This is a genomic window from Streptococcus equi subsp. zooepidemicus, from assembly GCF_015689395.1.
Taxonomy (GTDB): domain Bacteria; phylum Bacillota; class Bacilli; order Lactobacillales; family Streptococcaceae; genus Streptococcus; species Streptococcus equi.
The window spans coordinates 980,416-1,093,543 of record NZ_CP065054.1; the positions used below are offsets into that span (position 1 = coordinate 980,416).

At 39.8% G+C, this 113,128-nt stretch carries 131 protein-coding genes, 1 other RNA gene, 1 pseudogene, 1 riboswitch and 1 other annotated feature (2 of these 135 running past the window's edge); of the genes and pseudogenes, 113 read left to right on the forward strand and 20 right to left on the reverse strand.

Annotation, left to right across the window (positions count from 1 at the left end; all coding sequences use genetic code 11):
- The 5 genes from cmk to I2432_RS04600 form a co-directional block, all read left to right on the forward strand.
- Positions 1 to 300, forward strand: the end of a protein-coding gene (gene cmk, locus I2432_RS04580) for a (d)CMP kinase (protein WP_012515488.1). The gene continues 381 nt to the left of window position 1, outside the view; the window shows 300 of its 681 coding nt (coding positions 382-681); the start codon falls outside the window, past its left edge; its stop codon occupies positions 298 to 300.
- A 23-nt stretch (positions 301 to 323) separates the two neighbouring features.
- Positions 324 to 446, forward strand: a sequence feature (ribosomal protein L20 leader region).
- A 14-nt stretch (positions 447 to 460) separates the two neighbouring features.
- Positions 461 to 991 (forward strand): translation initiation factor IF-3, encoded by a 531-nt coding sequence (gene infC, locus I2432_RS04585; RefSeq protein ID WP_012515489.1) that lies wholly within the window; start codon positions 461 to 463, stop codon positions 989 to 991.
- 39 nt (positions 992 to 1,030) lie between these two features.
- The gene (gene rpmI, locus I2432_RS04590) at positions 1,031 to 1,228 is read left to right on the forward strand and encodes a 50S ribosomal protein L35 (RefSeq protein WP_012515490.1); all 198 of its coding nucleotides are present in this window, start codon (positions 1,031 to 1,033) and stop codon (positions 1,226 to 1,228) included.
- Positions 1,229 to 1,287: 59 nt separating this feature from the next.
- A complete protein-coding gene (rplT, locus tag I2432_RS04595) occupies positions 1,288 to 1,647 on the forward strand; it encodes a 50S ribosomal protein L20 (protein WP_000124834.1) in 360 nt (119 codons plus the stop codon).
- Positions 1,648 to 2,189: 542 nt separating this feature from the next.
- A complete protein-coding gene (locus I2432_RS04600; protein WP_249093392.1) occupies positions 2,190 to 2,870 on the forward strand; it encodes an LPXTG cell wall anchor domain-containing protein in 681 nt (226 codons plus the stop codon).
- A gap of 111 nt (positions 2,871 to 2,981) precedes the next feature.
- Here I2432_RS04600 and I2432_RS04605 read toward each other — a convergent pair whose 3' ends face one another.
- Positions 2,982 to 5,168 carry an LTA synthase family protein gene (locus I2432_RS04605; RefSeq protein WP_206159034.1) on the reverse strand — a complete coding sequence of 729 codons (2,187 nt, stop codon included), beginning with the start codon at positions 5,166 to 5,168 and terminating at the stop codon, positions 2,982 to 2,984.
- 147 nt (positions 5,169 to 5,315) lie between these two features.
- On the opposite strand from I2432_RS04605, the gene I2432_RS04610 reads away from it, so the two are divergent.
- From I2432_RS04610 to gorA, 5 genes are all read left to right on the forward strand, one after another.
- Positions 5,316 to 6,479, forward strand: coding sequence for a class I SAM-dependent rRNA methyltransferase (locus tag I2432_RS04610; RefSeq protein WP_021320679.1), 1,164 nt, complete (start codon positions 5,316 to 5,318; stop codon positions 6,477 to 6,479).
- The gene (gene aroD, locus I2432_RS04615) at positions 6,476 to 7,156 is read left to right on the forward strand and encodes a type I 3-dehydroquinate dehydratase (protein ID WP_206159035.1); all 681 of its coding nucleotides are present in this window, start codon (positions 6,476 to 6,478) and stop codon (positions 7,154 to 7,156) included. Before I2432_RS04610 ends, aroD begins: the two co-directional genes overlap by 4 nt.
- 115 nt (positions 7,157 to 7,271) lie before the next feature.
- On the forward strand, positions 7,272 to 8,438 hold the full coding sequence (gene aroC, locus I2432_RS04620) for a chorismate synthase (protein ID WP_164335179.1): 1,167 nt from the start codon (positions 7,272 to 7,274) through the stop codon (positions 8,436 to 8,438).
- Between the two features lie 60 nt (positions 8,439 to 8,498).
- Positions 8,499 to 8,840, forward strand: a complete 342-nt coding sequence (locus I2432_RS04625; protein WP_012678055.1) for a YlbF/YmcA family competence regulator — start codon at positions 8,499 to 8,501, stop codon at positions 8,838 to 8,840.
- A 193-nt stretch (positions 8,841 to 9,033) separates the two neighbouring features.
- A complete protein-coding gene (gene gorA, locus I2432_RS04630) occupies positions 9,034 to 10,386 on the forward strand; it encodes a glutathione-disulfide reductase (protein ID WP_206159036.1) in 1,353 nt (450 codons plus the stop codon).
- A gap of 70 nt (positions 10,387 to 10,456) precedes the next feature.
- Here gorA and I2432_RS04635 read toward each other — a convergent pair whose 3' ends face one another.
- A complete protein-coding gene (locus tag I2432_RS04635; RefSeq protein WP_206159037.1) occupies positions 10,457 to 10,897 on the reverse strand; it encodes a DUF6556 family protein in 441 nt (146 codons plus the stop codon).
- Positions 10,898 to 11,135: 238 nt separating this feature from the next.
- On the opposite strand from I2432_RS04635, the gene I2432_RS04640 reads away from it, so the two are divergent.
- Complete coding sequence (locus I2432_RS04640) at positions 11,136 to 12,278, forward strand: cysteine desulfurase family protein (RefSeq protein WP_206159038.1); 1,143 nt, start codon at positions 11,136 to 11,138, stop codon at positions 12,276 to 12,278.
- A gap of 1 nt (position 12,279) precedes the next feature.
- Positions 12,280 to 13,494 (forward strand): tRNA uracil 4-sulfurtransferase ThiI, encoded by a 1,215-nt coding sequence (gene thiI / locus I2432_RS04645; RefSeq protein ID WP_206159039.1) that lies wholly within the window; start codon positions 12,280 to 12,282, stop codon positions 13,492 to 13,494.
- Between the two features lie 121 nt (positions 13,495 to 13,615).
- On the opposite strand, the gene I2432_RS04650 is transcribed toward thiI, so the two are convergent.
- The 7 genes from I2432_RS04650 to I2432_RS04680 form a co-directional block, all read right to left on the reverse strand.
- Complete coding sequence (locus I2432_RS04650) at positions 13,616 to 13,873, reverse strand: hypothetical protein (protein ID WP_231148175.1); 258 nt, start codon at positions 13,871 to 13,873, stop codon at positions 13,616 to 13,618.
- Between the two features lie 396 nt (positions 13,874 to 14,269).
- A complete protein-coding gene (locus I2432_RS04655; protein ID WP_206159040.1) occupies positions 14,270 to 14,611 on the reverse strand; it encodes a hypothetical protein in 342 nt (113 codons plus the stop codon).
- Between the two features lie 559 nt (positions 14,612 to 15,170).
- Positions 15,171 to 16,259 carry a tyrosine-type recombinase/integrase gene (locus tag I2432_RS04660; RefSeq protein ID WP_138119153.1) on the reverse strand — a complete coding sequence of 363 codons (1,089 nt, stop codon included), beginning with the start codon at positions 16,257 to 16,259 and terminating at the stop codon, positions 15,171 to 15,173.
- A 123-nt stretch (positions 16,260 to 16,382) separates the two neighbouring features.
- Positions 16,383 to 17,240, reverse strand: coding sequence for a DNA adenine methylase (locus tag I2432_RS04665; protein WP_138119155.1), 858 nt, complete (start codon positions 17,238 to 17,240; stop codon positions 16,383 to 16,385).
- Between the two features lie 57 nt (positions 17,241 to 17,297).
- On the reverse strand, positions 17,298 to 18,950 hold the full coding sequence (locus I2432_RS04670; protein WP_249093395.1) for an AAA family ATPase: 1,653 nt from the start codon (positions 18,948 to 18,950) through the stop codon (positions 17,298 to 17,300).
- Positions 18,951 to 18,959: 9 nt separating this feature from the next.
- The gene (locus I2432_RS04675; protein ID WP_138119157.1) at positions 18,960 to 19,343 is read right to left on the reverse strand and encodes an ImmA/IrrE family metallo-endopeptidase; all 384 of its coding nucleotides are present in this window, start codon (positions 19,341 to 19,343) and stop codon (positions 18,960 to 18,962) included.
- The gene (locus I2432_RS04680; RefSeq protein WP_138119158.1) at positions 19,327 to 19,668 is read right to left on the reverse strand and encodes a helix-turn-helix domain-containing protein; all 342 of its coding nucleotides are present in this window, start codon (positions 19,666 to 19,668) and stop codon (positions 19,327 to 19,329) included. The genes I2432_RS04675 and I2432_RS04680 overlap by 17 nt, the downstream gene beginning before the upstream one ends.
- Before the next feature lie 196 nt (positions 19,669 to 19,864).
- Between I2432_RS04680 and I2432_RS04685 the strand changes: the two genes are divergently transcribed.
- The 50 genes and pseudogenes from I2432_RS04685 to I2432_RS04920 all read left to right on the forward strand — a co-directional run bounded on the left by I2432_RS04685 (position 19,865) and on the right by I2432_RS04920 (position 52,638).
- On the forward strand, positions 19,865 to 20,077 hold the full coding sequence (locus I2432_RS04685) for a helix-turn-helix transcriptional regulator (protein WP_138119161.1): 213 nt from the start codon (positions 19,865 to 19,867) through the stop codon (positions 20,075 to 20,077).
- 116 nt (positions 20,078 to 20,193) lie between these two features.
- Entirely contained in the window at positions 20,194 to 20,484 is a 291-nt protein-coding gene (locus tag I2432_RS04690) for a MerR family transcriptional regulator (RefSeq protein ID WP_138119163.1), read from the forward strand.
- A 1-nt stretch (position 20,485) separates the two neighbouring features.
- Positions 20,486 to 20,671 (forward strand): hypothetical protein, encoded by a 186-nt coding sequence (locus tag I2432_RS04695; RefSeq protein WP_138119165.1) that lies wholly within the window; start codon positions 20,486 to 20,488, stop codon positions 20,669 to 20,671.
- A 108-nt stretch (positions 20,672 to 20,779) separates the two neighbouring features.
- Complete coding sequence (locus I2432_RS04700) at positions 20,780 to 21,034, forward strand: helix-turn-helix domain-containing protein (protein WP_110407997.1); 255 nt, start codon at positions 20,780 to 20,782, stop codon at positions 21,032 to 21,034.
- 139 nt (positions 21,035 to 21,173) lie between these two features.
- Positions 21,174 to 21,557 carry a DnaD domain-containing protein gene (locus I2432_RS04705; protein WP_206159041.1) on the forward strand — a complete coding sequence of 128 codons (384 nt, stop codon included), beginning with the start codon at positions 21,174 to 21,176 and terminating at the stop codon, positions 21,555 to 21,557.
- On the forward strand, positions 21,538 to 21,771 hold the full coding sequence (locus I2432_RS04710) for a hypothetical protein (protein ID WP_012678838.1): 234 nt from the start codon (positions 21,538 to 21,540) through the stop codon (positions 21,769 to 21,771). The genes I2432_RS04705 and I2432_RS04710 overlap by 20 nt, the downstream gene beginning before the upstream one ends.
- The gene (locus I2432_RS04715) at positions 21,768 to 21,908 is read left to right on the forward strand and encodes a hypothetical protein (RefSeq protein ID WP_138119167.1); all 141 of its coding nucleotides are present in this window, start codon (positions 21,768 to 21,770) and stop codon (positions 21,906 to 21,908) included. The genes I2432_RS04710 and I2432_RS04715 overlap by 4 nt, the downstream gene beginning before the upstream one ends.
- A gap of 8 nt (positions 21,909 to 21,916) precedes the next feature.
- A complete protein-coding gene (locus I2432_RS04720; RefSeq protein WP_138119169.1) occupies positions 21,917 to 22,123 on the forward strand; it encodes a hypothetical protein in 207 nt (68 codons plus the stop codon).
- Positions 22,124 to 22,284: 161 nt separating this feature from the next.
- Positions 22,285 to 23,202: a recombinase RecT gene (locus I2432_RS04725; protein WP_138119171.1), complete on the forward strand. Its 918-nt coding sequence runs from the start codon at positions 22,285 to 22,287 to the stop codon at positions 23,200 to 23,202.
- The gene (locus I2432_RS04730; protein ID WP_206159042.1) at positions 23,199 to 23,399 is read left to right on the forward strand and encodes a hypothetical protein; all 201 of its coding nucleotides are present in this window, start codon (positions 23,199 to 23,201) and stop codon (positions 23,397 to 23,399) included. Before I2432_RS04725 ends, I2432_RS04730 begins: the two co-directional genes overlap by 4 nt.
- Positions 23,392 to 24,189, forward strand: a complete 798-nt coding sequence (locus tag I2432_RS04735) for a PD-(D/E)XK nuclease-like domain-containing protein (protein ID WP_138119175.1) — start codon at positions 23,392 to 23,394, stop codon at positions 24,187 to 24,189. The genes I2432_RS04730 and I2432_RS04735 overlap by 8 nt, the downstream gene beginning before the upstream one ends.
- A 177-nt stretch (positions 24,190 to 24,366) precedes the next feature.
- Positions 24,367 to 24,708: a hypothetical protein gene (locus I2432_RS04740; protein WP_138119177.1), complete on the forward strand. Its 342-nt coding sequence runs from the start codon at positions 24,367 to 24,369 to the stop codon at positions 24,706 to 24,708.
- The gene (locus I2432_RS04745; protein ID WP_138119179.1) at positions 24,705 to 25,217 is read left to right on the forward strand and encodes a crossover junction endodeoxyribonuclease RuvC; all 513 of its coding nucleotides are present in this window, start codon (positions 24,705 to 24,707) and stop codon (positions 25,215 to 25,217) included. The genes I2432_RS04740 and I2432_RS04745 overlap by 4 nt, the downstream gene beginning before the upstream one ends.
- The gene (locus I2432_RS10310; RefSeq protein WP_138119181.1) at positions 25,204 to 25,398 is read left to right on the forward strand and encodes a hypothetical protein; all 195 of its coding nucleotides are present in this window, start codon (positions 25,204 to 25,206) and stop codon (positions 25,396 to 25,398) included. The genes I2432_RS04745 and I2432_RS10310 overlap by 14 nt, the downstream gene beginning before the upstream one ends.
- A gap of 118 nt (positions 25,399 to 25,516) precedes the next feature.
- Positions 25,517 to 26,098 (forward strand): DUF1642 domain-containing protein, encoded by a 582-nt coding sequence (locus I2432_RS04750; protein ID WP_249093398.1) that lies wholly within the window; start codon positions 25,517 to 25,519, stop codon positions 26,096 to 26,098.
- Positions 26,095 to 26,262 carry a hypothetical protein gene (locus tag I2432_RS04755; protein ID WP_206159043.1) on the forward strand — a complete coding sequence of 56 codons (168 nt, stop codon included), beginning with the start codon at positions 26,095 to 26,097 and terminating at the stop codon, positions 26,260 to 26,262. The genes I2432_RS04750 and I2432_RS04755 overlap by 4 nt, the downstream gene beginning before the upstream one ends.
- On the forward strand, positions 26,259 to 26,639 hold the full coding sequence (locus I2432_RS04760) for a hypothetical protein (protein WP_206159044.1): 381 nt from the start codon (positions 26,259 to 26,261) through the stop codon (positions 26,637 to 26,639). Before I2432_RS04755 ends, I2432_RS04760 begins: the two co-directional genes overlap by 4 nt.
- A 191-nt stretch (positions 26,640 to 26,830) precedes the next feature.
- The gene (locus I2432_RS04765) at positions 26,831 to 27,268 is read left to right on the forward strand and encodes a DUF1492 domain-containing protein (RefSeq protein ID WP_138119185.1); all 438 of its coding nucleotides are present in this window, start codon (positions 26,831 to 26,833) and stop codon (positions 27,266 to 27,268) included.
- A 169-nt stretch (positions 27,269 to 27,437) separates the two neighbouring features.
- Positions 27,438 to 27,671, forward strand: coding sequence for a type II toxin-antitoxin system RelB family antitoxin (gene relB / locus I2432_RS04770; RefSeq protein ID WP_138119187.1), 234 nt, complete (start codon positions 27,438 to 27,440; stop codon positions 27,669 to 27,671).
- Positions 27,668 to 27,925: a type II toxin-antitoxin system RelE family toxin gene (locus I2432_RS04775; protein ID WP_138119189.1), complete on the forward strand. Its 258-nt coding sequence runs from the start codon at positions 27,668 to 27,670 to the stop codon at positions 27,923 to 27,925. Before relB ends, I2432_RS04775 begins: the two co-directional genes overlap by 4 nt.
- Before the next feature lie 72 nt (positions 27,926 to 27,997).
- Positions 27,998 to 28,336, forward strand: a complete 339-nt coding sequence (locus I2432_RS04780; RefSeq protein ID WP_138119191.1) for a phBC6A51 family helix-turn-helix protein — start codon at positions 27,998 to 28,000, stop codon at positions 28,334 to 28,336.
- Positions 28,326 to 29,600 (forward strand): PBSX family phage terminase large subunit, encoded by a 1,275-nt coding sequence (locus I2432_RS04785; RefSeq protein ID WP_206159045.1) that lies wholly within the window; start codon positions 28,326 to 28,328, stop codon positions 29,598 to 29,600. Before I2432_RS04780 ends, I2432_RS04785 begins: the two co-directional genes overlap by 11 nt.
- Positions 29,600 to 30,901 (forward strand): phage portal protein, encoded by a 1,302-nt coding sequence (locus I2432_RS04790; RefSeq protein WP_138119195.1) that lies wholly within the window; start codon positions 29,600 to 29,602, stop codon positions 30,899 to 30,901. The genes I2432_RS04785 and I2432_RS04790 overlap by 1 nt, the downstream gene beginning before the upstream one ends.
- A complete protein-coding gene (locus tag I2432_RS04795) occupies positions 30,894 to 31,802 on the forward strand; it encodes a minor capsid protein (protein WP_138119197.1) in 909 nt (302 codons plus the stop codon). The genes I2432_RS04790 and I2432_RS04795 overlap by 8 nt, the downstream gene beginning before the upstream one ends.
- 327 nt (positions 31,803 to 32,129) lie before the next feature.
- Positions 32,130 to 32,699: a DUF4355 domain-containing protein gene (locus I2432_RS04800; protein ID WP_138119199.1), complete on the forward strand. Its 570-nt coding sequence runs from the start codon at positions 32,130 to 32,132 to the stop codon at positions 32,697 to 32,699.
- A 19-nt stretch (positions 32,700 to 32,718) separates the two neighbouring features.
- A complete protein-coding gene (locus I2432_RS04805) occupies positions 32,719 to 33,609 on the forward strand; it encodes a phage capsid protein (protein WP_206159046.1) in 891 nt (296 codons plus the stop codon).
- Between the two features lie 13 nt (positions 33,610 to 33,622).
- Entirely contained in the window at positions 33,623 to 33,916 is a 294-nt protein-coding gene (locus I2432_RS04810; RefSeq protein WP_138119202.1) for a HeH/LEM domain-containing protein, read from the forward strand.
- Positions 33,917 to 33,929: 13 nt separating this feature from the next.
- A complete protein-coding gene (locus I2432_RS04815; protein WP_138119204.1) occupies positions 33,930 to 34,274 on the forward strand; it encodes a phage head-tail connector protein in 345 nt (114 codons plus the stop codon).
- Positions 34,271 to 34,582: a hypothetical protein gene (locus I2432_RS04820; protein WP_138119206.1), complete on the forward strand. Its 312-nt coding sequence runs from the start codon at positions 34,271 to 34,273 to the stop codon at positions 34,580 to 34,582. The genes I2432_RS04815 and I2432_RS04820 overlap by 4 nt, the downstream gene beginning before the upstream one ends.
- Positions 34,579 to 34,974 carry a hypothetical protein gene (locus tag I2432_RS04825; RefSeq protein WP_138119207.1) on the forward strand — a complete coding sequence of 132 codons (396 nt, stop codon included), beginning with the start codon at positions 34,579 to 34,581 and terminating at the stop codon, positions 34,972 to 34,974. Before I2432_RS04820 ends, I2432_RS04825 begins: the two co-directional genes overlap by 4 nt.
- A 1-nt stretch (position 34,975) precedes the next feature.
- Positions 34,976 to 35,386 carry a DUF5072 family protein gene (locus I2432_RS04830; protein WP_138119209.1) on the forward strand — a complete coding sequence of 137 codons (411 nt, stop codon included), beginning with the start codon at positions 34,976 to 34,978 and terminating at the stop codon, positions 35,384 to 35,386.
- A gap of 12 nt (positions 35,387 to 35,398) precedes the next feature.
- Entirely contained in the window at positions 35,399 to 35,905 is a 507-nt protein-coding gene (locus I2432_RS04835; RefSeq protein WP_138119211.1) for a phage major tail protein, TP901-1 family, read from the forward strand.
- A gap of 11 nt (positions 35,906 to 35,916) precedes the next feature.
- Entirely contained in the window at positions 35,917 to 36,234 is a 318-nt protein-coding gene (locus I2432_RS04840; RefSeq protein WP_138119213.1) for a hypothetical protein, read from the forward strand.
- Positions 36,207 to 36,665 (forward strand): hypothetical protein, encoded by a 459-nt coding sequence (locus I2432_RS04845; RefSeq protein ID WP_138119215.1) that lies wholly within the window; start codon positions 36,207 to 36,209, stop codon positions 36,663 to 36,665. The genes I2432_RS04840 and I2432_RS04845 overlap by 28 nt, the downstream gene beginning before the upstream one ends.
- On the forward strand, positions 36,658 to 38,463 hold the full coding sequence (locus tag I2432_RS04850) for a phage tail protein (RefSeq protein ID WP_154803894.1): 1,806 nt from the start codon (positions 36,658 to 36,660) through the stop codon (positions 38,461 to 38,463). Before I2432_RS04845 ends, I2432_RS04850 begins: the two co-directional genes overlap by 8 nt.
- Positions 38,464 to 39,945 (forward strand): distal tail protein Dit, encoded by a 1,482-nt coding sequence (locus I2432_RS04855; protein WP_154803893.1) that lies wholly within the window; start codon positions 38,464 to 38,466, stop codon positions 39,943 to 39,945.
- Positions 39,946 to 43,377: a glucosaminidase domain-containing protein gene (locus tag I2432_RS04860; protein WP_206159047.1), complete on the forward strand. Its 3,432-nt coding sequence runs from the start codon at positions 39,946 to 39,948 to the stop codon at positions 43,375 to 43,377.
- Between the two features lie 4 nt (positions 43,378 to 43,381).
- Positions 43,382 to 45,238 (forward strand): DUF859 family phage minor structural protein, encoded by a 1,857-nt coding sequence (locus tag I2432_RS04865; protein WP_154803891.1) that lies wholly within the window; start codon positions 43,382 to 43,384, stop codon positions 45,236 to 45,238.
- Between the two features lie 10 nt (positions 45,239 to 45,248).
- The gene (locus I2432_RS04870; RefSeq protein ID WP_138119225.1) at positions 45,249 to 45,599 is read left to right on the forward strand and encodes a DUF1366 domain-containing protein; all 351 of its coding nucleotides are present in this window, start codon (positions 45,249 to 45,251) and stop codon (positions 45,597 to 45,599) included.
- Positions 45,600 to 45,612: 13 nt separating this feature from the next.
- Positions 45,613 to 45,735, forward strand: a complete 123-nt coding sequence (locus I2432_RS10420; protein ID WP_269206307.1) for a hypothetical protein — start codon at positions 45,613 to 45,615, stop codon at positions 45,733 to 45,735.
- Between the two features lie 12 nt (positions 45,736 to 45,747).
- Positions 45,748 to 46,047, forward strand: coding sequence for a hypothetical protein (locus tag I2432_RS04875; protein ID WP_154803889.1), 300 nt, complete (start codon positions 45,748 to 45,750; stop codon positions 46,045 to 46,047).
- Position 46,048: 1 nt separating this feature from the next.
- Complete coding sequence (locus I2432_RS04880) at positions 46,049 to 46,384, forward strand: phage holin family protein (protein WP_154803888.1); 336 nt, start codon at positions 46,049 to 46,051, stop codon at positions 46,382 to 46,384.
- A 1-nt stretch (position 46,385) separates the two neighbouring features.
- Positions 46,386 to 47,150 (forward strand): CHAP domain-containing protein, encoded by a 765-nt coding sequence (locus tag I2432_RS04885; protein ID WP_154803887.1) that lies wholly within the window; start codon positions 46,386 to 46,388, stop codon positions 47,148 to 47,150.
- 11 nt (positions 47,151 to 47,161) lie between these two features.
- Entirely contained in the window at positions 47,162 to 47,764 is a 603-nt protein-coding gene (locus I2432_RS04890) for a hypothetical protein (RefSeq protein ID WP_206159048.1), read from the forward strand.
- A 10-nt stretch (positions 47,765 to 47,774) separates the two neighbouring features.
- Positions 47,775 to 48,548 carry a hypothetical protein gene (locus I2432_RS04895; RefSeq protein WP_206159049.1) on the forward strand — a complete coding sequence of 258 codons (774 nt, stop codon included), beginning with the start codon at positions 47,775 to 47,777 and terminating at the stop codon, positions 48,546 to 48,548.
- A 9-nt stretch (positions 48,549 to 48,557) separates the two neighbouring features.
- On the forward strand, positions 48,558 to 48,989 hold the full coding sequence (locus I2432_RS04900) for a collagen-like triple helix repeat-containing protein (RefSeq protein WP_249093403.1): 432 nt from the start codon (positions 48,558 to 48,560) through the stop codon (positions 48,987 to 48,989).
- A gap of 1 nt (position 48,990) precedes the next feature.
- Positions 48,991 to 49,605 (forward strand): hypothetical protein, encoded by a 615-nt coding sequence (locus I2432_RS04905; RefSeq protein WP_206159050.1) that lies wholly within the window; start codon positions 48,991 to 48,993, stop codon positions 49,603 to 49,605.
- A 199-nt stretch (positions 49,606 to 49,804) separates the two neighbouring features.
- On the forward strand, positions 49,805 to 51,010 hold the full coding sequence (locus tag I2432_RS04910; RefSeq protein ID WP_138119239.1) for a Fic family protein: 1,206 nt from the start codon (positions 49,805 to 49,807) through the stop codon (positions 51,008 to 51,010).
- Positions 51,011 to 51,525: 515 nt separating this feature from the next.
- Positions 51,526 to 52,102 (forward strand): annotated as a pseudogene (locus I2432_RS04915) (phospholipase A2 family protein).
- 347 nt (positions 52,103 to 52,449) lie between these two features.
- Positions 52,450 to 52,638, forward strand: coding sequence for a competence regulator inhibitor paratox (locus I2432_RS04920; protein ID WP_138119241.1), 189 nt, complete (start codon positions 52,450 to 52,452; stop codon positions 52,636 to 52,638).
- Between the two features lie 152 nt (positions 52,639 to 52,790).
- On the opposite strand, the gene ssrA is transcribed toward I2432_RS04920, so the two are convergent.
- Positions 52,791 to 53,142: a transfer-messenger RNA gene (gene ssrA / locus I2432_RS04925) on the reverse strand.
- Between the two features lie 90 nt (positions 53,143 to 53,232).
- Here ssrA and I2432_RS04930 point away from each other — a divergent pair.
- The gene (locus tag I2432_RS04930; protein ID WP_206159051.1) at positions 53,233 to 53,844 is read left to right on the forward strand and encodes a TVP38/TMEM64 family protein; all 612 of its coding nucleotides are present in this window, start codon (positions 53,233 to 53,235) and stop codon (positions 53,842 to 53,844) included.
- A gap of 46 nt (positions 53,845 to 53,890) precedes the next feature.
- Here the strand turns inward: I2432_RS04930 and I2432_RS04935 are convergent, their stop codons facing one another.
- The 3 genes from I2432_RS04935 to I2432_RS04945 are packed head-to-tail and all read right to left on the reverse strand — an operon-like array spanning position 53,891 to position 55,764.
- The gene (locus I2432_RS04935; protein WP_206159052.1) at positions 53,891 to 54,685 is read right to left on the reverse strand and encodes an ABC transporter permease; all 795 of its coding nucleotides are present in this window, start codon (positions 54,683 to 54,685) and stop codon (positions 53,891 to 53,893) included.
- A 9-nt stretch (positions 54,686 to 54,694) separates the two neighbouring features.
- Positions 54,695 to 55,393: an ABC transporter ATP-binding protein gene (locus I2432_RS04940; RefSeq protein ID WP_111678035.1), complete on the reverse strand. Its 699-nt coding sequence runs from the start codon at positions 55,391 to 55,393 to the stop codon at positions 54,695 to 54,697.
- Positions 55,393 to 55,764, reverse strand: a complete 372-nt coding sequence (locus I2432_RS04945) for a GntR family transcriptional regulator (protein ID WP_037578443.1) — start codon at positions 55,762 to 55,764, stop codon at positions 55,393 to 55,395. Before I2432_RS04945 ends, I2432_RS04940 begins: the two co-directional genes overlap by 1 nt.
- Before the next feature lie 241 nt (positions 55,765 to 56,005).
- Between I2432_RS04945 and I2432_RS04950 the strand changes: the two genes are divergently transcribed.
- The 9 genes from I2432_RS04950 (at position 56,006) to I2432_RS04990 (ending at position 67,205) form a co-directional block, all read left to right on the forward strand.
- Positions 56,006 to 59,116 carry a DNA polymerase III subunit alpha gene (locus I2432_RS04950; protein WP_165627297.1) on the forward strand — a complete coding sequence of 1,037 codons (3,111 nt, stop codon included), beginning with the start codon at positions 56,006 to 56,008 and terminating at the stop codon, positions 59,114 to 59,116.
- A gap of 79 nt (positions 59,117 to 59,195) precedes the next feature.
- Positions 59,196 to 60,209, forward strand: a complete 1,014-nt coding sequence (gene pfkA, locus I2432_RS04955; RefSeq protein WP_037578437.1) for a 6-phosphofructokinase — start codon at positions 59,196 to 59,198, stop codon at positions 60,207 to 60,209.
- A 61-nt stretch (positions 60,210 to 60,270) separates the two neighbouring features.
- Positions 60,271 to 61,773: a pyruvate kinase gene (gene pyk, locus I2432_RS04960; RefSeq protein ID WP_012515511.1), complete on the forward strand. Its 1,503-nt coding sequence runs from the start codon at positions 60,271 to 60,273 to the stop codon at positions 61,771 to 61,773.
- A 128-nt stretch (positions 61,774 to 61,901) separates the two neighbouring features.
- Complete coding sequence (gene lepB / locus I2432_RS04965) at positions 61,902 to 62,459, forward strand: signal peptidase I (RefSeq protein ID WP_037578432.1); 558 nt, start codon at positions 61,902 to 61,904, stop codon at positions 62,457 to 62,459.
- A gap of 176 nt (positions 62,460 to 62,635) precedes the next feature.
- Positions 62,636 to 64,447, forward strand: coding sequence for a glutamine--fructose-6-phosphate transaminase (isomerizing) (gene glmS, locus I2432_RS04970; RefSeq protein WP_206159053.1), 1,812 nt, complete (start codon positions 62,636 to 62,638; stop codon positions 64,445 to 64,447).
- A 182-nt stretch (positions 64,448 to 64,629) separates the two neighbouring features.
- Entirely contained in the window at positions 64,630 to 64,965 is a 336-nt protein-coding gene (locus I2432_RS04975; protein WP_037578426.1) for a zinc ribbon domain-containing protein YjdM, read from the forward strand.
- A gap of 106 nt (positions 64,966 to 65,071) precedes the next feature.
- Positions 65,072 to 65,713 carry an amino acid ABC transporter permease gene (locus I2432_RS04980; protein WP_206159054.1) on the forward strand — a complete coding sequence of 214 codons (642 nt, stop codon included), beginning with the start codon at positions 65,072 to 65,074 and terminating at the stop codon, positions 65,711 to 65,713.
- A gap of 9 nt (positions 65,714 to 65,722) precedes the next feature.
- The gene (locus tag I2432_RS04985; protein WP_043036868.1) at positions 65,723 to 66,352 is read left to right on the forward strand and encodes an amino acid ABC transporter ATP-binding protein; all 630 of its coding nucleotides are present in this window, start codon (positions 65,723 to 65,725) and stop codon (positions 66,350 to 66,352) included.
- A 16-nt stretch (positions 66,353 to 66,368) separates the two neighbouring features.
- The gene (locus tag I2432_RS04990; RefSeq protein WP_206159055.1) at positions 66,369 to 67,205 is read left to right on the forward strand and encodes an amino acid ABC transporter substrate-binding protein; all 837 of its coding nucleotides are present in this window, start codon (positions 66,369 to 66,371) and stop codon (positions 67,203 to 67,205) included.
- A gap of 116 nt (positions 67,206 to 67,321) precedes the next feature.
- Here I2432_RS04990 and I2432_RS04995 read toward each other — a convergent pair whose 3' ends face one another.
- The 3 genes from I2432_RS04995 to I2432_RS05005 form a co-directional block, all read right to left on the reverse strand.
- Positions 67,322 to 68,560 carry a cation diffusion facilitator family transporter gene (locus I2432_RS04995; protein WP_115250889.1) on the reverse strand — a complete coding sequence of 413 codons (1,239 nt, stop codon included), beginning with the start codon at positions 68,558 to 68,560 and terminating at the stop codon, positions 67,322 to 67,324.
- Positions 68,561 to 68,662: 102 nt separating this feature from the next.
- A complete protein-coding gene (locus tag I2432_RS05000) occupies positions 68,663 to 69,997 on the reverse strand; it encodes an alanine/glycine:cation symporter family protein (protein WP_206159056.1) in 1,335 nt (444 codons plus the stop codon).
- Between the two features lie 128 nt (positions 69,998 to 70,125).
- Positions 70,126 to 70,212, reverse strand: a riboswitch (glycine riboswitch).
- Positions 70,213 to 70,457: 245 nt separating this feature from the next.
- Positions 70,458 to 71,855 carry an ISNCY-like element ISSeq2 family transposase gene (locus tag I2432_RS05005; protein WP_206159057.1) on the reverse strand — a complete coding sequence of 466 codons (1,398 nt, stop codon included), beginning with the start codon at positions 71,853 to 71,855 and terminating at the stop codon, positions 70,458 to 70,460.
- A gap of 193 nt (positions 71,856 to 72,048) precedes the next feature.
- Here I2432_RS05005 and pcrA point away from each other — a divergent pair, with 193 nt between their 5' ends.
- The 7 genes from pcrA to I2432_RS05040 all read left to right on the forward strand — a co-directional run bounded on the left by pcrA (position 72,049) and on the right by I2432_RS05040 (position 77,108).
- Positions 72,049 to 74,340 (forward strand): DNA helicase PcrA, encoded by a 2,292-nt coding sequence (gene pcrA / locus I2432_RS05010; protein WP_206159058.1) that lies wholly within the window; start codon positions 72,049 to 72,051, stop codon positions 74,338 to 74,340.
- Between the two features lie 410 nt (positions 74,341 to 74,750).
- Positions 74,751 to 74,996, forward strand: a complete 246-nt coding sequence (locus I2432_RS05015) for a GlsB/YeaQ/YmgE family stress response membrane protein (protein ID WP_021320695.1) — start codon at positions 74,751 to 74,753, stop codon at positions 74,994 to 74,996.
- 47 nt (positions 74,997 to 75,043) lie between these two features.
- Positions 75,044 to 75,625: an alkaline shock response membrane anchor protein AmaP gene (gene amaP, locus I2432_RS05020; RefSeq protein ID WP_206159059.1), complete on the forward strand. Its 582-nt coding sequence runs from the start codon at positions 75,044 to 75,046 to the stop codon at positions 75,623 to 75,625.
- A 9-nt stretch (positions 75,626 to 75,634) separates the two neighbouring features.
- Positions 75,635 to 75,823, forward strand: coding sequence for a DUF2273 domain-containing protein (locus I2432_RS05025; protein ID WP_012515523.1), 189 nt, complete (start codon positions 75,635 to 75,637; stop codon positions 75,821 to 75,823).
- 12 nt (positions 75,824 to 75,835) lie between these two features.
- Positions 75,836 to 76,375, forward strand: coding sequence for an Asp23/Gls24 family envelope stress response protein (locus I2432_RS05030; RefSeq protein ID WP_014622796.1), 540 nt, complete (start codon positions 75,836 to 75,838; stop codon positions 76,373 to 76,375).
- A gap of 37 nt (positions 76,376 to 76,412) precedes the next feature.
- A complete protein-coding gene (locus I2432_RS05035) occupies positions 76,413 to 76,610 on the forward strand; it encodes a CsbD family protein (protein ID WP_012678035.1) in 198 nt (65 codons plus the stop codon).
- A 9-nt stretch (positions 76,611 to 76,619) separates the two neighbouring features.
- Positions 76,620 to 77,108 (forward strand): Asp23/Gls24 family envelope stress response protein, encoded by a 489-nt coding sequence (locus I2432_RS05040; RefSeq protein WP_012515526.1) that lies wholly within the window; start codon positions 76,620 to 76,622, stop codon positions 77,106 to 77,108.
- Between the two features lie 146 nt (positions 77,109 to 77,254).
- Here the strand turns inward: I2432_RS05040 and I2432_RS05045 are convergent, their stop codons facing one another.
- Complete coding sequence (locus I2432_RS05045; protein WP_115250549.1) at positions 77,255 to 78,652, reverse strand: ISNCY-like element ISSeq2 family transposase; 1,398 nt, start codon at positions 78,650 to 78,652, stop codon at positions 77,255 to 77,257.
- Between the two features lie 183 nt (positions 78,653 to 78,835).
- Between I2432_RS05045 and I2432_RS05050 the strand changes: the two genes are divergently transcribed.
- Positions 78,836 to 79,477 carry a GntR family transcriptional regulator gene (locus I2432_RS05050; protein ID WP_012515527.1) on the forward strand — a complete coding sequence of 214 codons (642 nt, stop codon included), beginning with the start codon at positions 78,836 to 78,838 and terminating at the stop codon, positions 79,475 to 79,477.
- A gap of 116 nt (positions 79,478 to 79,593) precedes the next feature.
- Here I2432_RS05050 and I2432_RS05055 read toward each other — a convergent pair whose 3' ends face one another.
- On the reverse strand, positions 79,594 to 80,142 hold the full coding sequence (locus I2432_RS05055) for a TetR/AcrR family transcriptional regulator (RefSeq protein WP_206159060.1): 549 nt from the start codon (positions 80,140 to 80,142) through the stop codon (positions 79,594 to 79,596).
- Between the two features lie 122 nt (positions 80,143 to 80,264).
- Between I2432_RS05055 and I2432_RS05060 the strand changes: the two genes are divergently transcribed.
- The 27 genes from I2432_RS05060 to I2432_RS05190 all read left to right on the forward strand — a co-directional run bounded on the left by I2432_RS05060 (position 80,265) and on the right by I2432_RS05190 (position 105,741).
- Positions 80,265 to 80,966: an ABC transporter ATP-binding protein gene (locus tag I2432_RS05060; protein WP_037578379.1), complete on the forward strand. Its 702-nt coding sequence runs from the start codon at positions 80,265 to 80,267 to the stop codon at positions 80,964 to 80,966.
- 11 nt (positions 80,967 to 80,977) lie between these two features.
- Positions 80,978 to 83,617: an ABC transporter permease gene (locus I2432_RS05065; protein WP_206159061.1), complete on the forward strand. Its 2,640-nt coding sequence runs from the start codon at positions 80,978 to 80,980 to the stop codon at positions 83,615 to 83,617.
- A 75-nt stretch (positions 83,618 to 83,692) separates the two neighbouring features.
- Positions 83,693 to 84,289, forward strand: a complete 597-nt coding sequence (locus tag I2432_RS05070; protein ID WP_111678049.1) for a restriction endonuclease subunit S domain-containing protein — start codon at positions 83,693 to 83,695, stop codon at positions 84,287 to 84,289.
- Between the two features lie 9 nt (positions 84,290 to 84,298).
- Complete coding sequence (locus I2432_RS05075) at positions 84,299 to 85,261, forward strand: aromatic acid exporter family protein (RefSeq protein WP_206159062.1); 963 nt, start codon at positions 84,299 to 84,301, stop codon at positions 85,259 to 85,261.
- Between the two features lie 96 nt (positions 85,262 to 85,357).
- Positions 85,358 to 86,695 (forward strand): DUF2130 domain-containing protein, encoded by a 1,338-nt coding sequence (locus I2432_RS05080; RefSeq protein ID WP_206159063.1) that lies wholly within the window; start codon positions 85,358 to 85,360, stop codon positions 86,693 to 86,695.
- A gap of 108 nt (positions 86,696 to 86,803) precedes the next feature.
- Complete coding sequence (gene truB, locus I2432_RS05085; protein ID WP_206159064.1) at positions 86,804 to 87,685, forward strand: tRNA pseudouridine(55) synthase TruB; 882 nt, start codon at positions 86,804 to 86,806, stop codon at positions 87,683 to 87,685.
- A 13-nt stretch (positions 87,686 to 87,698) separates the two neighbouring features.
- Entirely contained in the window at positions 87,699 to 88,631 is a 933-nt protein-coding gene (locus I2432_RS05090; RefSeq protein ID WP_206159065.1) for a bifunctional riboflavin kinase/FAD synthetase, read from the forward strand.
- Positions 88,632 to 88,673: 42 nt separating this feature from the next.
- Complete coding sequence (locus I2432_RS05095; protein ID WP_012678026.1) at positions 88,674 to 89,078, forward strand: Spx/MgsR family RNA polymerase-binding regulatory protein; 405 nt, start codon at positions 88,674 to 88,676, stop codon at positions 89,076 to 89,078.
- Between the two features lies 1 nt (position 89,079).
- Entirely contained in the window at positions 89,080 to 89,358 is a 279-nt protein-coding gene (locus tag I2432_RS05100) for a UPF0223 family protein (RefSeq protein WP_012678025.1), read from the forward strand.
- Positions 89,348 to 90,124 carry an inositol monophosphatase family protein gene (locus I2432_RS05105; protein ID WP_206159066.1) on the forward strand — a complete coding sequence of 259 codons (777 nt, stop codon included), beginning with the start codon at positions 89,348 to 89,350 and terminating at the stop codon, positions 90,122 to 90,124. Before I2432_RS05100 ends, I2432_RS05105 begins: the two co-directional genes overlap by 11 nt.
- A gap of 16 nt (positions 90,125 to 90,140) precedes the next feature.
- Positions 90,141 to 91,448 carry an RsmF rRNA methyltransferase first C-terminal domain-containing protein gene (locus I2432_RS05110; RefSeq protein ID WP_206159080.1) on the forward strand — a complete coding sequence of 436 codons (1,308 nt, stop codon included), beginning with the start codon at positions 90,141 to 90,143 and terminating at the stop codon, positions 91,446 to 91,448.
- 137 nt (positions 91,449 to 91,585) lie between these two features.
- The gene (locus tag I2432_RS05115; RefSeq protein ID WP_111692426.1) at positions 91,586 to 92,452 is read left to right on the forward strand and encodes a phosphate ABC transporter substrate-binding protein PstS family protein; all 867 of its coding nucleotides are present in this window, start codon (positions 91,586 to 91,588) and stop codon (positions 92,450 to 92,452) included.
- Positions 92,453 to 92,462: 10 nt separating this feature from the next.
- Positions 92,463 to 93,398, forward strand: coding sequence for a phosphate ABC transporter permease subunit PstC (gene pstC / locus I2432_RS05120; protein ID WP_043025772.1), 936 nt, complete (start codon positions 92,463 to 92,465; stop codon positions 93,396 to 93,398).
- A complete protein-coding gene (pstA, locus tag I2432_RS05125) occupies positions 93,388 to 94,275 on the forward strand; it encodes a phosphate ABC transporter permease PstA (RefSeq protein ID WP_012679475.1) in 888 nt (295 codons plus the stop codon). Before pstC ends, pstA begins: the two co-directional genes overlap by 11 nt.
- 16 nt (positions 94,276 to 94,291) lie before the next feature.
- A complete protein-coding gene (gene pstB / locus I2432_RS05130) occupies positions 94,292 to 95,095 on the forward strand; it encodes a phosphate ABC transporter ATP-binding protein PstB (protein ID WP_206159067.1) in 804 nt (267 codons plus the stop codon).
- Between the two features lie 13 nt (positions 95,096 to 95,108).
- Complete coding sequence (gene pstB / locus I2432_RS05135; protein WP_012678019.1) at positions 95,109 to 95,867, forward strand: phosphate ABC transporter ATP-binding protein PstB; 759 nt, start codon at positions 95,109 to 95,111, stop codon at positions 95,865 to 95,867.
- 70 nt (positions 95,868 to 95,937) lie between these two features.
- The gene (gene phoU / locus I2432_RS05140; RefSeq protein WP_012678018.1) at positions 95,938 to 96,591 is read left to right on the forward strand and encodes a phosphate signaling complex protein PhoU; all 654 of its coding nucleotides are present in this window, start codon (positions 95,938 to 95,940) and stop codon (positions 96,589 to 96,591) included.
- Between the two features lie 233 nt (positions 96,592 to 96,824).
- Complete coding sequence (locus tag I2432_RS05145) at positions 96,825 to 99,362, forward strand: M1 family metallopeptidase (RefSeq protein WP_206158612.1); 2,538 nt, start codon at positions 96,825 to 96,827, stop codon at positions 99,360 to 99,362.
- Between the two features lie 420 nt (positions 99,363 to 99,782).
- Positions 99,783 to 100,457, forward strand: a complete 675-nt coding sequence (locus tag I2432_RS05150) for a response regulator transcription factor (RefSeq protein ID WP_037578348.1) — start codon at positions 99,783 to 99,785, stop codon at positions 100,455 to 100,457.
- Entirely contained in the window at positions 100,450 to 101,760 is a 1,311-nt protein-coding gene (locus tag I2432_RS05155) for a sensor histidine kinase (RefSeq protein WP_111678059.1), read from the forward strand. Before I2432_RS05150 ends, I2432_RS05155 begins: the two co-directional genes overlap by 8 nt.
- 383 nt (positions 101,761 to 102,143) lie before the next feature.
- Positions 102,144 to 102,572: a hypothetical protein gene (locus tag I2432_RS05160; RefSeq protein ID WP_206158613.1), complete on the forward strand. Its 429-nt coding sequence runs from the start codon at positions 102,144 to 102,146 to the stop codon at positions 102,570 to 102,572.
- A 226-nt stretch (positions 102,573 to 102,798) separates the two neighbouring features.
- Positions 102,799 to 103,194 carry a DUF1433 domain-containing protein gene (locus tag I2432_RS05165; protein ID WP_115250909.1) on the forward strand — a complete coding sequence of 132 codons (396 nt, stop codon included), beginning with the start codon at positions 102,799 to 102,801 and terminating at the stop codon, positions 103,192 to 103,194.
- Entirely contained in the window at positions 103,194 to 103,439 is a 246-nt protein-coding gene (locus I2432_RS05170) for a hypothetical protein (protein WP_111678062.1), read from the forward strand. Before I2432_RS05165 ends, I2432_RS05170 begins: the two co-directional genes overlap by 1 nt.
- 18 nt (positions 103,440 to 103,457) lie before the next feature.
- Positions 103,458 to 103,856, forward strand: coding sequence for a hypothetical protein (locus I2432_RS05175; RefSeq protein ID WP_231871354.1), 399 nt, complete (start codon positions 103,458 to 103,460; stop codon positions 103,854 to 103,856).
- A gap of 2 nt (positions 103,857 to 103,858) precedes the next feature.
- Positions 103,859 to 105,052, forward strand: coding sequence for a Tle-like phospholipase domain-containing protein (locus I2432_RS05180; protein WP_249093119.1), 1,194 nt, complete (start codon positions 103,859 to 103,861; stop codon positions 105,050 to 105,052).
- Positions 105,049 to 105,441, forward strand: a complete 393-nt coding sequence (locus I2432_RS05185; RefSeq protein WP_165627640.1) for a hypothetical protein — start codon at positions 105,049 to 105,051, stop codon at positions 105,439 to 105,441. The genes I2432_RS05180 and I2432_RS05185 overlap by 4 nt, the downstream gene beginning before the upstream one ends.
- 15 nt (positions 105,442 to 105,456) lie before the next feature.
- Positions 105,457 to 105,741 (forward strand): hypothetical protein, encoded by a 285-nt coding sequence (locus I2432_RS05190; RefSeq protein WP_037579874.1) that lies wholly within the window; start codon positions 105,457 to 105,459, stop codon positions 105,739 to 105,741.
- 197 nt (positions 105,742 to 105,938) lie between these two features.
- Here the strand turns inward: I2432_RS05190 and rpsT are convergent, their stop codons facing one another.
- Positions 105,939 to 106,187 carry a 30S ribosomal protein S20 gene (rpsT, locus tag I2432_RS05195; protein WP_012678006.1) on the reverse strand — a complete coding sequence of 83 codons (249 nt, stop codon included), beginning with the start codon at positions 106,185 to 106,187 and terminating at the stop codon, positions 105,939 to 105,941.
- A gap of 53 nt (positions 106,188 to 106,240) precedes the next feature.
- Positions 106,241 to 107,161, reverse strand: a complete 921-nt coding sequence (gene coaA / locus I2432_RS05200) for a type I pantothenate kinase (RefSeq protein WP_111710551.1) — start codon at positions 107,159 to 107,161, stop codon at positions 106,241 to 106,243.
- A 266-nt stretch (positions 107,162 to 107,427) separates the two neighbouring features.
- Here coaA and I2432_RS05205 point away from each other — a divergent pair, with 266 nt between their 5' ends.
- The 6 genes from I2432_RS05205 to I2432_RS05230 form a co-directional block, all read left to right on the forward strand.
- Positions 107,428 to 108,024 (forward strand): class I SAM-dependent methyltransferase, encoded by a 597-nt coding sequence (locus I2432_RS05205; protein WP_038674319.1) that lies wholly within the window; start codon positions 107,428 to 107,430, stop codon positions 108,022 to 108,024.
- A gap of 98 nt (positions 108,025 to 108,122) precedes the next feature.
- Entirely contained in the window at positions 108,123 to 109,400 is a 1,278-nt protein-coding gene (locus tag I2432_RS05210; RefSeq protein WP_014622825.1) for a pyrimidine-nucleoside phosphorylase, read from the forward strand.
- A 13-nt stretch (positions 109,401 to 109,413) separates the two neighbouring features.
- Positions 109,414 to 110,076, forward strand: a complete 663-nt coding sequence (deoC, locus tag I2432_RS05215; RefSeq protein ID WP_206158614.1) for a deoxyribose-phosphate aldolase — start codon at positions 109,414 to 109,416, stop codon at positions 110,074 to 110,076.
- On the forward strand, positions 110,063 to 110,452 hold the full coding sequence (locus I2432_RS05220; protein ID WP_012515564.1) for a cytidine deaminase: 390 nt from the start codon (positions 110,063 to 110,065) through the stop codon (positions 110,450 to 110,452). Before deoC ends, I2432_RS05220 begins: the two co-directional genes overlap by 14 nt.
- A gap of 90 nt (positions 110,453 to 110,542) precedes the next feature.
- Complete coding sequence (locus tag I2432_RS05225; RefSeq protein WP_012515565.1) at positions 110,543 to 111,595, forward strand: BMP family lipoprotein; 1,053 nt, start codon at positions 110,543 to 110,545, stop codon at positions 111,593 to 111,595.
- 126 nt (positions 111,596 to 111,721) lie between these two features.
- Positions 111,722 to 113,128, forward strand: the 5' portion of a protein-coding gene (locus I2432_RS05230) for an ABC transporter ATP-binding protein (protein ID WP_043025785.1). The gene runs 126 nt beyond the window's last position; only the first 1,407 of its 1,533 coding nucleotides appear in the window; the start codon lies at positions 111,722 to 111,724; its stop codon lies beyond the right edge, outside the window.

Sequence of the window (113,128 nt, forward strand, 5' to 3'; positions counted from 1 at the left end):
GACGGTCGTGATATCGGAACGGTTGTGCTGCCTGATGCTGAGTTGAAGATTTTTTTGATTGCTTCTGTTGAAGAAAGAGCGCAGCGTCGTTATCAGGAAAATATTGAAAAGGGGATTGCAACTGATTTTGATACCTTGAAGACTGAGATTGCAGCACGCGATTATAAGGACAGTCATCGTCAAGTTTCGCCGCTAAAGGCGGCAGATGACGCGATTATCTTTGATACTACCGGTATCACGATTTCAGCTGTTGTCCAATTTATTCAGGAAAAAGCAGAAAAAATAATTGACATGGCATGATTTATTTGTTAGAATGTCAATAATGAGAAAAGCAGAAGTGAGAGCTTCTCGCCTTGCGACCTAGGTTGTCTGGCCCTACATGTCAAATTCCTACGGGATATTATGTGTGCGGGCTTGGTTCATTAAGTCCGCTTTCGTTTTTCTCTAAAAAAATAAAGAGGTGAAGATCATAGCTAAAAAAGATCTATTCATTAATGATGAGATTCGTGTTCGCGAAGTTCGTCTCGTTGGTCTTGAAGGTGAACAATTAGGCATTAAACCATTATCTGAAGCTCAGTCTTTAGCTGATGCTGCAAATGTAGATTTGGTTTTAATCCAGCCGCAAGCTGTTCCTCCTGTTGCCAAGCTTATGGACTATGGAAAGTTCAAATTTGAGTATCAAAAAAAGCAAAAGGAGCAACGCAAAAAGCAAAGCGTTGTAACTGTAAAGGAAGTACGTCTTAGCCCAGTTATCGACAAGGGTGACTTTGAAACAAAGCTTCGTAATGGTCGTAAGTTCCTTGAAAAGGGAAATAAGGTTAAGGTTTCTATCCGTTTTAAAGGACGTATGATTACTCACAAGGAGATTGGTGCTAAGGTACTGGCTGATTTTGCTGAGGCAACTCAAGATATTGCTATTATTGAGCAAAGAGCAAAAATGGATGGTCGCCAAATGTTTATGCAGCTTGCACCAATTTCAGACAAGAAGTAATTGTCATGTTACATTATATGTTAAGAGGAGAATATTACAATGCCAAAACAAAAAACACACCGCGCATCAGCTAAACGTTTTAAACGTACAGGTTCAGGCGGTTTGAAACGCTTCCGCGCCTTTACATCACACCGTTTCCATGGAAAAACTAAAAAGCAACGCCGTCATCTTCGTAAAGCAGGTATGGTGCATGCAGGAGATTTCAAGCGTATTAAAGCAATGGTTACTGGCCTTTAAGATTGAGGTCGTAACAGGTATTTACTAGAATTATAAGAGTTATTTGAAGGAGAATATTAATGGCACGTGTTAAAGGTGGCGTTGTATCACGCAAACGTCGTAAACGTATTTTAAAATTAGCTAAAGGTTATTATGGAGCAAAGCATATCTTGTTCCGTACTGCAAAAGAGCAGGTCATGAATTCTTATTACTATGCTTATCGTGACCGTCGTCAGAAAAAACGTGACTTCCGTAAGCTATGGATCACACGTATCAATGCAGCTGCTCGTATGAACGGCTTGTCATATTCACAATTGATGCATGGCTTGAAGCTTGCTGAAATCGAAGTTAACCGTAAAATGCTTGCTGATTTAGCGGTGAATGATGCGGCAGCTTTTACAGCCCTCGCTGATGCTGCTAAGGCAAAGCTTGGCAAATAAGAGAAATCAACTGTAGACTTAGAGACCTTCTAAGTCTATTTTTTACTGCCTTATGTTAGCTAATCTAGCTAGATAAGACAGTCATGACGTTTTGTCAGGAGTATTTGAGCTATCTTTAGCGATCACTAATTGATTGAAAAGGAGCTAACTTGTCTTTCTTTTAATACCTGCTAACGAAGTAGAGGCTTTTCAGCCTTATATCAAATCTATTGCTAAAATAATAAAGTACTAAACAATTTATTTTGGAACCACAATCTCATAATTTCATTTTATTTTAATGTAAGTTGTGCTTTAATATAGTAGAATGAGAATAATAAGTACAAATGTATCCTATCTATTAGTGTCAATAAGTTGATTTATTGTTATGATATGCTATAAAGCTATAGAGATTTGGTCAATATTTATTGATATTAGTTGATATAATGTTTTCATATGATTCTTATGAATCTGACATTTTTGATAACAATGATCATAAGCTTGACAGGATAGGAGATGCCTTTTTAGTCATTATTTTTAGTTGACAAAACATTAAGGAGATAGTTATGATGCCACGTTTTTCTAAAGCGATTCGATATATGGGTGCTACAACGATGTTAGGTCTATCTTTGCTAGCAGCTAATGTCAATGCCAACACTAATGCTGATACGGTAACGGTAGATTTGACCTATACAGCCTATTCTAATCTGACAAATGAACAAAAAGCAGGCATTCAAAAAGGCACTCCAAATGAAGTACCTATCCAAGATAAATTGCATTACGTTCTTGTTTACGACAAAAGCTGTGGAGTGACAGCATCTCCAAAAGGAACGATGTCTACCCCTAAGGCTAACGCTAAGGTCTTGCCTAAAACAGGTGGTGCAGCAGATGGTCTGGTTGGTTTGGCAGTAGGGCTAGGCTTACTAAGTGTTTCAGGCTATCTTATTTACAAAAATAAGAAAAGTGGCAAATATGTGCTGATTGCCTTGTTAACAGCTGGTGGTGCGACAACGGCTGTTAGTGCAGTTGATGTGGTACGTCATCTCAATGATGTCGTCATTAAAACTACGGTTAAGGGGATAAGCTTTACTTACACTCCAGAAGAAAGGGTTGATGACTACTGTTATGTGGGTTATATTATGACGCAAGAAAATATCCCAGCACCGACGCCCGAACCAAAACCTGAGCCTAAGCCAAATCCTGCACCGACGCCAGATCCAGAATACTTTGAGGCCATTCCTCAATAAAAGTGTCAGAACTAAAAAGCCCTCATTAAGTTGTAACGCTTAATGAAGGCTTTTTGCTTGCTTTTAGTCTTCTACGAGAGCGATCCTAGTGAGGCTTGCTTTAGACATCCACTACTGACTTTGTTCCTTAACGGATTCTTCTTTAGGGTCAGAAGACGAAGTAGATTCAGGTTTTTCGGCTTCTTTAGGATTTAACTCCAGATAAGAAGGTGCTTTAAAGAGCTTTTGAGTTGATTTGTTGCCATTTTTACTATAAATGCTGGTTGAATGTGATCCTAATTTCTCTGATATCTCTTTGAGTTGTTTTAGCTGCTTGGTATAAATGAAGGTTGTTGGATCAACAGGCTTCAAGCCATTATCGGTATCAAAGCGTAGTAAGTCTCCTGTTTGGATAGCATCACTAGCTGCCAGCTGCTGAGCAACGGCTGCTCGTATTTCTTTGACCTTAGCCATTGTCATCTCATCAGGGTTTGTAATTTCCAAGCCTGTTTGAGTGTTATAAAGGCGACCGCTATAGCTAGTGTAGTCTGGCGTGATATAAGTTCCAGAGGTTCTCTGCGCTACGATTTGACTATTTTGTGGCGATAAGAGGTCCTGTCCTAGTTGAACCATCTTGCTGGTATCAATACCCAGGATATGCAGCAAGGTTGGTAAGGCATCAATTTCTCCACCAAAGGTTTCTTTGATCCCGCCATTGGTATAGCCTGGAATATGGATCATATATGGTACACGCTGGAGCATTGCATTGTCATATTCGGACCAGGTTTCGGGGTCTTTACCTAGTAATTCCGCCAGGCTGACATTTCTGGAATTAGAAATACCATAGTGGTCACCATATAGAACAAAGATAGAATTGTCATAAAGACCTGTCGCCTTGAGATAATCAAAGAATGATTTCAAGGCTGAATCTAGGTAGTTAGCTGTAGCAAAATAACCATTAATGGTTTCATCATCGGTTTTGGCTAGTGGAAAGCCCTCTTCGCTGCTTTCACCTCTAAGGCTGGTGTAAGGGTAGTGGTTGCTGACAGTAATAAACTTAGTGTAGAAGGGCTGTTGAAGCTGCTCAAGGTACTTGATAGAATCCCTAAACATGTATTTGTCATTTAAGCCATACTGGAAAGAGTTTTTATCAGTCTGTTTTGAAAAATAGCTTGAATCAAAAAAGTAATGATACCCCCACTGCTTATAAGCATTATTACGATTCCAGAAGGTTCCAACATTCCCATGAAAGACAGCGCTAGTATAGCCGCCATTTTGTGCTAGGATTGATGGTGTGGCGAATTGAGTGTTTTCACCGCCATAATTTACCATAAAAGAACCACTGTTTAAGCCAAATAATGAATTTTCCATCATGGTTTCTGCGTCAGATGTTTTTCCAGCCTTGACCTGATGGAAAAAGTTAGAGAAGGCCAGTGTGGCATTAGAATGGTAGAGGGAATTAATAAAAGGTGTGACCTCATAGTCCTTGTCGTTATCCTTGAGCTTGTAATCAATAAGAAATTGTTGGAAGCTTTCCAAGTGGATCACGATGACATTTTTCCCTTTACCAATTCCAAAATATTGGGGATCAGGAGCAGCGTAGTGGTCCTTGACATAGCGCTTAACATCGACCAATTCTTCAGCTGTTGCTCCGTTACGCTCTTTTTGTGCTTGATAGGTCTGGTTACCGCTGTAAATGGTAAAAGCAGGCAATCCAAGCGCTCTAACGATATAGGTATTTGAAAATCCTCTGGTTAGAAGCTCTGGACGGTCAATCTCTGCAAGAAACAGATTAATAGATAAGAGCAAGCAAGACAGTGCTGTAACAGCAAAGGAAGCCCGCTTGTTAAAAGGACGCGGGTCTTTTTTGATGGTCTTAGTTACTGATAAACTAATCAGAATGATAAAATCAAGGACGTAAACAATATCCCAAATGCGCAAAAGGTTTAAAGCAGAGTCTCCTAAACCAGCAGAAACCTTACTACTGGCTAGCATAGCACTAACCGTAATGAAATCTGAAAACTCTCGGTAATAAATAGAATTTGATATTAACAAGAGGTTAAGGATAATATAGACGATCCAAGAGCTGATATAAAAGGCCCTAGTATTCTTGATATAAAGGGTAAATCCCAATAGTAACAAAGCTAGAGGGATTGGGTTAATAATTGTTAGAAAGACCTGATAGGCATTTCCCAAATCTAGTGAAAAGTCAGCATGGTAAGCCCATAGGGTTTTTATCCAAAAGCAGAAGAGAAGCGTTAGCACAAAGCCTAATCTTGTATTGATAAAGCTTGTGATAAATGTTTTAAAATTCTTCACAGTAAGAACTTCCTTATCATTTTTTCCTAAAAGATATAATCTCCAAATAAAATCTCAGATTAAATTATACCAAAAATATGGAGCTAATGCTTGCAATAAGTTTAAATCTAGTATGATTTTTTAATAGTTTTTGTTATAATAGAAACTATGAATAAGGTCTGTATTAATCCCCTTGTTGAACGCAAGATAGCAGCAGGGATACAATTACTAGATGAAAAGGATTTTGATGGCACTATTTGGGACAATCAACTAGTGCAGCTTGTTAATTCATCTCATCATCTTATCGGCACAGCTTACCTTTCAAAGCAACATAAGGGAGTAGGCTGGTATCTAGGAAGGTCTGTTAAGAAATTGTCGGTTTCTTATTTTGTGACCTTATTTAAGACAGCTAAGAAGAAAAGAGAGCATTTTGCCGCGTCTGAATGGACAAATGCTTACCGTCTTTTTAACCAAGACGGTGATGATTTTGGAGGACTAACCATAGACCTCTATAAGGACTTTGCTTTATTTTCTTGGTATAATGTCTTTGTTTATCAAGAAAAGGAGCTTATTATTCAGGCTTTTCGAGAGGTTTTTCCTGAGGTCAGGGGAGCTTATGAAAAGATTCGCTTTAAGGGACCAGATAAGGAGACGGCTCATTTGTATGGCGCGTTTGCTCCTGATACCTTTACCATTTTAGAAAATGGCGTAGCCTATCAGGTATTTTTAAATGATGGCTTGATGACAGGGATCTTTCTTGATCAGCATGAGGTTAGACGAGGTCTGGTGGACGGCTTGGCGCTTGGAAAGACTGTTTTAAACCTGTTTTCATATACAGCAGCTTTTTCTGTAGCTGCGGCAATGGGCGGTGCAGTTGAGACAACCTCTGTTGATTTGGCAAAGCGCTCCATAGAGTTATCAAAGGCTCATTTTATTCAAAATCAGTTGGACCTATCAAGTCATCAGCTGGTCGTTATGGACGTTTTTGACTATTTTAAGTATGCTAAGCGAAAGCAGCTTTCTTTTGATCTTATTATCATTGATCCACCAAGCTTTGCTAGACACAAAAAGCAGACGTTTTCAGTGAGCAAGGACTACCATCAATTAATCGCTGAGGCTCTAGACCTATTGAACCCCAAGGGAACAATTATCGCTTCAACAAATGCTGCCAATATGACTGTTAACCAGTTTAAAAAGCAAATTATCAAAGGATTGGGAGGCAGGCCATTAGCTCAGATGACACTTGAGCAGCTTCCAAGTGATTTTACTATCAATAAAGCAGATGAAAGAAGTAATTATTTAAAGGTATTTACTATAAGGGTACGAGAATGAAAATTGTAGCACCAGTCATGCCAAGAAATGTTGAAGAGGCTCAATCTATCGACGTTTCTAAATATCAAGATGTTAATTTAATCGAGTGGCGAGCAGACTTTCTTCCTAAGGAGGACATTGTTTCTGTAGCGCCGGCCATTTTTGAAAAATTTGCAGGTAGAGAGATTATTTTTACCCTTCGTACAAGTCAAGAAGGAGGGCATATCACGCTTTCTGATCAGGAATATGTTGATTTGATCAAGGAGATCAATGCGATTTATAATCCTGACTATATTGACTTTGAATACTTTAGTCACAAGGCTGTCTTTCATGAAATGCTTGACTTTCCGAATCTTGTCTTGTCTTATCACAATTTTGATGAGACGCCTGAAAATTTGATGGAGGCTTTTTCGGAGATGACTAAGCTGGCTCCTCGCGTTGTCAAGATTGCTGTCATGCCACAGAGCGAGCAGGACGTTTTGGATTTGATGAATTATTCCAGAGGCTTTAAAACACTTAACCCAGAGCAGGAATTTGCAACCATGTCAATGGGAAGGCTGGGCAGACTATCACGCTTGGCGGGTGATGTTGTAGGCTCCTCGTGGACTTTTGTATCCTTGGATCAAGCCAGCGCACCAGGGCAGGTTTCCTTGGCTGATATGAAAAGGATTCTTCATATTTTGGAATCTGAGGATTGATAAGATATGATAACAGACATTATTCTTCTGGATAGTCTAGAATAATGTCTTTTATTTGTCTAGAGAAGGGCAGCCTTTTTGCTTTTTATGTCTATAATTGATAAATGGAGGAATAATGAGGTATTTAACAGCAGGTGAGTCTCATGGGCAAGCCTTGACAGCCATTATAGAGGGAATTCCTGCAGGCTTAGCATTATCAGCTGAGCTTATTAATAAGGAGCTGAAGCGTCGGCAGGGAGGGTATGGTCGTGGAGCACGCATGCGTATTGAATCAGATCGTGTGCATATCTCTTCGGGTGTTCGTCATGGTCAAACGACTGGCGCACCGATCACATTAACCCTTCAAAACAAAGACCATCAAAAATGGCTAGACATCATGGCTGTTGAGGCTGTTGAAGAGCAAATCAAGCTCAAGCGTAAAATCACTCATCCACGCCCTGGTCATGCTGACTTGGTCGGGGGGATCAAATATCGCTTTGATGATTTAAGAAATGCGCTTGAGCGCTCCTCTGCCAGAGAAACAGCGATGCGCGTGGCAGTTGGTGCAGTTGCTAAGGCAGTCCTTACTGAGCTTGGGATCGAAACTGCTAATCACGTCCTGGTTTTTGGTGGTATTGAGGTAGCTGTGCCTGAGGCGATGCCTTTTACAGACATCAAAAAAGCAGCAGAGGCTTCTGATTTATCTATTGTCAATCCTAAGCAGGAGGCGACTATCAAGGCCCATATTGATCAAGTCAAAAAAGAAGGGGATACGCTTGGCGGTATTATTGAAACAATCATTTATGGTTTACCAGCAGGCTTAGGTTCATACGTTCAATGGGATCGCAAATTAGATGCCAAAATCGCGCAGGCGGTCCTGTCTATTAACGCCTTTAAAGGGGTCGAATTTGGTATGGGCTTTGATATGGGCTACCAGAAGGGCTCGCAGGTCATGGACGAAATCATTTGGCATGAGACCAGCGGCTATAGTCGTCGAACAAATCGATTAGGTGGCTTTGAGGCAGGTATGACTACTGGTCAGCCTATTGTTGTCAAAGGGGTGATGAAGCCGATTCCCACCCTCTACAAGCCCCTAATGTCTGTGGATACTGAGACGCACGAGCCTTACAAGGCTACTGTTGAGCGTTCTGATCCTACGGCTCTGCCAGCTGCCGGTGTCGTGATGGAGAATGTTGTAGCAACTGTCATCACAAAAGAGATTTTGGAGCAATTTCCATCGGATAATATGACCGATTTAAAGCAGGCCTTTTTTGCCTATTGTGACTATGTTCATCATTTTTAAGCGACAAATGGCTTGATATTGTGATATGATAGGAATAATAAATGATAAAAGGAGATCCAGATGTCCCAAGATATTTATGATTATGCCAATAAGCTTGAGCGAGCTGTTCGTGCGCTCCCAGAGTACCGCAAGGCCTTGGAAGCCAGAGAAGAGATTAAGGCAGATGAGGCTGCCAGTCAGCTATTTGATGAGTTTGTTGCTGTGCAAGAAAAATTGCAGGGGCTTATGCAGACCGGTCAGCTACCAACAGAGACAGAGCAGGCAGATATTCAGGCTCTCAGCCAAAAAATTGAGGCCAATGACCTATTAAAAGGGTATTTTAACGCCCAGCAGGCTCTTTCCATCTATGTTAATGATATTGAACGGATTGTATTTGCACCATTGAAGGATTTGGCCAAGTAGAGCTAAGCTGGCTTAGGATTAAGAGAAGAAAGGATTGTTGATGCTTATCACAATCTTTTTTTGTCGTAGCAGGGATTTGAGACACAAGTTATTTTATGTTATAGTCAAATGACAGTAGATTAAAATAAAGCAATAATGATAGCTTAATAACAAATCTATTGAGGCAAGCATTAAGAGTAAAGGTGGTAAATTAATGGCAATTCAGTATGATTATATTGTGATTGGTGGTGGGAGCGCTGGGATTGCCTCGGCGAATCGTGCAGCAATGTACGGTGCTAAGGTCCTATTAGCTGAGGGCAAGGCTATTGGAGGGACCTGTGTTAATTTGGGCTGCGTGCCTAAAAAGGTCATGTGGTATGGCGCACAGGTAGCAGAAACGATTCATACCTATGCGAAGGATTACGGGTTTACGGTATTAGAGGATAGGTTTGATTTTAAAACCTTAAAAAGCAATCGTCAGGCCTATATTGATCGTATTCATGCCTCTTATGAGAAGGGCTTTGAGCATAACGGGGTTGATCGTATTTATGATTATGCACGATTTATTGATCAGCATACGGTTGACATTGCAGGTAAGACCTATACAGCCCCCCATATTTTAATCGCTACTGGTGGTCAGCCTATTTTTCCTGACATTGAAGGAGCTGAGCTGGGGATTAGCTCAGATGGTTTCTTTGCTTTAGATGATATTCCAAAACGAACAGCAGTTGTCGGTGCTGGCTATATTGCTGTTGAGATTGCAGGAGTGCTCAATGCCTTAGGTTCTCAGACGGATTTGTTGGTTCGCTATGATAGGCCACTGAGGACCTTTGATCAGGATATTATTCAGGTTCTGGTCGATGAGATGAAGGTATCTGGACCAAGGCTGCATACCAATGCCAATGTTACTAAGGTTACCAAGGCTAATGATGGCTCTCTTCAAGTGCATTTGTCCGACGGTCGTAGGCTTGAAGTGGACCAAGTGATTTGGGCAATTGGCCGCAAGCCAAATGTGACAGGCTTTGGCTTGGAGCATACAGGAGTTGAGCTGGATAAGAGGGGCTATATTGCTACTGATGCTTATGAAAACACGTCTGCCGAGGGCATCTATGCTGTTGGTGATGTGAATGGAAAGCTTGCTTTGACCCCAGTTGCTGTCGCAGCAGGTCGTCGCTTAGCAGAGCGTTTGTTTCATCATAAGGCCAATGAAAAGCTTGATTATGACAAGGTTGCGACAGTTGTCTTTAGCCATCCGCCAATTGGTTCGATTGGCTTAACAGAAGAGGCAGCTATTCAAGCCTATGGGCAGGAGGCTGTTCGTGTCTATCAATCACAATTTACGTCTATGTATACAGCTATTACCAGTCACCGCCAGCCCTGTCTAATGAAATTGGTTGTTGCAGGAGAAGAAGAGACTGTCGTTGGTCTGCATGGAATTGGTTATGGCGTCGATGAGATGATTCAAGGCTTTGCTGTTGCCATTAAAATGGGGGCTACTAAAGCTGATTTTGACAATACTGTTGCCATTCATCCCACAGGTGCTGAAGAGTTTGTTACCATGAGATAATAGCATATGATAAAACACGATAACATGACAGTTCAGAGCTTATCTGAATTGTCTGTTATCGTGTTTTGTGCTATGGATTGCTTGTGCTATTAGGAGCTGGCTCATTAACTGCGGGTTGATTGGCAGTTGGTGCTTCTGTCTCGGTATTCTGTTGTTTTTCTGTATCCTTAGCAGCAGTATCAGCTGAGCTAGGAGTGGTGTTTGACAGCTGAGTATCGTTAGATTCAGAATTAGCCTCTGTCTTGTCAGTCTCTTCTTTATTTGAGTGTGACGAATCCTTTTCAATAATTTTCACAATCGTTGATGTTGATGATGGAGAAGAATCATTTTTAGGTTGCTCATTTGATGGCTGTAGAGCTCGATTAATAGTGATTGTTGCTACAACAATACTCAGAACGCTACCAACTAAGGCGATGGTTTTTTGAAGGGCGGTAAAGCCAGTTTTGATATGCTTTGTTGGAATGCTTGCTGATTTTTTAGGCTTTTGTTGACGTGAATAATGTGATGACATGAGAATATCTCCTTTAACGAGTCATAGGCTAGCTAAAGCCAAATGCTTTAGGCCTTTAATGGCTAACAGGCATTTCAGTTTTAGCTCTATCATCTATCAGTATAATCTAGAACAAAAATCAAGTCAACGGTTTACCTTATGTCTAGGACAGAGATGTCCTATCCTGCAAAAAGATGTCTTTTTTCATTTCATCAAATTTGTGATAAAATAAAGTATTGAATAAAAATGAAGGTGACACATGATTTATTTTGATAATGCAGCCACTACCAAGCCTTACGAGGAGGCGCTTAAAACGTATCAGGAAGTGGCCAGTAAGATTTATGGCAATCCCTCTAGTCTCCATCAATTAGGAGCCAATGCCAGTCGTATATTGGAGGCTTCGCGCAAGCAAATAGCGGCCTTACTTGGTGTAGAGGCCAAAGAGATTTTCTTTACCTCTGGCGGAACGGAAAGCGACAATTGGGCTATCAAGGGGATTGCCTTTGAAAAATCTCACTTTGGTAAGCACATCATTGTCTCAGCCATTGAGCACCCAGCTGTCAGAGAAAGTGCCAAATGGCTAGAAAGTCAAGGCTTTGAGCTATCTTACGCTCCTGTCACAGATAAGGGAGTCGTTGATGTCGAAAAGCTAGCTGCCTTAATCCGAAAGGATACCATATTAGTTTCCATTATGGCGGTTAACAATGAGATTGGGTCAATTCAGCCGATTGCAGCTATATCAGAGCTTTTGGCTGATAAGCCTACCATTACCTTTCATGTCGATGCTGTTCAGGCTATTGGCAAGCTTCCTGTTGAGGCTTACTTAACCGCGCGTGTTGACCTAGCTTCCTTTTCCGGTCATAAATTTCATGCTGTTCGTGGCGTTGGCTTTCTTTATAAAAAATCAGGAAAGCGAATCACTCCCTTATTGGTCGGTGGCGGTCAAGAAGATGAGCTACGCTCGACAACTGAAAACGTGGCAGCTATTGCAAGCATGGCCAAGGCTTTAAGGATCATCACAGAAAGACAGGATAGCTCTCAAGCAAGGATAGCAGCTATGAAAAAGGTTATTTATCAAGCCTTGCAGGCCTATGAGGATACCATTCTCTTTTCCGGGATAGATGATGTTGCTCCTCATATTCTGACCTTTGGTATAAAGGGCGTTCGTGGAGAGGTCATTGTGCACGCATTTGAAAAGCATGAGATTTACATATCAACAACGAGTGCCTGCTCATCAAAGGCTGGAAAGCCAGCAGGAACCTTAGTCTCAATGGGAATTCCAGCAAAATTGGCTCAAACAGCAGTCCGTATCAGCCTAGATGATGATAATGACATGGGACAGGTTGAGCAATTTTTAACAATTTTTAAACAGATTTATGAAAAAACACAAAAGGTTAGATAATATGAAATATTCAGAAATAATGGTTCGCCATGGGGAGCTATCGACTAAGGGAAAAAACCGTATGCGGTTTATTAATCGGCTAAAAGCTAATATTCAAGATGTACTTTCTGCCTATCCTGAGGTGACAGTCAGATCAACTCGAGATAGGACCCATGTTTTGCTTAATGGCGCAGATGATAGGTCTGTGATTGAAGCCTTAAAGCCAGTGTTTGGCATTCAGGGCCTATCTCCTGTCTATAAAGTTGAAAAAAGTGTTCCTGTACTGATAGCAGCAGTTCAGGAGATCATGAGCTCCTTATATCATGAAGGGCTAACCTTTAAAATATCAAGCAAGCGTAGTGACCATCAGTTTGAGCTCGATAGCCGAGACCTCAATCACACTCTAGGAGCAGCCGTATTTGAGGCTTTGCCGCATATCAAGGTACAGATGAAAAATCCTGATGTTACCCTAAAGGTCGAAATTCGTGATGAGGCTGCTTATCTGTCTTACGAAGACATAAGGGGGGCTGGAGGCCTGCCGGTTGGAGCTTCAGGAAAGGGAATGCTGATGCTATCAGGTGGCATTGATTCACCAGTTGCGGGCTATCTGTCCCTGAAACGAGGTGTTGAGATTGAGGCAGTGCATTTTGCAAGCCCACCCTATACCAGTCCTGGTGCACTAGCAAAAGCCAAGGATCTAACGCAGCGCTTAACGCGTTTTGGAGGTAATATACAATTTATCGAGGTTCCATTTACCGAGATTCAAGAGGAGATCAAGCATAAGGCACCCGAAGCCTATTTGATGACGCTTACTAGACGCTTCATGCTACGGATCACAGATGCTATTCGTGAGAAACGAAAGGCTTTAGTGATTATTAACGGTGAAAGCTTAGGACAGGTTGCAAGCCAGACCTTAGAGAGCATGCAGGCTATTAATGCAGTCACCTCAACTCCGATTATCAGACCAGTTGTAGCAATGGATAAGCTAGAAATCATTGACATCGCTCAGCAAATTGACACCTTTGATATTTCCATTCAGCCCTTTGAAGACTGCTGTACCATTTTTGCTCCTGATCGTCCCAAAACCAATCCCAAGCTAGCAAATGTTGAACGATATGAGTCTCGCTTTGATGTCGACGGGTTGGTAGAGCGAGCAGTAGCAGGGATCAGAGTAACTGAGATTACTCCTGAAATAGAGACTGACAGCTTATCAACGCTTATTGAGGAGTTGTTGTAGGAGGTGCACACTTAGCCCTATAAAATAAGCAACCTATTTAAATAGTCAAAAAAGCCAGACCTATTAGTCATTAAAGGTTCTGGCTTTTGCTTTAAGCTGGTTTTGTTAGTAAATTCTGCTATTAGCTACTAAAATAGCTAATGACCTCATCAGAAAGGACCTCCTCGTATTGTTGCATAGCTTCTTCATTGGTTAAGCCCATCGTCTGTAGGTAGGCTTTCAAGGATTCGGCAATGCCATGTCTGGTCAAATCCTCTACCGTAACCGCTTGGATAGGCTTTTCCTGAACAGCCTCAGCTAGCTGCAAAGACAATGGGTGACAGCCAGTTAATAAGAGACTGGCTAATAGTGTACAACTTATCAATATAGATTTTTTCATATATTTCCCTCCTTTCATGAAAATTATATGAAAACAACCATAAATTGTAAACTATTTAGATTTATCTTTTGTTTAATGTTCGTATTTTGTGTTTTAAAAATGATTTTTTTATTAAAATAAGCGATAATGTTTGGTTTTTATGTTTGGTTTACTTATCTTAAAAAAAGTCATGACAAGTTTTAGCCAGTGATAGTAGGCTAATAAAGCTCTTGTTAGATAAAAAGTAGACCACTAAGTGAACCGCACCCCAATCGTTAGTGTTTCTGTCTAACTTTTGGGGTGCAGTTCAAAGCCGCTTGACTGTTTTTAATGATAAGGTCAAGCTTCATCAAACTAAAACCGCTCGGAAGGTTGTCCGAGCGGTTTTGATCTATGATAACTTATCATGTTATTTAATTAAAAAGGGGAATAGTCGTTATAAAATTTAGCTAATTCAGATAGAACTGCAGAAATAACTTCACTACGAGTTTTACCCTTAAAGTCAGCTAGTAGCTTTTTGTAATCTTGACCAGCCATAGAGTCCGAATAAAGAGTTGCGTCAAAATGGCTGAGACCTAGACTCTCCAAGAATGACACCAAATCGTCGTATCCTTCTTGCTTAGGCGTTAAAAGATATTCCACGTCACCATAAACATAGTCATCAGCTTTGCTGATGTGGGTTGAAGCTGTTAGGCAGACTCCTGCCAAAGCTAGGGCAGCCATTGTAGAAACCATAAATTTCTTACAAGCTTGTGTCATATAAGTGTCCTCCATTTCCAACGGTTCCTTTGTCCGTCGTTATTTTTGTGATATTTTCCTTATCACAATGTTAGTCTAACTCAAAATCTGTCAAAAGTCAAATGTTTTTGTAATTAAATTAATAAAGTGTTTTTAAAAAATTAAAGAAATGTAGCTTTTGGAATAATTAAATTATTGAAATTTTGTAAAGAAGCACAATATCATAACAGATGATATCTATAAAGCAGCAGTAAAAGGTAGCTACATTACAGGCAATACAGGGCAATTATCCGAAAAAGAGTTGGTAATGTACTGTCAGGGAAGAGAGTAGGAAAATTGTTAGAAAAAAGTAAACGTAAGATTAGCTAAAGAGAAAACTTAAGCTGCTCTTAAAAGATTTTTGGCTCTCTTTTAGTTGTCAATAAAATAGAAACTTACGGTAACCCACGAACAAGACAAAAAGAAAAAAACCTTGATTTAACAAGGTTTTAGTAAGTTATGATAACTTACGGTAAGTATTGATGGAGCTGGTGGGAGTTATTGAAACAGTATTAAATAAGTGATTAAGACAATTTAGTTGTCAATTTAGTTGCTTACTTGTAACAAATTGATTGAATTTAGTTCCAATATCATCAACTGCCGATTGTGTGATATGGGTATATACATTCATAGTCGTTTGTAAGTCACCATGCCCGAGTCTGTGCTGAACCTGTTTTAATGACAAACCTGATTCAAATAATAAGCTAGCATGAGTGTGCCTAAATCCATGAATTGTAATCTGGGGTAAGTTTGTTCCTTTGATAATTTGTAATAGCCATTTACGGGGCAGGCTAGGTGTCATAATTCCACCTGATTCGGATTGGAACATAAGAGTAGAAGTAGGAAAAGTTTCGTGAAGTTCTTGTAAAATTTCCAAAGTCTCATCATCTAAGCTGATTAATCTATCGCTAGACTTAGTCTTAGTAACGTCAATTTCTAGCCCTATTTGAGTACGTGTGACAGCTTTATTTATTGACAAGGTATTTCCATTTAAATCGTCCCAAGTCAGTGCCAGAAGCTCCCCTTTTCGTATTCCAGTGAATGCAAGCAGTCTAAACAAAGCTATCTTTTCAATATCATCTGTTTCATCGACTAATTTAAGAAATTCTTTTAATTGATCAAGAGTATAAAAATTATTATCTTTTTTTCGTTCTCTTTTTAATTTTGGTGGTGTAATCGGTAGTGCTGGATTGTTACTAATATACCCATACCTAACTGCTAGATTTAGAATGTTTCTAACAAGTCCTAGTATTTTACCACCATATTTTAAATGATCACACCATTCCTCAGTTAATCTCTGGATAAGTAGCGGATTAATATCTCCAATCATTACTTTATCAAGTTTTGGTAAAATATGATTATTTATATTTCTTTCAGTTTTTAAGTATGTGCTTCCTTGGACGGTCTTTTCGTATTCTTTAAGCCATTGTTTTGTCAATTTTCCAAATGTCATGCTAGTTTTAGGCTCACTAATTTCACTTTGTAGATTGATCAATGCAGTTCTAGCAGCTTGCCTTGTTTTGAATCCAGATCTCCTAATATATTTTCTTTTACCGTTAACATATCCAGTGTACAAAAGAAATCTATAAGCGGTTTCGCCATTTTTCTTTTTATATGATTCAATTTTCATTGCCTACTATCTCCAAATTTGATAAAATAAGCATAGTAAAGAGACCTACTGCAAAGCAGGTTTTTACTATACAGGATTTGCCTCACGCTCAGAGTCGCCAAACTTTGAGAGCGTGAGGCTTTTTTATTGAGCTTTTTGCAAATGTTGTGTTTCTAGTGGAACAATTAGTTGTTCAGAATAGAAAATATATTCAATTCCTTTACTAGGTTTTGTCACTGAATAATTCAGATAATACTTTTCATTTCGAAAGTCGTTATACATTTTTAAGATTTCTTCTGAGACATCATATGTAAGGATCCATTTTTTATTAGACATATATTTTTTTATAGTTTCGGCCAAGCTGAGATGATTCTCATGATTATAAAAGTTTGTATATAATCCTGGCCCTTTTTTATAATAAGGCGGATCAAAGAATGTAAAAGAATTTTTTGTTTTAGAAATATTTAATCGGACAAACTTTTCAGCATCCATGTTATAAAGCTTAATGCGTTTTTTCATAGATGCAATTAGTATAATTTTCTCTATAATTTTTTCTTTATTGAAGCGGCAATCAAGTTTATAATCTCCGTTTTGTTTTAGACCACCGATTACACCCGCTTTTATGATACCTGAGCGATTTGTTCTATTGAGGAATAACGTTGAAAAACCAAGGGATAACAAGTCATCGCAATTATCTTTATTGTTTTGGATATTTCTTTGAATTTTCCACTCTTCGATAGTAATAGGAGTAGTTTCGATTTTTTCGATTAGTTGATCGGTATAATTTAACACCGAATACCAAAAGGCATAGATAGCTTTATCGAAATCATTTACCATTATTTTTTTTACATCCTTATTTAAGAGTAGCCTTAAAGCTATTCCCATTCCTCCCATATAGGGTTCGATATAGGTTGTTGTGTTATTAGCCAAAACTAGCTCCCTGACATAGTCGTAAACTTGAGATTTTCCACCTGGGTATCTTAATGGACTTATGTTTTTCATATGTTATTCCTCCTTTCTATATAGAATATATTATTTTTAAAATTTTGGCCAGTATTATTAAATCCCCGGAACTCCGTTTTCTTCAAAAATTTCATTGAGAGTTTTTTTCAATTCATTTTTAAATTTGTCAAATACATCTTTATTTTGTTGTATCATATAATCTCGATATTTATTTCGCTGTATTTTGGGGCAATTTTCAAACCACCTTTTATAGCAATTAACATTCTCAGTTTCAATATTTTCAGTTGTTAACGGAATTTTCAATTGTGAAAATTCTTGTTTGAACATATCTTTTGATTTGTTTACAGTTTTAAAAAAGTTATCATCTGCACTCAAATTAAGAATATAGTTTACAATTTCTTTTTCTAATGGAAGTTTTTTTTCGGAAATGGAGGGGATAAATAAAATTCTACTGTATTTCGTATTACCAATTTGTGACTCATTTATATCCGCATCAAAAATTAATAGAGCCATCGAATCAGAAAGTAATGCATATCCATTTTTTGCTAGAGCTTTTAATGTTGGCCAGCTTGCCCCAGTACCCCCAGATACATTTGATATGAATTCACATCTCTTTGAAATTTGAGAGGTCATAATTTTTTTTAAATATTGTTCTGCAACTAAATCTTCACATAAAATTTTTGCTTTTACTAATGTATCCGTATGATGTTCAGATGTTAACGTTAATTCTTCCTTAGCAAATTTAAAAGTTGGATTTCTATATATTTGCAAATCGCTTGAATATCTATTTGTTATGAAGTTGATACAAATTGAATTGTTATCAATGAGTGTCTGTTTTTTCATTACTTCTTGAATTAGATATAATGAATGAGTATTTAAAACAATTTGAACGTTGTATTTGGCGGACCATTCCATTAAAAAATTAAATAAATTCAATTGTGCAATTGGATGTAGACTAGCTTCAAATTCATCAATAGAAAGGAGCCCTGTTAAAGATTTTTTGTTTTCTTTTTTTTCAGCTACTCTCATAAAGGAGAGCAAAATTTTTAGGAACGAACTAAGATTATCTTCTCCAGATGATATTGACATTATATCGTAAGTTGCTTCAGTCCCAGGGCCAATAGGTGTTTTACTCACTTTTGATTTATCAGTTTTATAAGTTTGAAAGGTTGAAAACTCAGTTTTACCAAATATTCGCTCATAAAATTTGGAGATAAATTGTTTTTCTCTCTCTGAATAACGCAAATTAAGTTCTGAAATATCTTTATCTTCAATATCAACTAGTGGGTATAATCTTTTTAAATTTAAATAGACTGAGGGTAAATTAAAGAAACCATCTCCTTTAGCACTGCCGCTGGGTACTAATCGAAATCTATCTGACCTCTTGTACATTTTGACTGGTTCGGCAATATGCTCAGTTTTACCATTATGAATAATATCCATTTTTATATCATATTCGTATGGTATGTCCTTTTTTATGGAGAGTTTGAAGACCTCACTAAATGAGGTTTTCATGATTTCACCTGTGATTGATACTTCGTTGGTCTCAAACGGGTGAGCCACTAGCCCCATTATGGTTGATTTCATTGTTCCGTTTCGTCCGGATACTACAGTTATGTTTTTTCCAAGAAGAAACTCCTGATTTTTAATGAGTCTAAATTTTTTAATGCTAATACCTTTAAGAGATTCAATAATAATTTTTTTATTGTCCGTTATTCCTAAATCATTTTTTCGGTTAAAAGAAATCATATATCTTTTTTACATCCCCACTATTTTTCTAAATTCGTCTTGTATCATTTCTTGTCCCCAAGTCGTAGATATTTTATATGCTGTAGCAAACTGCAACCAATTAAAATCGACTATATCGTGCGATGATAAGTAATTCTTTATCAATTCCCTAATCATAAATCGATCGGCTTGGTTTTCGTATTTTAGTAGCAATCTTTGATACTGTTTAGGGTCGTGTTCAAGATGACCTAACTCATGTAAAATAACTTTTTCTTTTTCTATTTGTGATAGATTTTGATTGATGTAGATTATCCGCTTGTCTGGATAGTAAAATCCTGGCCTGTCCCACATCGTTTCAGGGAATTCAAATAACTTGATGTTGTACTGACTAAGTATTTCATTTATCTTCACCATTCCCAACTCCTAAAGACAATTTAATAATAGCTTCGATTTTTTCTACGTCTGTGTCAGATAAAGGTTTTCCATCAAACATCACGACACGTTCGCGGAGGTTTGATAGGTCGATGGTAGACTGCCAATCGGGTTTTTCTTCAGCAAAACTTTCCGGGTTAATTCCTAGAATGTCACAGATTTTAAAAATGGTTTCTGCTTTTGCATTCATTACACCGCGCTCTAAAATAGAACGCATGGTTGTGTATGGAATATCATTTTCAATAGCAAAGGCTCTAACGCTATTATATCTACTTTCGATAATCCTCTTTAAATCTTTTTCGTCCATTTTTTAAATTTCCTTTTTCTTTTTCTACTATATAATAACATACGAAAAATCATATTTCAAGACAAAAAAATAATAAAAAATCTAAAAAAACAGTTGACTATATACGAAAAATCATATATAATTAAATCAAGCTTCAGGAAACGACAGCTTTTTAAAATAAAACAATATACGAAAAATCGTATTAGAAAGGAATGATATGAAAAATATTGAATATATTCGAAAAGAAAAAGGTGTCTCATTAGTTGATATTGCCGACTGTTTACAATTAAAAGCTCAAACAGTTCGCGAAAAAATTAACGGTAACTCTGATTTTAAATTTGGGGAAGCCTTGAAAGTTCAACGAACTTTTTTTCCAGAATTTGATATCGTCTATCTTTTTAAAGAGAGTAAAGAATTATCTATGGGATAGCATACGAAAATTCATAGAAAGGAATCACATGTGAGAATACAAAAAAAGTCCGACGGCAATCGGACTCTAAACAAAAATCATTTACTTAATTATAACACATGAGAGAGGGAAAAACTATGGCCATTGAAATATTCGGCCCTAATTTCAGAAAGGAACTGCTTGCAGACTTGATTTCTCTAAACAGAGAAGCGCTAAAACTTGCCCAATCCGAAAACTCTAAGTCAATTGAGTGGGTTACCATGAAGCGGTTGGAGAAAGAAACAGGATGGGGAAGAACCAAATTGACCCAGTGGAGAGAACAAGGGAAATTTAACTTTAAAAGGTCATCAGAAAACGGCAAAGTACTATATGACCTAGCAGATGTTAATAGATTTTTACGAACCAGTGGATATGAAAAAGGAGCATAACATGAGCAAATTAGACTTATTTTTATTAGTAACAACAATTATCTTAGCACTCATCGCTAGAATTCAACACGAAGTCATTAAAAAACACAATTCCCCAGAGAATAAGCGAAGAATTTTTAGAGAAGTGGCTTTAGAAAACAGTAAAGGATGGAGCGAGAAGCGTTCTGGAGGAAAGGTGGTCAGCTAATGCAGTACATTTTTCAAGACATTAACAGGTAGTTACACAGCTGTTAGCAATGAATTTATTCAGGACAAAGAACTTTTCAATAAGGAAAAAGGACTGCTGCTAACCATTTTGAGTAATGCAGACGAGTGGAGAGTTTATCCTGAAGAACTCGCTAGACGTTGTAAGGATAGCGAATCTGCAATCAGAAGCCAGTTAAAAGCGTTAGAGAATGCCAAGTATATCAGAACTTATAGAAAATCATTTGGTGGGCGATATGGTACCGAAACATATAGGTTCTGTTCTGACAGAAAAATAAGCGATGAGGCATTCAATGCTTTGAAGGCAGAGCAGGACTTAGAACTAGAAAAAATTGCTAATACCTAATTTGCTAATGTGCAATTTGCTAATGTGCAATTTGCTAATCAACAAATTAGCCAACTAATAAATACTAAATAATAATAAATACTAAATAATAATAAAGACTAACAGACAATAAGCATCATCATCAACAGCAGGAGGAGCTATGGACGAAAAAAAGCTTTTTGAAAATTTTCAACTAACTTTCGGAAGAATGATATCGCCATTTGAAATAGAAGATATTCAAAAGTGGATTCACGAGGATAATATACCGATTGATGTTGTTAACCTTGCTTTAAGAGAAGCGGTAGAAAACAACAAGATCAATTGGAAGTATATCAACAAAATTTTGGTGGAGTGGCATAAAGCTGGAGATACGACGATTGAGAAGGTCAAAGAGAGGTTGCAGAGATTTGAGGATAGCAAAGAACAACGACATGCAACTATCTCAAATGTTCCTAGCTGGTCAAATCCAGACTACCAAGGCCCGACATACGATGATTTAAAAGTAAATCCAAGCGAGGTGTCAGATGGCGCAGGAGATTTTTGATGGATTTAATGCCTTAATCAATAAAATGTATGGCAGACAATCTAGCATAGAGACCTTTAACCGATTTGTCGAGTATTGTCAAAAAAGGAGAGAGGAAAACGGGGTTGAGCCTGTATTAAATCCGATCAATCTTTTTGCATTCGGCGTTGGAATCACAACGGAAGAAGCTAATAAATTAAGAATAAAACGCTACAAACAGGAGAATGGATTATGACAAAACAATATCGAGAGACACTTATCTGGCATCGGGCAAGTCACAAAGAGCGTGAGAAGCTGCTTGATTTCGGGCTAGTTGATAAATCACAGTACATGATGCTATTACGCCAGTTGCGTAAGAAATATGCGATTTAGGAGGAAATATGACACCAGAAGAAGCAGAAAAAGCAAAAATCAGAGCTAAACAAGAAATTGAAGTTTTTAGCATATACCTTGAACAGGCGATTGATACTTTTGGCAGCATGCTAAGTCCACAAGAAGTCTTTTTAGCAGCGGGAATAACATATCTTGGCGCAGGTCAGACAGATATACATGCGGCAGTCGAGGGACTATATGAACAAATCCAATGATTTTAATTTTAGCGATGACTGGGAAAGCAACTATTTCGAGGTACAGGCTTTGCTAGGGCAAGAGATAGACAAACTACAAAATAGGGTCATAGCGCTAAGCCAGGAAAACAATAGATTAAAAGCCGAGAATTGGCAACTAAAACACAGAAAGAGGAAATGAAATGGCAAATCAATTAGCACATAAAGATTTTTTTAACGCACCAGTAGTACAAAAAAAGTTTAGCGAAGTTTTGGGGAATAATTCAACTCAATTTATTGCGAGTTTGCTAGGAATTGTAAATAATAGCGATTTATTAGCTAAAGCTAGCAATGAAAGCATTATGACAGCTGCGATGACCGCCGCAACATTAAAACTTCCAATCCAACAAAGCTTGGGTTATGCCTATATCGTGCCTTACAAAGGCCAAGCGCAATTTCAGCTTGGATATAAAGGGTTAATTCAACTTGCACAACGAAGCGGACAATACAAGAATATTAATACTGGCATTGTCTATAAATCACAATTGATTTCTTACAACCCTTTGTTCGAGGAGTTGGTTCTCGACTTCAGTAAGCCACAAGATGAGATTGTAGGTTATTTTGCAGCCTTCAAGCTCTTAAACGGATTTGAGAAAGTTTCTTTTTGGTCAGCGGAAAAAGCAGCTGCGCATGGAAAGAGATTTTCAAAATCGTTTGCTAGCGGTCCATGGAAAACAGATTTTGATGCAATGGCCCAAAAAACTGTTTTAAAAGATATTTTAAGTAAATATGGGCCCTTATCAGTTGAGATGCAGAAAGCCATCGAGGAAGATAATAAAGATTCGAGAGTTTCTAACCCTAAAGACATCACGCCGCCAGAAACAAACAGTCTAGACGACCTAATTGGTCACCAGAACGAAAAAAAGGACGCTCCTAGCAATTTAAAAGATGTAACTGATGATTTACATTCAGAGCCAGAAAAAACGCTCACAGACGAAAATAAGACGGTTTTAGAAGACCCCTCTTATCCGGCAGATGAAATTCCGGATTTTGACCAGGAAACTGGCGAAATTAAAGCTAGCGAGGGCAGCCTCTTTGATAACATTGGAGACTTAATGTGATTAAACTTGTAAAAATTGAAGGATGTTATATTAATCCAGAATATGTTGTTGGCGTTTGGGAAAGATCTGCTTTAAATTTTGACGATTTAGATGAAAAAGTAGTGGTTATTCAATTCGTTGGAAATAGGGAAGGGGAAGAGCTTGTCTTTTACGATACACCTATCGATGAAGTGATTAAGAGGTTGCTAGATGACTAGTTTAGACTTGCTCGGAAAGGACTATTATAGTCGTGAATCAGCTATCAGATACTGGTCTATTAGTCAGTACAAGCGTTTTAGCGAATGCGAGGCAAGGGCACTTGCTGAATTACGAGGGGATTGGACTGATGCTAGAGATAACACTGCGTTGCTCGTTGGGAATTATGTCCACTCTTACTTCGAGAGCGAAGAAGCTCATTCCAATTTTGTTGACGCCAACAGAACTGCTATGCTATCGACACGAGGAGCAACAAAAGGTCAATTAAAAAAAGACTACTTGGCTGCAGACCAAATGATAGAGGCGCTTAAAAATGACAGTAACTTTATGGCCATCTACCAAGGAGAAAAGGAAGCTGCCATCACAGGATTTCTTGGTGGTGTGGAATTCAAAGGTAAAATTGACTGCCTAAATGTTGAGCGTGGCTATTTTGTAGATATCAAAACAACTAAAGGGCCGATTGATGACAAAATTTGGAATGGTCAAGAGCGAGTTTACTGGTTTGAGGCTTACGGCTATATTTTGCAGATGGCTGCCTACAAAAACATGCTAGAAGCCGAATACAATAAACCGTTTGAGCCAATCATTTACGCAGTGACTAAAGAGACACCGCCAGATACAAGAGCCATCAGAATCCAGAATGTAGATGCTATGCAAAATGAGTTAGACAACCTAGCGCAAAACATCAAGCGTTTAGATGATGTTAAAAAAGGCATAGAAAAATCTAAGCCTTGTGGTCATTGCGAGTATTGCAGGGCAAATCAATTAACACAAAGGGTAATGATTTTTTAACTAACTATTGCAAAGTGAGACTCGGCCTTTGCAGTATCAATATTTTCCGAGCGAGAAAGGAAAATTGCAATATCGTCAAGTTAACAGGATTGATGATATGAAGAATTGCTACACTCGTCCTTGCCAATGCTCACACACAATTTTAGGGCGAGTGTGGATTTTAAAAAGGTGAAAAACATGGAACAAATTAAAATAACAGGAACTGACACAATATTAATTTTAGATAGATTAAATAAAGTCTTTGTCATTGAGAGTAACTTAAATAAAAGATGGCGTTTTACTAGCGAGTTTATAAAAATTGACAATGAGCCATCGCTGGACGAGGACGGCGAATTATTTGAGATAGTCTATGATCTAACGCTAGAAGCAAAACCTCATGACATGATTAACCTAACATCATCATATTTTGCCAAGGAGCACAAAAAAGACACAGATGAAATCATAAAAGTATTTGCTTTTATCGAAGATAACAAGAAGAATATTTTTGAAACCCTTGGCATTCGCGGGGTGCTTGAATGAGCAATCTAGTATTATCGCTAGACATCTCAACATCTGGTACAGGTTGGGCCTTATTTAAAGGCTCAGACCTTATCCAGAGCGGTGTCTTAAAACATAAGAGCGACTCTTATTTTGAACGTGGACGCTATATGGCTAGCAAATTAAGGTTGATCCAGTCACGAGCATTAAAAAAATACGATTGCTCCTTTAGCACAATCGCAGTCGAAAAAAACTCGGTTATGGGTCCAAATCAACAATCCATGCTTAAAATCGGTATTGTAACTGGTATCATCTTAGGACGCTTGATAGCTGATAACGTCGCTTTTATCAATGTGTCGACATGGCGTAAGTACTGGAAATTTAGTTATAAGGATCGAAGCAAGAAGTCCATGAAATTACAGTCAAAAACAAAAGTGGAGCAAGAATTTAATAAATCGGTCAAAGATGATGAAGCAGACGCTGTTTTGATTGGTTCATACTATGTCAATCAAGGCTATCTTGATGGATTGGAGACACATGACTACTACTAAAAAACACGTTGTGAGAGTTTACAACAAAGGCATTACAGCAACCCATGCAGTTACTGATAAAAATTTATTTACAGAGCATACCTTTGCGACGCGGCAAGATGCCGAGAATTATATCAGATACTTAGAGCTAAACGGATCTAAGTGCGCCATTGAGTATTACGAGAGGAGATTTGCAAAATGATAGACACCGATACACTTGCAGCAGTACGGGAGGCTGATCATGACTAAAGCGAACAAAAATAAAACCAGACGGATACGCAGAGCAGTCACCTAAATACCTTAAAAATATTATTGCTAAAATGCGAGAGCTACCAGAGCATGACAGAGCGGTCTGGATTGAAGGTATTTTTAATGAATTTGGTATTGATAACAGCATTAGCTATTATCTTGGCCACAAGCAAGGCGTATTACAAGAAAAGGATTTGCTAAAACCAGAAATTCCGAGTTTTGTTGCTGATTGGATAGAGAAACACAAAGCATATTATATTAAGTGGGAAAAAGATGATAAAGCAGATTTTGTTTTTAGAAGTATTGATGATCTTTTTAATTACGGTGAAAGTCTTTGCACCAATGACTTTGTTATTTCTTCGGATCTGTCAAAATGGACAAAAGAACATGCCTACGATTTTATTATTGCTATTTTGTTTGGCTACACTGTCAAAAAAGAGAAGCTGTACATTGTTGAGATTCCTAACCCTAATAGTGACATAGAACACAAACATATTGCACTAGCAAGGTTAGAGAATGGAAAACTTGGATTTTCAGAGATCATAGATACTGATTTTTATTTAAGAGAAGATATCAAACTAACCGAGGAAGAAATACGTAAAGATCATGATTGGGCTTGGAGAGAGGAGTTTCCTAAAGAGGTGAACGAATGAATAAAAGCGAAATCAAAAATTTAGTAGATAGACTAAGTGATTTAATTGATAAATGCGAGAACGACTTTGAGGCAATGGTTTTTAATCCAGACCAAACGTTTGACTTATTACTCGCAAGCCGTTCTGCGTTGTCAAAAGTGTTGAGAGAAGAGGTGACGGAATGACAGAGCCGTCTGGATTAAAGGTATTTTTAAGGAATTTGGTATTGAGAACGACATTAGCTATTATCTTGAAGCAACACTTACTGAATAGATTTCAGCTGAAAGTTATAAGTAATTGGTATTGTACTGATGGACAAAATTTTGGATTAAAAAAGAAAGCCCAGATTCATCAGTCGTACATCAACGGAAACAGAAAAGATTCAATTATTCTGTGGGAAATGTTAAATAACCATTATCTAACCATATTTGGTCTCAATACTTACTATCCCATTCCAAAAAAAGAGTTAGATGAATTAGTGGAATCAGTCGATGGTAATTTGAAAAAAATAAACTTGAATCAATTGCTTGATGACTGGAATAAAAAAAACGAAAACAGATGATATTACTGCTCGTATTCAATATGAGGGTATTCTGAGAATTGTAGACGAATTAAAGAAACCAAAAAATATGTACATGGACTGAAATAAAAAACGAAAGAGAGGATTTTTCTCCACAAAACAAAAAGACGTCCATGCGAACGCCTTCGTGATTAAAAATTGACAATTATATTATATCATGAATGGAGAGTTAGATGGGCAATATTCCGACACCAAAAGCTAATAATTTTTTGGAAGAATTAAAGACTATCCCTGATCTTATAGAGACCCTTGAAAGAGACGCTAACCTAATGAGTCGATCGCTCGTTAAGTCTCCTCAATGGTCTGATATGAAGGTATCTGGTGGAATCAAACAATCGCAGGAAGACAAAAACATAGAAATGTTACACATGGTCAGTTATTACAGCGATCAGATTGAGCGACTAAAAGAGCGTCGTCAAGAGATGGCTAATTTGATTATGCAGAGCATGGGGATTTGTGAGAGTCATGTTTTGTTAACGACTTATCTTGATTGTGATGGAGACTACGAGAGAGCCAGAGAACGCTTAAATATAGGCAATCGCAACAAATACTTTATGTTTGTTAGGCGAGGCAAGGAAAGTCTAGAATTGATACTAAAAAATACTAATTAGATACAAATTGATACTGCATAATACTAATTACAGTGTTAATATAGTATCATAGCAAAATAACAAGAAGAGATAATCTTTTTAACCAACAGACTATTTATTTTGTAGCAGATTATAATTGACAATCCTCCCCAAAAGTAATACAATGGTATTACATAAAGGAGGAGCTGTTATGGCAGTTATTACACTAAAAATATCAGAGCAAGAAAAATCATTTTTACAAGGAATGGCTAAATTTGAAGGCATTAGCTTATCTGAACTAATCCGTAAAAAAACGCTAAAATCACTTGAAGATGAGTATGACGCACGAGTAGCAGATATGGCTTTAGAGGATTACGAGAACTATTTAGAAAACGGAGGACAAGTTTTGTCTTGGGCTGCATTGATGAACGAGGTTGATTTATGAGTTATAAGCTTATTCCAACACCTTTGTTCGCAAAGCAATTTAAAAAGCTTGATAAATTTGTCCAAAAACAAATAAAATCATATCTGGAAAAAGTGCTGAGTGACCCTAGAGCTAAGGGGAAAGGATTAGTAGCTAATAGAAGCGGACAGTGGCGATACCGTATTGGGGATTATCGTGTCATAGTCAATATCCAAGATGGTGAAATGATAGTTCTTGCTCTTGAAGTTGGGCACAGAAAAGATATTTATAAGTAAGTCGCAGATGATGCGACTTTTTATTATGCAATTTTAGCCAAGTTTGGAGGTGGTTCTTTGGCGAGCAAAAAAATGGAAAAAGCCATTATTTTAGCGATTACAACAAACAAAACTCAAAAAGAAATCGCTGAAGAAATTGGCATATCTCCTTTTACTTTTTCAAAATGGAAGAAAACAGATATTTTTAAAGAATTAAAAGACAAATACCAAAAAGAATACCTATCTGACTTAACAGCGCCAGCCATCAGGACGCTACATGGGTTGCTTAATGCTAAATCGGAATTGGTTAGGTTGCAAGCTGCTACTGACATACTTGACAGAACAGGCTATAAACCGACTGACAAGCAGGAAATCAGCGTAGACGAGCCTATCGTACTAGCGAATTCATGGGTGCAAGACAATGGTAGTTGATTTAGCAGACATTATCCCGATTGGTTTTAAATCTGTTGTGCAAGCAACGTGGGACCCAAAGATACTAAATATCGCTTGTAAAGGTGGTCGTGGGTCTGGTAAATCATCTAATATTGCCTTTATTATCACGAGGTTAATAATACAGTATCCTGTCAATGCGGTTTGTATCCGTAAAACAGACAACACGCTGGAACAATCTGTTTATGAGCAAATTAAATGGGCTATTTCTGAGCAAGGGCTAGAGCGTTATTTTAAATTTAATAAGTCGCCACTGAGGATAACTTATATTCCAAGGGGAAACTACATTGTTTTTAGAGGAGCGCAAAATCCAGAACGTATCAAATCGCTTAAAGACAGCCGCTTCCCGTTTGCAATAGGGTGGATTGAGGAACTCGCTGAATTTAAAACAGAGGACGAAGTAAAGACTATCACTAACTCTCTTTTACGGGGGGAATTAGGTGATGATCTTTTTTATAAGTTTTTTTATACATACAATCCACCTAAACGTAAGCAATCTTGGGTTAACAAAAAGTATGAGAGCCAATTTCAGCCGTCTAATACGTTTGTACATGCCTCGACTTACAAGGACAATCCTTTTATTGCCAAAGAGTTTATAGCTGAGGCAGCAGCTACTAGAGAGCGCTCAGAGCGTCGCTATCGCTGGGAATATTTAGGAGAAGCTATTGGCTCTGGGGTTGTACCTTTTGATAATCTACGCTTTGAGACAATACCGGACGAATTATACAGGTCGTTTGACAATATCCGCAACGCAGTCGACTTTGGTTATGCTACTGATCCATTGGCTTTTGTCCGTTGGCATTACGATAAAAAACATAATGGTATTTATGCGATGGATGAGCTATACGGACAAAAAATTAGCAACAGGCAACTCGCTAACTGGCTAAAAGATAAAGGTTACTCAAATGATGAAATATTTGCAGATGCTGCTGAGCCTAAATCCATTGCAGAGTTGCGCAACGAATTTGGGATTAAGCGTATCAAGGGTGCAAAAAAAGGTCCCGATTCCGTTGAGTTTGGGGAGCGTTGGTTAGATGACTTAGATTTTATCTGTATCGACCCAAATCGCACTCCAAACATTGCCAGAGAGTTTGAAAATATAGACTATCAAGTTGATAGAGACGGCAATCCTAAACCTCGTTTAGAGGACAAGGATAACCATGCTATTGATGCGACAAGATACGCTATGTCAGACGACATGAGAGCAACTAAAACCATCGTCAAAACATTTAAAGGAGGTATCTAGTGTCAGAATTATTTATTGTGCCATCAGATACAGAGATGACAAAAGATTTACTAAACGAGTTAATCCAAAAACACAAGTCGTTTAATGCTGATTATTTAGTTTATAAGCAGCTATACGAGGGCGCTCATGCTATCTTAAAGCAAAAACAAAAAGAGCAATATAAACCTGATAATCGTTTGGTTGTTAACTTTGCTAAATACATCGTTGACACTTTTAACGGCTATTTTATTGGCGTGCCAGTACAAACAAGCCACGAAAATAAACAAGTCAGCAACTATTTAGAGTTGCTAGATGGATACAACGACCAAGATGACAACAATGCAGAGTTATCTAAAATCTGCAGTATTTATGGTCATGGCTACGAGCTGGTTTTTAACGACGAAAACGCAGAGGTAGGAATTACTTATCTTACACCTTTAGAGGCGTTTATTGTCTATGATGATTCCATCAGGCAAAAGCCGTTGTTTGCTATACGATACTTTCATAACAAAGATGGCGTGCTAGAGGGCTCTTACTCAGACGCTAGTGCAATTACCTATTTTAAAGACGGTGAAAAAGGCCTTGAAATCGGAGATAGCGAGCCCCATCCGTTTGACGGCGTCCCGATGATTGAATACGTAGAAAACGAAGAGCGGCAAAGCTTATTGGCTAGCGTTGTGACGTTAATTAATGCGTTTAATAAGGCAATTTCCGAAAAGGCTAATGACGTTGAATATTTCGCAGACGCTTATCTCAAAATCTTGGGCGCTGAATTAGACGAAGAGACGTTAAAATCTCTTAGAGACAACCGCATTATTAATCTAAAAGACTCAGATGCACAACAATTAGTAGTTGAGTTTTTACAAAAGCCAGATGCAGACGCAACACAAGAGCATTTGCTTGATCGATTAGAGGGCTTAATTTTTAGGACTGCCATGGTTGCCAATATCAGTGACGAATCGTTTGGAACGGCTAGCGGTATCGCTTTGCGCTATCGCCTGCAGGCCATGGATAACCTAGCAAAAACTAAAGAGCGTAAGTTCATGAGCGGCATGAACCGCAGATATAAACTTATTGCAAGCTATCCTACGTCAAAAATAGGTCCTAGAGATTGGATTGGCATTAAGTACAAATTTACTCGCAACTTACCAGCAAATCTCTTGGAAGAGTCACAAATCGCAGGCAACTTAGCTGGCATTGTATCAGAGGAAACACAGGTTGGTGTGTTATCTATTGTGGAAAACCCTCAAAAGGAAATCGAGAAGAAAAATAGTGATAGACCAACATTAATCAGTCGCCAGGCAGGAGGTCTAAATGGCTAAGACACCACAACAGTATTGGAATGACCGACAAAAGCAATTGTGGGCTAATTTAGAGACGTCAGAGCGTGCTTTACAGACTAAGCTTAGCAAATATTATGCAGACGAAGTAAAGGCCTTAGAAAAGGAAATAGGGGCTTATTTTAGCAAGTACGGTAAAGATAACGTTATTGAGTATCACAATCTTTTGCAACAATTATCTAAAGCTGATAAAGATTTGCTTTATCGAGACTGTGAAAGATTTGCTAAAAAATATCCCCAGCATGCCGATTTAATGCCAGTAAGGACGTCTATTTACAAGCTGGATAGGTTACAAGGCTTAGAACTAAGCATTAAAATGCAGCAGCTGGAGATAGGTGCTGTCGAAGAAGCAGAGTTGATCAAGCATTTAACGACAGTCTTTAAAAAAGGCTATCAAGAAACTGCTAAAACAATTGGTTTTCAAGTTGATAAAGTATCTGCAGAGTTGTTTGTTAATAACGACTGGACCGGTAAAGGTAATTTTAGCTCGAGTATCTGGTCTAATAAAGACAAGCTTGTCAATTATCTGACAAATGACTTTAAGACAGCAATTATCAGAGGAGATAGCTTTGATAAAGTCGTCAAGCAGATGTCAGAGCGGTTTACTGTACGTTCGCAATCGGATATTACACGATTGATAATGACTGAAGGGACTTATGTCAATAACCAAGCGATGTTGGCACCATTCGAAGACAGCGAAGACTTTGATGAGTACGAGTTTGTATCAATTTTGGACGGGGCCACCAGTTCGATTTGTAGAGGCTTAGACGGCCATAAATTTAAACTTAAAGATAAACAGGTTGGGATTAACTTCCCGCCTATGCACGCAAATTGCCGCAGCACGTTTGCGATGGTTATACCAGATGATTATTTAGAGAGGTAGAAATGAATAGAAATAAAAAACCAGGCATGGAAAGCGTAAAAATCGGTGGCTTAACATGTGGATAAACGAGAGGATAGAACATGACACTTACTCGGAACGAGAAAAAACTTAAAGAGGCAAAAGACGACTATATTGCTATAATAGGTCCAGAAATGGTAACTATCACGAAATCAGAATATGATTTGCTCATTGAAATTAAAAACAAATTTTTAAAGTCGTAGCAATACGGCTTTTTATTGTGTCCTGTCGCACGACATTAAACTAGGCAAATAAAAATCTAAAGCAATGGCGTGGGGCATAAGCAATGCGCTGGGGCAGGAGGAAAAAATGGAAAACAAAGAAATCTTAGAACTATCTGGTGCACAAGAAGAAGCTAAGGAACAAACGTTTGACGATATTTTGTCAGACCCTAAGAAACAAGCTGAATTTGACAAGCGTGTGGCTAAAGCTATTGATACCGCACGAACTAAATGGGAGGCGGAGACCGAGGAAAAAGAAAACGAGGCTAAAAAGCTTGCAAAAATGAACGCTGAACAAAAAGCGCAACATGAAAAAGCAAAGCTTGAGGCGCGCATTGCCGAACTCGAGGCCGAACGTACGTTATCGGAAATGAAGAGCACTGCTCGCACAATGCTATCAGAAGCTAATATCAACATCTCTGAGACGCTTTTATCTCAATTGGTATCTACTGATGCAGATAAGACCAAAAATGCCGTAGAGGCCTTCTCAGAAGCTTTTAAGGAAGCGGTAGAAAAAGAAGTCAAAGAACGGCTTAAATCGCCAACACCTAAAAAATCAAATGGTAATAGTGGACTGACAAAAGAACAGATTTTAGCAGTCAAAGACACTGCTGAACGACAAAAACTCATTGCCGAAAACATCGGCCTATTCCAATAAAATTAGGAGAAACTAAAATATGACAACATCACGTACTTATCCAGAAGAAAATCTAATCAAATCAACAGATCTAAAATACCCTATCACAATCGATGTCATAAATAAATTTCAAGAAAACATCTCAAAATTGCTTGAAATGCTTGGCGTTACTCGCAAAATCTCAGTGTCTGAGGGAATGAAACTTAAAACTTACGCTGGTTACGATGTCACGTTGGCGGAGGGAAATGTCCCAGAGGGTGAAGTTATCCCATTGTCTAAAGTCGCTCGCAAGCAACACTCTGAGCAAACTATCAATCTTAAAAAGTATCGTAAGGCAACTACTGGCGAAGATATCCAAATGTACGGCTCTAACGAAGCTGTCACAAACACTGATAACGCTCTTGTTCGCCAATTGCAAAAGAAAATCCGCACAGATTTTGTAGCTGCTCTCAAAACAGGAACAGGCACACAAGATGCTCTTGGCGCAGGTTTACAAGGTGCACTAGCATCTGCTTGGGGTAAATTGCAAGTGTTATTTGAGGATTATGGCTCAGAGCGTGCAATCGTCTTTGCTAATAGCTTAGATGTCGCAGAATATATCGCTAAAGCTGGCATCACTACTCAAACCGCATTCGGGTTGACTTACCTCGTTGACTTTACAGGTACAGTTATTATCTCAACAAACGATGTCACAAAAGGCGAAATCTGGGCAACAGTGCCAGAAAATATCATCTTTGCATACATCAACCCAAATAATTCCGAACTTGCTAAAGAATTCAACCTTTACGGTGACCCAACTGGTTACATCGGAATGAATCACTTCCAAGAAAACACAACACTTACTATCCAAACGTTGCTTGTGTCTGGTATGTTGATGTATCCAGAGCGTATCGATGGTATCGTTAAAGTCACTCTTACTCCTGGCGTATAAAGGAGGTTAGCTTATGACTTATACAGTAAAAGCACGCTTTTTTGATTTGCTCGACAATAGCTTTTTATACGAGGTTGGCGATAGCTTTCCTCGTAAAGGCTATGAGCCAAGCAAAGATCGCTTAGAGAGCTTGCTATCAAGCAATAATACAGAACACAAGCCGTTTATCGAGGCATCTGACAACAGCAATAGCTTAGATGGGCTAAAAGTCGATGAGTTAAAAGCAAAGGCCGCAGAACTCGGAATCGAAATTCCAAGCAACGCTAAAAAAGCTGAAATCGTTGGGTTGTTGCAAGCACACATCTAGAAAGTTGGTGGATATGGACGAAACAAAACAAGCGATTATTGAACGTGTTCGTGTCCGTTTAGCGGACGAAACGTCTTTAAAAGAGGGATTATTAGATGAATTAACACAAACGGCTATCGACCGTATTAATTTAAAGGTCGGTGACACCGTTTTTAATCCTCTTTTTAATTCTATCGCTGTTGATGTCGTTGTCAAAATGTACCGTCGCATGTATTACGAGGGAATTAACACAGAAAACTCTGATACTATCTCAATTAAATTCGTTACTGATATTTTAGCAGAGTACGGAGACGAGTTAGCTTCATACAAAAAAGACCGCTTAACCTCCTTAAACAAAAAGGTGGTGCGGTTTTTATGAGGTTTGTTAATTTTGACTTGGTAACGCCACAAAAAACCGGCGAAAAAGACAGGCTTGGTAATGACATTACAAAAGATGTTGTTAAACGAGTCGCTAAAGGTCGTTTTACAGAGTGGTCTGCTGATGACGTGTCATTATACGGCCGAGACTTAACGTCTAGCGCACGTAAATTGTTGACCAATCAAGTTAGCAAGGAGGAGGCTAAACAAGCGTCGCACGTTGTGATAGACGGCTCAAAATACAAGGTGGAATCTATTAAAGACCTTGGAAGATGGCGACTACTTGTGATTAAAGGGTATCGCTTATGAAAATGTCGTTAACAGGTATGCCAGCCTTAGAGGTAAAGCTAAGGGCAATGAGTGAGAAACGCTGGGATAGAGTAGTTAATAAAAATCTCACAGAGATGTTTAATAGAGCAGCAAGACCTCCTGGTACTCCAATTGGTAAAAATACCAAGAGGCACAAATCTGGTGAGCTGTTGCGCTCTAGGCGTCTTAAAAAGGTCAATTCATCAAAAGATGTTATCACAGGTAATTTTGGCTATACCAAGGACTATGCTCCTCATGTTGAGTATGGTCACAGACTTGTACGCAAAGGTAAGCAGATTGGCTATATCAACGGTACTAAATACCTGTTTAACAACGTCAAAAAACAACGCGAAATCTATAGACAGGATATGCTAAATGAATTAAGGAGATAACATGTTAAAAAAATTAGGGTTGGTTGATTTGCATGCCTCAATTAAACAAAAAATCGAAGATGAGACAGGCTTGACGGCTTATGATCACGTCCCGGAAGACATGCCATCACCTTTTTATTTTATTGAGGTAGTGGATAAACGGCCGGAAGACACAAAAGTCATGTGGTGCGAAGTCTTTACAGTATGGATACATGCCATAGCGGCAGCTGGAAAAAGCAAGATTGCTATTTATGACATGATTGAAAAACTAGAAGAAGCGCTCACAGAAGAATTAGTTTTGCCAGAAGAAATCGACATTTTGAGACAATCAGAGGTCGGAATGCAGTCCTTGCAAGAGGACGAAACTGGCGAAATGCACGCAATTGTAGCCTATGAAATCAAGGTTTCGTATGGATTTAAAGTGAAAATTTAAAAGGAGAATTAAATGGTAGCGTTTGACCAAAATGTTTATTGTAATTTTGACGCATCAGCCACAAAGGCTATTGCTGGTAAGGATATTATCTTAGCAATCTTTGACAAAACTGGTGCAAAATTACTAGCTATTAGTGGTCAGCAAGGGTTAACAATTAACCGGACAGCTGACTCAATTGAGGTATCGTCTAAAGATACTAAAGGTGGGTGGAAATCAAAAATCCCTGGCATGAAAGAGTGGTCCATCGATAACGATGGTCTGTATGTACCGTCTGACCAAACCCACAAACAACTTGGAGAAGCCTTTGAAAAAAGCGAATTTGTTTGTATCAAAGTCATCAACGGTAAAACCAAAAAAGGCATGTTTGGAGGCCTTGCGTCTGTAAGTGATTATAGCTTAGAGGCTCCTTATGATGATGGTATGACGTACTCAATCAGCCTTGAAGGAAACGGGGCATTGATTGATTTATCAACATTATCACCAGAAGAAGCTGAAAAAGTAACAGCTATGCCTAGTTAACAGGGGGACAGATGGAAAAAGAACTAATTATTATTGATGAAAAACAATATGAATTGAAATACAACGAAAAAACGATTGAAACGGTCGAAGCCTTGACAGGCAAAGCATTTATGGACGTTATTGTAAATAACAAAGGTATGTTGTCACTATCTATGTTGCGTCAGTATTTTGCTAATGCTCTTTATGCGGTCGATGGTGGTCGAGTATCTAGCCAGCAAGGCTCAAACGTCTTTACTAAAGTGTTAAATGTCAATGGTTATGTCTATGTAAATATGCTAGTTATCAACACAATTGAGCGTGATTGCCCTTTTTTCTTCCTCGGCGCTTAATTGATTTTGAATATTTCGGTGGATCTAGTGATAGCACAGATATAGAATATGACAGATTGGCAAGTCAGTATCATAAAGATATTGACTTTGCTTTTTATTTTGTCAATTTCGGCACCACAAAATCAGAGTATCTGGAATTAACCAGACGAGAAAAAGCCTTTATCAGAAAAGCTTGGGAAGATAAACAAGTGCGAGATAGCGAGTTTATGCGCAATGCTGTTTTAAATGCAGTCAATAACGCTATGCGCAAAAAAAGCGCTAAATTTGTTGATTTGTGGAAACGTAAGCAACAGCCTGCAGACATGGAAATCGTTGAAGCGCACTTGGAAATCATTACCAAAAACATTGCTGATGAGGGTAATTCTTGGGTTGATTTGGTTTATCAAGCTAACAACATGACAAAGCCGATTGAGGAGGTTAACAATGGCTGATTATACTTTAGGAGTACAGATAACTGGTGACGCCTCTAAAATGCAAAAAGCGTTTGAAAAAGCGCAAGATCAAGCTGAAAAATTAAAAGAGAAAATCAAAGGGTCAAACAATGAATCTGGGAACTCTTTTGATGGTCTGACCGCTAAAATAGACGCGATTTCTGGCAAATTGTCTGTTTACGGCGACAAAATCAGCTCTATCGGTAAAAACATGACAACCATGTTTACATTACCAGCAGTAGCTGGGATAACAGCTGTTGTCAAAGAGTATGCTAACTTGGAACAATCAATCGGTGGTGTAGAGACCCTGTTTAAAAAGTCGGCAAAATCCGTACAAAAAAATGCAAATACAGCATTTAAACGTGCTGGAGTATCTGCCAACGAGTACATGGAGCAAGTAACTAGCTTTTCAGCAAGTCTAATTAGCTCCCTCGGCGGAGATACGGCTAAAGCAGTTGGTATCGCTGATACTGCCATGGTTGATATGTCTGACAATGCCAACAAGTTTGGTACAAACATCGGGTTAATCCAAAATGCCTATCAAGGCTTTGCTAAAGGTAATTACACGATGCTAGACAACCTCAAATTGGGGTTTGGCGGAACAAAAGAGGAGATGCAAAGATTACTGGACGAAGCTGGTAAGCTTAGCGGCATGAAATTTGACATCAATAACTTTTCGGACATTATCCAAGCTATCCATGTTATCCAAGATAATCTAGGCGTCACAGGAACAACAGCCAAAGAAGCGTCAGAAACTATTAGCGGGTCTTTTGTACAGGCCAAGGCGTCAGTAATCGACTTCATGGGGTCTCTTGGCGGCGATGGCAGCAATGTAGATGCAAAAATGCAAGCAATGATACAATCAATCACTGTGTTTGCAAACAATGTCAAAGAGACGCTAGGCCGTATTTGGGACAATTTGCCTTTACAAGAATATCAAAAAAATCTCTTACTTATAGCCGTTGTTGGCGGACCTATTCTTGTTGTTGTAGGTGCTATTTTTGGAGCTATCGCTAATATCATGACTGTTGTCAGCGGTATTTTAACCGTTTTAGGCATGATGACCCCAATAGGGTGGGTGATAGCAGCAGTTATAGCGGCTATTGTAGCAGTTTTCGTCTTTTGGGATGACATTGTCGCCGAAGTCGGCCAAAAATTTGAGATAGTCAAAATAATCGGTATGGCCATGTGGGACAGCTTTAAAAAAGGTGTCTCTAGCTTTGGTAAATTAGTCCAAGATGTTGCTGGGAAAATCGGTAAATGGTTTGGTGATGCGTGGAATACTGCAGCTGAATCAGCGACTAGGATTTTTACAAAAGTCGGCAACACTATTAGCGGTATTTTTAGTGGTGTCGTCTCTGGAATTAAAGGTTTGATTAACGGAGCGATCGGGGGTATTAACTCAGTCATTGGAATCGTTAACAAACTGCCTGGTATCAATATACCAAAAATCCCCTATCTTGCACGAGGTACATCTGATTGGCAAGGTGGATTCGCTCGCATTAACGAGGGTGGTCGTGGAGAATTAGTGCACATGCCAAACGGAACATCGGTAGTCCCTCACGATGTCAGTATGAAATACGCTCGTGAAGCGGCTAAAGCTAATTCTGGTGTTACTTATGTTGATAGTAATGATGAGATTACTAAGAGCGCCTTAAAACTTGCTAATGATGCTGTTAAACGACCGGTTGTTTTAAACGTTAACGGTCGTGAGATAGCAAGGACGACAGGTGGAGACATGAGAGACTATCTAAATAGTCGAGATATGACATTAAAACGATTGAGAGGTGAGGTTTAGATGGCTACAATGACTTTTAACGATGTGGATTTATCCAGCCTCATCACAATCATGTCTATTAATCGTGACATCGGAAACGAGAGACAAGCCGAAACCAACGATGCTCCTTTTATAGGATTGCACGTTAAAAAAGTTAAGACTAGCGCAAAAATTATTACAGTTGACTTTTATCTAAAAGACAGCTCAAACGAGTACGCATTAAACCAGTTAAAGCATAAATTAGCTGGTATTTTTAATGTCAACGAGCAAGTCAAAGTGACGTTTAGTGATGAGCCAGACAAATATTATCTAGCTATCCCGATAAATAAAATATCGACTAGTGATCCCACTGCTTGGCTAAGTCTTGTAAGCTTGGAATTGCTAGTTCCGGACGGAGTCGCTCACTCTGTGTCCTACAAAAAACTCACAAATTACAGGCAAGACGGTAAAAAACTACTATTTGACATCACGAATAACGGCAATGTTGATGCACACCCGATCATCACTGTAAAACACAATGCTGAAAATGGCTATTTAGCTTTTGTAAATAAGTCATTTGTTTTCGAGGTCGGAGATAGGGAAATAGCCGATGCTGAAATACGCGAAAAATCGGTGGTGGCTTACGATTTTAAAGATGACAAAATCGTCAATGCTTTAACAACAGGTAAAAAGAACGTTGCCATTTTAAATGATAAAGGCCAGATTTTAGATAAAAATTTGCAGTGGAATACAGTTTGGAACCGTAAGCACATCGAACTAGAAGGAAATATTTCGCCCGGTTATCATGCAGGATCTTTGACATTTGATATTCCTGATGGCGGTGGTCTGTATGATTATATTTGGTGGCGACAGGTTTTTTGGTGTGGGTTGATGAATCAATTTGGTTTTATCAAAGTGATGGTATCCGACGAAAACGACCAATTTTTATATGGTGTTGAAACCTATAAACGTGTTGCCGGGACAAAAACGGAATATAACTTCTTAGTTACTGATGGCAAAGGTGGCTTTAAAACGACTGATTTACAATGGTCATTTGATGCTACTCATCTTGATACTCAAAATCCTTTTAACGAGCCTAGAGGGTGGTCTGACATGACAAGAGCAGATGACACAGTATCTGTTTTTTGGTGGGGATCGCAAAACAAGCGAGTATTCCCCGAATTAAAGGGGAAAAAATCTAAGCAAGTGCATATCGCGATTGGTAGTATCCAGGGGAATCCACTTGTAACCCACATGTATATTGATGGATTTTACTATCGTAAAGATAAAGTACCGTACGATTACAATGTACCAAATGCTTATGGACCAGGGACGGAAGTTGTCATTAATTCCGAAGATGACACTATATTAGTTAATAATATCCCAAAAGCCAACGAAGCAGTTGATGGCTTTTTAAGTTTCCCTAAAATTCCACCGGGAAAAAGCCAAATGGAGGTTTATTTGTCGTCTTGGTCTACTGCGACACCTGATATTACAATCAGTTTTGAGGAGAGGTATTTGTAGATGCTTATAACAATTCACAACGCAAATTTGGAAAAAGTTGCTTATATTGATAACGGTAAGCAAGACACCTTGAATTATTATGACGACAAATTTTCTCAGTATTTAAATACTGCTAACTCAACGTTTGAATTTACGGTTTATAAACGAGGAATCAAGTCTGACACAGTCAAAGAAAAGGCCTATCTGACATTAACAGAGAGGTCTTTTGTGTCGTTTAAGTACAATGGTAAGTCATATCTGTTTAATGTTATGACAACAGACGAGACAGACACAGAGATACGTTGTTACTGCGAGAACCTCAATTTAGAGTTGCTCAATGAGTATGCAGGTCCTTACAAAGCGACAACTCAGATGTCTTTTGTTGATTACTGCAATCTTTTTAGTGTACTGAAAAACGGAGCAATCACCATCGGGACTAATGAGGTGGCAGACAAAAAACGCACAATCGAATGGACTGGCCAAGATACCAATCTTAAACGTTTGCTATCTATCGCTAATAATTTTGATGCTGAAATCGAGTTTGTAACAAATCTCAGAAACGACTCAAGCTTAAAGTCGTTTATCCTTAACATTTACAAAAAAAATGATGCTAACAATCAAGGTGTCGGTCGCAGACGAGATGACATTATTTTGCAATATGGCAAAAACATCGAAAGCGTCAGACGTAAAATTGACAAAACTGGCATCTATAACGCTATAAGACCAAGCGGTAAAACAACTACTACGACAACCACAACAACCGCTAAACAAGGCTCTGTGCAAACAGGGGCTGTTTTGTGGTCGGGTGGTAATTTAACTTACGCAGGTCATGTGATGCAAGCGTCCGTTGTTAATACCATTTTAAGCTTATGCAGTAAGTACAAGCTTTTGCCATCTGGTGTCTTTAGTCAGCTGTATCTTGAGTCGTTTTGGGGAGATACTCCCGTTGGCAGAGCGGATAATAACTGGGGAGGTATCACTTGGACTGGTGCGACAACCAGACCAAGCGGAATTAACGTATCCCAAGGTCAGCCTCGTGCCGAGGGTGGTTACTACAACCATTACGCAAGCGTTGATGACTATCTAAAAGATTACACTTATCTCTTAGCTGAGCAAAGCATTTATGCAGTTAAAGGTAAATTAACCATTGACGAGTACACTAAGGGCCTGTTTAGAGTTGGGGGTGCGACTTACGATTATGCAGCAGCTGGTTATGACCACTATGCGCCTCTGATGCGAGACATCAGAGCTGGTATCACCCGCAATAATAACGGTGCTATGGATAATGTCGATAATCAATTCAAAAGCGGTGGTTCGACCAGTCAAAGCACTACTCAAGTAGCTACTAAAACAAAAGCAGTCCTCGCTGAAGCTAATAGTTTAAAAGGCCAAAAAGTAGGCTCTGGTCAATGTTACGCATTGTCAGCTTGGTATGCGATGAAACTTGACGGTCCTGGTCTTGGTGGTGGCGTGACAGGCTTTCGAGGTCTTATTGGATCTGGGCAGGCAGCTTCCCATATTGGTACTGATTATAACTGGGGGCAATTTGGCTGGAAAGTTGTGCAACCAAATAAAACATCAGACTTAATCGCAGGCTCAATCGTCAATATCAGAGCAAATGCTGGCAGCCCTGTTTTTACTGGCGGTTGGGGGCATACTGTTATCGTAAAGTCACTATCCGGTGATACGTTGACAGTTTTAGAGCAAAACTACAATAATGTTCAAACAGTACAGGAACGTACTTATAGTGCTAGCGCTTATTTAGCAGTTGTTCAGACGGTTTGTTATCCGCCAGAGATTGTCCAAGGAAAACATGTCGAAGGTACTGCAGCTCTCAATCCATCACAAAACGGGACAGCCACCATGAGTGAAGAAAAAGACATTTTGATTAATCCGTCTCTTTATCGTGAGTGGAAAAACGAAAAAGGCCAAATTGAGTTTTATCTTAAAAACAGCATGCTCTACGCACCTCTATCGAAGTCACTTTATCCATCTGCGTTTACAGGAATTGAAACGGACGACAACTGGATACGAAAAGATATCGATGTTGACACAGACAGCGAAGAGAAGCTTATCTCTGTCGCTCTTGCTGATTTAAGGAAACACTGTTATCCAGCAGTGACCTATGAAGTGACTGGCTTTATTGATGATTTGAATATTGGCGATACTATTAAAATAAATGATCCGGAATATACTCCGAGTCTCATTTTAGAAGCTCGTGTTAGTGAGCAGCATATATCGTTTACAAATCCTAATCAAAACAAGACTGTTTTTGATAATTTTAGAGCTTTAGAAAATAAAATTTCGCAAGGGCTAATCGACCGCATGAGTGAGCTAGCAGAAGCTGCTAAGCCTTATGATTTAAGATTAATTACTGATAACGGAACTGTTTTTGCTAACGGTGAAGGCCGATCTGTTTTGACAGCGGAGCTCTGGAAAGGTAACACAAAGTTTAATGCGACTTATCAATTTAAACGCAATAATGTTTTGGTCGGCGCTGGCTTACAGTTAGCTGTTGACGCAGCAGATGTATCAGAAAATAAACCGTTAATTATTACTGTCGAGGCTTACATTGGTAACGAGTTAATTGCAAGTAAGCAGATTACGTTTACTAACTCTGTCGGAGAGCAAGGCCCAGCTGGTCGAGGTATTATCTCAACAGAAGATTACTACCTTGCCTCTCCTAATCGTACAGGCATTACTTCAGCAACTATGGGCTGGTCCAAAGAACCTCAGCAGATTACAGAAACTAATAAGTACCATTGGTATTATCATGTTGATGTTTACTCTGATAGAACCCGCAAAGAAACAAAACCAGCTATTATAGGAGTTTATGGAGATAAAGGCCAGCGAGGGAGTAAAGGAGATGAAGGCCCTCAGGGCCCTCCCGGAGCACTCGATGAAACCCAATTGCAAGGCCTTAATAAGAAAATTGATGGTAAGGCTGATCAAACATTAACTATTGAGCAGATTAACAAATTAGCCGAGTTACAAGCCATTGCAATGGCGGAGCTACAAGCCAAAGCGAGCATTGATGCACTGGCTAGTATGCAAAAGCAAATACAAGCTGCTATTGATGCCATGAATGCCAGTCAAAAATTATCTGAGCAAGATTTAATTACTGCTGGTCAGAGAGCTATCAAAGCACAAAATGACATTTTAGATTTAAAAGAGCAGTGGAACTTTATTGACAATTACATGTCAGCATCAGAAGAAGGCCTCATTATCGGGTCTAAAGATGGAACAAGTTCTGTGCGGGTCGCTAAAGACCGTATTGCTTTTTACTCATCAGGAGCAGAGGTAGCTTCCATTACAGGCGGTATGCTCAAGATTGATAACGGTATGTTTGTGGCAACTCTCCAAGTAGGACATTTCAGGGAAGAAATGTACAAAGTAGATGGGGTAGACAAGCACATGAATGTTACTAAATACTATGAAACGATTGTGGGGTGATTAATTGGCAGAATTTTACAGCAATAAAGACAGTAAAGGTTATTATTTGCGTGTGGTTGCGACAGAGCAATCAATCACCCAATCTGACATTTTAGCTAATAGCAGTCGTGTTAAGGTGCAAATTTACTTACACAATACACTAACGACTTTTACACAGTATACCTTGATCATGAGCGCGACCGTCCATGAAGCTTCTTGGACTTGGAGTGGCAGTCCGTCACTGTTAGCTTATAATAGCAGCGTTTTAATTGATGAAAGAACTGTGACTGTTAAACACGATGCCGATGGTAGTAGAAGTGCTGGTATTTTAATTAAACTGACTGGAAGCGGTGGCTATAGTCCTGATACTCTACTAATTAATTGGGCGTCTTTAACGCTAACAAAATTAGCTAGGTCAAGTGGAATTTCTTTATCGAACGCTGTAATAGGTAATAACTTAGCAATTACAATCGATAGGCAATCAACATCATATAAGCATACGCTCCGCTATGCTTGGGGTAGCAAAACAGGTACTATTGCTACAAATGTTGAGACATCTGCGAATTGGACCATACCACTTGATTTTGCAAATGATATACCTAACAATAGCAGCGGCATAGGTACTATCTATGTAGATACCTACAACGGCTCAACCTTAACAGGTACTCAGCAAGTATCATTTACTGCAACGGTGCCAGATAGCATAAAGCCAACATTATCCAGTATCAGTTTGAGTGATGCTCATAGTGTTGCAGGTAGCGTGGTATCAAGTGCAGATTACTATGTGCAGGTTTATTCTGACATTAGAGTTAATTTTAGAGGAGCTTCTGGAACTTACGGTTCCACTATCAAAGGATATTATGCAGAGATCGTCGGTAAAGGCCAGTCAACTGACCAAAACGGTGGCACACTTGGCAATATGCTATATGATGGGCAAATTACTATCAGAGCGAAGGTCATTGATAGCAGAGGTAGAGAGTCCTCAACAATTGATAAAACCGTTACTGTGCTTAAATATTTTCCGCCAGCATTATCATTTGACGTTGCTAGGTCGGGTTACTCATCTAATACTCTAACAGTCACTAGGAGGGCTTCTATTGCTCCGCTATCTGTTAATGGTACGCAAAAAAACACGATGACGTTAAGCTTTAGTGTGGCGGAACTAGGTGCTAGTTATTTTTCATCTAATAATGGTTCGGCAAGTGGAACATGGGCAAATGTTTCTAGTTTGGTAAACTCATCTGCTAATTTATACGGAACTTTTTCTCCAACGAAATCCTACACTGTCAAGGGGATATTATCGGATAAATTTAGTCGAACAGAGTTTTCTTTTGATGTCGGTACAGAATCAGTTGTTAGATCAGTCTCAAAAGATGGAATTGGTATCCAAAAGATTTGGGAAAAAGGTGCTCTTGATGTCAAGGGAGATGCGTATATTAGCGGTAAATTGTTTGTCAATAATACAGAGGTTAAGTCGTCGTTTGACAAGACAGAGATTTTAAATATGGTTTATCCGATTGGTGCCATCTACATGAGCACCTCATCTACTAATCCATCTTATATTATGGGTGGGACGTGGCAGCGCTATGCGCAAGGTAGGACCATTGTCGGGGTCTCCGAAAACGAAACAGAGTTTAGTTACGTTGGCAAAACTGGTGGTGAGAAAACCCATCGATTAACTACCCAAGAAATGCCTGGTCACTCTCATGGATTCAACGGGAATAAGATGGTCGGAAACGGTTATGGTGACGGACCAGCCAACGTTACTGCGAGTGGTGCTTGGTTCCAGTTGCACTCAAAAACTGGTTCTGAGGGTGGAGACCAGCCCCATAATAACTTGCAACCTTACATCACAACTTACATTTGGCTGAGGACGGCCTAGAGGGAGATTTATGCTAGTCATTACATCAAATTATCCAGAGCAGATGCCTGATGGCTCTGTTTCTGGCGCTAAGGTGATGCTTGACGGGATTGACGACCATGCAGGTTGGCATATACCGTTAACGTTGCCTAAAGAGTATTTAGATAAACCTCAAAGCGAGGTTATGGCCCTATGTGAAAAGATGATTTATCAGCAGTTGCAACCACAAAAAGCATTAAACGAAAAGTTTGCGAAGCTAGACACAGATGTCGAAAAAGTGGAAAACATGCTTAAATTTGCGACTGGCATTTTAAATTTACTTATCGCAACGCAGGAAAAAGAGGAAACAACAGATGTTGAAACTGTTGAAAAAGTGGATTAAAAGGAGACGTATCATGATGATTAATTATTTTGCAATGCAAATCGAGTTTGGCTGGATTACTTTGGAAGATGTTCCTAAAAAATACCGGGAAAAAGTAAAACAGCTGGTTGAATCTGGAAACATTGGAACAGAGTAGTGAGGTGGTTAGATGCAAATTGATATTTTGCAAATAGCCTCTCTTTGCGGGGCGATAATGACTGTTGTAACGCTAGCTAAACTGGTTGTGCAACCGTTTCAAAATGCAATCAAAAAAAACAATGAAACGATGCAGCTGCTACAAGATACTATCAAAACGCTAACGTTTGACTTAAAGGACTCTCAAAAGGACCGCGAGAATATCCATAAAGTATTGGATAAGCACGAAGATCGCATTAACCGCACAGAAGATGAAATTATCGTACATAAGGAACAACTGAAGATATTATTTAATTTTAATAAGGAGAAATAACATGCAAGAAATCACTAACATTATTACAGGTACATCATTATCAATTTTAACTATTTTGGCAGGGATTATTGTTAAGGTAGTCAAAGAGTATTTACTAAAAAAGGGTGGAGAGAAAGCTGTAAAAATTGCTGAGATAGTTGCTACAAACGCGGTTGAAGCTGTTGAGCAGATAGCCTATGACAAGGACATCAAAGGCATTGACAAGCTAACGGAGGCTAAGATCAGTATGCAGAGTGAGCTGTCTAAACACAATGTCTATTTATCAAATCAGGATATGGAAATGTTTATTGAAGCAGCTGTCAAACGAATGAATGACGAATGGAAAAAGGAGCAATAATATGGCAACTGTCAATGATGTCATTAGTTATTGGCGTTGTTTAGCTGATACTGGGCAAGGTTATGATGCTGACCTTGCTTGGGGTTGGCAATGTGCTGATGTAACTAATGGTACAACAACCAACTTTTTTGGCGTGACGCTTTGGGGTAATGCGATCGACTTACTAGATAGTGCAAAGGCACAGGGATTAGAAGTCATTTATGATGCCCCCGGTATCAGTCCCAAAGCTGGTGACTTATTTGTTATGCATACATATGGTCACCCTTACGGACACACAGGACTTGTTATTGCAGATAGTGATGGGCATACTCTACAAACAATAGAGCAAAATGTCGATGGGTACTCGGATAATAACGGTGATGGGATTAACGACCAGTTCCAAGTTGGTGGACCAGCGCGCTATGTCACTCGTGCCTTTTCTGATGGTGACGGTTATATTGTCGGTTGGATTAGGCCACCCTATAGCGATACTCCGTCAATACAGCAGCAACACTCACAAGCACCAACAGGTTTTCGCAAGTTAAAAGATGAGGTTGCAACCTTTGAGGTCATGGTTCCAGCGCTAAATGTACGTCGTGAACCAAGTCTAAACGGTGAGATTGTAGCTTGCTATCAGTACGGTATGACAGATAAATATGACTCTGTTTATGTCGGTGATGGCTATATCTGGGTATCATACATTGGTAAGTCAGGCAATCGTAATTATATAGCTGCAGGAGATGCCGACGGCGATTATAATGTCAATCCATATTGTAAATTTTATTAAAAGGGGGTTATATGGCATATAACTCAACCAACCTTAAACAGGTTGACGGTGGCGATGTTATCAAACAAGGTGATACATCGTCACTTTTTAGTTTTAATTTGTTGGACGAAAACAACAATGTTATTGATTTAAATGGCAAGCAAGCGACGATTTACTTTACACGTAATCGCAAAACCTATCTGATTAAAACAACTGACGTCATTGATAACAAGGTTGATTTTACGATTGATAAAATTTTGGAGATTGGGACATATTACATCGAGGTACACTGCGGTGGTTATGTCTTTCCGTCTGACGATAGCGTGACGCTTGACGTTAGACGATCTGGTCAAAAGTATGTCGTTAGCACTGATTTAGTTACAGATACAACTATTCAAAAATTATCCGCTGATATTGAGTATCTAAAATCAAAAATCACTCAAAATCAGTATCTTTTTGAGCAAGTATCACCGCAAACAGAGTGGACTATCACACACAATTTGATTAAGTACCCATCTGTGACTATTGTCGATAGCGCTGGTAACGAAGTTTTTGGTAGTGTTGAGTACATTAGTACAGCAAAAATTATCGTTAGGTTCTCAGCGCCATTTGCTGGTAAGGCCATTTTGAATTAAAGGAGATTACATGAGTACATTTTTAACAAATATCAACCTAAACAAAAACGAGCTACAAAACGCAGTCGTACAAAATTTGGGGTCAGAACCGCAAGAGCCAAAATCAGGTCAGTTTTATTATGACAGTGTTGCTAATAAGCTAAAAATCTACAACGGGTCATCTTGGGTTACTTTAGATCAGCAAACCGCAGAAAGCATTGTCGGTCTTATCAACGCTGGTGGCTCTAAAATCAATAAATCAAAAGTAGAAGGTCTAGAAGAGGCGATTAATCAAGCGTCTATGACAGGTCAAGCTATCGCTGCAGCCTTAAACGGCGACACAGGCGGGGTCACTGTAAATCAAGATAAAATCACAGGTCTTACGGATAAACTTGCTGAAATTGCCACTAACAAAGCAACTGCAACGCAAGAATCACAAGACGCCTTGCGACAAGCTAAAGAGTATGTAACACAACAAATAGCAGCTTTAGTAGATAGTGCTTCGGAAGATTATAATACATTTAAGGAACTAGAGCAGTTTATTAAAAAGAATGCTCAAGGTCTTGAAGCAATCTCAAACGTTGCTAAAAAAGTAAGTAAAACTTTTGGTGATGCGCAAGCTAAAGAATTTACAATCACACACAATCTCAATACTCGTGATGTCAACGTCACTATACGTGAGACAAACTCACCTTATGCAATCGTGTATGCTGATGTTAAAGTCACAGACGATAATAACATCTTAATCGCAACAGGTGCAGAAGTGCCAAACCAAGATCAATACACGGTGACAATTGTTGGTTAGGAGGTTGCTATGAAATATATTGGGCAATCTAAAACAAATAATGATCTCGTTACTAAGCAATATGTCGATGATAAGATAAGGCAACGATGGGGTGGTATACAAAACATATCAATGGATCATGAAGGCTATTTGACAATACAGCTAGATAATGGCCAATCTTTTAGATCAGATATTAGCTTAAAAGGTCCTAAAGGAGAGCCGGGTGTTAATGGTATCGACGGACCTAGGGGTCCATCTGGACCGCAAGGCCCGGCTGGTGATCCGGCAAGTATACCTGACGACGTTGTTAGACGTGGTGAGCTAGCAGCTTATCTGCTACGGTCGGAATACAAAGCTAAAGGCTCAGGATCAGGTCTAAGCTATAGAGTTGTCACTCAATCAGAGTACGACGAGTTATATGACTACAATGACAATGAGTTAATCCTCGTGACGGAGGGCTAATATGGCGTATAAGCTTTACACTAAGGCTGATGTTGGTGACAACCTGCTGCTTGTCAGTGGCCATCTGCCAGACAATACAAAGCGATTAAAAATCCAGCGTGAGACGTTAGATGTGTTAACTATTACCCATTACCAGTCTTATGACATGATACATCTCAAGTCGACAGTCAAAAGATCCCACAGAAAAAATACAGTTGTTACTCCTGTAACTGCGGCTGCTAGTAGACCCAAAGCTAACCCTAAGCATGCTTTAAATTTTGCTAAAGCTAGTAAGATTTACTTAGGCAGCACTCGTGTAATAGCGGTTTATCTTGCTGATCGTCTGATTTGGTCCGACAAAGACAGCAGCGGGTCAAAAACGGTGTCTGTCATTGGTAGCTTAGACATCAGACAATCACAAAAAATGCTGTATTTGTACTTAATAGCGTCAGACGTCGCAGATGTTAAGAGTAAGCGCATTAAATCGATAGCGATAAATGACGTTAACCTGTCGAGCGCTGCACAAATCAATTTTGAGGATAGCGACTATTATTGCCTTGTGACAATCAAGCAAATCTCAAACATCAAAGAGATCAAAAATATAGCGTCAAAAAACAAAATCACGCTAGAGTTTTAGCAGAAAGCTCCGAGATAAAACAATGCCCTCAGCTCTTTTGCTGGGGGCTGTTTTTATGTTGGATAATAATAGCTAAAATCGATTTTAACTTAAAAGAAATTACGTTTTTTTAAAAGTTGAAATAAAAATATACTGCTATACTTGCTTCAATTTTAAAAAATGTTATAATACGTTAAAATGATTGAAATGAGGTAGGATAATGTATCAAACTTTAGAAAAATTAAGTTATAAGAACTACTTAGATTCAGAAAAAGAATACGTTAACAGACTCGAATCTCCATCTACGACAAAATTAAACCTTACCATACATCCTTTCTCTTTCAAAAAGCAGTGTCGAGAGCGGGAAGAATATCCTTTGTTTTATATGAATTTAACTTCTCACGCTAAACTCTTAGAGCAAATACAGCAGAATAGTATCCGCTTAAGGGAATTAAAATTACCAGAGGTAGCGAAAGATAAATTATTTCTAACTCAAGTGATAAATGAAATTCAGAGTACAAACGATATTGAGGGAGTCCAATCAACGCGAAGAGAGATTAAAGAAGCCTACGAATCCCCAAAATCCAATAAACGCTTTTCTGGTATTGTCAAGATGTACTTTGGTATTAAACATTTGAAGGTTGAAAAAATTGAAAGTTTATCGGATTTTAGAGATATATATGATAATATTTTTCTAGACGAAATGTCTGAAAAGGATAGACCAGATGGAAAGTTATTTAGAAAAGGATTGGCTTTTGTGGGCAAGGGAGAAAAAAATGTTCACCAAGGGGACGTTAGCGAAGAACTTATAAATGCCGATTTAACTAAGTTGATTGTTTTTATGAATAGCGATCAAGTACCTTTGATAGTAAAAGCTATTATTACACACTATTTCTTTGAATATATTCATCCCTTTTACGATGGGAATGGTAGAATGGGAAGATTTCTACTATCTTCATATTTATCGAGAAAATTAGATTTGTTTACGGGACTTTCTATTTCAAATTCTATCTATCAGAATCGAGTAAAATATGAGAAAGCTTTTGCTGGAGTTTCTAATCCTAAAAATAAGGCCGATTTAACATTATTTATTCAGGATATTTTAGAAATTATTATCGATGGTCAAGAATTAATGATTGAAACATCTGAAATGATGAAAGATAAATTAAGAGTTATTGCTTCTATAATTGATAAACTTAATATTACAGAGTTACAAGAGAATTTACTGTTTATTCTTTCACAGAATAGATTATTTGACTTACTCAATGAAAGAATAACTAATAAAGATTTTGTTGAAATTTTAGATAATAAGTATTCTAGAACAAAAGTAAATAATGCGTTAATTGAGTTGGAACAAAGGAACCTAGTTAAAAAAGTTAGTAAAAACCCTGTAGCTTATGACCTCGTTAAAGAGTTTATTGATTGATTTCCCTCCGCCTCCCCCCTCTATTGACACACTCGCATAATCATGAGCTAATCACACTAGCAAGAATCGCCTGATCTAGCAGATGAAGCCAAAGAAGCAGTCGAAGGGGCAGTAGGCGCTGTCAAAGAAAAGCTGAAATAAAAAGCTAACCGCTCTCTTGATTGAGGGCGGTTTTTTGTGTTTTTTAAGGAATTATTTTTTTTAATTTCTTTCTTTCATCTTCAATTTTTATTAACCTATGAAGGAGGAATGCAGAACCCGTCATACGCCCGTTTGTTTATTTCTTTTTCAGGAAATAGTAGCTACCAAATATTTCAAATACGTTGATTTAAAATTACCACTATATTTAATTTTATCAAAAAAATCAAATAAAAAAAAGACTTGTATTTGTAATATTTTAAGTGTAATATTCTTCTTGAGATAAGGTCTACCTTAGTTTTAAGAAAGGAGGTTTGTTGACATATTGGGGTAGCACTTAATAGTTTCTCTGTTATTAAAATAGTTGGAGAAAATTTATGAAAAAAGTAATAAATACTATTCTATTAGCTGCTTGTTTTTTATTCTTTTATAGGTAATTTTACTACAAATGTATTAGCTGAAGGGATAAATGATAAAATAGAAAATGGCACTGAAAGCAATATTAGCTTCCAAAATGGTGAACTCCTAAAAAATTATCTTATCCTAGAAGGTGAACGAGTATACTTTGATTATGATAGAGCAACTCAAGATAAAGTATCAGATGATGTTCTAGAGATGGGAATGTTAGTTGAAGCTATAAGTAAGGATTATTCTGAGAAGACATTCACCCCAGATAAATATTTTAAAGCTAGTTGGCCTATCCATGGTAACTATTGTGGACCAGGTCATAATGGGAATAACTTTACGTTGCCAGTAGTAGATGTTTTGGATCAAGGTTGCCAAAACCACGATAGTTGCTATAAGTGGGGTGCCGGTATTGGTGCTAATTGTGAATGTAACCGTCAGCTCGTTAATTACATAAAAGTTTATAGACGATGGATGCCAGCGAATGTCCTTGGCGTAGCTGATGCTATTAGAGTATATTTTGAGACAGTAGGTTCTATAGGATGTTAAATTTCAAAAAAAACGTTAGTGATTATTCGAAGTACTATATTTTGAGTATAGTGTTATTATGGATAGGAATGTTCTTTGTTCCTTGGGATAAGACTCTATTCGGTGTTTCGATTTATCTGTTTGTTATGCAAAAGTTATTTATAGTGTTTGGTTTGACGGCTATCTTCATGGCTTTTGTGTCTAAAAAAATAAATCTATTTATTTGGGGAATATTATTTATTTTCGCATTTTGGATTAATATGTTTTTGTTATTTTCCGTATTACCAATTTTGGGAAATTAGTTTAACAAAAAAGAAGAGGGGGGTTCTCCCTCTTCTTTTACGAATAAATAGATAAGGAGGTGCTTTATGCTAACATACGACGAATTTAAGCAAGCTATTGACGACGGTTATATCGCAGGCGACACAGTAGCGATTGTGCGCAAAAACGGACAGATTTTTGATTATGTGTTGCCGCATGAGTCTGTGAGATCGTGGGAGGTTGTGACTGAAGAAAGAGTAGAAGCAGTACTAAAAGAATTACACTATATTAAATGAAGAAAACTTTTAGTAGACATAAAAAAGTTGGAGAAAGTTGTCAATTTAGTTGTCAATAATACAGAAAGTTACGGTAACTTATGAACAAGACAAAAAGAAAAAACCTTGATTTAACAAGGTTTTAGTAAGTTATGGTAACTTACGGTAAGTATTGATGGAGCTGGTGGGAGTCGAACCCACGTCCAAACACCTGCTAACCTATTTGTCTACAACCATAGGTTATGTCTTGCTTTAACAGACCAAGGGCACATAACTCAAGCCATCAGCCTGCGAGTCCAGGGCTCTCTTTTTAGGTGCTTGGACAATCACCTAAACGTAGCTTGCTGTTTTGAGACCTCTAATAAGACACAAGCAATCCTATAGAAGTCACGCCAGCTGGTTTTTAGGCAGCTAAAGCGTAATTATTTGTTGTATTTTTTGCAGTTATATTTAACTGGCATTTTTACATCTGCCGATGAGTTGCAAAATAGGCCTCATAATGCCTGTCGAATCCGTAACAACCCCATAAAAAGACGTATGAGATACTTACGGATGATAGTATAGCAAAATTTTTTTAAAATGGCAAAAAAATAGCGCTTATGGTATGATGAAGTTATGAGAAATAATGAGTTGAAGCCTTATGTGATATGGCAAAAAGTGATTAAGCTATTAGGAAGTCTGGCTTTAGTCGGATCTTTTTTGCTAGCCTTTTGGTTTTACAGTCTTGGCATTTTAAATGACAGCAATGCACTCAAGGATCTTGTTCATAGTCACAAGGTTTTTGGCCCCCTTGTTTTTGTCGGTGTGCAAATTGTTCAGATTGTTTTTCCTATTATTCCAGGTGGTATGACAACTATTGCAGGTTTTTTGATTTTTGGTCCTTTGCTGGGTTTTCTTTATAACTATGTTGGTATCTTCATTGGTAGTGTGATTTTATTTTTACTTGTGAAGACCTATGGCAGGCGCTTTATTTTACTGTTTATAGAGGAAAAGACCTTTTACAAGTATGAGAGAAAATTAGAGACGCCATATTATGAGAGATTGTTTATTCTCTGTATGCTTTCTCCGATTTCACCAGCAGATATTATGGTCATGATTACTGGGCTGACAGAGATGTCATTGAAGCGTTTTGTGACCATTATTTTAATCACGAAGCCACTATCAATTATTGGCTACAGCTATCTTTTTATCTTTGGAAAGGATTTGATCCTATGGTTTTTCCATTAAAAAAGTCTAGGCATTGCCTGATAAGCAGTGGCTAGACTTTTTGTTATCATTGGATATTAAGCTTGTTTTTGATGATGAAGTGAGTAGCAACGTAAAGGATAATGCCTTCAACTAGTTGCTCTATGTTTAAAATAGATATGGCTGTATGATCACCGAAATAGAGTAGCGAGTCTGAGCTATTTGGGTTGACGGTGAAAAACGCATCATTTAAGTAAGTCATGACGACAATAATGATAATAACTAAAATGAAATAAGCACAAAATGCCATTAAACCACGACGATTTGAAAATAGCTGACCAATTGAGACTGCTAGATAAATCAACAAAATGCTTGTTATGGTTGACAAAAGCATGTAGATGAGGATAGAAGTATTTTCGACTAAGTTTTCTGGCTTAATAATTGTCTTTAGCACCTTTAATAGATAGGTAAAGTCAACTGTTGGTGCTATTAAAATAAAGATACCGATTAATAGGTTAATACCGTTAAAAATACTGCAAACAAAGGACGCTAATAGCTTAGACAGAATAATTTGATGTGCTGTTACCGGCAGTGTCAGTGTTAGGTAGCCCTCACGCCCAAAGACGTTTTTGTTAAAGCGATTAATAATGATTAACAATGTTGATAAGAATGATCCGGCGATCAGAGAACCAAACGTCAATGATAGTGTGAGGGGGACCATTTTATTTGCCAGACTTGTTGTTAAGCCAACCTCGTCTGGATTACTTGTAAGCGTATGGATAGTAAAAGAAAAGATTATCGCTATGGCAATGACACCGGCATTGAGCGCAAAATACCACTTGCCAATTGATCTAAATTCGTATTTTAATAATTTTCCAAACATGCCTACCTCCTAAACCTTGTAGATCTCTCTAAATAATGAATCAATAGATTGCTGATGCTGAACTCGTAAATCATCAGCGTTTCCAGAAAGGCAGAGCTTACCATTTTTTAAGAAAATAACTTCATCAAGTACAGGCTCAATGTCTGAGATGAGGTGAGTAGAAATGATAACAGAGGCTTGCTCAGAGTAATTGTTAATAATGGTTTTAAGAATATAATCTCTTGCTGCCGGGTCAACTCCTCCGATAGGCTCATCAAGGATATAGAGCTTTGCTTTGCGGCTCATCACGAGGATAAGCTGTGCCTTTTCTTTATTTCCCTTTGATAGGTTTTTAAAACGCTCTTCAGCATCTAGGTCTAAATCCTTCAAAAGACTGATTGCTTTATCTCTGTCAAAATCGGCATAGAAATCACCAAAAAAGTCCAGCATGTCCTTGATTTTCATATTTTCATTAAGATAGGTTGTATCTGGTAAGTAGGAAATGATTTTTTTGGTTTCTACAGATGGTCTAAAGCCATCAATAACAATATCTCCCTTGTCTGGCTGCAGAAGTCCGTTGATCAGCTTAATCAGTGTTGTTTTGCCGCTGCCATTTGGTCCTAGTAAGCCGATAATCTTTCCAGAAGGGATTGTTATGGTTAAATCCTCAATAGCTAATTGCTTTCTGTAAGATTTTGAGACGTGGTGCAGCTGTAATAGTTGTGCCATTAGTTTGATCCCTCCTCTAAAAAGGTACTTAAAACAGGAATGATTTCTGAACGTTCAAAACCCATTTTGATCATATTGCTAATAAAGGACTTGAGCTCGTTGATGGCCAGCTCTCGTCTTTTGCGCGCGATAAGCTCTTGGTTATCTGTTACAAACCGACCGGCAGTTCGTTGCGAGTAAACCATGCCTTCACGTTCTAATTCGGTAAATGCTCTTTGCATGGTGTTGGGATTAACGCCGGCAATTTCAGCATATTCTCGGACTGTCGGCAGCTGATCTCCACTTTTGATCTCTTGGCTGATAATTTGCAGCATAACATGCTGTGCTATCTGTGCGTAAATAGGAGATTTTTCATCAAATTTCCAAGACATACTGTCTCCTTTCTTTCTAAAATCTACGATTAATATTTGTACTAATTAAATGATACAAAAAATCGATTGACTTGTCAAGTCTTGTGTATCATCTCTATGTCTAGATTGGTCTGCAATACTATTGGGATTAGCGCTGATAGTGGTGCAGTAAAGACAGATCCCCGCTATTAAAAGCTTAAAATCTGGGCAGTAAAGTCTTTTTCATAGTATAATAGTAATAAGAATACTAAAGGAGATGTCCATGTTTGCTCAGTTAGATACAAAAACAGTTTATTCCTTTATGGATAGCTTGATTGATTTAGACCATTATTTTAAACAAGCAAAACGATTAGGCTATCAAGCCATAGGGATTATGGATCAGGATAATCTATATGGGGCATATCATTTTATTAAGGGCTGTCAAAGGCATGGACTTCAGCCAATTTTAGGTCTTGAGGTGGCTATTACAGTCAAAGAGCAGGCTCTTACGCTGAAGCTTGTTGCGAAAAATGATACAGGCTATCAGCAGCTCTTAAAGCTTTCAACCGAAAAAATGTCTGGAGAGCTGGATCTAGATACATTGGTGCAGTATTTAGAAGGGATAGCAGTTATCGTTCCCTTTAGGCAGAGCTTGAGTGATTTAGGGCTTCCTTTTGATTACTTCATTGGTATTGATGAGGCAAGTGACTTGTCAAAGATAGGCTCTACAGAAAGACTGATTCCGTTTAGAACGGTACGTTATTTTGATGACACAGAGACTGAGACTCTGCAAATGCTGCATGCCATTCGTGATAATATTAGCTTAGCAGATACGGCTCTAGTAGCCAAGGATCAGTTTTTAGCGCCTTGTCAGGAGATGACAGCTATTTTCCAGGAAAAGTGCCCTGAGGCTTTGGTGAATCTCGTAAACCTAACAGCTTCGATTGCTTATCATTTTGATACCGATTTAAAGCTTCCGAGATTTAACCGCGACAAGCCAGCAAAAGAAGAGCTAAGAGAATTGACCGAATCCGGTCTAAGAGAAAGGCAATTGTGGAAGGAGCCTTATCAATCTCGTCTGGCAGAGGAGCTGGCTATTATTTCAGATATGGGGTTTGATGATTATTTTCTCATTGTCTGGGATTTGCTGCGCTTTGGAAGGAGTAGAGGCTATTATATGGGCATGGGGCGTGGTTCAGCAGCAGGCAGTCTAGTGGCTTACTCGCTGCGCATTACTGGGATTGATCCTGTCAAAAACAATTTATTGTTTGAACGCTTTTTGAATAAAGAACGCTACAGCATGCCTGATATTGATATTGATTTGCCTGATATTTACCGCTCAGAGTTTCTTCATTATGTTCGAGACCGGTATGGTAGTGAGCACTCAGCTCAGATCGTTACCTTTTCGACTTTTGGTCCTAAGCAGGCTGTTCGTGATGTGTTCAAACGCTTTGGTGTCCCAGAATACGAGCTAACAAGCCTAACTAAAAAAATTGGGTTCAAGGATACCCTGAGCACTGTTTATGAGAAAAATATAGCCTTCAGACAGACCATTAATAGCCGCTTAGAGTTTCAAAAGGCATTTGAGATAGCTAAGCGCATTGAAGGCAATCCAAGACAGACCTCTATTCACGCTGCTGGTATCGTGATGAGTGATGACCATCTGACCAATCATATTCCCTTAAAAAAGGGGGAGGATATGATGGTGACTCAGTATGATGCCAGTGCCGTTGAAGCCAATGGCTTGCTGAAAATGGATTTTCTTGGTCTGAGGAATTTGACGTTTGTGCAAAAAATGCAGGAAAAGGTGGCCAACGATTACGGTATTTCAATTGATATTGAAACTATTGACCTAGAGGATCCTGAAACGATAGCCTTGTTTGCTAGGGGTGATACCAAGGGCATTTTCCAATTTGAACAGCATGGTGCAATAAGCTTGCTAAAGAGGATCAAGCCAGCTAGCTTTGAGGAAATCGTCGCGACAACCAGCTTAAATAGACCTGGAGCAAGTGATTATACGCATAATTTTATCAAGCGCCGGCAGGGACAGGAAAACATTGATCTAATAGATCCGGTGATTGCTCCGATATTAGAGCCAACCTATGGGATCATGCTTTATCAGGAGCAGGTTATGCAGATTGCCCAAGTTTATGCAGGCTTTACGCTTGGAAAGGCCGATTTGCTGCGGCGTGCCATGTCTAAGAAAAACCTTGTTGAGATGCAAAGAATGCAGGAGGATTTTCTGAACGGTGCTAAAGCCTTGGGGCGCTCTGAGGAGACGGCCAGACTATTGTTTGCCCGTATGGAAAAATTTGCAGGCTATGGCTTTAACCGCAGTCATGCCTTTGCTTATGCCGCCCTAGCCTTTCAACTGGCTTATTTTAAAGCGCATTATCCTGAGGTATTTTTTGATGTCATGATGAATTATTCTAGCAGTGATTACATCACTGATGCGTTGGATTTTGGCTTTGAGGCTGCGCAGGTGACGATAAACACTATTCCCTTTAATGATAAGATTGAGCGTCATAAGATTTATATGGGCTTAAAAAACATCAAAGGCCTTCCTAGAGAATTTTCGTATTGGATTATCGAAAACAGACCTTTTACCAGTGTTGAAAACTTTTTGTGCAGTATTCCTGAAAAATACCAGAAGACCAGCTTTTTAGAGCCCCTTATCAAAATAGGTTTGTTTGATGGGTTTGAAAAAAATCGCCAAAAAATTATTAACAATTTGGAAGGGCTGCTAACCTTTGTCAATGAATTGGGATCACTTTTTGCTGATTCCTCCTTTAGCTGGGTAGAGACTGAGGATTATTCAGCTGCTGAGAAATATTACTTTGAGCAGGATTTGCTTGGTGTTGGCATGAGCAAGCACCCCTTGCTAGCTGTCGCTGAAAAAAGCACAGTAGCAGTCACACCAATCACAAAGCTAGTGAAGGATACAGAAGCTACTTTGCTGGTTCAAATAGATGCGATCAGGGTTATTCGGACAAAATCAAGCGGACAACAGATGGCCTTTTTGAGTGTCACTGATACCAAGCAAAAATTAGATGTTACCCTTTTTCCTGAGCAGTATGCTGTTTATAAGCAAGACCTAAAGGAAGGTCACATTTACTATATCAATGGCAGGGTAAAAGAAAGAGATAACCGCTTGCAGCTAGTCTGTCACCAGCTTCGATTGGCTCAGAGTCAAAGGTATTGGCTATTGGTTGAAAGCCATCAGCATGACGCTGCTATTTCTGACATATTAACGGCCTTTTCAGGGGAAACTCCTGTTATTATCCATTATCAAGAGGGCAAAGAAACCCTAGAGTTAAACCATATTAGAGTTAACGTCAGCAAGGAGCTGGAGGAGGCTCTTAGCCCTTACGTGTTGAAAACGGTTTTTCGATAAAAATAGCGAATTAGTGAAGTAATTTGCAAACGAATGTGCTATAATAAAAACGTTAAATTAATTAAAGGAGTACCAAAAAATGAAACGTATTGCTGTTTTAACCAGTGGCGGTGACGCTCCTGGTATGAATGCTGCTATTCGTGCAGTTGTTCGTAAAGCAATTTCAGAAGGAATGGAAGTCTATGGTATTAACCGCGGCTATGCTGGTATGGTTGATGGTGATATCTTTCCACTAGGCTCAAAAGAGGTTGGTGATAAAATTTCTCGTGGAGGGACCTTCCTTTATTCAGCACGCTACCCAGAATTTGCTCAGCTTGAGGGGCAATTAGCTGGTATTAAGCAGCTAAAAAAGCATGGCATTGAAGGGGTAGTTGTTATTGGTGGTGACGGTTCTTATCATGGTGCAATGCGCTTGACTGAGCATGGCTTCCCTGCAGTAGGTATCCCAGGGACGATTGATAATGATATTGCTGGAACAGACTATACTATCGGATTTGACACTGCGGTCAATACTGCGGTAGAGGCTATTGATAAGCTTCGCGATACCTCATCAAGTCATGGACGAACCTTTGTTGTTGAAGTGATGGGACGTAATGCAGGTGATATCGCACTTTGGGCAGGTATTGCAAGTGGAGCAGATCAAATCATCGTTCCTGAAGAGGAATTTGACATTCATAAAGTGGTCTCAACAATTAAAGATGATTTTGAAAATAGAGGAAAAAATCACCATATTATCGTTTTAGCTGAGGGTGTTATGAGCGGTGAGGCCTTTGCGCAGCAGCTAAAAGAGGCTGGAGATAAGAGTGACCTGCGTGTGACAAACCTTGGTCATATCCTTCGCGGTGGCTCTCCAACTGCGCGTGATCGTGTGATTGCGTCATGGATGGGAGCGCACGCTGTTGAGCTGCTCAAAGAAGGCAAAGGCGGCTTGGCTGTTGGTATCCATAACGAAGAGCTTGTTGAAAGTCCGATTCTTGGAAGTGCAGAGGAAGGCGCCTTGTTTAGCCTTACTGATGAGGGCAACATTGTTGTTAATAATCCGCACAAGGCTCGCTTAGACTATGCTGCTTTGAACCGTTCATTAGCGCAATAGGATAAGTAAGATCTGGTAATCTTTGATAATCAACTAAAAAATAAGGGAGTTTCATAATAAAATGAATAAACGTGTAAAAATTGTTGCAACACTTGGTCCTGCGGTTGAAATTCGCGGTGGTAAAAAATATGGTGAGGACGGCTATTGGGCTGGTCAATTAGACGTTGAACAATCAGCTAAAAAGATCGCTGAATTGATTGAAGCAGGTGCTAATGTTTTCCGCTTTAACTTCTCACATGGTGACCACAAAGAGCAGGGTGACCGTATGGCTACTGTTCGTCTTGCTGAAAAGCTGGCACGTCAAAAGGTTGGTTTCCTTTTGGATACAAAAGGACCAGAAATGCGTACAGAATTGTTTGCTGACGATGCCAAAGAATATAGCTATGTGACTGGTGAGCGTATTCGTGTTGCGACAGCACAAGGCATCCAGTCAACTCGTGATGTGATTGCCTTGAATGTAGCTGGTGCTCTTGATATTTATGATGAGGTTGAGGTTGGCCACACTATTCTTATTGACGATGGAAAGCTTGGCTTAAAGGTTATCGAAAAGGACATTGCAAAGCGTGAGTTTATCGTTGAGGTTGAAAACGATGGAATCATTGCAAAGCAAAAGGGTGTTAATATCCCTAATACCAAGATTCCTTTCCCAGCTTTAGCAGAACGTGACAATGCTGATATTCGTTTTGGTCTTGAGCAAGGTCTTAACTTTATTGCTATTTCATTTGTTCGTACTGCCAAGGACGTTGAAGAGGTTCGTGAGATTTGTCGTGAAACAGGCAATGAGCATGTTCAATTATTTGCTAAAATCGAAAACCAACAAGGTATTGATAACCTTGATGAAATCATCGAAGCTGCAGATGGTATCATGATTGCTCGTGGTGACATGGGGATTGAAGTGCCGTTTGAAATGGTTCCGGTCTTCCAAAAAATGATTATCACCAAGGTAAATGCAGCAGGTAAAGCAGTCATCACAGCAACTAACATGCTTGAAACAATGACTGAAAAACCACGTGCAACTCGTTCAGAGGTATCTGACGTTTTCAACGCGGTTATTGACGGTACAGACGCGACAATGCTTTCTGGTGAGTCAGCAAATGGTAAATACCCTGTTGAGGCAGTTCGTACAATGGCTACAATTGATAAAAATGCACAAACTCTTCTTAATGAGTATGGTCGTTTAGACTCATCTGCCTTCCCACGTACCAATAAAACTGACGTGATCGCTTCAGCTGTTAAAGATGCAACACACTCAATGGATATCAAGCTTGTTGTGACCATCACAGAAACAGGAAACACAGCTCGTGCCATTTCTAAGTTCCGTCCTGATGCTGACATCTTGGCTGTGACCTTTGATGAAAAGGTTCAACGTGCCTTAATGATTAACTGGGGTGTTATTCCAGTGCTTGCTGAAAGACCAGCATCAACAGATGATATGTTTGAGGTAGCAGAGCGTGTAGCTCTTGAGACTGGTTTGGTGCAGTCAGGAGATAATATCGTTATTGTTGCAGGTGTGCCAGTTGGTACAGGTGGTACAAACACAATGCGTGTTCGCACTGTAAAATAACAGCTTTCCATAAGCTTTAGCTATTTTGCTCTATCACATAATTTAAAGCAAACAATGATACTTAAAAATTGTTTGCTTTTTTTATTAGTCATATCATGTTATAATAAGATTACAGACTAGGAGTTATTATGGTAAAGCGAGATTTTATAAGAAATATATTGTTGTTATTGATTCTTATTGTGGGAGCTGTCCTTCTTAGAATATTTGTTTTTTCGACCTATCGAGTCACGTCAGAGGCCTCAAATGCCTATTTGAATAAGGGCGATTTAATCACCATTAAGAAAAATATTGAGCCTAAATATAAGGATTTTGTGGTTTATACGGTTGACAAAAAGGATTATGTGAGCCGGGTTGTAGCAGTAGCAGGTGATCGTGTTACCTATATGGACGATATCTTTTACCTGAACAATATGGTTGAATCTCAATCCTACCTTGAAGGTATGAAGGCAAAGTATCTCAATCATGCCCCTATTGGTACGCTTTATACGGAGGATTTTACGGTTTCAACTGTTACTTCAGGAAAGTATGATAGCATTCCCAAGGGAAAATACCTTGTGTTAAATGATAACAGAAAAAACCATCATGATAGCCGTCAGTTTGGTTTAATTGACGCGTCACAAATTAAGGGATTAGTAACATTTAGAGTGCTTCCTTTGAAAGACTTTGGATTTGTAGAGGTAGAGTAGCTTTAAGGCTGCTCTATTTTGTTTCTCAAAATATGACTATACCAATTTTCTTGTTGACAAGATTTTTCCGAAGTTATATACTCTAAATATAACGTTTTAGTCGGTTTATATCTGACTATACCAATTATATTGATCATTAAAGAAAGTAGTAAGCTAGCTTACTGAGGTGTTAAGTTATGTGTGGAATTGTTGGAGTTGTCGGTAGTCGTAATGCGACGGACATCTTGATGCAGGGACTGGAAAAATTAGAGTATCGTGGTTATGATTCAGCTGGTATTTTTGTGTCAGATGGTAAGACGTCCAATTTGGTAAAGTCTGTTGGACGCATTGCAGATTTACGCTCTAAGATTGGTATTGATGTTGTCGGAACAACCGGTATTGGTCATACACGTTGGGCAACACATGGTCAAGCAACAGAAGAAAATGCTCACCCTCATACCTCTCAGACAGGTCGATTTGTTCTTGTTCATAATGGTGTGATTGAAAATTACCTCCAGATGAAGGAGCAGTACCTTGCTGGGCATACGTTTAAAGGACAAACAGACACCGAAATTGCAGTTCATTTGATTGGAGCATTTGTTGAAGAAGGCTGTTCAGTTTTAGAGGCCTTTAAAAAGGCTTTGTCAATCATTGAAGGCTCCTATGCCTTTGCCTTGATTGACACAGAGGATATGGATACGATCTATGTCGCTAAAAATAAATCTCCATTGCTGATTGGCCTTGGTGAGGGCTATAACATGGTTTGTTCAGACGCTATGGCAATGATTCGTGAAACCAGCGAATTTATGGAAATCCATGACAAGGAGCTGGTTATCCTGACAAAGGATTCAGCAAGGGTGACCGATTATGCTGGAAATCCTATTGAGCGTCAGTCATACACAGCAGAGCTTGATCTTTCAGATATTGGCAAGGGGACCTATCCATTTTATATGCTAAAGGAAATTGACGAGCAGCCAACGGTGATGCGTCGCCTGATTTCAACCTATGCAGATGCCAAGGGACAGATGATGATTGATCCAGCTATCATTAGGTCTGTCCAAGAGGCTGATCGTATCTATATTCTTGCAGCTGGGACCTCTTATCATGCTGGCTTTGCTTCTAAATCGATGCTAGAGCGTTTGACTGATACACCTGTTGAATTGGGGGTTGCTTCTGAGTGGGGCTATAATATGCCACTATTGAGCAAAAAGCCAATGTTTATCCTCTTGAGCCAGTCTGGTGAGACAGCAGATAGCCGTCAGGTTCTGGTAAAGGCAAATGAGATGGGGATTCCAAGCCTAACGGTGACAAATGTTCCTGGCTCAACCCTATCACGCGAAGCGACCTATACTATGCTACTTCATGCAGGTCCAGAAATTGCAGTCGCATCAACCAAAGCCTACACAGCTCAGGTAGCTGCACTTGCCTTTCTAGCCAAGGCAGTTGGTGAGGTTAATGGTAAGAAGGAAGCTATTGGCTTTGATTTGGTTCATGAATTGTCATTGGTTGCTCAGTCTATTGAGGCCACCTTATCTGATAAGGAGCTGATTGCTGAGAAGGTTGAAGAGCTCCTATCGACAACGCGCAGTGCTTTTTATATCGGCCGAGGCAATGATTATTATGTTGCTATGGAGGCTGCACTAAAATTAAAAGAAATTTCATACATTCAGTGTGAAGGGTTTGCAGCTGGTGAGCTAAAGCATGGGACTATTTCACTGATTGAGGATGGCACACCTGTTATTGGACTCATTTCTTCAAGTGAGCTGGTTGCTGCACATACACGTGGCAATATCCAAGAGGTGGCTGCACGTGGCGCTCATGTGTTGACAGTTGTTGAGGAGGGCTTAGAGCGTGAGGGAGATGACATTATTATTAATAAGGTACACCCATACTTAGCTCCTATTGCTATGGTTATTCCAACGCAGCTAATTGCTTATTATGCTTCCTTGCAGCGTGGTTTAGATGTGGATAAGCCTCGTAATTTAGCCAAGGCTGTTACAGTTGAGTAATAGTTGCCTGCTTAAAATGAGGCAGCAGGGCTCTAAAGCCTATTTGAAACGAGCTTGACACCTTTGGTGTCAGACTCGTTTTTAAATACTGGCCTGGTGTCATGGTAACGTATTCATCTTGTCAAATAAGCATTTCTGAAGTAAAATATTAACGTTAAGACTAAGAAGCTTAGGAGAGTAAGATGACATTACCAAATTGTTTACAATGCGATTCAGAGTATGTTTATGAGGACGGGCATTTGCTAATCTGTCCGATGTGTTCCTTTGAGTGGACACCTGGTGAGGAGGAGCCTGAGGAAGATGGGCTTGTCGTTTTAGATAGTAATGGGACTAGATTAGCTGATGGGGACACTGTTACGATCATTAAGGACCTGAAGGTCAAGGGAGCACCAAAGGATCTTAAGCAGGGAACTCGTGTTAAGCATATTCGTCTTGTTGAGGGTGATCACAATATTGATTGTAAGATTGATGGCTTTGGTGCAATGAAGCTAAAATCAGAATTCGTCAAGAAGGTTTAATAACAATAAGCAACCAGATGACTGGTTGTATTTTTATAGAAAAGTACTTTTCAATCCATCAGAAAATTTGGTATAATGGATAAACTATTTATATCTAGGAGACAACATGACGTATATTATGCAGGTTTTACCCAGCTTGCTGGACGGTGCCTTAATCACTTTACAGGTTTTCTTTATTGTAATTGTATTATCCATTCCCTTAGGGGCTCTTTTAGCTTTTTTGATGAGGGTTGACTTTAAGCCCTTGCAGTGGCTATTGACGCTCTATATTTGGGTCATGAGGGGAACACCCTTATTGTTACAGCTCATCTTTTTTTATTATGTTTTGCCAAGTGTGGGTGTTACCTTTGATCGTATGCCGGCAGCGATTTTGGCTTTTACCTTAAACTATGCTGCTTATTTTGCCGAGATTTTTCGTGGTGGGATAGAGACTATTCCAAGTGGGCAATATGAGGCTGCAAAAGTGCTGAAGCTTAGTCCAGTGCAAACTGTTCGCTATGTTATCTTGCCTCAGGTGTTCAAGATTGTTTTACCAAGTGTTTTCAATGAGGTGATTAATTTAGTTAAGGATTCTTCCCTGGTATATGTGCTAGGGGTAGGGGATTTGCTATTAGCAAGCAAGACTGCGGCAAATAGAGATGCGACCTTAGCTCCAATGTTTATTGCAGGCTTGATTTATTTGCTCTTAATTGGTTTGGTCACCATTTTATCGAAGCAGGTTGAAAAAAGATTTAATTATTATCAGTAAGGGGGTCATATGTTAGAACTGAACAATATTTCAAAGCGATTTGGTCACAAGCAGATCTTTGATGGCTTTCATTTGACCGTTGAAGATGGTGAGGTTTTATCTTTGGTAGGGCCATCTGGTGGTGGCAAGACTACTCTGCTCCGAATGCTGGCTGGCCTAGAGCCTATTGATTCGGGAAATATTAGCTATAATGGCGAGTCTGTTCCTATTGATCATTTAGAAAAAAGAAGCCTGCTTGGTTTTGTTTTTCAGGATTTCCAATTGTTTCCACATTTGACGGTGCTTGATAATCTCATCTTGTCTCCTACCATTACTATGGCTATGCCAAGGCTTGATGCAAAGCAAAAGGCTATGGAGCTGCTGGAGCGTCTAGGTCTTAAAGAGCATGCAGCTGCTTATCCTTATTCGCTATCCGGTGGGCAAAAGCAAAGGGTTGCCTTGGCTAGAGCGATGATGATTGACCCACAGATTGTAGGCTATGATGAGCCGACAAGTGCTCTAGACCCTGAATTACGTCAGGAGGTTGAGAAATTGATTTTGCAAAATCGTGAGATGGGCATTACCCAGATTGTTGTCACCCATGATTTGCAGTTTGCTCAAACCATTTCTGATCGTATCATCAAGATTAACCCTAAATAGAAGAAGAGGTAGTGCTATGACGTTAAAAAAGACCCTTCTAGCAGCCCTATTTGCTGCTGCAGCTGTGCTTTTAGTAGCTTGCGGCGCTAGTAATAAACAGACTAGCTCAGATGGCTGGAAATCCTACAAGGAGAAAAAGACGATTACGCTTGGCTTTGATAACACCTTTGTGCCAATGGGCTATAAGGACGAGTCAGGAAAAAACACCGGCTTTGATATTGAGCTAGCAAAGGCTGTTTTTGACCAATATGGTATCAAGGTTAAGTATCAAGCCATTAATTGGGATCTCAAGGAAACCGAGTTAAACAATGGTAAAATTGATCTGATTTGGAATGGCTATTCTGTTACAAAAGAGCGCCAAGCTAAGGTGGCCTTTACAGAGCCTTATATGAAAAATGAGCAGGTCTTAGTGACTCAAAAATCATCACAGATAAGCTCATTTGCTGATATGAAAAATAAAACCTTGGGTGCTCAGTCAGGCTCATCTGGTTATGATGCCTTTACGAGTCATCCTAAGGTGCTAAAGGACCTTGTCAAGGGAAATGATGCTACCCAATATGAAACCTTTACACAAGCCTTTATCGACTTAAAAAACAAGCGTATTGATGGCCTTTTGATTGATAGGGTTTATGCCAATTATTACCTTCAGCAAGAAGGTGAGCTAGACCGCTATAACATTATCGCGAGTGAGTTTGAAGGTGAGGATTTTGCGGTTGGTGTCCGAAAAGCGGATAAAACCCTACAAAAAAAGATTACACAAGCCTTAAAATCGCTCTATCAGGACGGTACCTTCCAAAAAATCTCTAAAAAATGGTTTGGCGAAGATGTCGCAGCAGATCAGTTGAGGTCATAGTCATGGGACGCAAGCAAGACCTAATGAGCTTAGAGGGCAGAATGGCTAGATAGAAAAAAACTTATCCTATCAGGGTAAGTTTTTTGTGTGCTTGTGACTGATGATATAGTTGCTTGTTAGCTGATACGCTTGATGTGGTAGTGTTTTTGAATTGTTATAGAGTTTGTTATTGGTGTGATTTGATGATATATCAGGTACCAAGCCTCGTGTCGTCTCCAGATACTGGTGTGATGATTGCCCTGTAGCTGATAGGTGACTAGCTTGGTGTTGTGGCTGATGGATTGCACACCAAAGGCTTCAAGCTGATTGGAAGAAGAGCGCTGCTGCTCTAAAAATTGCTTGGCATTGTAAGCTTGTCCATCACGATCAATGAAGGTAAAGGTCTCGGCAATGAGCTCTTGATAATCTGGGATTTGACTTAGCATGATTTTCTCGTTTTTGTAGAGCTTTTTGTAAACATGTTCACAGTTGTCATCTTCAGGAAGTTTTGCAGGCTCAACATGAATATCAATATCATAAACAGCAAATTGCTCACTCAAGAGCTGTTCAACCTGTTCAGTTATGGCGTGACTTTCATAGACAGAAAGATCAGGGTGCATCTCAAGGACAATATCTAAATACACATTGCTTCCGTAAGTGCGGCCACGCTGTGATTTGACAGCAATGATTTTGGGAATTTTCAATATGGCCTTTTCATATGCTTTGAGCTGCTTGCTGTCAAAGCCATCTGATAAGCTAAAGGCGCTTGCCATAAAAATATCAAAGGCTGTTTTTAGAATGAAAAAGGTAATGATAAGAGCAGCCAGCCTGTCAATAATAGGTAGTTTTAAGGAGGCAGCGATAATAGCAATAGAGGTCCCAATAGAGGTCACAGCATCAGAAAGATTATCCTTAGAGGCTGCAACCAAGGCACTGGATTTTACCTTTTTTGATAATGCTTTGTTGAAAGCATATACTCCAAGCATCACAAGGGCTGAAGCAATCCCAACAATGGCTCCTAATGGATCGACAGCAGACTGCTTACCATTAATCATCTGTTGAATAGTTTGCAGGAGAACCTGAAAGCCAACAATGAACATGATAAAGGAGGTTATTAAGCTTGAGAGGTCTTCGATTTTCCAGTGGCCAAAGCGGTGATTGGCGTCTGCTGGCTGGCTGGCCAGATGAAGTCCGATGAGCAGAGCGACATTACCAACGATATCAGATAGATTGTTGAAGCCATCAGCAATCAAGGAGCTGGCATTTAAAAGATAGCCAGCAAGAAGCTTTGTGATGCTGAGGGTCAAATAGGCAACAATGCTAACAATTGGCCCTCTTTTTGCTAACCGAAGGTTTTCTACTGGATTGTTTGGCATAAAAACTCCTTTGTAACTGTTGCTCTCATTATATCATAAAAACTAAGACAAGCTAAAAGCCTAGAGCTATCCTAAATAGGGTATTCTAGGCTTTTCGATCGCTTATTTGGTGTTTTGGCGCTTAAAATATGCCCTCGTTTCAAAAATGACAACAGGAGACAAGGCTAGTAAGGCGATAAGATTTGGCAGAGCCATCAGGCCATTGACAATATCTGCTAGTATCCAAATTAACTCTAGCTTGAGAAAGCCACCAAGCCCTACCATGACAACAAAGATCAGGCGAAAATAGCTGAGGTGTGTCGTGCCAAATAAAAAAGTAAAGCAACGCTCACCGTAATAGCTCCAGCCGAGAATTGTCGTAAAAGCAAAAAGAACAAGAGACAGGGTCAAAGCATAGGTGCCCATATGCCCAAAGATAGAAGCAAAGGCAGACTGTGTTAAGGGGGCTCCTTCTAGTGTGCTAGTCCACTGACCAGTTACCAAAATAGCTAGGCCAGTCAGAGTACAGATGATGATCGTGTCAATAAAGGTTCCAGTCATAGAAATCAAGCCCTGCTCTACTGGCTCATTGGTTTTAGCGGCAGCAGCAGCAATCGGAGCAGAGCCTAGTCCTGATTCGTTAGAAAAGATCCCACGCGCAATGCCCTTTTGAATGGTGTCTTTAACCAAGCTTCCAGCAAAGCCTCCTATAGCTGCTGTAGGGGTAATAGCAGACTTAAAGATAAGCACAAGCATAGGAAAAAGCTTGGTATAGTGAACAGCAATAACCGTTAAGCTTGCTCCGATATAAAAGATTGCCATGAAGGGAACAACTGTTTCGGCTACCTTGGCAATAGCTTGAATGCCTCCAAAAATAATCATGGCCACAACAGCAGCTAGCAAGATACTGATTAATGGCGAAGAGATCCCAAGGCTATGGTGTAGGGATGAGGTAATCGCATTGACCTGAGCAAATGTCCCGATTCCAAACAAAGCCACTAAAATACCAGAGACAGCAAATAAGTTGGCTAGAGGCTTCCATTTTTGCCCCATACCATTTAAAATGTAGTACATGGGTCCACCTGAAATCTGACCATTAGCGTCCTTAGTACGGTATTTAATGGCTAAAACGCCCTCGGAATATTTGGTTGCCATACCAAAGAAGGCAGCAACCCACATCCAAAAAAGTGCTCCAGGTCCACCAGACTTTATAGCTGTTGCGACACCAACGATATTACCAGTACCAACTGTAGCAGCTAGGGCTGTTGCTAGAGCAGCAAATGATGAAATATCTCCTTGCCCCTCATTCTTAGCAAAAATAAGCCTAAAGGCCTTAGGCAGCTTGATGACTTGGAGAAGGCCAAGTCTGCTGGTGAGGTAAACGCCAGTACCAAGCAGCAGTAGCAGCAAGGGTGCTCCCCAAACTAAATCATCAATCCATTTTGCAGCAGCTATCATGTTTAACTCCTCAACTCTCCTAACCAATGCTGCCAAAAGAAAAAGCCACCCCTACGGATAGCCTCTGAAGCATATGACAAAACAGCAAGCACAAAAAATGCTAAGAGAGCATGATCATGCGGCTTGATATTTTATCTTCTGTCCTTTTGCCTGAGAGATTGAGCAGTCTTGCCTTGCCCCTTCGGCGCCTAATAGGTCTCTCCAGAAGCCCGTCCATCAAGCAGTCCCGTCCAACACCTGAACACCTGAGAGTATAACTCCTTCGGCGAAATCCATTCTTCTCCTGCATGACATCATTCGGTTTATTAAATTATGTCTATGATACCTAAAAAGCCCAGTGATGTCAACAAGCACTTTAACTGATGGCTAATTCCTTGTTTTTATGGTAACATCATTGTCCTCTTTGTCAATCGAAAATGACAATGTCTTGAAAAAATCGGTTAGATAAGAGAAAAATCTGTTATAATTGTTGTTGAGAGGTATTCCTCTCACGCTTGAATTCTTCATAAGATTTTCCGATTTTATGAAGGTATTGTTTGAAAGATGCAAGTTTCCACGGATGGGATTGTGGTGGAATATACTTGCGTCTTTCTTTTTTAGTTTTAAGCACCATTTCAAATTCTTTGGAGTGCTTCTCGTGTTTTGGTAACTTTCTAGTGGCATAAATATTGTCTGCGATATTAAGGTAGATGTCTCCATCGAATGCCTCAATCACAAGTGCCTTTGTCTTACGCGTAAAATAGATTTCTTTATCCCCTTCGACGGGCAAGTAGAAGTTGTTTTGATATCGAATATGATGCCCACTATCAATTACTCTTTCAGAGATTCTCGCTAACAGTAGGTTTCGCTGGGCTGGTTTAGGTGCTTTCTCAAAAACAGACTCACTAGCCAGTCCACCAAACTGCTTGTTAAATCGTTTAATCCATCTCTTAAGATAACGATTCGCTTGAGAGATGCTGGTAATTTGATTCCTCTGTAAATCAATTGGTAGACGCGATTGAAGGGTCTGATTAAGACGTTCTACACGCCCTTTAGCTTGAGGGATAGAAGACGTTTCAATGGCAATACCAAGCTGATGGCAAGCATATCCAAACTGTGTAAAGGTATCTTCCTCGATCTTTTTAGACTGACTGGAAGCATAAGTGAATACAGTCCTTTTATCAGTAAGGAATTGGAAAGGGATACCATGTACCTCTAGAATCTGTTCTAAGACATGATAATACCCGTTTAGCGTCTCCTGAGTATCAAAGTAAGCCCCGACAATATCACCGGAGGCATCGTCAATAGCGACATGAAGGTGTGTTTCCTGTTGTCCAAACCAAGGGAATTGACTGGCATCCATTTGAATGAGTTCCCCTTTGAATTTCTTTCTTGCTCGGCTGGGATGAGCTTTGTCAGGTTCTTCAAAGAAGTTGGAAGCAGTTGGGAGTTTGGATCCTCTTTTTTCTGCCTCCCTTTTCTTTTGTTTGGCTTCTTGTTTCAATCGTCTTTTCGTTGCTCGTTGAGTCTTTGGAGATAGAAACCCTGCTTGGTAGAGTAGTTTTCTAACAGTTGTATCTGAATAGGCGATGTTTTCTTCTTCCGCTAGTAGTTCGCAGAAATGAACAACATTTGGTCTTAAATCACCGTAACTTTGATATTTCTCGATAATCCTTCTCTTTGTTTCTAAAGACATGGCATGAGTTGGTCTTTTTGATCTATTACCATGAACGAAAGCTGACTTTCCTTTCTCTTGATAGGCTAGTATCAATCGGTTCACCTGCCTCTTGCTTAACCCTAATTCTACACAAGCCCTGTTTTTCTGTTTTTTACCCTCACAAACAGCTTTGATGACTAGGTATTTCTTTGACTCTATCATAGTTAGTTCTATTTTCCTCATCTTTCTAGTTTAACAGACGGGACATTTTCACATTCGACCTAGCTAAGACATTATCACTTTCGAATGATAGTTTTTATGGTAACATCATTGTCCTCTTTTTTCTTTTTGACTGAAACATGATATAATCTTAAGGTTAATAAAAGTCACTTATTGGACGATATGAGGAGAAAGCATGAATCCTTTATTAGATGGAATGAATGATAAACAGGCAGAGGCAGTTCAAACGACTGAGGGCCCCTTGTTAATTATGGCTGGTGCCGGCTCTGGGAAAACGAGGGTATTAACCCATCGCATTGCCTACTTGATTGATGAAAAATTTGTTAATCCCTGGAATATTTTGGCGATTACCTTTACCAACAAGGCTGCGCGTGAGATGCGAGAAAGGGCCTTGGCCTTAAGCCCAGCTACCAAGGATACCTTGATTGCGACCTTTCACTCAATGTGTGTCCGTATTTTACGTCGTGAGGCAGATCATATTGGCTACAATCGGAATTTCACGATTGTTGATCCAGGAGAACAGCGGACCTTAATGAAGAGAATAGTAAAGGCTCTAAATTTGGATCCTAAGAAATGGAGCGAGCGTTCGATTTTAGCCACCATTTCAAATGCTAAAAATGATCTCTTAGATGAAAGAGCCTATGAGCTAGGGGCCTCTGATTTGTATAGCCAGACAGTTGCCCGCTGCTACAAGGCCTATCAGGAGGAGCTCAGACGAAGTGAGGCTATGGATTTTGATGATTTGATTATGATGACCCTGCGCTTGTTTGATCAAAATCCTGACGTTCTAGCCTATTATCAGCAGCGTTATCAATATATTCATGTTGATGAATACCAAGACACTAACCACGCTCAATATCAGCTAGTGACTCTTTTAGCCTCACGTTTTAAAAATATTTGTGTTGTCGGTGATGCAGACCAGTCCATTTATGGCTGGCGTGGTGCTGATATGCAAAATATTTTAGATTTTGAAAAGGATTACCCTGATGCAAGGGTGGTTTTGCTGGAAGAAAATTATCGCTCCACCAAGAAAATCCTTCAGGCGGCTAACGAAGTGATTCAGCATAATCGTCATCGCCGTCCGAAAAAACTGTGGACTCAAAACGCAGACGGTGAGCAGATTGTTTATTATAGGGCAAATGATGAGCGTGACGAGGCTGTTTTTGTCGCCTCAACCATCAGCAATATGTGTCTAGAGTTAGGAAAGAGCTTTAAAGACTTTGCTGTTTTGTATCGTACCAATGCTCAGTCCCGTACAATTGAAGAAGCCCTGTTAAAATCAAATATCCCTTACACAATGGTCGGAGGAACCAAATTCTACAGCAGAAAGGAAATTCGTGATGTGATTGCCTATTTGACTGTAGTTGCTAATCCGTCAGATAATATCTCCTTTGAACGAATTGTGAATGAGCCTAAACGAGGGGTAGGACCGGGAACCTTGGATAAGCTCCGCCAATTTGCTTATGGGCAAGAGCAGTCATTGTTAGAGGCCGCTTCAAGCCTTGAGCAATCACCGCTAAAAGGAAAGGCTGCCCAAGCCATGCTGGCCTTAGCGAGTCTCTTAAGTGATTTGAGAGCTGATTTGGACCGGCTGAGCATTACAGCCTTAGCCGAGGCCTTACTGGAGAAAAGCGGCTACCTGGATATGCTGCGTGTTCAAAATACCTTAGAAAGTCAAGCTAGGATTGAAAATATTGAAGAATTCCTGTCTGTTACCAAAAGCTTTGATGACGTCTCAGCGCAGCAGCAGGAGCATGAAGCAGGCATTGACCGCTTAGGAAGGTTTCTCAATGATCTTGCTTTGATTGCTGATAGTGATGATGGCAATGCAGAGACTGCTGAGGTAACTCTGATGACCCTGCATGCAGCTAAGGGGCTAGAATTTCCTGTTGTTTTTCTCATAGGTATGGAGGAGGGAGTCTTTCCTTTAGCTCGAGCAGCAGAGGATCAAGATGAGCTAGAAGAAGAAAGGCGACTAGCCTATGTCGGCATTACCAGAGCAGAGGAATGCTTGTTTTTAACGAATGCCAATACACGTACCCTATTTGGTAAGAGCAGCTATAATCGCCCAACAAGGTTTTTAAAAGAGATGTCAGAGAACCTTTTAAGCTTCCAAGGCTTGGCAAGACCTGCTCATGCTTCCTTTGGTGTGACATTTTCGCAGCAGGGTCAGCGACAATTTTGCGCAGGAATGAGCCTATCAGAGGCTATTCAGTCTAGAAAGTCAATGGCACAGCCTGCCAGAGCAGCCTCAAAGCCTACACCGTTGCCATTTGGACCAAATGCAGCTACCTCAAAGCAAGCCATTGATTGGCAGATTGGTGATATTGCTCATCATAAAAAATGGGGTGCTGGAACAGTTTTAGAGGTCAAGGGCTCTGGTAAGACAATGGAATTAACCATTAGCTTTCCTGATGTTGGACTAAAAAAACTCCTCGCCAGCGTTGCTCCTATCGAAAAAAAATAATATAGCTTATGGGCAAGCTTGCATAGTCATCTGGACGAGGGCTTTGCCAGTACTGTTTGATTCTATGATTTAAAAAAAGAAGTGAACAAAGATTTTATCAGTTAACCACATACCAAGCTTTTGATGGCCTTGATGCCGGAGAGAGCTTGGTATTTTTCTTATATTTAAAAAAATCACAAAAAATGATAAAGTATGAGCAAAATCCTTGCAAATTAAAATGATAGGTGTATAATGGCAATATAAATTAAATAACAAGTGGTCACTTTACTTAATAGTTATTTTAAGGTATTTGTAGCGTTTTATTGTTAAACATAAATGTATCAAAAAAATAACTAGCAATTTTATATTTAATTTATGTAGTCACTTTAAAGAGTGATCAAAGTAGTTTTACTGAATTGAGGAGATTTATTATGGGAATTATTTGGACATTAATTGTGGGTGCACTTATCGGTGCTATTGCTGGTGCGCTTACTAAAAAAGGCGGGTCAATGGGCTGGATTGCCAATATCGCTGCAGGGCTTATTGGATCATATGTTGGTCAGGCCTTGTTTGGAAGTTGGGGACTAACATTAGCTGGCATGGCACTTTTCCCATCAATCATTGGTGCTGTTATCGTTGTTATCATTACTTCTTTTGTACTAAATAAATCAAACTAAGGGCATTTCTATCATTATAGAGATGGTTGAGTAGGAAAGAGGTTTTTATGTCGAAATTTTTAAAAATTAGCTATAGTCTCATTGGCTTGGTTCTATTGACGGTCTTTGGTGGGGTGATAGCCATAACTGGAGATTATATTAGGCTACCTATTGGCTATCAATGGCTTCACTGGGATATGAATTGGCTTCCTAAATTCCTAAATCCGGCCTTATATTACTATTACTTTTGGGCAGCTATCGCTTTATTTCTAATAACAGTGCTGGTCCTTCTTGTGATTATCTTTTATCCACGCACCTACACTGAGATTCAGCTGGCTAAGGATAAAGGGACCCTGCTTTTGAAAGGGTCTGCTATTGAAGGCTATGTAGCAGCTGCTATTAAAGCAGCAGGGCTTATGTCAAGCCCAAGGGTTACTGCTAAGCTATATAAGCGTAAATTTAAGGTTAATGTCAGTGGGCAATTAGCCTCTCGCGTAGCTGTCACTGAGCAGCTAAATGGCATTAAAGAAGGAATTGAGACTGGTTTAACAGAATTCTTTGGTATTAATAGACCTGTCCATTTCAAGGTTTATGTCAAGGATATTGCTGAGGCTAAACAAAAGCATAGCTCTAAGAGACGTGTAGAATAGGAGATTATCATGGCATTTTATGAACGGTTTAAATACCCTATTATTGGTGGTCTGATAGGGCTGATAGCTGCTGTATTACTGATGACCTTTGGGTTATTTAAAACACTGCTGGCAATTATTTTCATTATTTTAGGAGTATATGGCGGCCTGTATGCCAAAAAGACAGGTATTATCGATCAATTGATCAAACGTAACTAAAGGAGATTTATCATGACTGAAACTTACATTAAAAACACAACTCATAAAGAATTAACTTCAGCTGTTCGCGGCGAATTGACCTACGATGATAAGGTTATTGAAAAGATTGTCGGCTTGGCTCTTGAAAACGTTGATGGCCTACTAGGTGTTAATGGCGGCTTTTTGGCCAACCTAAAAGACAAGCTTGTTAATAGTGATTCTGTTCGTGATGGGGTTAATGTTGAGGTTGGTAAAAAAGAGGTTGCTGTTGATTTAGACATCGTAGCAGAATACCAAAAGCATGTTCCAACCATTTTTGATGCGATTAAATCTGTCGTAGAAAATGAAGTCAAGAGAATGACAGATTTAGAGGTGATTGAGGTCAATGTTAAGGTTGTTGACATTAAAACCAAGGAGCAATTTGAAGCTGATAAGGTCAGCCTACAGGATAAGGTGACTGAGGTGGCTCGCTCAACCTCTGAATTTACAAGCAAGCAGGTAGACAATGTTAAGGCATCTGTAGGTGCAGGTGTTGAAAAGGTCCAAGAGCAAACTGAGCCACGCGTTAAGTAAGCTAGGCTGTCAAACGATAGAAATAGAGGAAATCATAATGTCAGAAGAAAAGGTAAATGCAAAATTGGAGCAAGCAGGCGGTAAAATCAAAGAAGGCTTTGGAAAGGTGACTGGTGATAAATCCTTAGAAACCGAAGGGAAGGTTGATCAAGCAGCCAGCAAAATCAAAGAGGTAGCTGCTGATGCTAAGGACGCTGTCAAGGGCTTTGTTAAGGGCCTTAAGCAAGATAAATAAGGAGTTGTAATGAAAGCAAAAGACATTAAAAGTACGTTGACCTACGATGATAAGGTCATTGAAAAAATCGTTGGACATGCTTTAGAAAAGGTCAGTGGCTTATTAGCAGTCAATGGTGGCTTTTTCTCAAACATCAAAAATAACCTCGTGAACAGTGACTCTGTTCGCGATGGGGTGTCTGTTGAGGTTGGCAGCAAGGAAGTGGCTGTTGACTTAGATATTGTTGTTGAATATGGTAAGGATATTCCAGCAATTGTTGAGTCTATCAAGGCTATTGTTTTTCAAAATGTCGATAGCATGACACATTTGAGGGTCGTTGAAGTAAATGTGAACGTTGTTGATATTAGAACCAAAGAAGAGCATGAGGCTGCCAGCGTCACTGTTCAAGACAGGCTAACAGACGCAGCCTCAGCAACCTCTCAATTTGTAGCTGAGCAAGCAGACAAGGTAAAAGAAACTGTCTCTAAAACCACAGATAATAACGAGACAGTAGAATAAAACACAACAACTAAAACTCCTGTTAATGACATATTGTGGGCTGGTGTGATGACCAGCTCTTTTTATCAGTACTTGAACAATGTTATGCTATGTCAATCGAAAATGACAATGTCTTGAAAAAATCGGTTAGATAAGTGAAAAATCTGTTATAATTGTGGGTGAGAAGAATTCTTCTCACGCTGGAATTCTTCATAAGATTTTCCGATTTTATGAAGGTATTGTTTGAAAGATGCAAGTTTCCACGGATGGGATTGTGGTGGAATATACTTGCGTCTTTCTTTTTTAGTTTTAGGCACCATTTCGAATTCTTTGGAGTGCTTCTCGTGTTTTGGTAACTTTCTAGTGGCATAAATATTGTCTGCGATATTAAGGTAGATGTCTCCATCGAATGCCTCAATCACAAGTGCTTTTGTCTTACGCGTAAAATAGATTTCTTTATCCCCTTCGACGGGCAAGTAGAAGTTGTTTTGATATCGAATATGATGCCCACTATCAATTACTCTTTCAGAGATTCTCGCTAACAGTAGGTTTCGCTGGGCTGGTTTAGGTGCTTTCTCAAAAACAGACTCACTAGCCAGTCCACCAAACTGCTTGTTAAATCGTTTAATCCATCTCTTAAGATAACGATTCGCTTGAGAGATGCTGGTAATTTGATTCCTCTGTAAATCAATTGGTAGACGCGATTGAAGGGTCTGATTAAGACGTTCTACACGCCCTTTAGCTTGAGGGATAGAAGACGTTTCAATGGCAATACCAAGCTGATGGCAAGCATATCCAAACTGTGTAAAGGTATCTTCCTCGATCTTTTTAGACTGACTGGAAGCATAAGTGAATACAGTCCTTTTATCAGTAAGGAATTGGAAAGGGATACCATGTACCTCTAGAATCTGTTCTAAGACATGATAATACCCGTTTAGCGTCTCCTGAGTATCAAAGTAAGCCCCGACAATATCACCGGAGGCATCGTCAATAGCGACATGAAGGTGTGTTTCCTGTTGTCCAAACCAAGGGAATTGACTGGCATCCATTTGAATGAGTTCCCCTTTGAATTTCTTTCTTGCTCGGCTGGGATGAGCTTTGTCAGGTTCTTCAAAGAAGTTGGAAGCAGTTGGGAGTTTGGATCCTCTTTTTTCTGCCTCCCTTTTCTTTTGTTTGGCTTCTTGTTTCAATCGTCTTTTCGTTGCTCGTTGAGTCTTTGGAGATAGAAACCCTGCTTGGTAGAGTAGTTTTCTAACAGTTGTATCTGAATAGGCGATGTTTTCTTCTTCCGCTAGTAGTTCGCAGAAATGAACAACATTTGGTCTTAAATCACCGTAACTTTGATATTTCTCGATAATCCTTCTCTTTGTTTCTAAAGACATGGCATGAGTTGGTCTTTTTGATCTATTACCATGAACGAAAGCTGACTTTCCTTTCTCTTGATAGGCTAGTATCAATCGGTTCACCTGCCTCTTGCTTAACCCTAATTCTACACAAGCTCTATTTTTCTGCTTTTTACCCTCACAAACAGCTTTGATGACTAGGTATTTCTTTGACTCTATCATAGTTAGTTCTATTTTCCTCATCTTTCTAGTTTAACAGACGGGACATTTTCACATTCGACCTAGCTAAGACATTATCACTTTCGAATGATAATCAGTACTTGAACAATGTTATGCTATTGTATTCTCTGTGAAAATGTGATTTAATGGGAATGGTATCATTTGTTAAAAAGGAGTATAATTATCATGACTAGTAATAAGAGAGAGATTACTAATTCCAAGTATCAAAAGATTGCCATTTCAGTTGCTGAAAGGATTGCCAATGGCGAATATGAGGTGGGAGAAAAGCTAAAGTCTAGGACAACCATTGCTTCAACCTTTAATGTCTCGCCTGAAACTGCTAGAAAGGGTCTGAATATTCTGGCTGATTTAAAGATTTTGACCTTAAAGCATGGGAGTGGCGCCATTGTCTTGTCTAAGGAAAAGGCTATTGATTTTCTGAACCAATACGAATCTACCCATTCTATCGCTGTCATCAAAGAAAACATTCGCCATAATATTCGTGAGCAGGAAAAGGCAATGGAGCATTTAACAGTGCTTGTTAATGAGTTTCTGATGCAAAGCCAATCCATCAGCAAGCAATACCCGCTGGCACCCTATGAAATTATTTGTAGTCAGGATTCAGAGCATTTTGGCCAATCGATTGGTGATTTAAACATTTGGCATCAAACGGGAGCGACGATTGTAGCTATTGAGCATGATGGCCAATTCACTATTTCTCCCGGTCCTTACGCTGTTATCGAAAAAGGTGATCATATTTACTTTGTCGGTAATGAGGACGTGATTTCTAGAATGAAAACCTTTTTTAATGTTAGAAAGGGTCTGTAATCGCAAAAAAACACAGAGCTGCTTTAAGGTGATAGTGATATCACGAGGAAGTGTCTCTGTGTTTTTGTGTCATCAGGCTAAGGCTTTCTAGTGGCTTATAGCTCTGACTGAAGCTCCTAGATTGTTTTTTCAAAGCCAACAGTTTTCAGGATAATAGCTGTCATATCATCAGTTGTTTCTTGGCAGCCATGACTAATCCAGTAGCTGATCAGACTTTCAATACTGGCTAGATAAACCTCAAGCGCGTAGTGATAAGGGATTTGATAGTGATTGGTGATGATTTCTTGGAAGCCATCAATAGTGGTCAAAAATTGATAAATAAAGTCCTTGAGTATCTGTGAAAAATTCAAATAACTGGAGTTAGCCATAGCAGCAATAAAGGGAAGATTATCAATGATATAAGCGAGGGCTTCCTTTAGAACGAGTCTAGTATCTGTAAAAATATGAGGGTCATTTAGAAGCTGGTATAAATCGTCTAAGGTGTCATTTTTGAGATGAGTCATCATGTCATGCTTATCCCTGTAATGCAGGTAAAAGGTTCCTCTATTGACACCAGCTTTTTTGGTTAAGTCAGAAACGGTAATGGCCTCAAAGCTCTTTTCTGTCAAAAGATTGACAAGTGCCTGCTTTAAATAGGCCTTGGTTGATGTGTGTCTTGTTGTCATTGGCTTATCTCCTTAAATCAACAAATGCTGATCATCTGTTCTTGTTAAAGCCTTGAGGACATTATATAATAAGGCTAGTATAAAATCAACAGGGTGTTGATATAAAGGGGGTGACATGATCAGTGTCCTATATTGAAATGAGGTCCTCTTCAAAGACCTACCAGATTGGAGAAACAACGGTTAAGGCTAATGATGAGGTATCCTTTGAGATTGAAAAAGGTGAGCTTGTGATCATTTTAGGGGCCTCTGGTGCAGGCAAATCCACAGTGCTTAATATTCTAGGCGGCATGGATAGCAACGACCAAGGTCAGGTCATAATAGACGGCAAGGACATCTCGACCTATAGCAAAAAGGCATTGACCAGCTACCGTCGTTACGAGGTTGGCTTTGTTTTTCAATTTTATAATCTGGTGCCAAATCTGACAGCAAAAGAAAACGTTGAGCTGGCAGCTGATATTGTGGCAGATGCACTTGATCCGATTACTGTCTTAAATGAGGTTGGGCTAGGAGGGCGTTTAGAGCATTTTCCAGCGCAGCTATCAGGAGGTGAGCAGCAAAGGGTATCTATTGCTCGTGCCTTGGCTAAAAATCCTAAGTTGTTGCTTTGTGATGAGCCGACAGGGGCTTTAGATTATCAAACGGGCAAGCAAATTTTAAGACTGCTTCAGGATATGGCGCATGACAAGGGCAGGACAGTTATCGTGGTGACGCATAATACAGCTCTAGCGCCTATTGCTGATCGGGTCATTTATATGCATGACGGTCGTGTGACTAAGACAGTGCTTAATAAGCAGCCGCTTGATATTGATAGGATAACGTATTGAGAGGTGCCTAGATGAAACAAAAAACCTTATGGAAGGATATTTTTCGGGCGATAAAGGCTAGTAAGGGACGTTTTTTGTCCTTGTTGTTTTTAATGGCTTTAGGCTCCTTTGCCTTGGTTGGTTTAAAGGTGGCTGGTCCCAATATGGAAAAAACTGCTAGCCATTATCTAGAGGAGCATCAGGTTATGGATCTTAGTATCCTAGCCTCGCATGGCTTTTCTGATAGGGATAAGCAAGAATTAGCCTCTCTCAAAAATGCAAGACTAGAGTATGCGAGCTTTGTTGATGGTGCTTTTGATCACCAGAGGAAGGCTATTAGGCTTTATTCTATGCCACAAAGCCTATCTCAGGCCAGCTTGGTCAAGGGAGATTACCCTAGCAAGGCTAGCGACATTTTGCTATCTGAAGCTTTATCAAGCCGCTATCGGCTTGGGCAAACAATCACGATAAGCCTAAAAACAAAGGGATTGCTAAAGCATAGATCCTATCGTGTTGTCGGCTTTGCTCATTCTCCAGAAATATGGTCCAAAACAAACTTAGGTGTTTCCTCAGCAGGGGATGGTAATCTCTATGCCTATGCCTACCTTCACCCTAGTGCCTTTCAGCAAGGGCACAATCTCTTACGCATTCGATACGATGATTTAAGAGGAATGAATGCTTTTTCAAGCCAATACAGTGAAGGATTGCTCCAGCACCAAGCAGAGCTTGATCAGATCTTGCAGGACAATGGTCAAGAGCGTTATGAAGAGATGATCAACGACCTTAATCGTAGCCTGAAAGATAGTAAGACTAAACTCGAAGAGCAAAGAACTGCGCTCAAGGCAAGTGAAGACCAGCTGGCTTTGCTAAGTGGTCATGCCTTAGAGCAAGCGCAGACTCAGCTAAAGCAAGGGCAGGAAGAGTTAGCTAAAAAAGAAGCAAGCTTGCTAGAGTTAGCTGAAAAGCAAAGGGCAGCGATGATCAAGCCAACCTATACTAGCTATAGTCGCTCAACGCTGCCAGGTGGTGAGGGTTATCAAACCTATGCCACCTCAACACAGTCCATATCGCATGTTGGAAATATCTTTCCTGTTGTTTTGTATTTGGTTGCGGCCTTAGTTACTTTTACAACAATGGCTCGCTATGTTGACGAAGAACGAACGAACTCAGGCTTACTAAAGGCAATAGGCTATTCTGATTGGGATATTACCAAAAAATTTCTGCTATATGGTACCTTAGCTGCCTTGTTGGGCACTGGATTAGGAGTTTTAGGAGGGACTTATTTTTTATCTCGGCTCATCTCAGCTATCCTAACAGATGCACTGACTATCGGCTCTACTCAGCTTTATTTTTATTGGAGCTATAGTGTGGTTGCAGTGCTTTTAGCCTTGTTATCTGCTGTTTTGCCAGCTTATATAGTGGTGAGACGTGAGCTTTTTTTCAACCCCTCACAATTGTTGCTGCCTAAGTCTCCTAGTAGTGGGGCAAGGATTTGGCTGGAGCATGTCTCCTTTATCTGGCAGCGTTTATCCTTTACCTATAAGGTTACTTTTAGAAATATCTTTCGATATAAGCAAAGAATGCTGATGACAGTAATTGGAGTAGCAGGTTCTGTTGCGCTCTTATTTTCTGGCTTGGGCATTCAATCTTCACTTGCTAATAGCTTAAGCTATCAATTTGGCAGGCTGACAGCCTATGACATGTTCGTGGTAGAGGCCCCAACAGCAGAAGTCCATGATAGTCAGGAGCTGGCACAGTATTTAAAGACAGATCAGATTGCTAGTAAGAAAGAGATTTATTACACTAGCTTATCGCTAAGGATAAAAGGCTTAGACAACAAGCAAACAGTGTCCTTGATCTCTAGTGATCAAAGCACCCTATCTCCTTATTTTAGCTTGATTGGTGCTGCTGATCACAAAAAGCTAGACCTTCCAAGTGCTGGAGTGCTTATCTCAAAAAAGCTTGCTGACTATTATCAGGCTCATGCAGGAGATCAGCTTGAGCTTGAAGCTAGTAACGGTAAACGCTATCAGTTAAGAGTGAGTCAGGTTATTGACATGACTGTTGGTCATTACTTGTTCATGTCTAAATCTTATTATCAGCAGGTATTTCGGGATATGGAGGCTTCACCAGCCTATTTGGTAACAACAGCAAAGGCTAGTCCATCTGCTGTAAAGGACGTAGCTAGTCAGCTCTTAGCAATGCCTGCGGTTCAGGCTGTGTCACAACACAGTAGTATTGTTGCTACTGTGACAGGGATTGTGGCGTCTTTGGATCAGGTTATGACGCTTTTAGTGCTTCTATCAGTTCTACTAGCCTTGGTCATCTTGTATCATTTGACCAATATCAATATTGCTGAGAGGGTTAGGGAATTATCAACGATAAGAGTCTTGGGCTTTTATGACAAGGAGGTTACCTTATACATTTACCGGGAAACCATGCTTTTGTCTGCTGTTGGTATTTTGATCGGTCTCTGGAGTGGCAGCTATTTGCACGCCTATATCATGAAGGTGATTGCCAATGACTCTATGAGCTTTGGTAGGACAGTTGATGCCTACGTTTATTTAGTGCCTGTTGTGGCTATTGTGCTTTTGTTGATTGTGCTTGGCTATATGGTCAGCTACCGGCTAAGAAAGGTCGATATGTTGGAGGCCCTAAAGTCTGTTGATTAAGCTAAAAATGGCACTTGAAAATCCTTTAACAATATGGTAGTATTAAAATACTATAATTTGATAGAAGGATACTTTATGGAAGCGATGATAGCTGCCTATTTGGCTGATAATAGAGAAAAGATACCACTTGGTCAGGTTGTTGATTGTTTTAAGGGGAAGGCTGTTTCTCGTAAGGCTGAGGCTGGTGAATTTGGTTTGATTAATCTGTCTGATATGGGACAGCTAGGAATTGACTATCATCAGGTTAGAGCCTTTCATATGGATAGACGACAACTATTGCGCTATATCTTAGAGGATGGAGATGTCTTGATTGCCTCAAAGGGGACTGTTCAGAAGGTTTGTGTTTTTCATAAGCAAGAAAGGGAAATGGTAGCCTCCTCTAATATCACAGTGCTGCGTCCTCAGCGGGTTTTGCGAGGCTACTATATCAAGTTCTTTTTGGAGTCTGCTATTGGTCAAGCCCTGTTAGAGGCGGCTGATCATGGAAAGGATGTGATTAACCTATCGACCAAGGCCTTGCTTGATATCCCTGTACCGGTCATTCCCTTGGTTAAGCAGGATTATTTGATTAATCAATATTTGCGAGGCCTGCATGACTATCAACGAAAAGTAAGCAGAGCTGAGCAGGAGTGGCAGTTTATTCAAAATGAAATTCAAAAAGGTCTGGGCTAGGGGTAGAGTGTGAGCTTAATTGAACGAACAATAAAAATGCTATTAGCAACAATGGCTGCAATCTTTCTTGCCTCTCAGCTACAGCTGTCCTATGCGGTGTCGGCGGGAATTATTGCCCTGTTAGGTGTGTTAGACACTAGAAAATCTAGCTTAATTGTTGCTAGAAATCGTCTGCTGTCTTTTTTCTTAGCCTTTGCTGTGGCGGTTAGTCTATTTGCCTTATTTGGCTTTGGTCTGCTTTCCCTTAGCTTGTATTTAGCGCTGACCATTCCTTTGCTTTATCAGCTGAAAATAGAGGCGGGGCTTGTTCCTATCACTGTCTTGGTGACTCACCTAATGTCTGAGCAGCGTATTGACCTATCGATTCTTTTAAATGAGTTGTTGCTGTTTTTGATTGGGACTGGTCTTGCCCTTCTTGTTAACGGGTATATGGGATCTCAGGAGCATCGTCTACGTCTGTACCACCAAAGGATAGAAGATGGCTTAAAGGCTATCTTGTACCGTTTTGAATCCTTTTTGTTAGAAGGTCAGGGACAAAACGAGGGACAGATGATTAAGGAATTAGAGCTTAGCTTAGATGAGGCGCTAAAGCTGGTTTATCGCGAAAGGCACAATACCCTCTTTTATCATACCAATTATCAGGTGCATTATTTTGAGATGAGACGTCATCAAAATAGATTGTTGGCGCAAATGGCCTTAAATGTCAATCAGCTAACTTCTCAAAGCAGAGAAAGTATCCTACTCTCCCATCTTTTTCATGAGACAGCCCATCAGCTGAGTGAGAAGAATTCTGCTTTGACCTTGATTGACGATATTGAGCAATTACTTGAGGTCTTTAGGCAAAGAGAGCTGCCTCAGACCAGAGAGGAATTTGAAAGACGGGCGATTTTGTTTCAGCTATTGCAGGATTTGGAGCGCTTTATTCTACTGAAAGTAGAATTTTATCGTGATTATAAGGAAGAGCAGGTATAATAGCTGCTTGCTGCTATGATTAAGAGTCTGGAAAAAATCATTTTTCAGGCTTTTTTGCTATAATGGCAGTGAGATAATTGCAAGAATGGAGAAATCATGAAAGAACTAAAATGTCCTCATTGCCATACCTTATTTACGGTCAATGAGTCTGATTATAGTCAGCTCTTAGCACAGGTGCGGGGTCAAGAGTTTGAAAAGGAGCTGGCACAGCATCTAGAAAGTGAGATGAAACTGCAAGAAGCAAGGGCCAATAGCCGCTTCCAAGAGGTGCTTACTCAAAAGGAGCAGGCTATCCAAAGTCTGACCAGTCATTTGGAACATATTGAGCAAGAACAGGCCTATCTGAGGCAACAGGAGCTAGCTCAAAAGGATCATGACATACTTGAGCTAAAGGCACAGCTAGAAAAGCTGTCTTCTAGTAATGCCTTAGAATTGGCTCAAAGACTAGCCCAAAAGGATAAGGAGCTCCTAGAGCTCCACAATCAGCTAGATAAGCTAGCGCTTGAGCATCAATCAAAGCTCCAGTCTGCCCTTACAGCTGTTGAAAAGGAACGTGATCACCTAAAAAATCAGCTCGTGCTGCAGGAAAAAGAAAGTGAGCTCTCTTTGGCTTCTGTGCGCAGTGATTATGAGGTGCAATTAAAGGCTGTCAATGAGCAGGTTGAGTTTTACAAGAATTTTAAAGCGCAGCAGTCAACCAAGGCTATTGGAGAGAGCTTAGAACTGTATGCCGAAACTGAGTTTAACAAGGTTCGCAGCTACGCCTTTCCAAATGCCAGTTTTACCAAGGACAATCAAGTGTCTCATCGAGGCTCAAAGGGTGATTATATTTACCGAGAGCTAGACAGTAATGGTGTTGAAATTCTCTCAATCATGTTTGAAATGAAAAATGAGGCTGACACGACCAAGACCAAGCATAAAAATAGTGATTTTTTTAAGGAATTAGATAAGGATCGCCGGGAAAAGAATTGTGAATATGCTGTTCTTGTTACCATGCTTGAAGCAGACAATGATTATTACAATGCAGGAATTGTTGATGTCAGTCATGACTATGACAAAATGTATGTGGTTCGGCCTCAGCTTTTTATTCATCTCATCGGATTGCTGCGTAACGCTGCTCTTAATAGCTTAAAATATAAGCAAGAATTGGCGCTTGTCAGGGAGCAGCACATTGATATTACACATTTTGAGGAGGACCTAGAGCAGTTTAAGCATGCTTTTGCTAAAAACTACCAGTCTGCAAGCAATAACTTTAAAAAAGCCATTGATGAAATTGACAAGTCCATCAAGCGTATGGAGGAGGTCAAGCGCTTCCTAACAACTAGTGAAAATCAGCTGCGTTTAGCCAATAACAAGCTAGATGATGTCTCTGTCAAAAAACTAACCAGAAATAATCCAACCATGCGTGACAAGTTTCAAGCAATCAAGCCTTAGGGCTATTTCAGTTAGGCTTATTGATAGAGGCTTTGTTGCTTGTCAAAAGCCTTATGAAATGGTTATAATAAGTAAGCTAATGATCAAAACAATAAACGAAAGTAACACATGATAAACGGAATAATCAATTTAAAAAAAGAAGCAGGCATGACATCACATGACGCTGTTTTTAAGCTTAGAAGGCTATTACAAGAAAAAAAGATTGGACATGGAGGGACGCTTGATCCTGACGTGGTTGGTGTTTTGCCTATAGCAGTTGGAAAGGCAACGCGAGTCATTGAATACATGACAGAAGCAGGTAAAATCTACGAGGGAGAGGTTACTCTTGGCTATTCGACAACAACAGAGGACACAAGCGGTGAAATTGTTGACCAAACAGCAGTATCCTCAAGCCTGACTGAAGCGATGGTTGATGAGGCAATGACACAATTTGTTGGTCAAATCACTCAGATCCCACCGATGTATTCTGCAGTTAAGGTCAATGGGCGCAAGCTTTATGATTATGCACGAGCTGGTGAAGCAGTCGAGCGCCCTAAAAGACAGGTAACGATTGACCAGTTTGAGCGGACAAGTCCCTTGACCTTTGTAGGTGGTCTTTGCCGATTTAGCTTCAGGGTGAGCTGTAGTAAGGGGACCTATGTTCGGACCTTGGCGGTTGATCTAGGAAGAGCGCTTGGCTATGCAAGCCATATGTCTTGGCTGGTTCGGACAGCTTCTTCGGGGTTAACTTTAGATCAGTCCTATACCTTGTCAGAGATTGCTGAGCTGCTGGATAAAAAGGACATGAGCTTTTTATTGCCTATTGAATATGGTGTTAGTGATTTAGCCAGAGTAGTCGTTAATGATTGGGAGCTGAGAGAGCTTTCCTTTGGTAGAAAAATCGCTCTATCATGTGAGGAAAATCTGTTAGCGGCTTTTTATCAGGACAGCTTAATCGCTATTTTAGAAAAGCAAGAAGGGCTTTACAAGCCAAGAAAGGTTTTTATTTAGAAAAGATTGATATATGGATATACAACACATTAAAGGCTATCAGGAGATTGATGAATCAGCTGATACCGTTTTAGTCTTAGGCTACTTTGATGGCCTGCACCGAGGTCACAAGGCTTTATTTGATAAGGCAAAGGAGATATCACGTCAGGAAAGTCTAAAAATAGTCACCTTGACCTTCCATGAGTCTCCTCAGCTGGCCTTTACACGCTTTTCTCCTGATTTTTTACAGCACATTACTTATCCGGAAAAGCGGTATGAAAAATTTGCTGAGTATGGTGTTGATAAGCTTTATTTGCTTGATTTTACCACGTCATTTTCAAAACTATCCTCTGATGATTTCATTGACCACTATATTGGGCGCTTAAGGGCAAGGCATATTGTTGTAGGCTTTGATTATCAATTTGGGTGTGATCACGCAGATAGTCATTACTTAGCGAAACGAATAAAGGGAACCGTTTATAGCATTTCAGAGGTTAAAGAGGGCCAGATCAAAATCTCATCAACACGTATCAGAAGCCTGATTAAAGCAGGAGATGTCGCTAAGGCTAATCAGCTGCTTGGCTACGAGCTTTCAACAAGAGGAATGGTTGTGCATGGTGATGCGCGTGGGCGAACCATTGGGTTTCCAACTGCCAATCTTGCACCTATTGATAGGACCTATCTGCCAGCTGATGGTGTTTACGTGACAGATGTGCTGATTAGAGGAGAGCGCTATCGGTCTATGACGAGTATCGGCAAGAACATTACCTTTGGTGGCAAAGAGCTACGACTAGAGGCAAATATTTTTGGCTTTAATGAAGACATTTATGGAGAAACTCTTGAAATTATTTGGCTAGATAGGATTCGTGAGATGACTAAATTTAGTGATGTTAGCGCCTTTATCAGCCAACTAAAGCAGGATAAAGAAGCTGCCATAAATTGGAAAAAAGATAGCCAAGGCTATTAAATTTTTGTATAATAAGGTAAGCACAATTAACAGAGGAAAAGTATGATTACCTTATTTCTATCACCAAGCTGTACTAGCTGCCGTAAGGCCAGAGCCTGGCTCACCAAGCATGACGTTGATTTTCAAGAGCATAATATTATTACCAGCCCACTTAGTCGTGAGGAGCTGTTAGCGATCCTATCCTTTACTGAAAATGGAACAGAGGATATTATTTCAACACGATCAAAGGTTTTTCAAAAATTGGATATTGACATTGATGAGCTGTCTATCATGGATTTGATTGATTTGATCGCAAAGAACCCTAGCCTTCTTCGTAGGCCAATCATTATGGATAGTAAGCGAATGCAAATTGGCTTTAATGAAGATGAGATTAGGGCCTTTTTGCCAAGGGATTATCGTAAGCAAGAACTGCGTCAAGCAACCATAAAGGCAGAAATCGAGGGATAACATGTCAGATCATTATCATTACCCACTTGATGTAAGCTGGAGCACTGAAGAGATAACATCAGTGCTTCATTTTTTAAATCAGGTAGAGTTAGCCTATGAGGCTAAGGTAGGAGCAGAGGAGCTACTCAAAAGCTATGCTGCCTACAAGGAGATTGTAAGAAGCAAATCACAGGAAAAGCAGATTGACCGCGAATTCCAACAAGCCAGTGGCTATTCAACCTATCAAGCTGTCAAAAAAGCCAGAGAAATTGAGAAAGGATTCTTTTCCCTTGGAAGATAAATACGCATTTGCAAAAACTATCATCAAAGAGGCTGGACTTTTTATTAAGGATAGAATGAAGGACAGCTTAGCTATTGAAATCAAGACGCAGCATGATGATTTAGTGACTAACGTAGATCAAGAGACGCAGGATTTCTTAATCTCCAAAATCAAGAAGGCTTATCCTAGTGACCATATGATAGCTGAGGAGGGCGATATTTGTCATGCTATTACAGATGGCAAGGTTTGGGTGCTGGACCCCATTGACGGTACGGTGAATTTTATTGTACAGAAAGCCAATTTTGCTATCATGATGGCTTATTATGAGAATGGCGTCGGAAAATTTGGTCTCATTTATGATGTCATGGCAGATCAGCTTTTTTCAGGTGGCGGAGACTTTGCTGTTACTTTAAATGATCAAGTCTTAGCATCTTATCAGGATAAGCCGCTTGATCGCAGCTTAATTGGCTGCAATGCAGGTATGCTTTCAAGGAACGAGTACAACCTGCACCAGCTCATTGATCAAACCCTAGGCGTGAGGGTTTATGGCGGCGCAGGCATTTGCATGACCAGGGTGTTAAGGCAGCAGCTAATGGCTTATTTCTCCTATATTCAACCTTGGGATTATGCAGCGGCAGCTATTATGGGCGAAAGCCTTGGCTATGTCCTGCTGACCTTAGAGGGAGAGCAGCCAGACTTTCAGTCTAGGCAGAAGGTGATGTTTGTTCCCAAGTCCAAGCTAGCCACCATTCAATCCCTGCTACATATAAACGAGAACAATCAGTAAGATTAAGATGAAAAGCATGCAATTACCAAACGATTTTATTGAAAAATACCAACAGCTGTTAGGCTCAGAAGCAAAAGCTTTTTTTGAGAGCTTTGATCAGCCTGCTATCAGTGCCTATAGGATAAATCCCTTAAAGCACCAATCGGTCTGCCTTGATCCTCCTATTCCTGATACACTATGGGGTTACTACGGCAGGGTATCAGGAAAGTCTCCTAACCATGTGTCAGGTGTGGTGTATTCCCAAGAGCCTGCTGCTCAAATGGTTGCTCAGGTAGCGTCACCTGCTAAGGGGACTAGAGTGTTGGATTTGGCAGCAGCGCCAGGTGGCAAGTCAACTCAGTTACTTGCCTATCTAGAGAATACAGGACTTTTAGTGAGTAATGAGATTTCAACCAAGCGAAGTAAGGCTTTAGTTGAAAATATAGAGCGCTTTGGTGCTAGAAATGTTGTTGTGACAAATGAGTCCGCTGACAGGCTGGCAACTGTTTTTCCAGAATATTTTGACACTATTGTCTTTGATGGGCCTTGCTCTGGCGAGGGCATGTTTCGCAAGGATCCAAATGCTATGAGCTACTGGCACAAGGATTACCCAGCAGCATGTGCTAACCTGCAAAGGTCCATTTTATCAGAGGCGATACCTATGCTAAAGCCAGGTGGTCAGCTGATTTATTCGACCTGCACCTGGTCGCCTGAAGAAAACGAAGAGGTTGTTCGCTGGCTACTAGAAAGCTATGATTTCCTTGAGCTGGAGCATATCCCTAAGATCAACGGCATGTCAGAGGGGATCGGCATGCCACAGGCAGCTAGAATGTACCCTCATCGTTTTAAAGGAGAGGGACAGTTTGTTGCCAAATTAAAGGATACTAGATCAACGGTTTCCTCTTCAAGCTATAAATCTCCAGGGTCTAACCTCACCAAAGAGCAGCTGAAGCTGTGGCAGGATTTTGAGAAAAATCATTTAAACATAGCCTTGACGGGTCTGTTACAGGTCTTTGGTGATCGTTTGTACCTGTTACCAGATGGCTTACCCTGTCTTCGATCGCTTAAAATTGCAAGAAATGGACTGGAATTAGGCACTTTTAAGAAAAAACGCTTTGAGCCTTCTTATGCTCTGGGATTGGCGTTAAAGCCTGAAGAGGTCAGCTTATCTGTTGAGATTGACGAAGAGGACTTTATCACATACGCCTCAGGAAATACCATTACCTTACCAGAATCCTATGCTACAGATTGGTATCAGCTGGTCATTAACGGAAATGGTCTGGGCTTTGCTAAAATAGTTGGTCGTACCCTTAAAAATAGCTTCCCTAAAGGCTTACGTTTTTAGGGAATAGTACATCATTAAATTTTTATAATTTTAAATAAAACTTCTTCCAAAGCATTGTTAGATATGTTACTATAAAGAATATGCTGAAGCTTAATTCTTCGCTATAAACCTTTATTTTTATGAATAGGAATATAATAATGAAATCGAAAAAGAAATTCTTTTTGTTAAGTCTTTTAGCCTTGTCGGCTTTCTTTTTGTCAGCCTGCTCAAGCTGGATTGATAAGGGAGAATCCATAACAGCGGTAGGCTCAACAGCATTACAGCCCTTAGTAGAGGCCGCAGCTGATGAGTTTGGAAGCAATAACCTAGGAAAATCTGTTAATGTTCAAGGAGGCGGCTCTGGCACTGGCTTATCACAGGTGCAGTCAGGTGCTGTTCAGGTAGGTAATAGTGATGTCTTTGCAGAAGAAAAGGACGGAATTGATGCTGCTAAGCTTGTTGATCACCAGGTTGCCGTAGCAGGGCTTGCTGTTATTGCCAATCCTAAGGTCAAGGTATCTAATCTCACAAGCAAGCAGCTACAAAAGATTTTCTCAGGTGAATACACCAACTGGAAGCAGGTTGGCGGACAGGATCTTGCTATTTCAGTGATTAATCGAGCGGCAAGCTCAGGCTCACGTGCTACCTTTGATAGTGTCATCATGAAGGGTGTCACTGCTAAGCAAAGTCAAGAGCAGGATTCTAACGGTATGGTTAAATCGATTGTGTCTCAGACACCAGGAGCCATTTCTTATTTATCCTTTGCCTATGTGGATTCGTCTGTAAAATCATTACGATTGAATGGCTTTAAAGCCAATGCCAAAAATGTAGCCACCAATGATTGGCCCATCTGGTCCTATGAGCATATGTATACCAAAGGCAAGCCAGATGGCTTAACCAAGGAATTTTTGGATTATGTGCTATCAGATGAGGTCCAAAAAACAATTGTGACACACATGGGTTATATTGCTATCACTGATATGAAGGTAGTCAAATCCTATGATGGCAAAGTTACAAATAAATAATGGGGGAATTATGAAAAATCAGGAATTAGCTAAGCAATTAGCCTCACCATCAAAAAATTCACGTCTTGAAGCATTTGGTCGTACGATTACCTTTTTTTGCCTCGCCTTAATTGTTTTTATCGTTGCAATGATTTTAATTTTTGTGGCTCAAAAGGGCTTGTCTACCTTTTTTGTGAATAAGGTTAATCTTTTTGATTTCCTATTTGGTACAGAGTGGCAGCCTAGCGTTAAAAATGCTGCCGGTGTTCCTTATCTTGGAGCTCTTCCGATGATTGCTGGATCGTTTTTAGTCACGATTTTATCAGCTTTGGTAGCAACACCATTTGCCATTGGTGCAGCAGTATTTATGACCGAAATTTCACCCAAGTATGGGGCAAAGCTATTACAGCCAGCAGTTGAACTGCTTGTAGGTATCCCATCAGTTGTTTATGGCTTTATTGGCTTGCAGGTCGTTGTTCCTTTTATTCGTTCTATTTTTGGTGGAACAGGCTTTGGTATCCTATCAGGGGTCTGTGTCTTGTTTGTCATGATTTTACCGACCGTCACCTTTATGACAACAGATAGTCTACGCGCTGTTCCTCGTCATTATCGTGAGGCTTCTATGGCTATGGGGGCTACGCGTTGGCAGACCATTTGGCGGGTGGTCTTAAATGCAGCTCGTCCTGGTATTTTTACTGCTGTTATTTTTGGCATGGCTAGAGCCTTTGGTGAAGCCTTAGCTATTCAAATGGTTGTGGGAAATTCAGCAGTCATGCCGACTTCACTAACCACTCCAGCAGCTACATTGACCTCTGTATTGACTATGGGAATTGGTAATACAGTTATGGGAACTGTTCAAAATAATGTGCTATGGTCATTAGCCCTTGTCTTATTGCTGATGAGTCTGGCCTTTAATTCCCTTGTCAAATTAATTACGAAAGAGAGAAAGAGAAATTATGAACGCTAAAAAGGTTGATAAAGTAGCAACTGGTAGCTTGTATACTATTGCTGGAATTATTGTAGCTATTTTAGCTTCCCTAATTCTGTTTATTCTTGTGCGTGGCTTACCTCATATCAGTTGGTCGTTTTTAACAGGGAAATCATCGTCCTATGAGGCTGGTGGAGGTATTGGGATTCAGCTTTATAATTCATTTTTCTTGCTGGTAGTAACCTTGATTATCTCCATTCCCCTATCAACAGGTGCTGGCATTTATTTGGCCGAATACGCTAAAAAAGGGCCTGTAACAAATGTGATTAGAACCTGTATTGAAATCCTGTCCTCACTGCCATCTGTTGTGGTTGGATTGTTTGGCTACCTTATTTTTGTTGTACAGTTTGAGTATGGCTTTTCTATCATATCAGGTGCCCTTGCTTTGACGGTGTTTAATCTTCCGCAAATGACAAGAAACGTTGAGGACAGCTTGCTGCACGTGCACCACACGCAAAGAGAGGCAGGGCTAGCCCTTGGGCTTTCACGCTGGGAAACTGTTTTTCATGTGGTTATTCCAGAGGCCTTGCCAAGTATTGTGACAGGTATTGTTTTGGCTTCAGGTCGTATCTTTGGTGAAGCAGCTGCTCTTATCTATACTGCGGGTCAGTCTGCCCCAGCTCTTGATTGGTCAAATTGGAACCCTTTGAGCGTGACTAGCCCTATTTCAATTTTCCGTCAATCTGAAACCTTAGCTGTTCATATTTGGAAGGTCAATAGTGAGGGAACAATCCCTGATGCAACACTTGTTTCTGCTGGTAGTGCAGCGGTATTGTTGATTTTTATCCTTATTTTCAATCTATCAGCTCGCTTCATTGGCAAGCGTATTCATGCTAAGATGACAGCAGCAAAATAAGACATTGGAGAGATTCATGACAGAATATAATTGGAACGAACGTCATATCATTACATTTCCAGAAGAAACCATTGCCCTAGCTACCAAGGATTTGCATGTTTATTATGGTAGCAAGGAGGCAATCAAGGGGATTGATATGCAATTTGAAAAAAATAAAATTACAGCCCTAATTGGTCCTTCAGGCTGTGGCAAGTCAACCTATCTTCGCAGCCTCAATCGAATGAATGACACCATTGATATTGCTAGAGTGACAGGCGAAATTTTGTACCAAGGCATTGATGTCAACCGAAAGAACATGAATGTGTATGAAATCCGTAAGCACCTAGGAATGGTCTTTCAAAGGCCAAACCCATTTGCCAAGTCTATTTATAAAAACATCACCTTTGCACATGAAAGAGCAGGAGTGAGAGATAAAAAGATTTTAGATGAAATTGTCGAAACCTCCCTTAAGCAGGCTGCTCTGTGGGATCAGGTCAAGGACGATCTTCATAAATCAGCCTTTACCCTCTCAGGAGGTCAGCAGCAGCGCTTGTGTATTGCTAGAGCTATTTCGGTTAAGCCAGATATTTTGTTGATGGACGAACCAGCTTCAGCCCTTGATCCTATTGCAACCATGCAGCTAGAAGAAACCATGTTTGAGTTGAAGAAGGATTACACCATTATTATCGTTACTCATAACATGCAGCAGGCCGCTAGAGCAAGTGATTACACTGCTTTCTTCTATTTGGGTGACTTAATTGAATACGATAAAACGCGTAACATTTTCCAAAACGCTACCTGTCAGTCCACAAATGATTACGTCTCAGGACACTTTGGTTAGAAAGAAGGATATGATGGCAGAACCTATTTTACAGATCAGAGATCTTTCTGTTTACTATAATAAAAAGAAAACCTTAAAGGACGTGTCCTTGGATTTTTACCCAAATGAAATTACAGCGCTCATTGGCCCTTCAGGGTCTGGGAAATCAACGCTTTTGCGTTCCATCAATCGCATGAATGACCTGAATCCAGAGGTAACCATTACGGGGTCAATCGTTTATAATGGACATAACATTTACAGCCCAAGAACGGACACTGTTGATTTGCGAAAAGAAATTGGTATGGTCTTTCAGCAGCCCAACCCTTTTCCTATGTCTATTTATGAAAATGTTGTTTATGGCTTGCGCCTAAAGGGCATTAGAGATAAGGCTGTTTTAGATCACGCTGTTGAATCCTCTCTCAAAGGAGCCTCTATCTGGAGTGAGGTCAAGGATAGACTTCATGATTCAGCTGTTGGGCTATCAGGAGGTCAGCAGCAGCGTGTCTGCATAGCAAGGGTTCTGGCAACCAGCCCTAAAATCATTTTGTTAGATGAGCCAACATCGGCTTTAGATCCCATTTCAGCCGGCAAAATCGAAGAGACTCTGTTCTCACTAAAAAAGGATTATACGATGGTTATCGTTACCCGCTCCATGCAGCAGGCCTCGCGCTTGTCAGACCGGACAGGCTTCTTCTTAGAGGGAGACCTTCTTGAGTTTGGTCCTACTAAGGCAATGTTTATGAACCCTAAGAGGAAGGAAACAGAAGATTATATTTCGGGTAAATTTGGCTAAGGGATCTTGTTTGTAGTCTAGGTATCCTCTCTGTTTAGGATAATAAATGAATCAATAGAAAGAAAAAATGATGTTAAGAACTAAATTTGAAGAAGAATTAGACAAGCTACACAATCAGTTTTACTCTATGGGAACAGAAGTCTTGTCTCAAATCAATAAAACCGTTCGTGCCTTTGTCAGTCATGACCGCGAATTGGCCAAAGAGGTGATTGAGGAAGACGATACCATCAATGAATTTGAAACAAAATTAGAAAAAAAGTCTCTTGAAATTATCGCCTTACAGCAGCCTGTTTCAAACGATTTGCGAACAGTTATTACTGTTTTGAAGGCCTCAAGTGATATTGAGCGTATGGGAGATCACGCTGCCTCTATCGCTAAAGCAACCATTCGCATGAAAGGAGAAGAGCGTATCCCGATTGTTGAGGAGCATATCAACTTGATGGGGAAGGCAGTCAAGCAGATGGTTGAAGAGGCGCTAAATGCTTATATTAATGCAGATGATGCCAAAGCCTATGAGATTGCTGCTTCAGACGAAATCATTGATAATTATTTCCGCGAAATCCAATCTCTAGCTGTCGAAGAAATTCGCAAGACACCAGATGCCGTCTTTGCTGGCAAGGAATACTTCCAGGTTCTCATGTATTTAGAGCGTATCGGTGACTATGCTCGTAATATTTGTGAATGGATTGTCTATTTAAAAACTGGAAAAATTATTGAATTATAAGAAAGTATGGTATAATGGGGGCTGGGTGAACTTCTCAGTTCCTCGTTTTATTATAGCGATTAAAAGGTTTTAGAGGCTGGAGCTTCAGCTGAGCTGACTATCAGCTGTCAAGCTTCTAGACAAAATGAAAGATAACAATAAGCTAGTCGTCTAAGGGACTAGACGGCAGGATTGATTATATTAAGAATGTGACCTTGTCCCATCACTAATTTAATGACATATTAAGGAGTTGTATGAAAAAAGTAGAACATCTTATTGAAAAGTTTATTCCTGAAAATTATAATATTTTCCTAGACATTAATCGTAGCACAAAAACCTTCACAGGTAATGTTGCGATCAATGGTGAAGCATTGGATAATCAAGTGTCATTTCACCAAAAGGACTTGGCGATCAATGCCATTTTACTTGACAATGAAGCTGTTAGCTATCATGTTGACGATGACAATGAGCTTGTGCGTGTTGAGCTGCCAGAGACTGGTATGATGACGCTTGTCATTGAATTTTCAGGTAATATTACTGACAATATGACTGGTATTTACCCGTCGTACTACACGAAAGATGGTGAAAAACAGGAGGTCATTTCAACGCAGTTTGAAAGCCATTTTGCGCGTGAGGCCTTTCCATGTATTGACGAGCCCGAAGCAAAGGCTACCTTTGACTTAAGCTTGACATTTGACCAAGCAGAGGGCGAGATTGCTCTATCAAATATGCCTGAGGTCAATGCTGAGCGCCGCAAGGAGACAGGTCTTTGGACCTTTGAGACAACTCCTAGAATGTCTTCTTATCTGCTGGCCTTTGCCTTAGGAGACCTGCATGGCAAAACAACAAAAAGTAAAAATGGGACAACAGTTGGTGTCTATGCGACCAAGGCTCACCCACTGACCTCGCTAGATTTTTCATTGGATATTGCTGTACGTGTCATTGATTTCTACGAAGATTACTTTGGGGTTCGCTATCCTATTCCTCAATCCTTAAATATTGCCCTTCCTGATTTTTCATCTGGAGCGATGGAAAACTGGGGCTTGATTACCTATCGCGAAATTTACCTGTTGGTTGATGGCAATTCAACAGCTCGCAGCAGACAAAATGTTGCTCTTGTTGTGGCACACGAAATTGCCCATCAATGGTTTGGTAATCTTGTAACCATGAAATGGTGGGACGATCTCTGGCTCAATGAAAGCTTTGCCAATATGATGGAATATGTGGCCATCAATGCTATTGAGCCATCATGGCGTATTTTTGAGGATTTCCAAACAACAGGTGTGCCGCTGGCTCTTAAGCGTGATGCAACAGACGGTGTTCAATCAGTCCATGTTGCTGTTAACCACCCAGATGAGATTAATACCCTATTTGATCCAGCTATTGTCTATGCCAAGGGAAGCCGCTTAATGCATATGCTTCGCCGCTGGATTGGCGATAAGGATTTTGCGGCAGGTCTGCGCCTTTACTTTGAAAAGCATCAATACCGTAATACTGTAGGACGTGATTTGTGGCAGGCTCTTTCAGAAGCTTCTGGTAAAGATGTTGCTGCATTTATGGACGCATGGCTAGAGCAGCCAGGCTATCCTGTCTTAACGGCCAGAGTTGACAATGATCAGTTGATTCTCAGCCAAAAGCAGTTCTTTATTGGTGAGGCAAGCGACCAAAAGAGACTATGGCCAATTCCACTAAATGCAAACTGGAAAGGTCTTCCTGACGTACTGACAGAGGAGTCCATCGTTATTTCAGGCTTTAGTCAATTAGCCGCCCAAAATAAAGGAGCACTTCGCTTTAATACAGAAAATACAGCGCATTACATTACAGATTATCAGGGACAGCTGTTTCATAGCTTAGTTGATGATTTGAAGCATCTTGACAACACCTCTGCCCTTCAAGTGATTCAAGAGCGCCGCTTGCTGGCTGATAGCGGTCTGATTTCTTATGCAGAGCTGGTTGACTTAATCGCTCAGCTAGATGACAAAAAATCCTATATGGTTGCTGCAGCTGTTCAGCAGGTTATTAGAGGCTTAGAGCAGTTCATTGATGAAGGAACCTCAGCAGAGCAGTCCTTTAATCGATTGGTTTCTTCTATTTTCCAAGAGGACTTCAGGCAGCTTGGATTTGAAAAGAGGGCAAATGAATCTGATGAAGATGAAATGGTCCGTCAAATCGCTTTACATCACTTGTTGGTCGGAGGCAATCGTGATGTGATCAATCAGGCCAAGACCATCTTTGAAGCTTATGCAAACCGTATCGAAGCCATTCCAGCAGCCATTCGCCGCTCGGTATTGGTGAGTCAGATCAAATATTTTGAAACAGCTGACTTGGTTGATGCTTATTTTGATGCCTATGTTGCAACCAAGGACAACAATCTTCGAGCTGATTTGAGCGCCGCCTTGGCAACAACAGCTAATCCATCAACCCTTAAGCGTATTCAGTACAGCTTAAAGGATAAGGATATTATTAAGCCACAGGACCTAGCAGCTTGGTATAACTTTTTGCTTGATCAAGCCTCTGCACAAGAAAGCATTTGGCGCTGGGCTAGAGAAAACTGGAAATGGATTAAGGCTTCATTGGGTGGTGATATGAGCTTTGACAAGTTTATTATTTACCCGGCTAACCATTTTAAAACAGCAGAGTGTTTAGCTGAATATAAGGCCTTCTTTGAGCCACAGCTTGATGATATGGCGATTAGTCGCAATATTTCGATGGGGATAAATGAAATTTCAGCTCGAGTTGCCCTCATTGATAGTGAAAAAGAAGCTATCGCTAATGCTTTAAGTCAGTACTGATGATATCACAAAGGAGCTGGGGACCATCCTCAACTCCTTTATTGGTATCAAAAGCATGTTACCTTTAAGCGATCATTAGATCAAAGGGTAATTGCTGTAGCTTAGTGGCACTGCCTGTCAGCTTTTGGCAAATGAGGAGGCTTCAATCATAAGCAGTGGTTAATCTTAGCGCCGTAAATTGCTAGTTGATCAGAGTCAGAGCTTAGGACGGATAAGTCATAGAGACAATTCTTTGTCTGTCAGTTTTATAACTTAAGTAGGTCTCCAGACTAACTGTATGCTTATGACCTGTCATGAGCAATAGTTTAGCAAAGCTTAAGCTTTTTGTGCTATCGTTAGATTAGAGAATTCATTTAGTAAAGTAATCTCTAAAGACTATTTGAGCTAGGCTGTTAGTCTTTAGAGAATTGAGGTATCATAATGATAAAAATATTATTAGTAGAAGACGATTTAAGCTTATCAAATTCCATCTTTGATTTTTTAGATGACTTTGCTGATGTGACGCAGGTTTTTGATGGCGACGAAGGACTCTATGAGGCAGAAAGCGGCATTTATGATTTGATTCTGTTAGATTTAATGCTGCCTGAAAAGGATGGCTTTCAGGTGCTAAAGGCCTTACGTGAAAAAGACATCAAAATTCCTGTCTTGATCATGACTGCCAAAGAAAGCATTGATGACAAGGGACATGGCTTTGAGCTTGGTGCTGATGACTATTTAACCAAGCCCTTTTACCTAGAGGAATTAAAAATGCGGATTCAGGCCTTGCTTAAGCGCGTAGGAAAGTTTAATGATAAGAGCCTTAAATTTGGCAACCTGACTGTAGATACTACTCGTAAAGAGGTACAGGTCAATGGGCAGGTCATAGAGCTATTAGGTAAGGAGCTTGATTTACTAGTCTATATTCTTCAAAATCAAAATGTTATTTTGCCAAAGTCACAAATTTTTGATCGTATCTGGGGCTTTGATAGTGATACCACTATCTCTGTTGTAGAGGTCTATGTCTCTAAAATCCGTAAGAAGCTTAAGGGGACAGACTTTGTTAATCATCTTCAAACCTTGAGAAGTGTAGGATATATCTTAAAAGCTAATGAATAAACTAAAAAAAGAATTATTGTCCGATAATTATACACATTTTTTTCATTTCTTTGCTATTTTTACAGGCATTTTTGTTGTCATGACTATCATTATTTTGCAAATCATGAGGTTTAGTGTCTATTCCACAGTAGACAGCAGTCTCATTTCGGTCGGTCAAAATGCCAGCAACTATGCCAATAGGACCATGGCGAGAATATCTTCCTTTTATTTTGATGCAGAAAATAACCTTATTCAGGCTCTTCCTGAATTGGAAGCGTCAAAATCACTTGGCTCCTCCACCACTAATATGGATATTATTTTATTTAGTGCCAATGGGACGATATTGAATTCCTTTGACGCCTTCTCCAATTACCAAAGCTTTCGTTTAGACAAAAGTCAGCTTAATAACATTGTCACAACACAGCTGATGAATTTTTATGGGCAAAAGGAGAAATACCATACCCTAACCGTTAAAGTCCACATCAAAAACTATCCGGCAGTGGCTTATATGATGGCAGTGGTTAATGTTCAGCAACTGGATACTGCCAATGAGCGCTATGAACAGATTATTATCATGGTTATGATTGTCTTTTGGTTAATTTCGATTTTGGCCAGTATTTATTTGGCTAAGTGGAGCAGAAAGCCAATTATGGAGAGCTATGCCAAGCAAAAAATGTTTGTAGAAAATGCCAGTCATGAGCTTAGAACTCCTTTGGCTGTGCTGCAAAATCGTTTGGAATCACTGTTTAGAAAGCCTAACGAGACCATTTTAGAAAATAGTGAGCATATTGCTTCAAGCCTAGATGAGGTCCGCAATATGAGAATATTAACCACTAATTTGTTGAATTTAGCTAGACGCGATGATGGGATCAAGCCGCAGCTAGTTGATGTTGATGCAGCCTTTTTTGATACTGTTTTTGAAAATTATCAATTAGTTGCAGAAGAGTCAGGTAAGCAGTTTATCTCAGCTAATCAGATCAATAGGCCCTTAAAGACAGATAAGGCCTTACTAAAGCAGCTGATGACCATTTTGTTTGATAACGCGATCAAATACACTGATCATAACGGTGTGGTTGAGGTCAAGGTTAGAACGACTGATAAGCATTTATTGATTTCTGTTATTGATAATGGTCCAGGGATTAAGGACGATGATAAGAAAAAGATTTTTGATCGCTTTTACCGAGTAGATAAGGCAAGGACACGCCAAAAAGGAGGCTTTGGACTCGGATTGGCCTTAGCGCAGCAGATCGTTACCTCATTAAAAGGAACGATTACCGTCAGTGATAATAAGCCTACCGGCGCCATCTTTGAAGTAAAATTATAGCACTGAGTTCTTGCTAGCCCATAATAAGTATTAAAATAGCAGTCACTAGATTAAGAGGTCTAGTGATTTTTTTATTGTATTCTATTTGCTGTCAATCAAGCGTTTAAAGCCAATAAAACCGTTATTAGGCTTGAATTACAGTAAGGTATAAAACAAAGATCTGTCAAAAAATATACCAGAAAATCTCATAAAAGCGTCAAAATAGTAAAAAGTTACCGACAATATGTCAATATGATACTATTATTATAGTATAATATTTATAATCCTATCATAATATTAGAACATCTGGTGTCTAGCTGTTTTTGTAAAAGTAAAAAGCCTGCAACCCCTCATGCTAAAGCACAAAGGCAGTTGACAGCAACATTATAACATAAGAGGAGTTTATGATGAAAAAGCAACTAAACAAACGACGGAAACTAATTGGCATAGTGACTTTAATAACAATTTTAGGAGGAATAATAACAATGGGTTGGTTTAATGGGGATAGAGACAATAAAAGCGAGAATAACTATTATCAAGTAGAGAAGGATTTAGCAATGGAAATTATTAGTGAGTTTGAAGGGGTAAAAGAGATTAGTTTTCTTAGTCCAGTCCAATCCAAAGAAACAGGATATTGGGGAACAACAGCTACTATAAATAAAACTAATGAGATATCTTATTCTTTTTCGATGACTTTTTCAGGAAAGCTTGATGATTATTATTATCATTTTAATAAAAAAATTTTTAAGTTAGCGGAGCGTCACAAAAAATTGACATTAAGTCAAGTGGATCTAACAGGTATTGATATTAAATATTCTGACGGAGGAAAATAAATGATAACTGACGAAAACTATAACTGGCTAGCTGGAAAAGTTTATGATGTTTAGTATGCTAAAGCTAATTCTGAAAAACATGTGGTCAGATATGATGTTATTGGTAAAAAAGATTCGCAATTTTATGTTCTCAAAGCCGAAGACACCCTCGACAATGGTATGCAGGCTAGGGTGCCAAAGAGGAATGGGAATGTTCTAGTTTTAAATTATAAATTAAGGAGGTTTTATGATAGTAAAAAAGAAAGTCATCATTTTATTAGGAATCGTAGCAATTTTAGTAATGGGAGGTATGGCAATGTTTAATTCATTCACAGGTAAGGACGAACCAAGGTATAAACATGAGCAGGATAGAATGGTAGAGTATTTAGCACAAAATTATGAAGGTATTGAAAAAGTTGAGTTTACAGATATTGATCATAATGCTATGACAGGAACATATAATTTTGATGCTACCGTTAATGATAAAATAGAGGTTCGATTTGTTTTAAGAGGACTAAAAGGCGATATTTACATGAATGAGCTCTATTCTCGTAATTTTGGAAATCGTTTAATTAAACTTGATGAACCTATTGATAATCTAGGCAAACCAAAGATTAGAATAGTTTACAAGGAGGAACGATAATGGTAACAGATGCAGATTATAATGCTATTGCTGATGATGTGTATAGTGTTGACTCGAAAAAAACATCTAGACCTTATCAGATTGGTGATACCTTAGCAAGTGGAAAATACAAAATCCTCAAAGCCGAAGATACCTCTAACAGTGGTATGCAGGCTAGGACGGTTGGAGCAATTAAGGGTGGTGAGGTGGGTAAGAGTCATATCATGATTATCTATGTAAAAAGCAGCTATTTGCTAGCGTCCTAGCAATAAAAGGAGTTGATGATGAAAAAGCAACAAAACAAACGACGGAAACTAATTGGCATAGTGACTTTAATAGCTATTTTAGGAGGAGTGCTAACGATGAACTGGCTTAATGACGAAAGGCTAAATAGAGAGCGTAGAGAACAAGAGAGGGCAGTTATTTATTTAAGTAATACATATGAAAATATACATAAAATAAAGATCATTGGTATAGATAAAAATTTAAAAACAGGTTCTATGAATATAGCTACAATTGTTAATAGTAAGTACTATATATCCGTAACATTTATGGGAGGTGAGATTTATACAGGTGTAGAGCAAGCTTCAAAAGACAATGAGGAATTTTTAAACCGTCGAAAAAAAGCAGAGAATAAGACAACCTTGAGTAAGGACATTGAAGTTATTTATAAGGAGAAATAATAGTGATTAATGATAAAGATTATAATAAACTCTCTGAAAAAGTATATGATGTTGATGCTAATAAAGTAACTATTCCTGTTAGAAAAAATACGGATATTTTTAATCGTTATTTCAAAGTTCTTGAAGCCGAAGATAACCCCGACAATGGTATGCAGGCTATGGCAGTTGCACCAATAAAAGATGGCAAAGAGGATAGAAGTCACATTGTCATTGCCTATGCTGGGACAAATAGCAGTGATATACGCGATATTGACACCGATATTCAATCTGTTGTTTTTGGAGATGATCAATACCTGTGTACCCATGAGGGGCCTGATTCTTTTAAAGTAGTCAAGAGTCAGCTAAGCACTGCTAAAGCCTTTTCCGACCACATCAGGACAAGGTACCCTAACGCTGCCATCTCCTACACCGGACATTCTCTGGGAGGCTATCTGGCACTCATCACAGCAGCCCATGCCAAGCAGCCTGCCACTGTCTTTAATGCGCCAAGCTCTGTTAATAACCTCTCCAAGGAGGCTATTGACTTTGTTAAAGCCAACAAGGGACTCTATCACAGCTACCGCATTAACAATGACTACATTGGAAACCTAGGCACTTACCTTGGAGATGATGAGCTCGGGATTTCAAGATGGGTTGATGGTAAGGCGGGAATAGGACGTCATAGCTTAGCCGCTTATCGCTTCAACTCAAAGGGTCAGGTGATTGACCGTAAGGGTCACCCTGCCGCTGCTCAAGCACCTGCTCTTGCTACCCTAAGATCCAGACTAACCGAATACCGCCTGCTAAAGAAAAAGTATGCAGCCTCTAACGGTATTAGCAGCTCAGAGGAGTTTTACCTTGATCAGTTTCAGGCTCGAGCAGTCGCACAGGCTTTGGAGCAGACCACTCAGCTTGCCCAAGAGGAGATCATTGCTCGTCGGAAGGAGGCGGTTGCAGAGGCAGAGGCGCTTCACCAAAAGACAAGAGACATGCCCTTTTTTGTGAGTGAATTGAGTTGGGCGGAGCTAGAGGAGGCTTATGCCCAGGCAGGTGTGACCTATGACAGCCTTGTCGGTCAGACCAAGAGGCACTTTGATGACAAGGTCGCTCAGGCCAGGGGACTGACCACTAAGTTCAATACCGTAAAGGAGCAGCTAGAGGAGGGGATCGAAAGGACAATCGCTACTGACCAAAAGCTAGGAGGCGACTTTTCATGACAGCATTAGAGAAGATCAGAGCTGCTATCCGTCAAAAGGAAGAGGAGCTAGAGGAGCTACAGGAGCACTATCATCAAGAGCGGCTCCAAATGGAAGCAGCCCATGACGAGCTAAGAGGCAACTACAACCAGCTGCAGCAGCTCTATGCCTCTAGCTATCAGGCCGTTAGCAGCTACCTCAGACATTATGATGCTAGCCTGATAACAGACCAATATACCGTTTTAACGAGGCTTATTGATGACTATCAGCACCGAACAGAGCAGTGCTATCACGAGCAATGTCGCAAGATGTCGCAGCAGGAGGAAGAGATTGCCCATCACTATCGCAGCAAGCGACAGGCTATAGAGAAGGACATCACAGCGCTGAGGCGTCAGTGGCGTGAAGGTTAAAGGAAAGGAGATAAGATGATTGCTATAGAGATGATTTTAACCGGACAAGAGCCGATCAGGGCTTTAAAGAAAGAGCTAGATAGGAGATTGGTTCAGTCCATATGTGCCCCCTTGACCTTAGGTCGCCTTCATGCCCTTCAAAGGTGCTATGACAGTGAGGTATCTCGGATTGCCACAGACACCGCAGATCATATTCAGACCATTGTCAATCAGCTAGATAGTAGCATTAGAGGGCAAGGCAGGACAGCACTAGAGCAGGCGATCAAGACGCAGAACAGGGGCTATAGCAGCCTGATGTGAGACAGGAAGGACTTACTGTCCTACCAGCTACAGTCACTACACTGCTAGAGCTTGCGGTGTGAGCAGCAGTAAGAGGCAAAGGCGCTGCCCTGAGGGATTGATGAATCACCATCACCCGTTTGGAAGCGCCAGCTGTGCTAATGATTTTCTAAAGCCAAAAAGAAAAAACTCCGATTGGAGTTTTCATTGGTTATGTATTAGCCAAGCTTTGCAGCAAGACGTGCTTTATCGCGGCTTGCTTTATTTTTATGAATCAAACCTTTTGATTGGGCTTTATCAATGCTTGAAGAAGCAGCGCGGAAAAGCTCTTCAGTTGGGTTTGCTTCAAATGCCTTGATAGCAGTACGCATAGCTGATTTTTGTGCTGAATTTTTTTCGTTTGCTTTAACGTTAAGCTCAGCGCGTTTAATAGCTGATTTAATATTTGCCAATGTTTTCACCTCCAAATTAATCTAACTACACCATTATATAGAAAATATAGGTGTTTGGCAAGCACTTATCACTTTTTGAGATAAATTTCGTCAATTTTATGGTCTGCCGCTTTATGAAGAATGAGCTCTGCTCGGTTGCGTGTAGGCTCAATAAACTTTTCCAGATTTTCTAGGTTAATTGTTTTCCAGACTTTTTTTGCAAAGGCAATAGCTTCATTTTGTGGCAATGAGGTGTACCTAGCGTAATAGTTAGCTGGGTCATGCTTAGCCAGCTCTAAAAGGCTTAAGAATCGTTCCAAATACCATTGCTCAATATGATGGCTATCTGCGTCAATATAAATTGAAAAATCAAAATAATCACTCATATACAGTCGATTATTCTGTTGATTTTGGAAAACATTAATCCCTTCGATGATGAGGAAGTCAGGATTGGTAAAGGTTTGCTGCTGATCAGGAACGATATCATAAATCTCATGCGAGTAAACAGGAGCTGATGCAGTTTGTCCTCCTTTGACAGTATCCAGAAAGTTTAACAATAGCTCCATATTATAGGATTCTGGGAAGCCCTTTCGATTCAGCATATTGTTTTTGATCAGTGTGCTATTAGGGTACAAAAAACCATCTGTTGTGACCAACTCAACAGTGCTGGTCTTGTGTGTGCGCGCCAAAAGAAGCTGCAATAACCTGCTAGTTGTGGACTTACCGACGGCAACTGAGCCAGAAATCCCAATAATAAAGGGTCTTTGCTGAATATCTTTTTTTAGAAAGAGGCTTTTAGAAAAAGACAGGTTTTCTTGAGCGATTTTATAGATTTGAATGAGATGAATCAAGGGAAGGTAAACCTCAACAACGTCGTTGATATCAATATTATCATTCAAACTGGTGATGCTAGTAAGCTCCTCTTGGGTCAATAAGGGCTTGCTTTTTTGATGTAATTGCTTCCAAGATTTTCTAGATATTTTTTCAAAAGTAATAAATTCGTTTGACATAGTTACTCCTACTAATTGGCAGTGCTTACATTATAACATGTCAATAAAAAAATTGAAAAATGTTTAGTCTGAAATTCTTAAAAAAACACTGAAAAACCCTATAAAAATCGAACAATTTCGACCTAACAATTGACTAATATAAAGTTAATCAGATAATGTTCGGAATATATGGTTCGATAGACGAAAAACTAAGAAAAACAAACGTCTTGTAAACCATTTCAAAGTGTGATAGAATGAAAAAGCATCGAAAAAAGATAGGAAAACACATGACAAAAATGTATTATGATGAAAATCCAGATAGTGCTCATGATATCCATCAATTGACGGTCAATTTGTTAGGACAGTCCTTTACTTTTTTGACAGATTCTGGTGTTTTCTCAAAAAGAATGGTTGATTTTGGAAGTCAGGTCCTTCTCAACACATTAGATTTTCAAGAAGGCGACCGTCTGCTTGATTTAGGCTGCGGCTATGGGCCGCTGGGACTTAGCTTAGCAAAGGCTCAAGGCGTCGAAGCGACTCTAGTAGATATTAATCATCGCGCTATTGGCTTAGCTAAGCAGAATGCTGAGAGTAATCAGGTTGAGGCGACCATTTTTCAATCAAACCTCTATGACGGTGTGACAGGGACATTTGAGCACATCATTAGTAACCCACCGATCAGAGCGGGGAAAAAAGTGGTTCATGAGATTATTGAAAAGAGTATTGATTTTTTAACTAAAGGCGGTGATTTGACAGTCGTTATCCAAAAGAAGCAGGGAGCACCAAGTGCTAAAGACAAAATGGAGGCTGTTTTTGGGAATGTGACTATTCTCAAAAGGGAAAAGGGCTACTACATTTTAAGAAGTATTAAGGAAAGGAATTGAGCTCAAGTGTAGAAGAGTGGTATTAAAAAGCATAGCAGTATGTCAGTAAGAGTTGCTTTTTAATATCAAGATTTTCTCAGAGCTTTTGGTATCTTGTTATGAGAGCAGTTGATTTAATCCAAAAAAAGCGTGATGGTAAAGAGCTATCTACCGAAGAAATCCAGTGGCTGATTAATGGTTATGCCAATGGTACTGTGCCAGATTATCAAATGTCGGCTTTTGCAATGGCGATCTATTTCAAGGGAATGTCTACACGAGAAACTCGCGATTTGACCATGAGTATGGTTGAGACAGGTGAGCAGATTGATTTGTCAGCTATAGCTGGTATCAAGACGGACAAGCACTCAACAGGTGGTGTTGGTGATAAGGTGACACTCATCTTAGCTCCTCTAGTTGCTAGCTTTGGCGTTCCTGTAGCGAAAATGAGTGGACGCGGCTTAGGCCACACCGGTGGAACGCTTGATAAGCTAGAATCTATCAAGGGCTTTCAGATTGGTCGGACCCAAGAGGAATTTATCAAGCAGGTACAAGAGATCGGACTTTCAGTTATTGGACAATCAGATAAGCTTGTGAAGGCAGATAAGCTGCTTTATGCTCTTCGTGATGTGACGGCAACCGTTGATATTGTTCCTTTGATTGCAAGCTCTGTTATGAGTAAGAAAATTGCTGCTGGCGCTGATAGTATTTTGCTAGATGTTACCGTTGGTGACGGTGCCTTTATGAAGACTATTGAAGATGCTGAGAAGCTGTCTAGACTGATGGTTGACCTTGGTAAGGAGGTTGGGCGTCAGACAGTGGCTGTCATTACAGATATGAGTCAGCCTCTTGGTCGTGCTATCGGTAATCGCTTAGAGGTGCTAGAGGCAATTGATATCATGAAAGGCAAGGGACGCAAGGATATTACTCACTTTATTTGTGAGCTAGCTCAGATTATGCTGGAGCTTGCTGGTGCTCAACACTCTCTTGAGGATATTCACCATCATTTGGTTGGCGGAGCAGCCTTGAAAAAATTAGAAGAGATGGTTGTTTATCAAGGAGGTGATCTTGAGGACCTTTATCGTCCATCACAGGCGGCTGTTCAAACAGAGGTTTTTGCATCAGAAGATGGTTACATCACAGCATTGCCTGCTCTTGAGTTTGGATTGTTTGCAATGAGGCTGGGTGCTGGTAGAGCAGTCAAAACAGATAGTCTGGATTATGAAACAGGGATTGTCTTTGACAAGAAGGTTGGTGACGCTGTCACTAAGGGAGAGCGCATTGCAGTTGTCTTTTCACAGGAAGCCCTAGACGAAAAAGTGCTTACAGAATTTGAAAAAAATGTTAAAATAGGGGCGGAACACCTAGAGGCTAACGAAATTATCAAAATCATTTCCTAAGGAGGAGTATAACATGAATATTAACAAGTATATTGACCACACACTACTAAAAGCTGACAGCGTTCAATCGCAGCTTGACCAATTAATTGAGGAGGCTAAAGCCTATGACTTTGCTAGCGTTTGCGTCAACCCTTGCTGGGTAGCCTATGCTGCAAAGGCTTTAAAGGGAACAGATGTTAAGGTTTGTACAGTTGTTGGTTTTCCTTTAGGTGCAACTACCTCAGCAACAAAGGCCTTTGAAACAAAGGACGCTATTGAAAATGGTGCTGATGAGATTGATATGGTTATCAATATTGGTCTGTTAAAGCAGGGTGACTACCAAGCTGTTGAAGATGATATGCGTGCAGTGGTAGAGGCTAGTGGAGACAAATTAGTCAAGGTGATTATCGAGGCTTGCCTCTTGACTGATGATGAAAAGGTTAAGGCTTGTCAGTTGGCGGTAAATGCAGGTGTTGACTTTGTGAAGACCTCTACTGGTTTTTCAACTGGCGGTGCGACCGTTTCTGATGTCAAATTGATGCGTCAGACAGTTGGTTCAGATATTGGGGTCAAGGCAGCCGGTGGTGCTCGTTCTCTAGAGGACGCTTTAGCTTTTGTTGAAGCAGGAGCTACACGTATTGGAACTTCTGCAGGGGTAACGATTATGAAAGGTGAAGTTGCCAATGGAGGCTACTGATTTAGTTTCATTGGCAATTGAAGCTAGTAAAAGGGCTTATGTTCCTTACTCACACTTTCCGATTGGAGCCGCTTTAAAGACCAAGGACGGAACAATCTATACTGGCTGTAATATCGAGAATGCCAGCTTTGGCTTGACCAATTGTGGAGAGCGGACAGCTATTTTCAAGGCTGTTTCTGAGGGACATCAGCAGCTTTTAGAAATTGCCATTTATGGAGAGACTGATGAGCCAATCTCTCCTTGTGGAGCCTGTCGTCAGGTCATGGCAGAATTTTTTGAAGCCACTGCTCCAGTAACGCTAATTGCTAAGGACGGTCGTACCATGCGCACAACTGTTGGCGAGTTACTTCCTTATTCGTTTACAGATTTATCGTAATCTGGCTTAATTTTGTTATCTAGCCATTAGGCTTTATATTTACTTTCGGCAATTGGTTTGCTAGAAATATTTTTAGGAGGGTTCATATTCATGAACAAGAAATTTATTGGTGTTGGTTTAGCTTCTGTAGCTTTATTAGGTTTAGTTGGTTGTGGTAATCGTAACGCTTCAAAGGGATCTGGTGATGCTAAAACAGATTTGAAGGTAGCAATGGTTACTGACACTGGTGGTGTTGATGATAAGTCATTTAACCAATCAGCTTGGGAAGGCTTGCAGGCTTGGGGTAAGGACAATGGACTAACAAAGGGTTCAGGCTTTGATTACTTCCAATCTACCAACGAGTCTGAATATGCAACTAACATTGATACAGCAGTTTCTAGTGGTTATGAGGTTGTTTATGGTATCGGATTTGCCTTGAAGGATGCAATCAGTAAGGCTGCTGATGACAACAACAAAGTACAATTTGTTATCATTGATGATGTTATCGAAGGCAAAGACAATGTTGCTAGCGTAACATTTGCTGATAACGAAGCTGCTTACCTTGCAGGTATTGCGGCAGCTATGACTACAAAAACAAAAACAGTTGGTTTTGTAGGTGGTATGGAAGGAACAGTTGTTACACGCTTTGAAAAAGGCTTTGAGGCAGGCGTTAAGTCTGTTGATGACTCAATCAAGATCAAGGTGGACTACGCTGGATCATTTGGAGATGCCGCTAAGGGTAAGACAATTGCAGCAGCGCAATACGCAGCAGGTGCTGATGTTATCTATCAGGTAGCTGGTGGAACAGGTGCGGGTGTCTTCAACGAAGCAAGAACAATTAACGAAAAACGTGACGAAGCTGATAAGGTTTGGGTAATTGGTGTTGACCGCGACCAAAACGAAGAAGGTAAATATACATCTAAGGATGGCAAATCATCTAACTTTGTACTTGCATCTACTATAAAAGGTGTTGGTAAGGCTGTTCAATTGATCAATAAGCAGGCAGCAGATAAGAAATTCCCTGCAGGTAAAACAACTGTTTATGGTCTGAAGGACGGTGGTGTTGAGATTGCCACAACAAATCTTTCTAAAGACGTTATCAAAGCCATCGAAGAAGCAAAAGAAAAAATTAAATCTGGTGACGTAAAAGTTCCTGAAAAGTAGTTACTGGAAAAGAGCGACCTTCGTCGGTCGCCCTTTTTAGAGTGGAACACCTTTTGCTTCAGTAAAGGTTGTGACAAATGGCTGGCTTTACTGAAACAAAAGATTAAATTGAAAGGAAATAATCCTATGGCACAGCATGTCATTGAAATGAAAGAGATTACAAAAAAATTTGGTGATTTTGTTGCGAATGACCATATTAATTTGAATGTCAGAAAAGGCGAAATTCATGCATTGTTAGGAGAGAATGGTGCAGGTAAATCAACGTTGATGAATATGCTAGCTGGGCTTTTAGAGCCAACTAGTGGTGAAATTGTCATTAACGGTCAGCCTGTTGTTATTGACTCTCCTTCCAAATCTGCTAGATTGGGTATTGGAATGGTACACCAGCACTTTATGCTAGTAGAAGCTTTTACAGTTGCTGAGAATATCATTTTAGGAAATGAAGTTGTCAAAAACGGTTGTCTTGATTTAAAAAAGGCTAGCAAGGACATTAAAGAGCTTTCTGAGAAATATGGTTTAGCTGTTGATCCTACTGCCAAGATTGCTGATATTTCTGTAGGGGCACAGCAGCGTGTTGAAATCTTAAAGACCTTATATCGTGGTGCAGATATTCTTATTTTTGATGAGCCAACAGCGGTGCTTACGCCTGCTGAAATACAAGAGCTAATGGAAATTATGCGTAATCTTGTAAAGGAAGGCAAATCGATTATTTTGATCACTCATAAGCTGGACGAAATTAGAGCAGTTGCTGATAGAGTCACTGTTATTCGACGTGGGAAAAGTATTCAAACAGTAGATGTAGCAGGTGCAACCTCTCAGGACTTGGCTGAAATGATGGTTGGGCGTTCAGTTTCCTTTACAACAGCTAAAAAGGCAGCAGAGCCCAAAGGGGTGGTGCTGTCGATCAAGAATTTAGAGGTCGATGAAAATCGTGGAATCCCAGCAGTAAAGGGGCTTTCTCTTGACGTTAGAGCTGGTGAAATTGTGGGGATTGCAGGGATTGATGGTAATGGTCAGTCAGAGCTGATTCAGGCCATTACAGGCTTGAGAAAGACTAGATCTGGTAGCATTACAATCAAAGGTCAGGAGGTTGTCCATTTAAGCTCCCGTAAAATCACAGAGCTATCAGTGGGGCATGTGCCTGAGGACCGTCATAGAGATGGCTTAGTGCTGGACCTTTCCTTGGCTGAAAATACTGCCCTTCAGACCTATTATAAAGAGCCACTAAGTAAGAACGGTATTTTAAATTACAATACAATCAATGATTATGCTCGTAGACTGATGAAGGAATTTGACGTTCGTGGTGCCAATGAATTGGTTCCAGCTCGTGGATTTTCTGGCGGTAACCAACAAAAGGCTATCATTGCACGTGAGGTTGACCGTAACCCTGATTTATTGATTGTCAGTCAGCCAACTCGCGGCTTGGACGTTGGTGCTATTGAGTACATTCATAAGCGTTTGATTGAAGAGCGTGACAAAGGCAAGGCAATTCTCGTTGTTAGTTTTGAGCTTGACGAAATCTTGAATTTATCT

Coding starts and splice junctions, on each gene's coding strand:
- rpmI (WP_012515490.1), top strand. CDS start 1,031: ATGCCAAAACAAAAAACACACCGCGCATCAGCTAAACGTTTTAAACGT.
- rplT (WP_000124834.1), top strand. CDS start 1,288: ATGGCACGTGTTAAAGGTGGCGTTGTATCACGCAAACGTCGTAAACGT.
- I2432_RS04600 (WP_249093392.1), top strand. CDS start 2,190: ATGATGCCACGTTTTTCTAAAGCGATTCGATATATGGGTGCTACAACG.
- I2432_RS04610 (WP_021320679.1), top strand. CDS start 5,316: ATGAATAAGGTCTGTATTAATCCCCTTGTTGAACGCAAGATAGCAGCA.
- aroD (WP_206159035.1), top strand. CDS start 6,476: ATGAAAATTGTAGCACCAGTCATGCCAAGAAATGTTGAAGAGGCTCAA.
- aroC (WP_164335179.1), top strand. CDS start 7,272: ATGAGGTATTTAACAGCAGGTGAGTCTCATGGGCAAGCCTTGACAGCC.
- I2432_RS04625 (WP_012678055.1), top strand. CDS start 8,499: ATGTCCCAAGATATTTATGATTATGCCAATAAGCTTGAGCGAGCTGTT.
- gorA (WP_206159036.1), top strand. CDS start 9,034: ATGGCAATTCAGTATGATTATATTGTGATTGGTGGTGGGAGCGCTGGG.
- I2432_RS04635 (WP_206159037.1), bottom strand. CDS start 10,897: ATGTCATCACATTATTCACGTCAACAAAAGCCTAAAAAATCAGCAAGC.
- I2432_RS04640 (WP_206159038.1), top strand. CDS start 11,136: ATGATTTATTTTGATAATGCAGCCACTACCAAGCCTTACGAGGAGGCG.
- thiI (WP_206159039.1), top strand. CDS start 12,280: ATGAAATATTCAGAAATAATGGTTCGCCATGGGGAGCTATCGACTAAG.
- I2432_RS04650 (WP_231148175.1), bottom strand. CDS start 13,873: ATGAAAAAATCTATATTGATAAGTTGTACACTATTAGCCAGTCTCTTA.
- I2432_RS04655 (WP_206159040.1), bottom strand. CDS start 14,611: ATGACACAAGCTTGTAAGAAATTTATGGTTTCTACAATGGCTGCCCTA.
- I2432_RS04660 (WP_138119153.1), bottom strand. CDS start 16,259: ATGAAAATTGAATCATATAAAAAGAAAAATGGCGAAACCGCTTATAGA.
- I2432_RS04665 (WP_138119155.1), bottom strand. CDS start 17,240: ATGAAAAACATAAGTCCATTAAGATACCCAGGTGGAAAATCTCAAGTT.
- I2432_RS04670 (WP_249093395.1), bottom strand. CDS start 18,950: ATGATTTCTTTTAACCGAAAAAATGATTTAGGAATAACGGACAATAAA.
- I2432_RS04675 (WP_138119157.1), bottom strand. CDS start 19,343: ATGGTGAAGATAAATGAAATACTTAGTCAGTACAACATCAAGTTATTT.
- I2432_RS04680 (WP_138119158.1), bottom strand. CDS start 19,668: ATGGACGAAAAAGATTTAAAGAGGATTATCGAAAGTAGATATAATAGC.
- I2432_RS04685 (WP_138119161.1), top strand. CDS start 19,865: ATGAAAAATATTGAATATATTCGAAAAGAAAAAGGTGTCTCATTAGTT.
- I2432_RS04690 (WP_138119163.1), top strand. CDS start 20,194: ATGGCCATTGAAATATTCGGCCCTAATTTCAGAAAGGAACTGCTTGCA.
- I2432_RS04695 (WP_138119165.1), top strand. CDS start 20,486: ATGAGCAAATTAGACTTATTTTTATTAGTAACAACAATTATCTTAGCA.
- I2432_RS04705 (WP_206159041.1), top strand. CDS start 21,174: ATGGACGAAAAAAAGCTTTTTGAAAATTTTCAACTAACTTTCGGAAGA.
- I2432_RS04710 (WP_012678838.1), top strand. CDS start 21,538: ATGGCGCAGGAGATTTTTGATGGATTTAATGCCTTAATCAATAAAATG.
- I2432_RS04715 (WP_138119167.1), top strand. CDS start 21,768: ATGACAAAACAATATCGAGAGACACTTATCTGGCATCGGGCAAGTCAC.
- I2432_RS04720 (WP_138119169.1), top strand. CDS start 21,917: ATGACACCAGAAGAAGCAGAAAAAGCAAAAATCAGAGCTAAACAAGAA.
- I2432_RS04725 (WP_138119171.1), top strand. CDS start 22,285: ATGGCAAATCAATTAGCACATAAAGATTTTTTTAACGCACCAGTAGTA.
- I2432_RS04735 (WP_138119175.1), top strand. CDS start 23,392: ATGACTAGTTTAGACTTGCTCGGAAAGGACTATTATAGTCGTGAATCA.
- I2432_RS04740 (WP_138119177.1), top strand. CDS start 24,367: ATGGAACAAATTAAAATAACAGGAACTGACACAATATTAATTTTAGAT.
- I2432_RS04745 (WP_138119179.1), top strand. CDS start 24,705: ATGAGCAATCTAGTATTATCGCTAGACATCTCAACATCTGGTACAGGT.
- I2432_RS10310 (WP_138119181.1), top strand. CDS start 25,204: ATGACTACTACTAAAAAACACGTTGTGAGAGTTTACAACAAAGGCATT.
- I2432_RS04750 (WP_249093398.1), top strand. CDS start 25,517: ATGCGAGAGCTACCAGAGCATGACAGAGCGGTCTGGATTGAAGGTATT.
- I2432_RS04755 (WP_206159043.1), top strand. CDS start 26,095: ATGAATAAAAGCGAAATCAAAAATTTAGTAGATAGACTAAGTGATTTA.
- I2432_RS04760 (WP_206159044.1), top strand. CDS start 26,259: ATGACAGAGCCGTCTGGATTAAAGGTATTTTTAAGGAATTTGGTATTG.
- I2432_RS04765 (WP_138119185.1), top strand. CDS start 26,831: ATGGGCAATATTCCGACACCAAAAGCTAATAATTTTTTGGAAGAATTA.
- relB (WP_138119187.1), top strand. CDS start 27,438: ATGGCAGTTATTACACTAAAAATATCAGAGCAAGAAAAATCATTTTTA.
- I2432_RS04775 (WP_138119189.1), top strand. CDS start 27,668: ATGAGTTATAAGCTTATTCCAACACCTTTGTTCGCAAAGCAATTTAAA.
- I2432_RS04780 (WP_138119191.1), top strand. CDS start 27,998: ATGGAAAAAGCCATTATTTTAGCGATTACAACAAACAAAACTCAAAAA.
- I2432_RS04785 (WP_206159045.1), top strand. CDS start 28,326: ATGGTAGTTGATTTAGCAGACATTATCCCGATTGGTTTTAAATCTGTT.
- I2432_RS04795 (WP_138119197.1), top strand. CDS start 30,894: ATGGCTAAGACACCACAACAGTATTGGAATGACCGACAAAAGCAATTG.
- I2432_RS04800 (WP_138119199.1), top strand. CDS start 32,130: ATGGAAAACAAAGAAATCTTAGAACTATCTGGTGCACAAGAAGAAGCT.
- I2432_RS04805 (WP_206159046.1), top strand. CDS start 32,719: ATGACAACATCACGTACTTATCCAGAAGAAAATCTAATCAAATCAACA.
- I2432_RS04810 (WP_138119202.1), top strand. CDS start 33,623: ATGACTTATACAGTAAAAGCACGCTTTTTTGATTTGCTCGACAATAGC.
- I2432_RS04815 (WP_138119204.1), top strand. CDS start 33,930: ATGGACGAAACAAAACAAGCGATTATTGAACGTGTTCGTGTCCGTTTA.
- I2432_RS04820 (WP_138119206.1), top strand. CDS start 34,271: ATGAGGTTTGTTAATTTTGACTTGGTAACGCCACAAAAAACCGGCGAA.
- I2432_RS04825 (WP_138119207.1), top strand. CDS start 34,579: ATGAAAATGTCGTTAACAGGTATGCCAGCCTTAGAGGTAAAGCTAAGG.
- I2432_RS04830 (WP_138119209.1), top strand. CDS start 34,976: ATGTTAAAAAAATTAGGGTTGGTTGATTTGCATGCCTCAATTAAACAA.
- I2432_RS04835 (WP_138119211.1), top strand. CDS start 35,399: ATGGTAGCGTTTGACCAAAATGTTTATTGTAATTTTGACGCATCAGCC.
- I2432_RS04840 (WP_138119213.1), top strand. CDS start 35,917: ATGGAAAAAGAACTAATTATTATTGATGAAAAACAATATGAATTGAAA.
- I2432_RS04850 (WP_154803894.1), top strand. CDS start 36,658: ATGGCTGATTATACTTTAGGAGTACAGATAACTGGTGACGCCTCTAAA.
- I2432_RS04855 (WP_154803893.1), top strand. CDS start 38,464: ATGGCTACAATGACTTTTAACGATGTGGATTTATCCAGCCTCATCACA.
- I2432_RS04860 (WP_206159047.1), top strand. CDS start 39,946: ATGCTTATAACAATTCACAACGCAAATTTGGAAAAAGTTGCTTATATT.
- I2432_RS04870 (WP_138119225.1), top strand. CDS start 45,249: ATGCTAGTCATTACATCAAATTATCCAGAGCAGATGCCTGATGGCTCT.
- I2432_RS10420 (WP_269206307.1), top strand. CDS start 45,613: ATGATGATTAATTATTTTGCAATGCAAATCGAGTTTGGCTGGATTACT.
- I2432_RS04875 (WP_154803889.1), top strand. CDS start 45,748: ATGCAAATTGATATTTTGCAAATAGCCTCTCTTTGCGGGGCGATAATG.
- I2432_RS04880 (WP_154803888.1), top strand. CDS start 46,049: ATGCAAGAAATCACTAACATTATTACAGGTACATCATTATCAATTTTA.
- I2432_RS04885 (WP_154803887.1), top strand. CDS start 46,386: ATGGCAACTGTCAATGATGTCATTAGTTATTGGCGTTGTTTAGCTGAT.
- I2432_RS04890 (WP_206159048.1), top strand. CDS start 47,162: ATGGCATATAACTCAACCAACCTTAAACAGGTTGACGGTGGCGATGTT.
- I2432_RS04895 (WP_206159049.1), top strand. CDS start 47,775: ATGAGTACATTTTTAACAAATATCAACCTAAACAAAAACGAGCTACAA.
- I2432_RS04900 (WP_249093403.1), top strand. CDS start 48,558: ATGAAATATATTGGGCAATCTAAAACAAATAATGATCTCGTTACTAAG.
- I2432_RS04905 (WP_206159050.1), top strand. CDS start 48,991: ATGGCGTATAAGCTTTACACTAAGGCTGATGTTGGTGACAACCTGCTG.
- I2432_RS04910 (WP_138119239.1), top strand. CDS start 49,805: ATGTATCAAACTTTAGAAAAATTAAGTTATAAGAACTACTTAGATTCA.
- I2432_RS04920 (WP_138119241.1), top strand. CDS start 52,450: ATGCTAACATACGACGAATTTAAGCAAGCTATTGACGACGGTTATATC.
- I2432_RS04930 (WP_206159051.1), top strand. CDS start 53,233: ATGAGAAATAATGAGTTGAAGCCTTATGTGATATGGCAAAAAGTGATT.
- I2432_RS04935 (WP_206159052.1), bottom strand. CDS start 54,685: ATGTTTGGAAAATTATTAAAATACGAATTTAGATCAATTGGCAAGTGG.
- I2432_RS04940 (WP_111678035.1), bottom strand. CDS start 55,393: ATGGCACAACTATTACAGCTGCACCACGTCTCAAAATCTTACAGAAAG.
- I2432_RS04945 (WP_037578443.1), bottom strand. CDS start 55,764: ATGTCTTGGAAATTTGATGAAAAATCTCCTATTTACGCACAGATAGCA.
- I2432_RS04950 (WP_165627297.1), top strand. CDS start 56,006: ATGTTTGCTCAGTTAGATACAAAAACAGTTTATTCCTTTATGGATAGC.
- pfkA (WP_037578437.1), top strand. CDS start 59,196: ATGAAACGTATTGCTGTTTTAACCAGTGGCGGTGACGCTCCTGGTATG.
- pyk (WP_012515511.1), top strand. CDS start 60,271: ATGAATAAACGTGTAAAAATTGTTGCAACACTTGGTCCTGCGGTTGAA.
- lepB (WP_037578432.1), top strand. CDS start 61,902: ATGGTAAAGCGAGATTTTATAAGAAATATATTGTTGTTATTGATTCTT.
- glmS (WP_206159053.1), top strand. CDS start 62,636: ATGTGTGGAATTGTTGGAGTTGTCGGTAGTCGTAATGCGACGGACATC.
- I2432_RS04975 (WP_037578426.1), top strand. CDS start 64,630: ATGACATTACCAAATTGTTTACAATGCGATTCAGAGTATGTTTATGAG.
- I2432_RS04980 (WP_206159054.1), top strand. CDS start 65,072: ATGACGTATATTATGCAGGTTTTACCCAGCTTGCTGGACGGTGCCTTA.
- I2432_RS04985 (WP_043036868.1), top strand. CDS start 65,723: ATGTTAGAACTGAACAATATTTCAAAGCGATTTGGTCACAAGCAGATC.
- I2432_RS04990 (WP_206159055.1), top strand. CDS start 66,369: ATGACGTTAAAAAAGACCCTTCTAGCAGCCCTATTTGCTGCTGCAGCT.
- I2432_RS04995 (WP_115250889.1), bottom strand. CDS start 68,560: ATGCCAAACAATCCAGTAGAAAACCTTCGGTTAGCAAAAAGAGGGCCA.
- I2432_RS05000 (WP_206159056.1), bottom strand. CDS start 69,997: ATGATAGCTGCTGCAAAATGGATTGATGATTTAGTTTGGGGAGCACCC.
- I2432_RS05005 (WP_206159057.1), bottom strand. CDS start 71,855: ATGATAGAGTCAAAGAAATACCTAGTCATCAAAGCTGTTTGTGAGGGT.
- pcrA (WP_206159058.1), top strand. CDS start 72,049: ATGAATCCTTTATTAGATGGAATGAATGATAAACAGGCAGAGGCAGTT.
- I2432_RS05015 (WP_021320695.1), top strand. CDS start 74,751: ATGGGAATTATTTGGACATTAATTGTGGGTGCACTTATCGGTGCTATT.
- amaP (WP_206159059.1), top strand. CDS start 75,044: ATGTCGAAATTTTTAAAAATTAGCTATAGTCTCATTGGCTTGGTTCTA.
- I2432_RS05025 (WP_012515523.1), top strand. CDS start 75,635: ATGGCATTTTATGAACGGTTTAAATACCCTATTATTGGTGGTCTGATA.
- I2432_RS05030 (WP_014622796.1), top strand. CDS start 75,836: ATGACTGAAACTTACATTAAAAACACAACTCATAAAGAATTAACTTCA.
- I2432_RS05035 (WP_012678035.1), top strand. CDS start 76,413: ATGTCAGAAGAAAAGGTAAATGCAAAATTGGAGCAAGCAGGCGGTAAA.
- I2432_RS05040 (WP_012515526.1), top strand. CDS start 76,620: ATGAAAGCAAAAGACATTAAAAGTACGTTGACCTACGATGATAAGGTC.
- I2432_RS05045 (WP_115250549.1), bottom strand. CDS start 78,652: ATGATAGAGTCAAAGAAATACCTAGTCATCAAAGCTGTTTGTGAGGGT.
- I2432_RS05050 (WP_012515527.1), top strand. CDS start 78,836: ATGACTAGTAATAAGAGAGAGATTACTAATTCCAAGTATCAAAAGATT.
- I2432_RS05055 (WP_206159060.1), bottom strand. CDS start 80,142: ATGACAACAAGACACACATCAACCAAGGCCTATTTAAAGCAGGCACTT.
- I2432_RS05065 (WP_206159061.1), top strand. CDS start 80,978: ATGAAACAAAAAACCTTATGGAAGGATATTTTTCGGGCGATAAAGGCT.
- I2432_RS05070 (WP_111678049.1), top strand. CDS start 83,693: ATGGAAGCGATGATAGCTGCCTATTTGGCTGATAATAGAGAAAAGATA.
- I2432_RS05080 (WP_206159063.1), top strand. CDS start 85,358: ATGAAAGAACTAAAATGTCCTCATTGCCATACCTTATTTACGGTCAAT.
- truB (WP_206159064.1), top strand. CDS start 86,804: ATGATAAACGGAATAATCAATTTAAAAAAAGAAGCAGGCATGACATCA.
- I2432_RS05090 (WP_206159065.1), top strand. CDS start 87,699: ATGGATATACAACACATTAAAGGCTATCAGGAGATTGATGAATCAGCT.
- I2432_RS05095 (WP_012678026.1), top strand. CDS start 88,674: ATGATTACCTTATTTCTATCACCAAGCTGTACTAGCTGCCGTAAGGCC.
- I2432_RS05100 (WP_012678025.1), top strand. CDS start 89,080: ATGTCAGATCATTATCATTACCCACTTGATGTAAGCTGGAGCACTGAA.
- I2432_RS05110 (WP_206159080.1), top strand. CDS start 90,141: ATGCAATTACCAAACGATTTTATTGAAAAATACCAACAGCTGTTAGGC.
- I2432_RS05115 (WP_111692426.1), top strand. CDS start 91,586: ATGAAATCGAAAAAGAAATTCTTTTTGTTAAGTCTTTTAGCCTTGTCG.
- pstC (WP_043025772.1), top strand. CDS start 92,463: ATGAAAAATCAGGAATTAGCTAAGCAATTAGCCTCACCATCAAAAAAT.
- pstA (WP_012679475.1), top strand. CDS start 93,388: ATGAACGCTAAAAAGGTTGATAAAGTAGCAACTGGTAGCTTGTATACT.
- pstB (WP_206159067.1), top strand. CDS start 94,292: ATGACAGAATATAATTGGAACGAACGTCATATCATTACATTTCCAGAA.
- pstB (WP_012678019.1), top strand. CDS start 95,109: ATGGCAGAACCTATTTTACAGATCAGAGATCTTTCTGTTTACTATAAT.
- phoU (WP_012678018.1), top strand. CDS start 95,938: ATGTTAAGAACTAAATTTGAAGAAGAATTAGACAAGCTACACAATCAG.
- I2432_RS05145 (WP_206158612.1), top strand. CDS start 96,825: ATGAAAAAAGTAGAACATCTTATTGAAAAGTTTATTCCTGAAAATTAT.
- I2432_RS05150 (WP_037578348.1), top strand. CDS start 99,783: ATGATAAAAATATTATTAGTAGAAGACGATTTAAGCTTATCAAATTCC.
- I2432_RS05155 (WP_111678059.1), top strand. CDS start 100,450: ATGAATAAACTAAAAAAAGAATTATTGTCCGATAATTATACACATTTT.
- I2432_RS05160 (WP_206158613.1), top strand. CDS start 102,144: ATGATGAAAAAGCAACTAAACAAACGACGGAAACTAATTGGCATAGTG.
- I2432_RS05165 (WP_115250909.1), top strand. CDS start 102,799: ATGATAGTAAAAAAGAAAGTCATCATTTTATTAGGAATCGTAGCAATT.
- I2432_RS05170 (WP_111678062.1), top strand. CDS start 103,194: ATGGTAACAGATGCAGATTATAATGCTATTGCTGATGATGTGTATAGT.
- I2432_RS05175 (WP_231871354.1), top strand. CDS start 103,458: ATGAAAAAGCAACAAAACAAACGACGGAAACTAATTGGCATAGTGACT.
- I2432_RS05185 (WP_165627640.1), top strand. CDS start 105,049: ATGACAGCATTAGAGAAGATCAGAGCTGCTATCCGTCAAAAGGAAGAG.
- I2432_RS05190 (WP_037579874.1), top strand. CDS start 105,457: ATGATTGCTATAGAGATGATTTTAACCGGACAAGAGCCGATCAGGGCT.
- coaA (WP_111710551.1), bottom strand. CDS start 107,161: ATGTCAAACGAATTTATTACTTTTGAAAAAATATCTAGAAAATCTTGG.
- I2432_RS05205 (WP_038674319.1), top strand. CDS start 107,428: ATGACAAAAATGTATTATGATGAAAATCCAGATAGTGCTCATGATATC.
- I2432_RS05210 (WP_014622825.1), top strand. CDS start 108,123: ATGAGAGCAGTTGATTTAATCCAAAAAAAGCGTGATGGTAAAGAGCTA.
- deoC (WP_206158614.1), top strand. CDS start 109,414: ATGAATATTAACAAGTATATTGACCACACACTACTAAAAGCTGACAGC.
- I2432_RS05220 (WP_012515564.1), top strand. CDS start 110,063: ATGGAGGCTACTGATTTAGTTTCATTGGCAATTGAAGCTAGTAAAAGG.
- I2432_RS05225 (WP_012515565.1), top strand. CDS start 110,543: ATGAACAAGAAATTTATTGGTGTTGGTTTAGCTTCTGTAGCTTTATTA.